The 112,721-nt window shown below is 51.8% G+C and carries 122 protein-coding genes and 2 pseudogenes; 84 read left to right on the forward strand and 40 right to left on the reverse strand.

Annotated features, from left to right (window positions below):
- The 18 genes and pseudogenes from AACU55_RS06210 to AACU55_RS06295 form a co-directional block, all read left to right on the forward strand.
- Positions 1-1,247, forward strand: a 1,247-nt coding sequence (locus tag AACU55_RS06210) for a DUF2345 domain-containing protein (RefSeq protein WP_134705225.1), incomplete at its 5' end; no start/stop codon positions are given.
- The gene (locus AACU55_RS06215) at positions 1,244-1,753 is read left to right on the forward strand and encodes a DUF4123 domain-containing protein (protein WP_240785608.1); all 510 of its coding nucleotides are present in this window, start codon (positions 1,244-1,246) and stop codon (positions 1,751-1,753) included. The genes AACU55_RS06210 and AACU55_RS06215, both read left to right, overlap by 4 nt.
- Before the next feature lie 28 nt (positions 1,754-1,781).
- Entirely contained in the window at positions 1,782-2,138 is a 357-nt protein-coding gene (locus AACU55_RS06220; protein ID WP_134705226.1) for a hypothetical protein, read from the forward strand.
- Positions 2,131-2,799, forward strand: coding sequence for a restriction endonuclease fold toxin 5 domain-containing protein (locus tag AACU55_RS06225; RefSeq protein WP_134705227.1), 669 nt, complete (start codon positions 2,131-2,133; stop codon positions 2,797-2,799). Before AACU55_RS06220 ends, AACU55_RS06225 begins: the two co-directional genes overlap by 8 nt.
- A 9-nt stretch (positions 2,800-2,808) precedes the next feature.
- Entirely contained in the window at positions 2,809-3,501 is a 693-nt protein-coding gene (locus AACU55_RS06230; RefSeq protein ID WP_134705228.1) for an Imm52 family immunity protein, read from the forward strand.
- 197 nt (positions 3,502-3,698) lie between these two features.
- The gene (locus tag AACU55_RS06235; protein ID WP_134705229.1) at positions 3,699-3,914 is read left to right on the forward strand and encodes a Tox-REase-5 domain-containing protein; all 216 of its coding nucleotides are present in this window, start codon (positions 3,699-3,701) and stop codon (positions 3,912-3,914) included.
- A 103-nt stretch (positions 3,915-4,017) separates the two neighbouring features.
- Positions 4,018-4,713: an Imm52 family immunity protein gene (locus tag AACU55_RS06240; protein ID WP_134705230.1), complete on the forward strand. Its 696-nt coding sequence runs from the start codon at positions 4,018-4,020 to the stop codon at positions 4,711-4,713.
- Between the two features lie 142 nt (positions 4,714-4,855).
- On the forward strand, positions 4,856-5,146 hold the full coding sequence (locus AACU55_RS06245) for a Tox-REase-5 domain-containing protein (RefSeq protein WP_167686122.1): 291 nt from the start codon (positions 4,856-4,858) through the stop codon (positions 5,144-5,146).
- 8 nt (positions 5,147-5,154) lie between these two features.
- Positions 5,155-5,847, forward strand: coding sequence for an Imm52 family immunity protein (locus AACU55_RS06250; protein ID WP_134705232.1), 693 nt, complete (start codon positions 5,155-5,157; stop codon positions 5,845-5,847).
- 384 nt (positions 5,848-6,231) lie between these two features.
- Positions 6,232-6,642: pseudogene (locus AACU55_RS06255) on the forward strand (type VI secretion system Vgr family protein); the annotation flags it as partial.
- Between the two features lie 201 nt (positions 6,643-6,843).
- Positions 6,844-8,448: a type VI secretion system protein TssA gene (gene tssA, locus AACU55_RS06260; protein WP_134705235.1), complete on the forward strand. Its 1,605-nt coding sequence runs from the start codon at positions 6,844-6,846 to the stop codon at positions 8,446-8,448.
- Between the two features lie 19 nt (positions 8,449-8,467).
- The gene (tssE, locus tag AACU55_RS06265; RefSeq protein WP_134705236.1) at positions 8,468-8,899 is read left to right on the forward strand and encodes a type VI secretion system baseplate subunit TssE; all 432 of its coding nucleotides are present in this window, start codon (positions 8,468-8,470) and stop codon (positions 8,897-8,899) included.
- A gap of 161 nt (positions 8,900-9,060) precedes the next feature.
- Entirely contained in the window at positions 9,061-9,870 is an 810-nt protein-coding gene (locus AACU55_RS06270) for a lysozyme inhibitor LprI family protein (RefSeq protein ID WP_013577852.1), read from the forward strand.
- Positions 9,871-9,952: 82 nt separating this feature from the next.
- Positions 9,953-11,347, forward strand: a complete 1,395-nt coding sequence (locus AACU55_RS06275) for a VasL domain-containing protein (protein ID WP_134705237.1) — start codon at positions 9,953-9,955, stop codon at positions 11,345-11,347.
- Positions 11,348-11,396: 49 nt separating this feature from the next.
- Positions 11,397-11,867, forward strand: a complete 471-nt coding sequence (locus AACU55_RS06280) for a hypothetical protein (RefSeq protein WP_134705238.1) — start codon at positions 11,397-11,399, stop codon at positions 11,865-11,867.
- Positions 11,868-12,414: 547 nt separating this feature from the next.
- Positions 12,415-13,839, forward strand: coding sequence for a cytochrome ubiquinol oxidase subunit I (locus AACU55_RS06285; RefSeq protein ID WP_134705239.1), 1,425 nt, complete (start codon positions 12,415-12,417; stop codon positions 13,837-13,839).
- A gap of 2 nt (positions 13,840-13,841) precedes the next feature.
- Positions 13,842-14,849: a cytochrome d ubiquinol oxidase subunit II gene (gene cydB / locus AACU55_RS06290; RefSeq protein ID WP_013577856.1), complete on the forward strand. Its 1,008-nt coding sequence runs from the start codon at positions 13,842-13,844 to the stop codon at positions 14,847-14,849.
- 11 nt (positions 14,850-14,860) lie between these two features.
- On the forward strand, positions 14,861-15,025 hold the full coding sequence (locus AACU55_RS06295; protein ID WP_013577857.1) for a DUF2474 domain-containing protein: 165 nt from the start codon (positions 14,861-14,863) through the stop codon (positions 15,023-15,025).
- Positions 15,026-15,257: 232 nt separating this feature from the next.
- On the opposite strand, the gene AACU55_RS06300 is transcribed toward AACU55_RS06295, so the two are convergent.
- The 7 genes from AACU55_RS06300 to AACU55_RS06330 form a co-directional block, all read right to left on the reverse strand.
- The gene (locus AACU55_RS06300) at positions 15,258-15,836 is read right to left on the reverse strand and encodes a TetR/AcrR family transcriptional regulator (RefSeq protein WP_134705240.1); all 579 of its coding nucleotides are present in this window, start codon (positions 15,834-15,836) and stop codon (positions 15,258-15,260) included.
- A 47-nt stretch (positions 15,837-15,883) separates the two neighbouring features.
- The gene (locus tag AACU55_RS06305) at positions 15,884-17,380 is read right to left on the reverse strand and encodes an MFS transporter (protein ID WP_134705241.1); all 1,497 of its coding nucleotides are present in this window, start codon (positions 17,378-17,380) and stop codon (positions 15,884-15,886) included.
- 228 nt (positions 17,381-17,608) lie between these two features.
- Positions 17,609-19,123, reverse strand: coding sequence for an ABC transporter substrate-binding protein (locus AACU55_RS06310; protein ID WP_013577860.1), 1,515 nt, complete (start codon positions 19,121-19,123; stop codon positions 17,609-17,611).
- Positions 19,104-20,153 (reverse strand): ABC transporter ATP-binding protein, encoded by a 1,050-nt coding sequence (locus tag AACU55_RS06315; RefSeq protein WP_037033094.1) that lies wholly within the window; start codon positions 20,151-20,153, stop codon positions 19,104-19,106. The genes AACU55_RS06310 and AACU55_RS06315 overlap by 20 nt, the downstream gene beginning before the upstream one ends.
- Entirely contained in the window at positions 20,137-21,114 is a 978-nt protein-coding gene (locus AACU55_RS06320; protein WP_134705242.1) for an ABC transporter ATP-binding protein, read from the reverse strand. Before AACU55_RS06320 ends, AACU55_RS06315 begins: the two co-directional genes overlap by 17 nt.
- Positions 21,111-21,971, reverse strand: coding sequence for an ABC transporter permease (locus AACU55_RS06325; RefSeq protein WP_013577863.1), 861 nt, complete (start codon positions 21,969-21,971; stop codon positions 21,111-21,113). The genes AACU55_RS06320 and AACU55_RS06325 overlap by 4 nt, the downstream gene beginning before the upstream one ends.
- Entirely contained in the window at positions 21,968-22,906 is a 939-nt protein-coding gene (locus tag AACU55_RS06330; RefSeq protein WP_134705243.1) for an ABC transporter permease, read from the reverse strand. The genes AACU55_RS06325 and AACU55_RS06330 overlap by 4 nt, the downstream gene beginning before the upstream one ends.
- Positions 22,907-23,133: 227 nt before the next feature.
- Between AACU55_RS06330 and AACU55_RS06335 the strand changes: the two genes are divergently transcribed.
- Both AACU55_RS06335 and AACU55_RS06340 read left to right on the forward strand, forming a co-directional pair.
- Entirely contained in the window at positions 23,134-23,889 is a 756-nt protein-coding gene (locus AACU55_RS06335; RefSeq protein ID WP_037033099.1) for a LuxR family transcriptional regulator, read from the forward strand.
- 89 nt (positions 23,890-23,978) lie between these two features.
- Positions 23,979-24,878 (forward strand): proline iminopeptidase-family hydrolase, encoded by a 900-nt coding sequence (locus AACU55_RS06340; protein ID WP_037033101.1) that lies wholly within the window; start codon positions 23,979-23,981, stop codon positions 24,876-24,878.
- Between the two features lie 77 nt (positions 24,879-24,955).
- On the opposite strand, the gene AACU55_RS06345 is transcribed toward AACU55_RS06340, so the two are convergent.
- Positions 24,956-25,942: an AraC family transcriptional regulator gene (locus AACU55_RS06345; RefSeq protein WP_112197593.1), complete on the reverse strand. Its 987-nt coding sequence runs from the start codon at positions 25,940-25,942 to the stop codon at positions 24,956-24,958.
- Positions 25,943-26,002: 60 nt separating this feature from the next.
- On the opposite strand from AACU55_RS06345, the gene AACU55_RS06350 reads away from it, so the two are divergent.
- From AACU55_RS06350 to AACU55_RS06365, 4 genes are all read left to right on the forward strand, one after another.
- The gene (locus tag AACU55_RS06350) at positions 26,003-27,241 is read left to right on the forward strand and encodes an MFS transporter (protein ID WP_134705244.1); all 1,239 of its coding nucleotides are present in this window, start codon (positions 26,003-26,005) and stop codon (positions 27,239-27,241) included.
- Positions 27,242-27,774: 533 nt separating this feature from the next.
- Positions 27,775-29,208 (forward strand): cytochrome ubiquinol oxidase subunit I, encoded by a 1,434-nt coding sequence (locus AACU55_RS06355; RefSeq protein ID WP_013577869.1) that lies wholly within the window; start codon positions 27,775-27,777, stop codon positions 29,206-29,208.
- Positions 29,201-30,205, forward strand: a complete 1,005-nt coding sequence (gene cydB, locus AACU55_RS06360; protein ID WP_134705245.1) for a cytochrome d ubiquinol oxidase subunit II — start codon at positions 29,201-29,203, stop codon at positions 30,203-30,205. The genes AACU55_RS06355 and cydB (AACU55_RS06360) overlap by 8 nt, the downstream gene beginning before the upstream one ends.
- 58 nt (positions 30,206-30,263) lie before the next feature.
- Positions 30,264-30,413, forward strand: coding sequence for a DUF2474 domain-containing protein (locus tag AACU55_RS06365; protein WP_013577871.1), 150 nt, complete (start codon positions 30,264-30,266; stop codon positions 30,411-30,413).
- A gap of 29 nt (positions 30,414-30,442) precedes the next feature.
- Here the strand turns inward: AACU55_RS06365 and AACU55_RS06370 are convergent, their stop codons facing one another.
- The gene (locus AACU55_RS06370) at positions 30,443-31,204 is read right to left on the reverse strand and encodes a FadR/GntR family transcriptional regulator (RefSeq protein ID WP_112151518.1); all 762 of its coding nucleotides are present in this window, start codon (positions 31,202-31,204) and stop codon (positions 30,443-30,445) included.
- 222 nt (positions 31,205-31,426) lie between these two features.
- Here AACU55_RS06370 and AACU55_RS06375 point away from each other — a divergent pair, with 222 nt between their 5' ends.
- The 8 genes from AACU55_RS06375 (at position 31,427) to AACU55_RS06410 (ending at position 39,138) form a co-directional block, all read left to right on the forward strand.
- A complete protein-coding gene (locus tag AACU55_RS06375) occupies positions 31,427-32,167 on the forward strand; it encodes an SDR family oxidoreductase (RefSeq protein WP_037033112.1) in 741 nt (246 codons plus the stop codon).
- A gap of 63 nt (positions 32,168-32,230) precedes the next feature.
- The gene (locus tag AACU55_RS06380; protein WP_013577874.1) at positions 32,231-33,073 is read left to right on the forward strand and encodes a fumarylacetoacetate hydrolase family protein; all 843 of its coding nucleotides are present in this window, start codon (positions 32,231-32,233) and stop codon (positions 33,071-33,073) included.
- 26 nt (positions 33,074-33,099) lie between these two features.
- Complete coding sequence (locus AACU55_RS06385; RefSeq protein ID WP_037033113.1) at positions 33,100-34,377, forward strand: L-fuconate dehydratase; 1,278 nt, start codon at positions 33,100-33,102, stop codon at positions 34,375-34,377.
- A 35-nt stretch (positions 34,378-34,412) separates the two neighbouring features.
- The gene (locus tag AACU55_RS06390) at positions 34,413-35,267 is read left to right on the forward strand and encodes an amidohydrolase family protein (protein ID WP_134705246.1); all 855 of its coding nucleotides are present in this window, start codon (positions 34,413-34,415) and stop codon (positions 35,265-35,267) included.
- Positions 35,267-36,043 (forward strand): SDR family oxidoreductase, encoded by a 777-nt coding sequence (locus AACU55_RS06395; protein ID WP_037033115.1) that lies wholly within the window; start codon positions 35,267-35,269, stop codon positions 36,041-36,043. Before AACU55_RS06390 ends, AACU55_RS06395 begins: the two co-directional genes overlap by 1 nt.
- A complete protein-coding gene (locus AACU55_RS06400; RefSeq protein ID WP_037033116.1) occupies positions 36,040-36,384 on the forward strand; it encodes an L-rhamnose mutarotase in 345 nt (114 codons plus the stop codon). The genes AACU55_RS06395 and AACU55_RS06400 overlap by 4 nt, the downstream gene beginning before the upstream one ends.
- Positions 36,385-36,496: 112 nt before the next feature.
- On the forward strand, positions 36,497-37,735 hold the full coding sequence (gene fucP, locus AACU55_RS06405; protein ID WP_013577879.1) for an L-fucose:H+ symporter permease: 1,239 nt from the start codon (positions 36,497-36,499) through the stop codon (positions 37,733-37,735).
- Between the two features lie 197 nt (positions 37,736-37,932).
- Positions 37,933-39,138, forward strand: a complete 1,206-nt coding sequence (locus tag AACU55_RS06410) for an MFS transporter (RefSeq protein WP_134705247.1) — start codon at positions 37,933-37,935, stop codon at positions 39,136-39,138.
- A 47-nt stretch (positions 39,139-39,185) separates the two neighbouring features.
- On the opposite strand, the gene AACU55_RS06415 is transcribed toward AACU55_RS06410, so the two are convergent.
- From AACU55_RS06415 to AACU55_RS06425, 3 genes are read right to left on the reverse strand one after another with little or no spacing between them, the layout of a single operon-like run.
- Positions 39,186-39,896 (reverse strand): ArsR/SmtB family transcription factor, encoded by a 711-nt coding sequence (locus tag AACU55_RS06415; protein WP_134705248.1) that lies wholly within the window; start codon positions 39,894-39,896, stop codon positions 39,186-39,188.
- Entirely contained in the window at positions 39,893-40,285 is a 393-nt protein-coding gene (locus AACU55_RS06420) for an amino acid-binding protein (RefSeq protein WP_013577882.1), read from the reverse strand. Before AACU55_RS06420 ends, AACU55_RS06415 begins: the two co-directional genes overlap by 4 nt.
- Entirely contained in the window at positions 40,278-40,613 is a 336-nt protein-coding gene (locus tag AACU55_RS06425) for an antibiotic biosynthesis monooxygenase family protein (RefSeq protein ID WP_134705249.1), read from the reverse strand. Before AACU55_RS06425 ends, AACU55_RS06420 begins: the two co-directional genes overlap by 8 nt.
- 264 nt (positions 40,614-40,877) lie before the next feature.
- Between AACU55_RS06425 and AACU55_RS06430 the strand changes: the two genes are divergently transcribed.
- Positions 40,878-41,861 carry a DUF1852 domain-containing protein gene (locus AACU55_RS06430; RefSeq protein ID WP_134705250.1) on the forward strand — a complete coding sequence of 328 codons (984 nt, stop codon included), beginning with the start codon at positions 40,878-40,880 and terminating at the stop codon, positions 41,859-41,861.
- A gap of 31 nt (positions 41,862-41,892) precedes the next feature.
- A complete protein-coding gene (locus AACU55_RS06435) occupies positions 41,893-42,924 on the forward strand; it encodes a methionine synthase (RefSeq protein WP_037033118.1) in 1,032 nt (343 codons plus the stop codon).
- Positions 42,925-43,121: 197 nt separating this feature from the next.
- Here the strand turns inward: AACU55_RS06435 and AACU55_RS06440 are convergent, their stop codons facing one another.
- Together AACU55_RS06440 and AACU55_RS06445 are read right to left on the reverse strand one after the other, a co-directional pair.
- Positions 43,122-43,682, reverse strand: a complete 561-nt coding sequence (locus AACU55_RS06440; RefSeq protein WP_134705251.1) for a YceI family protein — start codon at positions 43,680-43,682, stop codon at positions 43,122-43,124.
- 69 nt (positions 43,683-43,751) lie between these two features.
- Positions 43,752-44,882 (reverse strand): HD-GYP domain-containing protein, encoded by a 1,131-nt coding sequence (locus AACU55_RS06445; protein ID WP_134705252.1) that lies wholly within the window; start codon positions 44,880-44,882, stop codon positions 43,752-43,754.
- Positions 44,883-45,157: 275 nt separating this feature from the next.
- Here AACU55_RS06445 and AACU55_RS06450 point away from each other — a divergent pair, with 275 nt between their 5' ends.
- The 3 genes from AACU55_RS06450 to AACU55_RS06460 all read left to right on the forward strand — a co-directional run bounded on the left by AACU55_RS06450 (position 45,158) and on the right by AACU55_RS06460 (position 47,194).
- Complete coding sequence (locus tag AACU55_RS06450) at positions 45,158-45,940, forward strand: winged helix-turn-helix domain-containing protein (RefSeq protein ID WP_134705253.1); 783 nt, start codon at positions 45,158-45,160, stop codon at positions 45,938-45,940.
- Positions 45,937-46,428 (forward strand): FidL-like protein, encoded by a 492-nt coding sequence (locus AACU55_RS06455; protein WP_134705254.1) that lies wholly within the window; start codon positions 45,937-45,939, stop codon positions 46,426-46,428. Before AACU55_RS06450 ends, AACU55_RS06455 begins: the two co-directional genes overlap by 4 nt.
- A 199-nt stretch (positions 46,429-46,627) precedes the next feature.
- Positions 46,628-47,194, forward strand: coding sequence for a YfaZ family outer membrane protein (locus AACU55_RS06460; RefSeq protein ID WP_013577890.1), 567 nt, complete (start codon positions 46,628-46,630; stop codon positions 47,192-47,194).
- Between the two features lie 92 nt (positions 47,195-47,286).
- On the opposite strand, the gene msrA is transcribed toward AACU55_RS06460, so the two are convergent.
- The 4 genes and pseudogenes from msrA to AACU55_RS06480 form a co-directional block, all read right to left on the reverse strand.
- Positions 47,287-48,015, reverse strand: a complete 729-nt coding sequence (gene msrA, locus AACU55_RS06465; RefSeq protein WP_134705255.1) for a peptide-methionine (S)-S-oxide reductase MsrA — start codon at positions 48,013-48,015, stop codon at positions 47,287-47,289.
- A gap of 18 nt (positions 48,016-48,033) precedes the next feature.
- Positions 48,034-48,540 (reverse strand): peptide-methionine (R)-S-oxide reductase MsrB, encoded by a 507-nt coding sequence (msrB, locus tag AACU55_RS06470; protein WP_037033124.1) that lies wholly within the window; start codon positions 48,538-48,540, stop codon positions 48,034-48,036.
- A 278-nt stretch (positions 48,541-48,818) separates the two neighbouring features.
- A complete protein-coding gene (locus tag AACU55_RS06475; RefSeq protein ID WP_240785626.1) occupies positions 48,819-50,720 on the reverse strand; it encodes a glycoside hydrolase family 31 protein in 1,902 nt (633 codons plus the stop codon).
- Positions 50,717-50,995 (reverse strand): annotated as a pseudogene (locus AACU55_RS06480) (MFS transporter); the annotation flags it as partial. The pseudogene AACU55_RS06480 and the gene AACU55_RS06475, both read right to left, overlap by 4 nt.
- 244 nt (positions 50,996-51,239) lie before the next feature.
- Between AACU55_RS06480 and AACU55_RS06485 the strand changes: the two are divergent.
- From AACU55_RS06485 to idi, 5 genes are all read left to right on the forward strand, one after another.
- Positions 51,240-51,659, forward strand: coding sequence for a MarR family winged helix-turn-helix transcriptional regulator (locus AACU55_RS06485; protein WP_037033126.1), 420 nt, complete (start codon positions 51,240-51,242; stop codon positions 51,657-51,659).
- A 207-nt stretch (positions 51,660-51,866) separates the two neighbouring features.
- Positions 51,867-52,349, forward strand: a complete 483-nt coding sequence (locus tag AACU55_RS06490) for an Hcp family type VI secretion system effector (RefSeq protein ID WP_013577896.1) — start codon at positions 51,867-51,869, stop codon at positions 52,347-52,349.
- On the forward strand, positions 52,346-52,822 hold the full coding sequence (locus tag AACU55_RS06495) for a DUF2778 domain-containing protein (RefSeq protein WP_013577897.1): 477 nt from the start codon (positions 52,346-52,348) through the stop codon (positions 52,820-52,822). The genes AACU55_RS06490 and AACU55_RS06495 overlap by 4 nt, the downstream gene beginning before the upstream one ends.
- Before the next feature lie 142 nt (positions 52,823-52,964).
- The gene (locus AACU55_RS06500; protein ID WP_153376364.1) at positions 52,965-53,135 is read left to right on the forward strand and encodes a hypothetical protein; all 171 of its coding nucleotides are present in this window, start codon (positions 52,965-52,967) and stop codon (positions 53,133-53,135) included.
- Positions 53,136-53,400: 265 nt separating this feature from the next.
- Entirely contained in the window at positions 53,401-53,934 is a 534-nt protein-coding gene (idi, locus tag AACU55_RS06505; protein WP_134705256.1) for an isopentenyl-diphosphate Delta-isomerase, read from the forward strand.
- On the opposite strand, the gene AACU55_RS06510 is transcribed toward idi, so the two are convergent.
- Positions 53,887-54,423 carry a shikimate kinase gene (locus AACU55_RS06510; RefSeq protein ID WP_037033247.1) on the reverse strand — a complete coding sequence of 179 codons (537 nt, stop codon included), beginning with the start codon at positions 54,421-54,423 and terminating at the stop codon, positions 53,887-53,889. The genes idi and AACU55_RS06510 overlap by 48 nt on opposite strands.
- 502 nt (positions 54,424-54,925) lie before the next feature.
- Between AACU55_RS06510 and AACU55_RS06515 the strand changes: the two genes are divergently transcribed.
- Positions 54,926-55,183 (forward strand): biofilm/acid-resistance regulator YmgB/AriR, encoded by a 258-nt coding sequence (locus tag AACU55_RS06515; protein ID WP_014416568.1) that lies wholly within the window; start codon positions 54,926-54,928, stop codon positions 55,181-55,183.
- Between the two features lie 59 nt (positions 55,184-55,242).
- Here AACU55_RS06515 and AACU55_RS06520 read toward each other — a convergent pair whose 3' ends face one another.
- Positions 55,243-56,100 (reverse strand): SDR family oxidoreductase, encoded by an 858-nt coding sequence (locus AACU55_RS06520; RefSeq protein WP_013577902.1) that lies wholly within the window; start codon positions 56,098-56,100, stop codon positions 55,243-55,245.
- A 120-nt stretch (positions 56,101-56,220) separates the two neighbouring features.
- Here AACU55_RS06520 and AACU55_RS06525 point away from each other — a divergent pair, with 120 nt between their 5' ends.
- The 5 genes from AACU55_RS06525 to AACU55_RS06545 all read left to right on the forward strand — a co-directional run bounded on the left by AACU55_RS06525 (position 56,221) and on the right by AACU55_RS06545 (position 61,290).
- A complete protein-coding gene (locus AACU55_RS06525) occupies positions 56,221-56,637 on the forward strand; it encodes a winged helix-turn-helix transcriptional regulator (RefSeq protein ID WP_013577903.1) in 417 nt (138 codons plus the stop codon).
- Positions 56,638-56,755: 118 nt separating this feature from the next.
- Entirely contained in the window at positions 56,756-57,322 is a 567-nt protein-coding gene (locus tag AACU55_RS06530) for an antibiotic biosynthesis monooxygenase (RefSeq protein ID WP_134705257.1), read from the forward strand.
- A gap of 14 nt (positions 57,323-57,336) precedes the next feature.
- Positions 57,337-59,217 (forward strand): amidohydrolase, encoded by a 1,881-nt coding sequence (locus AACU55_RS06535; RefSeq protein ID WP_134705258.1) that lies wholly within the window; start codon positions 57,337-57,339, stop codon positions 59,215-59,217.
- 121 nt (positions 59,218-59,338) lie between these two features.
- On the forward strand, positions 59,339-60,244 hold the full coding sequence (gcvA, locus tag AACU55_RS06540; RefSeq protein ID WP_134705259.1) for a transcriptional regulator GcvA: 906 nt from the start codon (positions 59,339-59,341) through the stop codon (positions 60,242-60,244).
- 155 nt (positions 60,245-60,399) lie between these two features.
- The gene (locus AACU55_RS06545) at positions 60,400-61,290 is read left to right on the forward strand and encodes an oxidoreductase (RefSeq protein WP_134705260.1); all 891 of its coding nucleotides are present in this window, start codon (positions 60,400-60,402) and stop codon (positions 61,288-61,290) included.
- A gap of 58 nt (positions 61,291-61,348) precedes the next feature.
- Here the strand turns inward: AACU55_RS06545 and chbG are convergent, their stop codons facing one another.
- The 6 genes from chbG to AACU55_RS06575 all read right to left on the reverse strand — a co-directional run bounded on the left by chbG (position 61,349) and on the right by AACU55_RS06575 (position 66,628).
- Positions 61,349-62,107, reverse strand: a complete 759-nt coding sequence (gene chbG / locus AACU55_RS06550; RefSeq protein WP_014416574.1) for a chitin disaccharide deacetylase — start codon at positions 62,105-62,107, stop codon at positions 61,349-61,351.
- A 46-nt stretch (positions 62,108-62,153) separates the two neighbouring features.
- Positions 62,154-63,497, reverse strand: coding sequence for a 6-phospho-beta-glucosidase (locus AACU55_RS06555; RefSeq protein ID WP_014416575.1), 1,344 nt, complete (start codon positions 63,495-63,497; stop codon positions 62,154-62,156).
- Between the two features lie 60 nt (positions 63,498-63,557).
- Positions 63,558-64,394: a transcriptional regulator ChbR gene (gene chbR / locus AACU55_RS06560; RefSeq protein WP_014416576.1), complete on the reverse strand. Its 837-nt coding sequence runs from the start codon at positions 64,392-64,394 to the stop codon at positions 63,558-63,560.
- A 14-nt stretch (positions 64,395-64,408) separates the two neighbouring features.
- On the reverse strand, positions 64,409-64,756 hold the full coding sequence (gene chbA, locus AACU55_RS06565) for a PTS N,N'-diacetylchitobiose transporter subunit IIA (protein ID WP_013577912.1): 348 nt from the start codon (positions 64,754-64,756) through the stop codon (positions 64,409-64,411).
- A gap of 65 nt (positions 64,757-64,821) precedes the next feature.
- Positions 64,822-66,180, reverse strand: a complete 1,359-nt coding sequence (gene chbC, locus AACU55_RS06570; RefSeq protein WP_013577913.1) for a PTS N,N'-diacetylchitobiose transporter subunit IIC — start codon at positions 66,178-66,180, stop codon at positions 64,822-64,824.
- A 127-nt stretch (positions 66,181-66,307) separates the two neighbouring features.
- Positions 66,308-66,628 (reverse strand): PTS sugar transporter subunit IIB, encoded by a 321-nt coding sequence (locus AACU55_RS06575; RefSeq protein ID WP_013577914.1) that lies wholly within the window; start codon positions 66,626-66,628, stop codon positions 66,308-66,310.
- Between the two features lie 359 nt (positions 66,629-66,987).
- Between AACU55_RS06575 and AACU55_RS06580 the strand changes: the two genes are divergently transcribed.
- The 4 genes from AACU55_RS06580 (at position 66,988) to AACU55_RS06595 (ending at position 72,327) form a co-directional block, all read left to right on the forward strand.
- Positions 66,988-68,010 carry a LacI family DNA-binding transcriptional regulator gene (locus AACU55_RS06580; protein WP_049804370.1) on the forward strand — a complete coding sequence of 341 codons (1,023 nt, stop codon included), beginning with the start codon at positions 66,988-66,990 and terminating at the stop codon, positions 68,008-68,010.
- 489 nt (positions 68,011-68,499) lie between these two features.
- Positions 68,500-69,225, forward strand: a complete 726-nt coding sequence (locus AACU55_RS06585; RefSeq protein ID WP_013577916.1) for a gluconate 2-dehydrogenase subunit 3 family protein — start codon at positions 68,500-68,502, stop codon at positions 69,223-69,225.
- 45 nt (positions 69,226-69,270) lie between these two features.
- On the forward strand, positions 69,271-71,040 hold the full coding sequence (locus AACU55_RS06590; protein WP_013577917.1) for a GMC family oxidoreductase: 1,770 nt from the start codon (positions 69,271-69,273) through the stop codon (positions 71,038-71,040).
- Between the two features lie 15 nt (positions 71,041-71,055).
- The gene (locus AACU55_RS06595) at positions 71,056-72,327 is read left to right on the forward strand and encodes a c-type cytochrome (RefSeq protein WP_013577918.1); all 1,272 of its coding nucleotides are present in this window, start codon (positions 71,056-71,058) and stop codon (positions 72,325-72,327) included.
- A 56-nt stretch (positions 72,328-72,383) separates the two neighbouring features.
- Here the strand turns inward: AACU55_RS06595 and AACU55_RS06600 are convergent, their stop codons facing one another.
- Positions 72,384-72,773 carry a hypothetical protein gene (locus tag AACU55_RS06600; protein ID WP_037033140.1) on the reverse strand — a complete coding sequence of 130 codons (390 nt, stop codon included), beginning with the start codon at positions 72,771-72,773 and terminating at the stop codon, positions 72,384-72,386.
- Positions 72,770-74,158 (reverse strand): MFS transporter, encoded by a 1,389-nt coding sequence (locus tag AACU55_RS06605; protein ID WP_134705261.1) that lies wholly within the window; start codon positions 74,156-74,158, stop codon positions 72,770-72,772. Before AACU55_RS06605 ends, AACU55_RS06600 begins: the two co-directional genes overlap by 4 nt.
- Positions 74,159-74,272: 114 nt before the next feature.
- On the opposite strand from AACU55_RS06605, the gene AACU55_RS06610 reads away from it, so the two are divergent.
- From AACU55_RS06610 to AACU55_RS06635, 6 genes are all read left to right on the forward strand, one after another.
- The gene (locus AACU55_RS06610) at positions 74,273-75,187 is read left to right on the forward strand and encodes a LysR family transcriptional regulator (protein ID WP_037033142.1); all 915 of its coding nucleotides are present in this window, start codon (positions 74,273-74,275) and stop codon (positions 75,185-75,187) included.
- A gap of 27 nt (positions 75,188-75,214) precedes the next feature.
- Positions 75,215-75,757: a GNAT family N-acetyltransferase gene (locus AACU55_RS06615; protein ID WP_134705262.1), complete on the forward strand. Its 543-nt coding sequence runs from the start codon at positions 75,215-75,217 to the stop codon at positions 75,755-75,757.
- A 171-nt stretch (positions 75,758-75,928) separates the two neighbouring features.
- Positions 75,929-76,168, forward strand: a complete 240-nt coding sequence (ycgZ, locus tag AACU55_RS06620; RefSeq protein ID WP_013577923.1) for a regulatory protein YcgZ — start codon at positions 75,929-75,931, stop codon at positions 76,166-76,168.
- A gap of 183 nt (positions 76,169-76,351) precedes the next feature.
- A complete protein-coding gene (locus tag AACU55_RS06625; protein ID WP_013577924.1) occupies positions 76,352-76,645 on the forward strand; it encodes a hypothetical protein in 294 nt (97 codons plus the stop codon).
- Entirely contained in the window at positions 76,626-76,961 is a 336-nt protein-coding gene (locus AACU55_RS06630) for a biofilm/acid-resistance regulator YmgB/AriR (RefSeq protein WP_223510022.1), read from the forward strand. The genes AACU55_RS06625 and AACU55_RS06630 overlap by 20 nt, the downstream gene beginning before the upstream one ends.
- A gap of 99 nt (positions 76,962-77,060) precedes the next feature.
- On the forward strand, positions 77,061-77,318 hold the full coding sequence (locus AACU55_RS06635) for a biofilm development regulator YmgB/AriR family protein (protein WP_014416580.1): 258 nt from the start codon (positions 77,061-77,063) through the stop codon (positions 77,316-77,318).
- 110 nt (positions 77,319-77,428) lie between these two features.
- Here the strand turns inward: AACU55_RS06635 and AACU55_RS06640 are convergent, their stop codons facing one another.
- Entirely contained in the window at positions 77,429-78,670 is a 1,242-nt protein-coding gene (locus tag AACU55_RS06640; RefSeq protein ID WP_134705263.1) for a diguanylate phosphodiesterase, read from the reverse strand.
- A gap of 205 nt (positions 78,671-78,875) precedes the next feature.
- Between AACU55_RS06640 and tehB the strand changes: the two genes are divergently transcribed.
- Both tehB and AACU55_RS06650 read left to right on the forward strand, forming a co-directional pair.
- Positions 78,876-79,475, forward strand: coding sequence for a tellurite resistance methyltransferase TehB (gene tehB, locus AACU55_RS06645; RefSeq protein WP_014416582.1), 600 nt, complete (start codon positions 78,876-78,878; stop codon positions 79,473-79,475).
- Positions 79,476-79,557: 82 nt separating this feature from the next.
- Entirely contained in the window at positions 79,558-79,830 is a 273-nt protein-coding gene (locus AACU55_RS06650) for a DUF883 family protein (protein WP_051930980.1), read from the forward strand.
- Between the two features lie 158 nt (positions 79,831-79,988).
- On the opposite strand, the gene AACU55_RS06655 is transcribed toward AACU55_RS06650, so the two are convergent.
- Positions 79,989-80,186 carry a hypothetical protein gene (locus AACU55_RS06655; RefSeq protein ID WP_013577930.1) on the reverse strand — a complete coding sequence of 66 codons (198 nt, stop codon included), beginning with the start codon at positions 80,184-80,186 and terminating at the stop codon, positions 79,989-79,991.
- A 225-nt stretch (positions 80,187-80,411) separates the two neighbouring features.
- Here AACU55_RS06655 and AACU55_RS06660 point away from each other — a divergent pair, with 225 nt between their 5' ends.
- Together AACU55_RS06660 and AACU55_RS06665 are read left to right on the forward strand one after the other, a co-directional pair.
- Positions 80,412-80,642 (forward strand): type II toxin-antitoxin system prevent-host-death family antitoxin, encoded by a 231-nt coding sequence (locus AACU55_RS06660; RefSeq protein ID WP_013577931.1) that lies wholly within the window; start codon positions 80,412-80,414, stop codon positions 80,640-80,642.
- A 40-nt stretch (positions 80,643-80,682) separates the two neighbouring features.
- Positions 80,683-81,030, forward strand: a complete 348-nt coding sequence (locus AACU55_RS06665) for a type II toxin-antitoxin system RelE/ParE family toxin (protein ID WP_037033146.1) — start codon at positions 80,683-80,685, stop codon at positions 81,028-81,030.
- A 62-nt stretch (positions 81,031-81,092) separates the two neighbouring features.
- On the opposite strand, the gene AACU55_RS06670 is transcribed toward AACU55_RS06665, so the two are convergent.
- Complete coding sequence (locus AACU55_RS06670) at positions 81,093-81,524, reverse strand: OsmC family protein (protein ID WP_013577933.1); 432 nt, start codon at positions 81,522-81,524, stop codon at positions 81,093-81,095.
- Between the two features lie 134 nt (positions 81,525-81,658).
- Here AACU55_RS06670 and AACU55_RS06675 point away from each other — a divergent pair, with 134 nt between their 5' ends.
- The 3 genes from AACU55_RS06675 to AACU55_RS06685 all read left to right on the forward strand — a co-directional run bounded on the left by AACU55_RS06675 (position 81,659) and on the right by AACU55_RS06685 (position 82,793).
- Complete coding sequence (locus tag AACU55_RS06675; RefSeq protein ID WP_013577934.1) at positions 81,659-81,838, forward strand: hypothetical protein; 180 nt, start codon at positions 81,659-81,661, stop codon at positions 81,836-81,838.
- Positions 81,839-81,963: 125 nt separating this feature from the next.
- Positions 81,964-82,299, forward strand: coding sequence for a nuclear transport factor 2 family protein (locus tag AACU55_RS06680; protein ID WP_134705264.1), 336 nt, complete (start codon positions 81,964-81,966; stop codon positions 82,297-82,299).
- A 134-nt stretch (positions 82,300-82,433) separates the two neighbouring features.
- Positions 82,434-82,793: a hypothetical protein gene (locus tag AACU55_RS06685; RefSeq protein WP_013577936.1), complete on the forward strand. Its 360-nt coding sequence runs from the start codon at positions 82,434-82,436 to the stop codon at positions 82,791-82,793.
- A 71-nt stretch (positions 82,794-82,864) separates the two neighbouring features.
- Here AACU55_RS06685 and metQ read toward each other — a convergent pair whose 3' ends face one another.
- The 3 genes from metQ to AACU55_RS06700 form a co-directional block, all read right to left on the reverse strand.
- Positions 82,865-83,677 carry a methionine ABC transporter substrate-binding lipoprotein MetQ gene (gene metQ, locus AACU55_RS06690; protein ID WP_037033147.1) on the reverse strand — a complete coding sequence of 271 codons (813 nt, stop codon included), beginning with the start codon at positions 83,675-83,677 and terminating at the stop codon, positions 82,865-82,867.
- A 243-nt stretch (positions 83,678-83,920) separates the two neighbouring features.
- Positions 83,921-85,132: an MFS transporter gene (locus tag AACU55_RS06695; RefSeq protein WP_013577938.1), complete on the reverse strand. Its 1,212-nt coding sequence runs from the start codon at positions 85,130-85,132 to the stop codon at positions 83,921-83,923.
- A 319-nt stretch (positions 85,133-85,451) separates the two neighbouring features.
- On the reverse strand, positions 85,452-85,787 hold the full coding sequence (locus tag AACU55_RS06700; RefSeq protein WP_134705265.1) for a DMT family transporter: 336 nt from the start codon (positions 85,785-85,787) through the stop codon (positions 85,452-85,454).
- Positions 85,788-86,072: 285 nt separating this feature from the next.
- Between AACU55_RS06700 and AACU55_RS06705 the strand changes: the two genes are divergently transcribed.
- The 19 genes from AACU55_RS06705 to AACU55_RS06795 all read left to right on the forward strand — a co-directional run bounded on the left by AACU55_RS06705 (position 86,073) and on the right by AACU55_RS06795 (position 104,416).
- Positions 86,073-86,375 carry a hypothetical protein gene (locus AACU55_RS06705; protein ID WP_013577940.1) on the forward strand — a complete coding sequence of 101 codons (303 nt, stop codon included), beginning with the start codon at positions 86,073-86,075 and terminating at the stop codon, positions 86,373-86,375.
- Positions 86,356-87,663, forward strand: a complete 1,308-nt coding sequence (locus tag AACU55_RS06710; RefSeq protein WP_013577941.1) for a type III PLP-dependent enzyme — start codon at positions 86,356-86,358, stop codon at positions 87,661-87,663. Before AACU55_RS06705 ends, AACU55_RS06710 begins: the two co-directional genes overlap by 20 nt.
- A 9-nt stretch (positions 87,664-87,672) precedes the next feature.
- Positions 87,673-88,584, forward strand: coding sequence for a hypothetical protein (locus AACU55_RS06715; protein WP_037033150.1), 912 nt, complete (start codon positions 87,673-87,675; stop codon positions 88,582-88,584).
- A gap of 119 nt (positions 88,585-88,703) precedes the next feature.
- On the forward strand, positions 88,704-89,609 hold the full coding sequence (locus AACU55_RS06720) for a 3-oxoacyl-ACP synthase (RefSeq protein ID WP_240785609.1): 906 nt from the start codon (positions 88,704-88,706) through the stop codon (positions 89,607-89,609).
- Positions 89,606-91,186: a class I adenylate-forming enzyme family protein gene (locus AACU55_RS06725; RefSeq protein WP_134705267.1), complete on the forward strand. Its 1,581-nt coding sequence runs from the start codon at positions 89,606-89,608 to the stop codon at positions 91,184-91,186. The genes AACU55_RS06720 and AACU55_RS06725 overlap by 4 nt, the downstream gene beginning before the upstream one ends.
- A 10-nt stretch (positions 91,187-91,196) precedes the next feature.
- The gene (locus tag AACU55_RS06730) at positions 91,197-91,451 is read left to right on the forward strand and encodes a phosphopantetheine-binding protein (RefSeq protein WP_013577945.1); all 255 of its coding nucleotides are present in this window, start codon (positions 91,197-91,199) and stop codon (positions 91,449-91,451) included.
- Complete coding sequence (locus tag AACU55_RS06735; RefSeq protein ID WP_134705268.1) at positions 91,452-93,005, forward strand: AMP-binding protein; 1,554 nt, start codon at positions 91,452-91,454, stop codon at positions 93,003-93,005.
- On the forward strand, positions 92,974-94,488 hold the full coding sequence (locus AACU55_RS06740; RefSeq protein ID WP_134705269.1) for an AMP-binding protein: 1,515 nt from the start codon (positions 92,974-92,976) through the stop codon (positions 94,486-94,488). The genes AACU55_RS06735 and AACU55_RS06740 overlap by 32 nt, the downstream gene beginning before the upstream one ends.
- 119 nt (positions 94,489-94,607) lie before the next feature.
- The gene (locus AACU55_RS06745) at positions 94,608-95,012 is read left to right on the forward strand and encodes a VOC family protein (protein WP_037033156.1); all 405 of its coding nucleotides are present in this window, start codon (positions 94,608-94,610) and stop codon (positions 95,010-95,012) included.
- On the forward strand, positions 95,009-96,157 hold the full coding sequence (locus AACU55_RS06750; RefSeq protein WP_134705270.1) for an acyl-CoA dehydrogenase family protein: 1,149 nt from the start codon (positions 95,009-95,011) through the stop codon (positions 96,155-96,157). The genes AACU55_RS06745 and AACU55_RS06750 overlap by 4 nt, the downstream gene beginning before the upstream one ends.
- The gene (locus AACU55_RS06755; protein WP_037033159.1) at positions 96,148-96,654 is read left to right on the forward strand and encodes a hypothetical protein; all 507 of its coding nucleotides are present in this window, start codon (positions 96,148-96,150) and stop codon (positions 96,652-96,654) included. The genes AACU55_RS06750 and AACU55_RS06755 overlap by 10 nt, the downstream gene beginning before the upstream one ends.
- An 89-nt stretch (positions 96,655-96,743) precedes the next feature.
- Complete coding sequence (locus tag AACU55_RS06760) at positions 96,744-97,475, forward strand: alpha/beta fold hydrolase (protein ID WP_240785610.1); 732 nt, start codon at positions 96,744-96,746, stop codon at positions 97,473-97,475.
- Positions 97,459-98,445 carry a 3-oxoacyl-[acyl-carrier-protein] synthase III C-terminal domain-containing protein gene (locus AACU55_RS06765; RefSeq protein WP_134705272.1) on the forward strand — a complete coding sequence of 329 codons (987 nt, stop codon included), beginning with the start codon at positions 97,459-97,461 and terminating at the stop codon, positions 98,443-98,445. The genes AACU55_RS06760 and AACU55_RS06765 overlap by 17 nt, the downstream gene beginning before the upstream one ends.
- A gap of 41 nt (positions 98,446-98,486) precedes the next feature.
- The gene (locus AACU55_RS06770) at positions 98,487-99,617 is read left to right on the forward strand and encodes an acyl-CoA dehydrogenase family protein (protein WP_134705273.1); all 1,131 of its coding nucleotides are present in this window, start codon (positions 98,487-98,489) and stop codon (positions 99,615-99,617) included.
- Positions 99,604-100,455 carry a hypothetical protein gene (locus AACU55_RS06775; RefSeq protein ID WP_134705274.1) on the forward strand — a complete coding sequence of 284 codons (852 nt, stop codon included), beginning with the start codon at positions 99,604-99,606 and terminating at the stop codon, positions 100,453-100,455. Before AACU55_RS06770 ends, AACU55_RS06775 begins: the two co-directional genes overlap by 14 nt.
- Positions 100,452-101,399 carry a 3-oxoacyl-ACP synthase gene (locus tag AACU55_RS06780; RefSeq protein WP_134705275.1) on the forward strand — a complete coding sequence of 316 codons (948 nt, stop codon included), beginning with the start codon at positions 100,452-100,454 and terminating at the stop codon, positions 101,397-101,399. The genes AACU55_RS06775 and AACU55_RS06780 overlap by 4 nt, the downstream gene beginning before the upstream one ends.
- Entirely contained in the window at positions 101,389-102,705 is a 1,317-nt protein-coding gene (locus AACU55_RS06785; RefSeq protein WP_134705276.1) for a cytochrome P450, read from the forward strand. Before AACU55_RS06780 ends, AACU55_RS06785 begins: the two co-directional genes overlap by 11 nt.
- Complete coding sequence (locus tag AACU55_RS06790; RefSeq protein WP_134705277.1) at positions 102,689-103,744, forward strand: MupA/Atu3671 family FMN-dependent luciferase-like monooxygenase; 1,056 nt, start codon at positions 102,689-102,691, stop codon at positions 103,742-103,744. The genes AACU55_RS06785 and AACU55_RS06790 overlap by 17 nt, the downstream gene beginning before the upstream one ends.
- Before the next feature lie 15 nt (positions 103,745-103,759).
- Positions 103,760-104,416 (forward strand): GIN domain-containing protein, encoded by a 657-nt coding sequence (locus AACU55_RS06795; protein WP_013577958.1) that lies wholly within the window; start codon positions 103,760-103,762, stop codon positions 104,414-104,416.
- Between the two features lie 9 nt (positions 104,417-104,425).
- Here AACU55_RS06795 and AACU55_RS06800 read toward each other — a convergent pair whose 3' ends face one another.
- The 6 genes from AACU55_RS06800 to AACU55_RS06825 are packed head-to-tail and all read right to left on the reverse strand — an operon-like array spanning position 104,426 to position 112,294.
- Positions 104,426-105,115: a 4'-phosphopantetheinyl transferase family protein gene (locus AACU55_RS06800; RefSeq protein ID WP_037033177.1), complete on the reverse strand. Its 690-nt coding sequence runs from the start codon at positions 105,113-105,115 to the stop codon at positions 104,426-104,428.
- On the reverse strand, positions 105,072-106,385 hold the full coding sequence (locus tag AACU55_RS06805; RefSeq protein ID WP_134705278.1) for a sensor histidine kinase: 1,314 nt from the start codon (positions 106,383-106,385) through the stop codon (positions 105,072-105,074). Before AACU55_RS06805 ends, AACU55_RS06800 begins: the two co-directional genes overlap by 44 nt.
- Positions 106,378-107,790 carry a sigma-54-dependent transcriptional regulator gene (locus AACU55_RS06810; protein ID WP_013577961.1) on the reverse strand — a complete coding sequence of 471 codons (1,413 nt, stop codon included), beginning with the start codon at positions 107,788-107,790 and terminating at the stop codon, positions 106,378-106,380. The genes AACU55_RS06805 and AACU55_RS06810 overlap by 8 nt, the downstream gene beginning before the upstream one ends.
- Before the next feature lie 47 nt (positions 107,791-107,837).
- A complete protein-coding gene (locus AACU55_RS06815) occupies positions 107,838-110,267 on the reverse strand; it encodes an ABC transporter permease (RefSeq protein WP_013577962.1) in 2,430 nt (809 codons plus the stop codon).
- A gap of 1 nt (position 110,268) precedes the next feature.
- Complete coding sequence (locus AACU55_RS06820; protein WP_037033254.1) at positions 110,269-110,985, reverse strand: ABC transporter ATP-binding protein; 717 nt, start codon at positions 110,983-110,985, stop codon at positions 110,269-110,271.
- 58 nt (positions 110,986-111,043) lie between these two features.
- Positions 111,044-112,294 (reverse strand): efflux RND transporter periplasmic adaptor subunit, encoded by a 1,251-nt coding sequence (locus AACU55_RS06825; RefSeq protein WP_134705279.1) that lies wholly within the window; start codon positions 112,292-112,294, stop codon positions 111,044-111,046.
- Between the last annotated feature and the right edge of the window lie 427 nt (positions 112,295-112,721).

Raw genomic sequence — 112,721 nt, forward strand, 5'->3', positions numbered from 1 at the left:
AACCGCCGGCGCGGCCGGTGCTCAGCGGCACGATACCGGCGCGGGTGGAAAGCCCGACCCGAGGCGACACCTACGCGTGGCTGGATAATCAGGGGCGCTACCGCGTGCGCATTGACGGCGACCGTGCCCCGGCGGATGCCGGTTACGCCTACCTGTGGGTGCGCCTCGCCAAACCCTACGGCGGCGACGGCTACGGCTGGCATATGCCGCTGACCGACGGCACAGAAGTGGCCATCGCCTTTGACGGCGGCGACCCCGACCGGCCGTATATCGCCGCCGCGCTGCACGACTCCGAACATCCCGACCACGTGACCGAAAGGAACCACACCCGTAACGTCCTGCGCACCCCGTCAAATAACAAGCTGCGGATGGAGGACCGGCGCGGTGAGGAGCACATCAAGCTCGCCACCGAATACGGCAAAACCCAGCTGAATAGCGGGCATATCGTCGATGCGCAAAACGCGCCGCGCGGCGAAGGTTTCGAGCTGCGCACCGATGAACACGGCGTCCTGCGCGGTGGTAAGGGCGTCTTTCTCAGCGCGGACGCCCAGCCGCAGGGTCAGGGTCAGGTGCTGGATAACAGCGCGGCGATGGCTGAAATCGACTACCTGCAGCGTCAGGTGAAAGCCCTCAGCCAGGCCGCCGCCGAAGCCAGCGCGCTGGAGGCCGACATCGCGGCGCAAATCGCGATGTTCAGCGAACGGCTGAAGCCGATAAATCAGGTGGTGCTGGCCAGCGCCCCGGAAGGCATGGCGCTGACCAGCGGAGAACATATGCAGCTGGCAGCTGCCAAAAACATGATTCTGAACGCCGGTAACAATGCGGATATCGGGGTGATTAAGAACCTGACCGTCAACACCGGTGAGGAAATGGGCATTTTTGCCCTGAAGGGCGAAATGAGCCTGAAGGCCGGCGAAGGCAGGGTCGACGTTCAGGCGCAGAACAACCAGCTGGCGCTTGCGGCGGGCAAAAAAGTGAGCCTCACGGCGGTGGACGGCGACATCCTGTTCAGCGCGAAAAAGCGCATCACGCTGATAGGCGGCGGCAGTTATCTCATCCTGCAGGACGGCAAAATTGAGTACGGCACGGCCGGTGAGTATTTCAGGAAAACGCCGCACACGGTGCTGACGGTGGCGGATACCATGGCGGCAGAACTGGCCGCCATGACCGGTGGCGGTATTTGCCTCAGTTGCCTGATGAAAGCGGCAATGTCGGGCAATGCATTTGTTATAAGGGGAGAATCATGAACACTGCCGCATATTCCGTCGTGATGAATCAATTAATATCTCATCCTGAATGTGGAAGTTTCGCTTTGGTAGATGGCCTGCAATATGAACGTCACTTTGGTGAAGAAATAAAAACTGAGAAAGGGATCGTTGCACCTCTGTTTGATAGTGGTCCTGACTCTCGCATTCAGTTTGCAGGCCCCTGGCTGTTCTCATTGAATACAACCATTGAGTATCGTGAAAAACTGCAACAGCTGGAGTGCATATATCCATCAGTTTCATGGTTCCTTTCCTGCTGGACTTTGGAGAATGTTGTAAATCATTTTAAACCTTTTTTAAATTTACAGCTTCCGGACGGGCGTGGAGCATTATTTCGATTTTATGACCCTCGAATCCTTAAAGATATCGAGCTTCTTTTGGCTGAAAAAGAATATGAGGAACTTATTGCTGGTATTGAATGCTGGTTTTTGACACTGAATGGCGAAACTTACGATATAAAATCCAAGGGTAAGTATTTTTGGGACTAATGAAGTTTTCTTCAGGGAGAAAAACATTATGGTAGTAAAAATATCTCCAGAGCAACTTTCAAACCTCAGGGCGTTAGAAAGAGATAATTATATAAGCAGTCTGCACCAAATAATTATTAAGCACTCTCCTTCCCTTGCCGATGATGGGGGAATAAAATTTCATCTTATTGATGCCGAGCAATTTGTAAATGAGAACGGCTTCACTGATAAAAAGATAAAGACAGAATTTTTAATAATGAATGCTTATGAACCTGGTTTTTACAAAACAAATACGATGCAGAACTGGATTTTAAATGGTACGGAAAGTCCTGAACGTGAATATGTAAAATACCAGCAAATCAGGAGCAACTTTTTAAAAAGAAATTCTGGAGTTGAAAATGAGTAATGTTGGAGCAACTATGCCAGTCCCAGCTGGCCGTACAGGGACTATACCCGGGACCAGAGGACGTCTGGGTGGCGTGGTTGGTATCCTTTCAGATCTTGAAGCCCATAGACAAGAATATTTGGCCTATATGGCTGAAATGGAGAATGTTAAGGAAGAAACAGCTAGTTTGACCAAGGAGTTAAGTGAGGAAGGATGTGACCAGTGCGTCTATACTCAGGGTGAAGTGACACTCCAGAATATTAAAGGCTGGTCCGATATCAGCATTGCATATCAGTTCTACATCTGTAAGCTCCCAATCCATTTTCAGGTAATGAAAATAATGGAGTGGACATATGGGGTTGCATTCGATGGTTTTGTACCTAAAGAATGCCTGCTGATTGAAACGAAAGCTAATTATGATCAATTTTTCGCAAGGGATGGTCTTTTGAAAATTTTTATGGCCATCAGATACGGGGATGATGGTTTATTTTTGGAGCAAGCTACAAGGCAAGATGCTAGTGCAAAAGCAGGAATACCCCCTGGAAGATTAGAATGGTATTTTATGCAACCAATAAGTTACAAATATGCAAGGACTCAATTTTTAGAACAAGGCCTGAACATTAAAACACTTCATAAGCCCATGCCGATTGAATATATATCAACCATATACCCTAATAATTAAGGTGAAATTATGCTATATCTTATTCAAAGTATTTTTTATAGAGAAAGTGAAGTTTCTGCAGCAGAGATTCTTAATGAACTGAGAGCTTTCATCAATTTGCTTCCGGCATGGCAAGAGAAACCAAAGGAATGGATTATTGCTCACCCTAAAGAAAAAATAATAGCCATTGATAAAATGGGAGTCTCAAACTCTGCTGTAGAGTATGTAAGTGCGATCATGGCCAAGAGAAAAAATATTAGTATAGCTTTAGCTAGCAAGGATGGCGATGATAGCCCACTAATTATTTGGCTCAAAAATACGCCCGCAGTGTCAGAAAATAGATTTTCATTAACTCTCGCCATTCGCTCGCCAAATAAAAATAATGACAAAAGTACTTTTATTAAAATATTAGAAAAAATGCATTACTTTAGCGCCTGGAAATACAAGTATATATTAATTGAAACTGAGCAATATAAAATGGAACAACGTTCAGTTTTTGAAGATCGCCTGCCAGTCGGGTGGATGTTATACTTACCTATAATTATCGATCCAAAAGAAATCCCATCAGCTTTACAAGTTATCAATACACTCGAAAATCCAAGCACAATAATAATAACAAACAATACCTTCGATGGAAAAAATGCTAATGATATTTTATCGGCAAATAATATTGAAATAGAATTGGCTGCTCATGGTTACTTACCAAAATGGACCGAGTTGTGACCCATACTTACGAAATATGTAAATAGCGTAACCCATCTTCACTTTCTCACTAAAAACAAGAAAGCTTCGCTCGCTGATATATACATTTAAAGGCGGCCAATGAACCACGTCCGCAACGTCCTGCGCTCCCGTCAAATAACAAGCTGTGGATGGACGACCGGCGCGGTGAGGTTGAGGTAAAAATATCTACAGAATAAATGTCAAATGAATGCCTGCTGATTGAAACGAAAGCTAATTATGATCAATTTTTTGATCAATATGGAGAAATGAAAACTTTCATAGCAATTACCAAAGGGGAAGGTGGATTGTTTTTAGATCAAGCAACTAAACAAAATGAGTGTGCACTCTCTGGCATGCCGCCTGGGAAATTTAGAGTGGTATTTTATGCAGCAAATAAGCTATTCATTTTCTAAATCTAGGTTCATAAGACTCGGGCTGAAAATTAAAGTAATACACAAGCCTATGTTTACTGAAAACATCGAACTATTATTTAATAAATGATCAGTAGAGGTGAATATGTTTTATAAATTAGAAACCATATTTTATAGAAAAGAAAAAGAAATTAATGCCAACTTGTTATTTGAAGAGATCACCTCATTTATTAAAATAATTCCAGACTGGACCGATAAACCATCGCGATGGTTAATTGCACACCCAAAGGAAGAATTAATTGCGATTGAGAACAACACTTTTACTGAAAAGGCAAGAGCATACATTAATGAGATATCGAATGAAAAGCCCTCATTAAATATTACGTTAGCCGATGAAAAAAAGGATGCTAGTATTTTAACGATTTCGCTCATGAATACTCCAGCCATATCCCCTTTAAGATTTTATTTGTCGCTAACAATAAAAAAATTAGACTCGATGAATAATAAAGATGTATTTATTGAATACATTAGCAAAATAATAAAAATGGAGGCGTGGGAGTTTAAATATATCATGTTAGACACTGAACAATATGGCATGCGCCAACAAGCGGTATTTGAAGATAGAATACCGGTGGGGTGGATGCTATTTTTGCCAATGAAAATCGCTAGTGATGACATCCCATCTGCACAAAAAGTTATAATCACATCAGATAAAAATGGAACAATTGTTTTAACCAAGGATAATTTTAACGGTAAAGAACCTGGTGACATTTTAGCAGCAAACAACATTGAAATAGAATTGGCTGCTCATGGCTACTTACCGAAATGGACCGAGTTATGACCCCTACTTGCGAAATATGTCAATCGTGAAACCCATCTTCACTTTCTCACTATAAAAAGAAGCGTCGTGCGCTGGCATATACATTTAAAGGCGGCCAAGGAATAGAGTCGCATTCGATGGTTTTTTACCTAAATAATACCTGTTGATTGAAACGAAGGCTTTTAATGATCAATTTTTTGATTTGAATGAAGAGCTTAAATTTTTCATGAGCATAACCAAAGGAACTGACGGACTTTTCATGAAGCAAGCGCGTTCTCAAAACTCTTGTGCATTGAAGGGAATGCCACCCGGTCGTTTACATTGGTATTTCATGCAACCCATTAGTGCCAGATATGCGCGTTCAGAATTTGCAGAAGAAGGGTTAGATATTTCAGTAATTGAGAAGCCAATGCCCACCGAGTATGTCCGAACAATAATCACAAACAAACAATAGGTGTAAATATGTTTTATAAAATACAAGGTTTAATTTACAGAAAAAACAAAGTAACATCGGGAAATATATTCAATGAATTGATTAAATTCATTAATACACTACCAAACTGGAGTGAAAAACCGAAGCTATGGTTTATAGCGACTCCCAAAGGGAGTGTCAAAGGTATCGAAAATGGTCAAACATCCCAAGATGCACTTAGCTATGTCGATGAAATGATAAAATCAAATAATAGTATTAGTGTCATACTTGCTGATGAAAATGAAGATGATAGTCTACTAACGCTATGGTTTAAAAACACCCCAGCAATATCTGAAGACAGATATACATTCTCACTTACAATTAAATCACTTTCAAAACTAAATGATTTTAATGTTTTCCTTGATATATTTAATAAATTAACATCTTTAGACGAATGGAAATTCAAATATATTTTTCTAGATACAGAACAATATAGAAGAAAAGAATTATCTGTTTTCGAAGATAGATTGGCAGTTGGTTGGATTCTGTTTTTACCACAATTGATTTCATCAGAACATGCCCGATCGGCATTTAAAGTCATTCAGCGAAAAGAAATAAATGGAACAATAATTATCTCAAGCGAGATTTTCGATGGTAAAAACCCTCTCCACATCTCCCATGCTAATAATGTAGAGATAGAGCTTGCTGCTGATGGATTTTTGCCTTTACTAAAGGGATTGTAATTATTGTCTTTACTAGTATATCAACAACCTCCAACTCAATAATCGACATTAATAAAATAAAGAACCAGAGTTATCCCTGTCATGGATAATGGGCGGCAAAGAGGAACTATTATCGTTTCAACTGAGGAACTCTTCGATGGTGAAAATGAAGAACATATTGCAAAATCTAATGATATTGAGATCAAACTGTTAGACCTTGGATTTTTGCCGCTAATGACAGAACTCTAGCTGTGATTACATAGGGTCTCCTGAGAGACTCAAACATGTCGTGATTAATAGAGAAGGGAGAGGTCTCTGATGGTAGGTATTCTGGTAGGAGGCATGCCGGTGACCAACGGTACGCCGGCCCCTACCGCGAGGCCGGTGAGGTCGTGGACGCCGCCGCTGGCGCCGGGTCAGGTGCTGGAGCCGCAGAACCACCCGTTCAGCGAACTGCCGGACGGTATCCTGATTACCCGCATCGTCGCCAAAGGCTCGCGCACCGACCACTTCCGCCTCAATATCTGGGGCATGGCCTACCGCGAAACGATTGGCTTTCGCCCCGAACCGCCGGCGTGTCCGGAGCTCAGCGGCACGATACCGGCGCGGGTGGAAAACCCGACCAAAGGCGACCCTGACCGGCCGTATATCGCCGCCGCGCTGCACGACTCCCAACATCCCGACCACGTGACCGAAAGTAACCACACCCGCAACGTTCTGCGCACCCCGTCCAATAACAAGCTGCGGATGGAGGACCGGCGCGGTGAGGAGCACATCAAGCTCGCCACCGAATACGGCAAAACCCAGCTGTATAGCTATGAGTTTAATGTAGGGTTGGCAAAAAAATCTGCCCCAACCCACAACAATGTTATTTGCAATATTTTTTAAATCTCCTCTGGCTTATGTATTTGTTGCTACTTAATTTATTTTGTTTATCAGGTTAGGAATTCTAAACCTGTTTAAATTTTCATTTTCCATTCCCGCCGCATTAAATGCCATAACGAAAAGGAATGTCTCATGGCCACATTACACACCCTGTTAGCGCTATGCCCACAGGAAAACCCAGATATATTGATGCAAAAGGCCAAAGTGCAAACAGCGCTGTGGGAAAAATGGCTAAACCCGGTTAGCAGCGATAACGCAACTGGTGAAGATCCCGGTTATGACGATGACTTTCAACGTATGCGTGAAGAGGTTAATAAGCTTTCAGGCGCGGATACTGAACTGGTGTGCCAACTGGCGGAGAAATTACTGACCACTGTATGCAAAGACGTAAGGGTAGCCACTTATTATCTCTGGGCACGATTGCATCGCGACGGCGAATCGGGTCTGGCCGAAGGGCTGGAACTGTTGAGCGGACTGGTCTCTCGCTATGGAGACCAGTTGTTGCCATCACGAAAAAATAGCCGGCGGGCTGCCATGGAGTGGCTGGCAGGCAGTAAAGTCCTCGACAGCCTTTCGCTATATCCCGAAGTCGATAAGCCAAAGTTTGAACGCATTTTGGCTGCACTCACCCTGTTTGAAGACGTTATTACATCATGGGAAGACGCAAACCGACCACAGTTAGGCGGTCTTTATGATGCCCTTGAATCCCGACTGGCTCAGTCTGGTGGCTTCGATGCCGTTGTTCCGCAAAATAGCGGCGGTCAGGCAACGTCTGATTCGCGCTCCATCTCGCCGGACATGCCGACATTAAAGGTAATACAGTCTGGTCGTGAGTTACTCGATCAGGCTAAGGCGTTAGCTCAGTACCTGCGAGACCAGCCACAAGGCTGGCTATCAGGACACCGCTTGATGACTACAATACGCTGGGACACCGTCGACCAACTACCTCCGTTGGACGCTAAAGGTTGTACTCGCCTGGTACCACCCCGTACTGACTACCGTGCCCAACTCAAACGCCTGTATCTGCAACAAAGCTGGAGCGAATTACTGGAAAATGCAGATAGGATGTTTACTGAAGGCGTGAACCATTTCTGGCTGGATATTCAATGGTACTTGCACCAGGCACTCAGCAAGTCGGGGGCGCCTTATGATAGTTGGGCAGAATTTATCGAACAGGATCTGCGGTTATTGCTGCTTCGTTTACCGGGACTGGAAACGCTGGCCTACAGTGACGGTACACCCTTTGCAGACGAAGTGACCGCAGGCTGGATCGCTCGTGATATTCAGGACAATGACGGGCGATGGCAATCTGAACCCAATGCAGTCTCTGCAAGTGGCGATGAAGATGTTCTTCAGCTTGAAACCGAAGCACTGGCGCAGGCAGACGGTGAAGGTATTGAAGCTGCACTCAATTGGTTGCAGATTCGCCCGGGGATCACTACACCCCGCCAGCGTTGGCTAATACGGCTGCTCATGGCTCGTGTTGCTGAACAATATGGAAAAAATGAAATGGCACTCCACTTACTTGGAGAACTGGACAGCACAGGAAATCGCCTGACGCTGAAACAATGGGAGCCTGCCCTGCTGTTTGAAGTAAAAGCACGACGACTCAAACTGCTGAGAATGCAATTCCAGCGCGGCGATACTGATAAAGCAAAACTCATCCTCGAAATGGACACGCTACTCGCCGGATTGGTTTCAATTGATCCTGCGCGCGCGGCAGTGCTTTGTGCTTAAGAAAGGACTTTAACCGCGAATGAACTCAAAATCCCCCTCTCTTTATGAAATCCTCACTGGCAACTTTGCCGGCGGCCTCGACCTGCACAACGTCAGCGAAGAGAATCAGGTGATCCTCTCTGTGCTTGATAACATGCAGCGCATCCTCAATTGCCGAGCCGGAACGCTTACCCATCTGCCGGATTACGGTCTGCCGGACATGAGCAAAATCCTGCAAGGGATGCCCGGTACGGCGCATTCCCTGCTGGATGTCTTGTCAGAGACCTTGCTGAAATACGAGCCACGCATCAAAAAACTGCACGTTATTTTATTGCCCCAGTCCAGCCCCGGACATCTCGAATACGCCATTGACGCCGAACTGAAAGAGCTTGGCTTAGTGCGATTCGGTACCGAGTTTATGCCGGAAGGCCGCGTGCTGATGCGTCATATGAAACAACAGAATTACGTGTGACAAATTTAAAATATTTTAATTCCTGTTTTTTAAAATTTAATGTCAACAGGGAGGAGTAACCCACAATCATGAAATAGCCTCTAAATAAAACAGATCATATGCATGGAAAAGCTAACCAGGCGCAATGTCTGGTCATTTTAATTAATAAAGGGTTTTTATATATGTTTAAAGGTATTTTTTTACTGACCACCGCCTCATTATTTTCTTTAAGCGCGCAAGCGGGGCTATTTGGAGGCGAAGACTTCAAATGTGGCAGAGATGATGCTGTCAAAGCTGTTCAGGATTACATCAAAAGTGAAGCAGGAGCGAAACTGCAGAACGATTATATTATCAACTCCGGAGCATTCTATAAAAAAGACATCCAGGAATTTCAGAGTAAAATAGATTCAATACCCATGACGATTTCTAATGTCTCAACAACATCAACAACCGACGGAACGCTGAACTGTAGTGCAACAATAGCGGCACAACTTCCACCAGAAACCCTTGAAGTGTTAAAAAACAACCCGGAGTATCTGTCCAGTATCATTTCAGATAATGGGAAAATGAATAACGGTAAAGTTGTATGGAGTAATTATCCCTACAGCCTCAGTCTGGCTGATAACAAAAAGGATATATCTGTAAGCAGAGTTAATTACATTCAGAACTCTATATATAAAATGTCCACACTCGCAGTGAATAAAGATCATATCATCACTTCTAATTTCACTGTAAAATTATCCAACTCAAAAAATAACTATGCAAGAAGCGACCGAAACCTGAATGATATCTGGAAAAGCCTCCCGGACTCGATTAAAACTTCCATGAAGAAATCACAACAAGCGTGGGTGAATGAAAAAGCGCTTAAATGCGGAAAATTATCGGATGCGGATATGGAAATTACGCCAATTCAAAACAGGATTAATATTTATGATTGTCAGACAAAAATGACAAATGAACGCATCGCATTTTTAGGTGGCGATAATTATTAATTTACAATGCTAGTCAATGTGCACCCAAAAAATCGGGTGCACAAACTTTACCGCCAAATAAAGCTTTCTCAGGTAAGACAAGATGATAACCCAAGACAAAAACCGCCAGTTGCGCACCGGGGATGACCCGCGTGCGCTGGCTGATTATGCGGTTTTACGCGAAGAACTGAGCAAATTAACCCATCCGGCGCGTCCGGATGTGGACTGGAAAAAGGTGGAACAACTGTGTCTGAACCTGTTCCAGCAAAACGGTATCGAGCTGCAAACGGCCTCCTGGTACACACAGGCCAGAGCGCGGCTAGCGGGCATGCAGGGATTAAATGAAGGGCTGGCGATCCTCGAGGCATTAATTTCACGGCAGTGGCCGGGACTGTGGCCGCAGCCGGTGCACGCGCGGATGGAAATTCTTTCGGGTCTGAGTCAGCGTCTTCAGCAAATATTGCGCGGTATGTCACTGGAATATCATGATTTATCGCAGATTTATCAGGCAGAAAAACTGATCGCTTCGCTTTGCAATGTGTTGCAACGCCTTGAACTGAAACACGTCAGCCAGCTGGAAGCACTGAGCAGTTTCATGCATGGTACTGCCGTCAGGCTGGAGAATATGCACGCGACCAGCGATGCAGCAATCGTTTTACCGGCGGCAGCGGCACAAAAAGCGGAAAAAGAGTGGACCGCGCAACCCGGTGAACAATGGGTGTATGTTGCGCAGAGCGGACCTGCCGAACCGCACGTGATTGCACCGCCTTCGCCAGTGAAACGTCCGGTGCAGTGGAAAGGGTTTATCGCAGGTATCGTGGTGACGGCATTGGCCAGTACCGGTTTTAAAGCCGGGATAGATGCTTTTTATCATCCGCAAACGGCAGAGCAACTGATGGCGACGCTGCCGGTATTACCAAAATCGCTGAACGCACAGGCGATGGAAACACTTAAGAACCAGCAGGCTGAGATGCTCCACCGCGAGGCACCGGCATTTCTGGCCGCCACCCAACAGCAAACACGCCAGCTGGCAGCATTGTCACCGCGCTGGGCACAGGACACCGGAGCACAACTGGTAAAACAGGCGCAAATCCTCTGGCCGGATAACCCCGCATCTCAACAACTGGCAAAAAACTGGACACAGCAGCTTAACGCCAGTGCGATACCGCAGGAAAACCTCGATGGCTGGCAACAGGCGAATACGCAGTTACAGCAACTGGCGGACAAACTCAACGGGCTGGATGAACAACGCGGTAAATACATGACCGTGTCGCAGCTAAAATCCTCGGTGTTTGCCATCCAGCAGGCGCTGAACAGTTCGCCGCCAGTCGAAGAATCGCTGCGCAAGCTGGCGCAGGATAAACAACAGCAAAAAGGCATATCCCCGCAGCGGATTATGCAACTGGATAACCAGTTCACGCAGTTGCTGAACAGGTATGTGTTGCTCCTCCAGAATTTACCGGCGACAACCGAAAAAAATGGTCAGGCAGATCACTGACTGATGTTTGTGGCGGCGGACGTCAGCCACCTTGAATTACAGAGGAAGTATGTCAGCAAAAGAACGGTTTCTAAAAAAATTACAAGACAGCCAGCCTCGCACTGGCTCTTTTGAAAATAAAGGTCAGGCGGATATCGCCGAGTTCCGGCAGCGGATCAGCCTGCTGCAGGAAAACATGGAAGAATGGCTGGAAGGCACCGGTATACGGATCGAAGGCACCACTATCTCACTGGTTGAATGTCTGATGGGCGGGAAATCATTCAGCGTTCCGGGTATACGGCTGTTTTATGAAGACAGGCAGGTGAAATTCACGCCGGTCTATTTATATGGCCAGGGCGTCACAGGCTGTGTGGAAACCAGTCTTTGCGTTCAGGGTCGCGTCACTGTCCTGTGCCGGTTGTTTATGCGTGCTGGCGAAAACAGGGACTGGACATGGCGCCCTGCAAATCCCTTCACCGGGCCAGAGCGGGCGTTTAGTGAAGATGCCTTTTTTGCGCTGATAGAAGGCTTATTACCCTGACGCCTTCGGGCGTCTTTTTTCCTCTGTCACCCGGGCAGACCTCCGTTAAAATGTAAAAAAATGCTACAAAAATTACCTTCCGGCTGCATTTTTCACCAAAACCGATGACATAAATTTACATTGCATTAAAAATAAGAATGCGCTGCCGCTCCTGCAAATTTAACTTTCTTGTTACCAATTTTGCACACAACAAGCCATTACCGAATGCAGGGAAATTACATTTGAAAAACATCACAACTTTTTGATCCAGATCAATGCAACAACATGACCTCTCACTTTTTGTGGTTAATTCCCTTCCCCCGCTTTTCTCCGAATTTAGTTTTCCCGCCCCTGCTTTTTACCCGTACTGAAAGTGTTTCAGCGACTAATTTCCCCACGGAACGGTCCCTGTTAATCCCTTCGCGCGATGTGCTTAAATCGGCTTCTCGCAAAACCCCGGCAGTCCCACCCTTTCATTCATGACTTCACCTGCGAATGTCATACATCGCCGGTTCCCGTACCGGTATTGCTGTTTGGAAGGGTAACCTGACACACAAAAGAGGTTGTTATGTTTGGTCTTGATGCGCTAGAACTGGCCCGGATCCAGTTTGCCTTCACCGTCTCTTTTCACATCATTTTTCCCGCTATTACTATCGGGCTTGCCAGTTCTCTGGCTGTTCTGGAAGGCATGTGGCTGAAAACAAAGAAAGAGGCATATCGCGACCTGTATCATTTCTGGTCGAAAATCTTTGCCGTTAACTTCGGTATGGGCGTGGTCTCCGGTCTGGTGATGGCTTACCAGTTCGGCACCAACTGGAGTATGTTCTCGTCATTCGCGGGCAGCATTACCGGTCCGCTGCTGACGTACGAAGTGTTAACTGCATTTTTCCTTGAAGCTGGCTTCCTCGGCGTGATGCTGTTCGGCTGGAACCGCGTCGGACCGGGCCTGCACTTCTTCTCTACCTGCATGGTGGCGCTCGGCACACTGATGTCGACGTTCTGGATCCTCGCTTCCAACAGCTGGATGCAAACCCCGCAGGGCTACGAGATTGTTAACAACCTGGTGGTGCCGGTCAGCTGGATGAAGGTTATCTTCAACCCGTCCTTCCCGTTCCGCTTAATGCACATGACCACCGCCGCGTTTCTGGCTTCTGCCTTCTTCGTGGGCTCTGCTGCGGCATGGCACTTGCTGCGTGGTCGCGATACGCCAGCCATCCGTACCATGTTGTCGATGGCAATGTGGATGGCGCTGATCGTGTCTCCGATTCAGGCATTCCTGGGCGATGCGCACGGCCTGAATACCCTGAAATATCAGCCCGCTAAAATCGCGGCCATCGAAGGCCACTGGGAAAATAAAGACAACAAACCTTCCCCGCTGGTGCTGATCGGCTATCCCGATATGAACCGTGAAGAAACCCGTTACGCGATTGAAATCCCGTATCTGGGCAGCCTGATCCTCACCCACAGCCTGACGCATCAGATCCCGGCGCTGAAATCCTTCCCGAAAGAAGACCGCCCGAACTCTTCCGTCATCTTCTATACCTTCCGCATCATGGCCGGTCTGGGCATGCTGATGATTTTGCTGGGGGTGCTGAGCCTGATCCTGCGCCGTGGCGGCAAAATGTATACCTCTAAAGCGTTCCTGCGTTTTGCTTTCCTGATGGGGCCTTCCGGTCTGCTGGCGTTGCTGGCGGGTTGGATCACCACGGAAATGGGGCGTCAGCCGTGGGTAGTTTATGGCCTGCTGCGTACCAAAGACGCGGTATCTAACCATAACGTCATCCAGATGAGCGTCAGCCTGATCCTGTTCATCGTCATTTACTGTTCGGTGTTTGGTGTCGGTTACGGCTACATGATGCGTCTGATCCGCAAGGGTCCGCAGGCGCACGAAGGTGAAAGTGTTGATCACGGTGGTCCGGGCCAGCACCGCACGCCAGCGCGTCCGCTGTCTGCGATTTCAGAATCACTGACTGACGAAAATAAGGGAGCTTGATAATGGGTATCGACTTACCGCTGATCTGGTTTTTGATCATCATCTTCGGCGTGATGATGTATGTGGTGATGGACGGATTCGACCTGGGTATCGGCCTGCTATTCCCGCTGGTGAAAAAAGAACACGACCGTGATGTGATGATGAACACCGTTGCGCCGGTCTGGGACGGCAACGAAACCTGGCTGGTGCTCGGCGGCGCGGCATTGTATGGCGCATTCCCGCTGGCGTACTCGGTGATTCTTGATGCACTGACTATCCCGCTGACCCTGATGCTGTTCGGTCTGATTTTCCGTGGCGTAGCCTTTGAATTTCGTTTCAAAGCCAGTCCGGCCAAACGTCACGTGTGGGACAAATCTTTCATCTGGGGTTCGGTGATCGCCACCTTCTGTCAGGGCGTAGTGCTGGGCGCGGTGATCAACGGAATTCCGGTGGTGAACCGGACTTATGCCGGTGGCGCACTGGACTGGCTGACGCCGTTCACGCTGTTCTGTGGTTTTGCGCTGGTGGTGGCTTATGCACTGCTCGGCTGCACCTGGCTGATTATGAAAACCGAAGGCGAATTGCAGGAAGCGATGCACAAAATCGCTAAACCCCTGTTGCTGGTATTCCTGCTGGTGACGCTTGCAGTCAGCCTGTGGACGCCACTGACCCACAGCGATATCGCCACCCGCTGGTTCTCGCGCCCTAATCTTTACTGGTTCCTGCCGGTACCGGTGCTGGTGGTGCTGGTCTCCGCGTGGATGTATCGCGCCATCAGCAAAAATGCGCATCACGCGCCGTTCCTGCTGACGCTGGCGCTGGTGTTCCTCGGCTATACCGGTCTGGGGATCAGCATCTGGCCGAACATCATTCCGCCGTCCATTTCTATCTGGGAAGCGGCTTCACCGCCGCAAAGCCAGGGCTTTATTCTGGTCGGCGCCCTGTTCATCATCCCGATCATTCTGGTGTACACCTTCTGGAGCTACTACGTGTTCCGCGGGAAAGTCACACCGGATCAGGGTTATCACTGAGGAATCGCGTTATGAATCTCATCAGAAAAATGGATGACAGCAACATCACTAAAGCCCCGTTCTTAAAACGTGTCGGCTGGATGGCCGTCATCTGGGGCGGCAGCGTGCTGGCGTTATTTGTTGTGGCATCGGTGTTTCATCTGCTGATGTTTGCGGCGGGAATGAGAAGTCATTAAATGAAAACGATTGGGAGGAATTTTGCTGGTGCACGCAATGTCGAAGCAAGCTTCAACTCCCTAAAATTGCTGTAATACCCCACCCCAACCCTCCCCTTCGCAGGGGAGGGAGCCGGGCGCTGTCTTCCTCAGCATCGGGAGATTAAGGGTCGGTTTGCCTTGCTCCTCCCCCTGCGAAGGGGGAGGCTGGGAGGGGGTTTAGCAGACAACTCTGCTATACCCTCTCCCTTTTTTATTTCTCCAGCACCCGCCCGATAAAATCGAGAATATCGTCCATCGCTTCCTGACGTGCGGCGGCGGAAGGCATGACGATCAGCTGATCGGAATAGCCATTCATGATGGCGGACAACTGGCGGGTAACGCGTCCGGCATCGGTCGGGCGGAACACGCCGCTGTCGATCCCCGCACGGATAATTTCAGCCAGCAGCGCCAGCCACTTATGCACCATCAGCCGCGCCAGTTCGGCGTAAGCCTCATTATGCGCCGCCAGTTGCCACAGCGAACCATACAACTGCCAGATATCGCCCTGCGTATCGGGCAGATAATTGCACACCAGCGTGTGTAATTTTGCTTTGGGCTCAAGCGGTGAAATTTCAGCGGAAAACTCTTTCAGCTCCGCCATCATCACCACCGACAGCGCTTCAATGCACAGCGTCTGCCAGTCAGGAAAATAATGATAAATGTGGCTGCGGGAAATCCCGACGTACTCCGTCAGCTCGCGCGTCGTGACTTTTTCAATCCCCTTTTCGATAAAGAGACTGATGGCTCCGTCAAGAATTTTAGCCCTTAACGCTTCCCGGTTTTCTTTCATAATTTATCCTGTACTGGCATTGAGCAGTTGCTCAGACCGGCATTTTATCAGGAAGCCTGGCGTGTGCCCACGGACTTACGCAGCACGATTTTCAGCACCACGACGCTGGTAATCACCAGCACAGCCGCAGAAATCAGCACCGCCAGAAACGCCTGATCAAATGCGCTTCGCGCCAGACTGGTCAGTAACGAAGCATGCTCAGGACTGAGATGCCCGGCGAGCGTCAAGGCTTCATCAAGACTGTCATACGCCGTTTCACCGCTGACCAGTCCTTGCGGAAGTGTCAGGCTGCGGCTGTAAACCGCCGTCATCAGGCCGCCCAGCAAGGTCACGCCAAGCACGCCGCCCATTTCCCACGACACATCTTCTATCGCGGCCACCATTCCGGCCTTGTCTTCCGGGGCGTTGAGCATGATCGACGTCGAGGCTGCGGTCACTGCGCCGCCAAGGCCAAAACCTAAAATAAACAGACTGATCAGCTGTATCACCGCGCTGCCATCGTAGACCAGGGCGTGAATGACGATGCCGAGTGCAGATATCGCAAAGCCGCCGAGCATCATTTTGCGCACACCGACACGCGGGATCAGCATACCCGCCAGCGGCGAGGCCAGCGCAGACGCCACCGGGATCGGCAGGATAAACATCGCCGCCATAAACGGCGTCAGTCCGAGCACCAGTTGCAACCGCTGACTCAGTACCAGTTCGATGCCGATCAGTGCAATCATTGAGGTGATCGCCACGCCCACGCCACAGGCAAACGCACGGTTGCGGAACAGTGAAAAGTCGATCATTGGCTGTACCGCGCGTTTTTGTCTTCTGACGAATAAGCCGAGGAACAGGACGCCTGCGGCCGCAGAACCCATGATCACCAGCCACGACGAATTAATCTGGCTCAGCTCTTTCAGCGCGTAAATCACGCCCACCAGCCCCGCCATCACCAGCGCAGAACCGGCAAAATCACACGGACGTTGTTTATTACCTTCACCGCGCGGGATCAGCGCCTGTGCAAACGGGAAAACGGCCAGCACAATCGGCACGTTGATCAGGAACACCGAGCCCCACCAGAAATATTCCAGCAGCACGCCGCCAATGACCGGCCCGAGCGCCGCAGCGCCGGAAGCCACCGCCGACCAGATGCCGATCGCCAGCGCACGTTCACGTTCGTTGGTAAATACGTGGCGCACAATCGCCAGCGTCGCAGGCATCATCATCGCCGCGCCAATCGCCAGGAAAACGCGGGAGGCGATCAGCATTTCAGCGCTGGCAGAAAACGCCGCGCACAGGGAAGCGAACGCAAATACCGGCAGCCCGCTCATAAAAAGATTTTTGTGTCCGATGCGGTCACTGAGCATTCCCGCGCCCGGTAACAGACCGGCGACCACCAGCGGATAGGCGTTCACTATCCATAATTTTTCCGATGCCGTGGCACCCAGCGCCTGCGTCAGACGCGGTAACGCGGTGTACAGCACGGTCATATCAATGATGATCAAAAAGAGTGTACTGGTGACAATCGCAAGTATCAGCCAGCGGTTATTGACGAACATAAAAAGTGCCTCAGATAGATTTTGAGCAAACGCTCAAGGCCAGCAAGGTACTTGAGCAACCGCTCAAAATCAAGCAGCATCTGCCTGGCAGTTGATGAAGCGTTGAAGAGGTAACGGGGGAAAACGTCAGATTTACAGGCAATAAAAAAGCCCGCTCGGAAGCGGGCTAAAAAGGGCAAAACAGACTTTTGTCTCAACTTTCTTATTATCTCCCTGGTGCAGGATTTCTTATTCTTTCACCGTCTCCTCGAGTGTGAAGCGCCCTAACGGATTCTGGTGGAAATCTTTGATATTTTTACGGGTCACGTTGCGGTACGGGCTGTAATACAGATCAATCCAGTTCACATCGGCTTTCGCCATTTTCTGCAAATCGATGTACATCTGTTCACGCTTCTTCGGATCCATCTCCACCCGTGCGGCGGCCACCAGCGCTTTCACTTTGTCATTGTGATAACGCGTCATGTAATTCATGTTCGAGTCATGGCCCAGCGTAAAGGTGGTTTTCTGATCAGGGTCGAGAATGTCGTTAGTCCAGTACATCACCGAAATGTCATAGTCCCCCGCCACTAACATGTCCCAGCTCTGGCTCGGATCCACTTTCTGCAAGTTGGCAGTGATCCCGGCTTTTGCCAGTTGCTGTTGCAGCAATACCGCAATCTGTTCATCCACTTCATCACCGGCATTCACCAGATATTTCAGGGTCAGATTTTTCACTCCGGCGGCGGCCAGCAGTTGTTTGGCTTTTTCCGGGTCGTACGGGCGTTGCAGGTTGTCAGCGTAATGATACAGCGCGCCATCAGGGATGTAGGAGTTGGCGATTTTGCCATAACCAAACGTCACGGTATCAATAATGGCTTTTTTATCGATGGCGAAGTCCAGTGCCTGACGCACTTCCACTTTGCCCAGGTCACCGTGAGAATGGTTGATCAGCAGGTGATCTTCACGGGTTGACGTATCCAGTTCGACGGCGAGTTTCGGGTCTTTTTGCAGCGATGAAATGCGCGAGAACGGGATCGACAGTGCCGCGTCAATTTCTCCGGCCTGCACTTTCAGCATGCGGGTATTGTCGTCCGGCAGCGTCAGCCACTCGACGCCATCGAGTTTCACTTTTGCGGCGTCCCAGTAGTACGGGTTTTTCACCAGTTCGACTTTCTCACCGCGCGTCCACTCTTTCACGCTGAACGCGCCGGAACCCACCGGGTGTTCAGCAAAATCATCCGCGCCCTGTTTGGTCAGCGCCTGCTGCGAAATCACCGAGGCATTCGGCAGTGCCAGTTGAGAAAGGAATGCTGCCGACGGCGTTTTCAGGGTGATCACCAGCGTATGGGCATCGGGGGCTTTCAGCGTATCGATAATGCTGTATGAATCCTTCCACAGCGATCCGGCGTCATCACGGATACGCGTCAGGCTGAACACGGCATCAGAGGCGGTCACCGGTGTGCCGTCAGAGAATTTCGCGTCGCGCATTTTCAGCGTATAAGTTTTACCGTCCGGCGAAATCGTCCAGCTTTCAGCCAGGCCCGGCAGCAGTTTGGTGCCGGTGTTATCAACGCGCACCAGCGGATCGAACACGTTGGAGAACACCCAGTTATCGGCGTTTTGCGCCGACTTGATCGGGTCAAATGTGGTGCTGTCTTCACGACGGCCGATGGTCAGTACCCCCGCAGCCTGCGCCATTTCGCTGACCAGACTCAACGCCAGCAGCACCCCGGCGGCCACAACGTTAAAATGCTTTTGCTTCATGTAACATTCCTTCAGTCATCGGATTGATCCCGTCGCTTTTGTGGTTATCAAGAACACAGGCGAAGGCATGGTCGGCAATATGCCGGGTTTCAGGTGCCGCACCCTGCCTGCACTCAGGCAGCGCAAAGGCACAGCGTGGATGGAAAGCGCAGCCCGCAGGCAACGAAACCGGGCTGGGTGGTTCTCCCTGTAACGGATGCTCCGGCAGCGGCCGGTCGGGGTCGATTTCAGGGATTGCCGCCACCAGCGCGGCGGTATACGGATGGCGCGGCGCGTTAAACACCGTTTGCGTCGGCCCGCTTTCGACAATACGTCCGAGATACATCACTGCCACGCGGTCACACAGGCGGCGCACAATCGCCAGATCATGGGCAATAAATAAGATCGCCAGCCCCATGCTTTCGCGCAGATCCATCAGCAGATTGATGATCTGCGCCTGAATCGACACATCCAGCGCCGCAACACATTCATCAGCGACAATCAGGCGTGGCTCGATAGCCAGCGCCCGGGCAATGCCGGCGCGCTGACATTGTCCACCGCTCAGCGCCTGCGGACGGCGCGTGGCATGTTCCGGGCTGAGGCCGACCAGCGTCAGCAACGTGCTGACCCGCGCCGGGATCTCCGCTTTTGCCACTTTGTTGTGTACCCGCAACACCTCGCCGATACTTTCGCCAATCGTCTGGCGCGGGTTGAGTGAGGAAAACGGATCCTGAAAAATCATCGCGGTTTGCTGTCGCAGACGGGCAATGTCAGGTTTCATGCCGTCGGTAATCAGTTGCCCGTTAAAACGAACCCGTCCGGCGCTGGCATTTTCCAGCTGCAACATCGCCCGCCCGAGGGTACTTTTTCCGCTGCCCGATTCACCGACCAGCCCCAGCGTTTCGCCTGCGTGAATATGCAGGGACACACCGTTTACCGCCTGAACGTGACGCTTTTTGAGGCCAAAGCCGGAGACCGGAAATGTCACGGAGAGTGCTTCCACTTCCAGCAGCGGATACGGCTGCGGCGTGAGATCAGACGAATGACTCATTGTGCCTCCCGTAGTTCAGCGGATGATGACAGGCCGTTGCGTGGCCGCCCGCTGACATCGCGGGTTGATTTTCACGGCAGAGCGCGGACGCCTGCGCGCAGCGGGGATGAAAACGGCAACCACTGGGAAAATGTGCTGCGACCGGTGGCTGACCGGGCAGCGTGATCAGCCGTCCGCTACCGCCTTCACTGACCGGCTGACAGTCAATCAGGCCGCGCGTATAAGGATGCTGCGCCTGGGCCAGGACCGGCCGTTTTTCACCGGTTTCACATAAACGCCCGCCGTACATCACCGCAATGCGGTCACAGGTTTGCGCCACCACGCCAAGGTCGTGAGTGATCAGAATAATGGCGATACCCAGCCGGTCGCGCAGATCGCGGAGCAGACGCAAAATCTGCATCTGCACGGTGACATCCAGCGCCGTGGTCGGTTCATCAGCAATCAGCATTTTGGGTTCGCAGGCCAGCGCCACGGCGATCATTGCCCGCTGACGCATGCCGCCGGAAAACTCGTGCGGATAGTTATCTGCCCGTCGCTGCGGATCCGGAATACCGACCTGACGCAGCAGTTCCACCGCCTGACTCTGCGCTTCACGGCGGCTGGCCCCAAAATGCAGACGGCGGCTTTCAGCAATCTGCTGACCGATGGTCATCACCGGATTCAGATGGCTGGCCGGATTCTGGAAAATCATGCCGATCTCCCGCCCGCGAATGGCCGTCATGCGTTTATCATTCAGCGTCAGTAAATCGGTGCCATTGAGGCGGATTTCCCCGGCGCGAATATGCAGCCCTTCACCGGGCAGCAGGCGCATCATGGCGCGACAGCTCAGGGTTTTGCCGGAGCCACTTTCGCCGACCAGCCCGAGAATATCGCCCGCATTCAATGTCAGCGAGAGTCTGTCCACCAGCGCCACGCCCTGCCGGTCTTCAATGGTTAAGCCGGAAACCTGCATTAACGTCATGGACGTTCCCCCAGTTTGTCACCCAGTCCGTCCGCCAGCAGGCTGAAACTCATCGCCAGCACCACAATCGCCAAACCGGGGAAGGTGGTTATCCACCACGCCGTAGTAATAAAACTCTGGCCTTCGGCGACCATCACGCCCCATTCCGCTACCGGCGGCTGGACGCCCAGGCCGAGATAACTCACCGACGCGCCACTGAGTAACACCAGCACGCAGTCGGACATCGAGAACACCAGCGAACTGGTCAGCGCGTTGGGCAGAAGATGCAAAAGTAAGATACGCGGATGGCTGTAGCCCAGGCTGCGCGCGGCCAGAATGAAATCCCGGTGTTTAAGCGTCAGCACCTGCGAGCGCACCAGACGGGCATACGACACCCAGCCCACCATCGCCATCGCGATATAAAAACTGCCCAGTCCCGGTCCGAGAATGGCGATGATCGACAGCATCAGCACCAGAAAAGGAAACGCCAGCACCACGTCTATCACCCGCATGAAAAAGGTATCGACTGCGCCGCCGAGATATCCGGCAAACGCGCCGATCAGCGTGCCGAAGGTAAACGGAAAAATCACACCAATCAGACAGATTTGCAGATCAATCCGTGCCCCCCACATCACGCGGGAAAGAATGTCGCGGCCAAAGTTATCGGTGCCAAACGGATGGGCGAACGTTGGCGGTGACAGTGTCACAGATGCATCCTGCGCAATCGGATCGAACGGCGCGATCCACGGACTGAGCAGCGCAATCAGAACCCAGACACTCAGCATCAGCATGCCGAGCCGCAACGCCTGCTGGCGTGGCAACCAGCGCAAGTGAAAATGCCCCATGCGTTGTGTCGCTATCTTTTCGGTCATGCTCATAGCCTCACCCTCGGATCCAGCGCCACAGTCAGTAAGTCTGCAATCAGGTTCACGAGGACTGTCGCCAGGGCGAACACCAGCACCACACCCTGCACCACCATGTAATCGCGGCTGATAATGGCTTTCACCAGCAACTGCCCCATACCGGGAATGGCAAATACGCTCTCAATTACCACCGTGCTGCCAATCAGCCAGCCGATATTTACTGCCAGCAGATTGACTGTCGGCACCAGTGAATTGGGCATCACATGTCGCCAGAAAATACGGTTTTCGTTTTGCCCCCGCGCACGGGCGGCGGTGACGTAATCATTCTGTAATTCCATCAGCAGACTGGCGCGCAGGTTACGGGTCAGAACCGCTGACAGCGCCAGCGCAACGGTCAGGCACGGCAGAAACAGGTGATGAATACGCTCGCCAACATCGCTGCCATAACCCGACACCGGGAACCAGCCGAGGGACAGGCTGAACAGTAAAATCATCATGATCGCCAGCCAGAACGCCGGTAATCCGAGGCCGATAGTAGAAAGTAAACGGATCACCTGATCCGCCAGTTGCCCGCGATGTCGTGCCGCGCCGGCCGCCAGCGGCACAGTAAACAGCATCGCCAGCAGCACGCTGCCGAGCACCAGATACAGGGTTGGCTCAATACGCGACATGATCAGCGTTAACGTATCCACACGGTAAATCAGTGACCTGCCCATCTCGCCATGAAACAGGTTGCGCAGAAAATAGAGATATTGCTGCCAGACCGGCAGATCCAGTCCGTACTGCACCCGGATTCGGGCGATGGCTTCCGGTGTGCTGCGCACCCCGAGCAGGATCCGCGCCGGATCGCCGGGTATGGCGCGCACCATCACGAAAGTCAGAATACTTATCCCCAGCAACACCGGCAGCAGTTGCAGCGGTCGCCAGAGCAAAAATCGGTAACGGTGCATGACAATCCTCTTAATGACAGTTTCTGGTGCAGAGCGAGAGTCTTTTCCCCTGTGGCTTTACGTTATCCGCAGTCAGGCCCCGCCGGTAGTTAGCAAAAATACTAGGTTTGCACCGCCAGCGATGTGGCACCGCGATTGCATAAATTTTCGTTACCAGGTGAGATTGAGCAAAACCGGTGCCCGATCAGCCCATTCAGACTGGCAAACAGTGATGCGGAGATAAATTCATGAAGCTCGCGGTGCAAGAGAGTGCAGTGTCTTTGCGGGAAACGACCGTTGATGGTGCGTTTGATCAGCTTTTCGCTCAGACCTCGCGCCTGGGGTTTGACGCCCTGATTTACGACTACACGCCGGTACCGCGTTCGCTTGAGGGAGAGCTGATCACACCGTCGCTGTTGCGGATGGGTAATGTGCCCGGCGACATGCAGCGGTTATGGCTGGAGAACGGGTATTATCAGGTCGATCCGGTGCAGCATTACGCTCTCGAAAGCTGCGCACCGTTTGTCTGGTCTTATCAGCGCCCGGACAATACCTCGCTGCAAAACCGCCTCAGTGACCTCAACAAACCGGTTACCCATTACATGTGCGATAACAACATGCCGAGCGGCGCGACGGTGCCGTTGCATTTGCCGAATGGTGGATTTGTGACGGTCACCGGCATTCACACCGGTGCGGGACATGAGCTGGATATTCATGATGTATTGGCCGAACTGAGCCTGCTGGCGCTGACCTTTCAGGAGTGCGTGTTTCCGCTGTTCGACAGCAGCATTCTCACCTGTCGCCACGTGCGCTTAAGCAAGCGCGAACGCGAATGTCTGACGTGGGCGGCAGAAGGCTTAACCGCCAAAGAGATCGCCCGCAAACTCAACCGGTCGATTGCCACCGTCACGCTCCATCTCAATACCGCCGCCCGCAAACTGGGGGCCAGTAACCGTGTGCAGGCCGTGGTTCGCGCGATGCATTACCGTTTACTCGACAGTTGATCTGCCCTGTTTTCTATCTTTTTTACTAGCTGTTCAACGCCGCCCCGATGTTTACCCTGTGGTTATTATTCACCGACAGGGGAAACAAAATGTACAACATCACTGAAGGCTATGCGCCGTTTCAGGAATACCAGACCTGGTACCGCATCTGTGGCGATTTACACAACGGCAAAACTCCGCTGGTTATTGCTCACGGCGGCCCCGGCTGCACCCATGATTACGTTGATGCCTTCCGCGATATCGCCGGAACCGGCCGCGCGGTGATCCATTACGATCAGATTGGTAATGGCCGCTCGACCCACCTTCCCGACAAACCCGCCGGCTTCTGGCAGCCCTCGTTCTTTCTGGCGGAACTGGATAATTTGCTGCGCCATCTGGGCATTGAAAAAGATTACGCGCTGCTCGGCCAGTCCTGGGGCGGCATGCTCGGTGCCGAGCACGCCGTCATGCAACCGCCTGGCCTGAAAGCGCTGGTCATCGCCAACTCACCGGCCTCGATGGAACTCTGGTTGCAGGCCGCCGCCCGCCTGCGCAGCGAACTGCCGCCGGAGGTTCAGGAAACCTTACTGGCACATGAAGCCGCCGGAACCCTCAACAGCGCAGAATACAAAGCGGCGTCGCAGGTATTCTATGCCCGCCATGTCTGCCGTCTCGATCCGTGGCCGGAGGAGGTAAAACGTACCTTTGCGGCGATGGACGAGGATCCGACGGTGTACCTCGCCATGAACGGCCCGACTGAATTCCATGTCATTGGCAGCATGAAAGACTGGACGGTGATCGACCGCCTGCCCGCCATTAACGTGCCGGTATTGCTGATTTCCGGCCGCTACGATGAAGCCGCTCCCGACGTGGTGCAGCCGTTCGCGGATTTAATCAAAGGCGCTGAATGGGTGATTTTCGAGAATTCGAGTCACATGCCACACGTCGAGGAACGGGAAGCCTGTATGAAATGCGTCGTGGAGTTTCTGGAGAGCAACAGCTCCCGCTGATGACGTATACAGGCTGCTTCTGGCTTATCCCGAAGCAGCCTGAGGGAATATTCTTTATGCCCCGATGACTCACAGCATTAACGGCTGACACCGGGCGATTGCCCGGTAATGCGCTTATAAGCCCGGCTAAACGCGGCCTGTGAGGTATAACCCAGACGAAATGCCACGTTCTCGATAGAAATCTTGCTGTCTGAGAGCCACTGCGTGGCGAGTTGCATGCGCAGTTCCGTCACGTAACGCAACGGCGATACACCAATCATCGATTGAAAACGCGCGGCGAAAACCGAGCGCGAGATGTGCGACTCTGCCGCCAGCTCCGCGACGGTCCAGTTCCTGCCCGGATGCCGGTGCAGCGCCAGAATTGCCCTTGCCAGCCGGGGTTCCCGCAATGCAGCGGCAATGCCTGAGGCATTTTCACATCCACATTCCACCCACCCGCGAACAATCATTGCCGCGGCAACTTCCGCAAGCCGGGCCAGAATGCCTGCAAAGCCGATGCGGCCGGAGCATATTTCACGTTTCATCGAATCCATCACCGGCAACAGTCCGGGATAGCGTTCGCCTTTGGCATCCGCCACCATGGTTTCCGGCATCAGTTTACCCAGACTTTGCATTCCACCCAGATCAAACGCCATGCAGCCATAAAAAAGAATCGCGCCCGGTATCGTATCCCTGCTCGGGCAGGTATCCACACCACTCACGGCTTCCCCTAATGGCGCGACATCGAAGTCGTCAATGTCCTGAGCGGTATGGCCGGGTTCAGAAAGAAGCTGATGTGCCATTCCGTGCGGCATAAAAATGACATCACCGGCAGACAATGGATGAAGCGCGCCATCCCCGGTTTTAAGAACAGCGGAACCGACGGCAAGATAGTGAAAATAAGCATGTCCGGGCCTCGGTTTGAACGCCATGCCAAATTCAGAGCCGGTCTGGATACGGCGATATTGCACACCGCGCAGACGCATTCCTGTCAGGAGTTCACTGATCAGGTCAGAAGAAAGGGCAAAGGGATCGTGCTGGGTCATTTCAGGAGTAATAGTCAAAAAACAAGGATTTCGAATCATAGATCATCTCAACCATCCTGCCTAGACTCTGCGCTACGTTAATCTTCAGGAACATTTGAAATGAATCATAAAACAGAGGGCTCTGCGCCCGCGACCCAACAAGATGTGCAACAGGCTCCGCCAGCATGGATGGCAGTCTTCTCCCTCACCATGGGCGTGTTCGGTTTGTTAACAGCAGAATACCTGCCAGCCAGCCTGTTAACGCCCATGGCCTCAGACCTGCAGGTGACAGAAGCATTAGCCGGTCAGGCGGTGACGGTCACCGCGGTGATCGCGCTGTTCGCCGGACTGCTGGTACCGGGCCTGACCCGTAAGCTTGACCGCAGAACCGTTCTGTTAAGTTTTACTGTGCTGATGATCGCCTCAAACCTGCTGGTCGCCCTTTCCTCCAGCCTTGCCGTGTTGCTGGTGATGCGGATCCTGCTTGGCGTCGCGCTGGGCGGATTCTGGAGTATGGCCGCAGCGGTTGCGATGCGGCTGGTTCCGGAGAAACTCGTGCCGCGGGCACTGTCGGTTATCTTCAGTGGTATTGCGGTGGGAACCGTCGTTTCCGTGCCGCTGGGAAGCTTTCTCGGTGAACTCTATGGCTGGCGCAGCGCGTTCATTGCCGCGGCTCTGGTGGGAGGAGTCACTCTTGCTTTTCAGTGGCTCACATTGCCGCGCATGGCGCCCCGTCAGGTTACACATATAGCATCAGTCTTAACATTGCTGCGCCGTCCCGGCATTGCCACGGGGATGTCCGGCTGCGTGCTGGCACATACCGGCCAGTATGCCCTGTTTACGTATATTCGCCCTTCTCTGGAAAGCGTGAGTCATGTAGATGCGGGCGGACTGGCCCTGCTATTGCTCGGATTCGGAGTGGCAAATTTTGCGGGCACATTGCTGGCCGGATGGATAATGACTTACAGCCTTCGCCTGACGCTGATTGTGATGCCTTGTTTAGTCGGTATCGCGGCGCTGGGGATGATATTACTGCCCGTTCAGATTACCGGACTCACTCTGCTGGTTTTGCTGTGGGGGCTGGCATTCGGCGGTGTACCTGTCGCCTGGTCAAACTGGGTAACCCGCTCGGTGCCCGATCAGGCTGAGAGCGCAGGAGGCATGGTGGTGGCTGCCGTGCAATCTTCTATCGCGGCCGGTGCGGCACTGGGAGGCGTCATGTTCGGACTGGGTGGGATCTCCGGGGTATTTATCACGGCAGGTATTGTGATGTTAAGTGCTGCGCTGATCATTGCCTTGTGCGTCAGGGTTGGCCTGTCCGGTGACGGCGCAGAAACCCCGTCCCTTCAGCACGAATAGCGTCAGGGAAATACGCTGATGATCATTCAGTAAATTCCTAAAAACAGCTAAAATTAATTCCACACAAACATTGTTACCATCATATCCGAATACTCAATTTATCATCATGTTAAAACTATTTCCGGTTCATTTCCCCGAACCGGATTGAGCTATAACAGTTTTATTAAAATTGAATATACGTTTTAGGGATAACATTTACTCCCGGCGGAGTAAAAAATACAGGTGAAATATAAAACCTTAAAAATCAATAAACTATACCATGCTGGCGACAATGTTTTTAATTTTTATCATGCGCAGGCGGGAAATAACATAAATTCCGCTGCACGAAAAAAACAACAAATAAACCATTGAATTTTAATGATAAAAATGAAAACAACCTGAACTGTTATAGTGTATTTTCACCAAACTGTATCTACCCCGCAAAATAATATCAGTGCACAATCCTTTCATCTTAATCACGTATAAATCACAAGTGTACTCTGTATGTTAATTTTAATTAACGTGTCCCACTTTCTCCATAGGGGATGTCAGCAATGTTTGGATTAGATGCTTTTCACCTGGCAAGAATACAATTCGCATTCACCGTGTCTTTTCACATCATATTTCCTGCCATTACGATCGGGCTGGCCAGTTTTCTTGCGGTGCTTGAAGGGATGTGGCTGAAAACCGGCAACCGCAGTTACCGGGATCTGTATCATTTCTGGTCCAAAATTTTTGCTGTTAACTTTGGTATGGGGGTCGTGTCAGGTCTGGTGATGGCCTATCAGTTCGGCACCAACTGGAGCGGATTCTCGCAATTTGCCGGTAGCATTACCGGCCCTTTACTGACCTATGAAGTGCTGACCGCATTTTTCCTCGAAGCCGGTTTTCTGGGCGTGATGTTGTTTGGCTGGAACCGGGTGGGGCCTGGCCTGCATTTCTTTGCGACCTGTATGGTGGCGCTGGGCACGCTTATCTCCACCTTTTGGATCCTGGCATCGAACAGCTGGATGCATACTCCGCAGGGCTATGAAATTGTCAATGGCGTCGTGGTGCCGACGGACTGGTTTAAAGTCATTTTTAACCCGTCATTTCCTTATCGTCTGTTCCATATGTCCATCGCGGCTTTCCTCGCCAGTGCGTTCTTTGTGGGGGCTTCCGGTGCCTGGCACCTGCTTCGCGGCAACGATACGCCAGCGGTTCGGAAAATGTTTTCCATGGCATTGTGGATGGCGCTGATCGTCGCCCCCATTCAGGCAATGGTCGGTGACGCCCACGGCCTGAATACGCTGGAATATCAGCCCGCCAAAATTGCGGCCATTGAAGGGCACTGGGAAAATCCGCCCGGAGAAGCCACACCGTTAATTCTTTTTGGCGTCCCGGATATGGAGCAGGAACGCACGAAATATGCGCTGGAGATCCCTTATCTGGGCAGTCTGATCCTGACACATAGCCTGCAAAAACAGGTGCCCGCGCTGAAGGATTTTCCGAAAGAAGATCGTCCCTATTCGCCGGTAGTTTTCTGGTCTTTCCGCATCATGGTCGCGCTCGGTCTGCTGATGATCACGGCAGGCGTGCTGGGTGTGTGGCTGCGTTATAAAAAACGGCTTTATCAGTCCCGCCCGTTCCTTTGGTTCACGCTGCTGATGGGACCTTCCGGTCTGATTGCCCTGCTTGCGGGCTGGTTTACTACTGAAATTGGCCGTCAGCCGTGGGTGGTTTATGGCGTTCAGCGCACCCGCGATGCCGTCTCCGCGCACGGTGAAATGCACATGAGCCTCAGCCTGTTAGCTTTCCTGCTGGTGTACTCATCCGTGTTTGGTATTGGCTACGTTTACATGATGCGTCTTATCAAAAAAGGGCCGGTGACAGGTGAAGGTGATGAGGTTTCTCACGGCGGGCCAGGTAAGCCAAACACACCGGCGCGTCCGCTGTCTGCGGCGCAGGAAGGGCTGAGCAATCCTGAGGGAAGTAAAAAATATGATTGATTACACTATTATATGGTTTGGAATTATCGTATTTGCGAACCTGATGTACATCGTAATGGATGGCTTTGATCTGGGTATCGGTATTTTATTCCCGTTCAATAAAGACAAAACCGAACGCGACATGATGGTCAACACCGTTGCACCGGTGTGGGACGGTAATGAAACCTGGCTGGTACTGGGCGGCGCGGCCTTATACGGCGCTTTCCCGCTGGCCTATTCGGTGATCACCGATGCACTCACCATTCCGTTAACCCTGATGCTTTTCGGTCTGATTTTTCGCGGCGTGGCGTTTGAATTTCGCTTCAAGGCGACCGAAAAGCACCGTCCGTTCTGGGACAAATCGTTCATTACCGGTTCCATCGTGGCCACCTTCAGTCAGGGCGTTGCGGTCGGCGCAGTGCTTAATGGCTTTGAGGTGACAGGCAGAACGTTTACCGGCTCCGCAATAAGCTGGCTGGCCCCCTTCCCTATTTTTTGTGGTATCGGGCTGGTGGTCGCCTACGCGCTGCTGGGCTGTACATGGTTAATCATGAAAACGGAAAATGCCCTGCATCAGAAGATGTGCCGTCTGGCTAAACCCCTGGTGATAACGCTGCTGGCGATCACCGGTGTGATCAGTATCTGGACGCCGCTGACCCATGCCGATATTGCGCATCGCTGGTTCAGCATGCCGAATCTGATCGCCTTTCTGCCGGTGCCGGTACTGGTCTTAGCCTGTACCTGGGGAATTTTGCGGGCGATAAAAAGTCACGCGCACTATATGCCGTTTCTGCTGACTCTCGCGCTGATTTTCCTCGGATTTTCGGGGCTTGGGATCAGCATCTGGCCGAATATTATTCCGCCGGCCATCTCGATTTGGGATGCGGCATCGTCAGAGAAAAGCCTGGCATTTATGCTGGTTGGCGCGGTGTTCATCATCCCCGTGATCCTGATTTATACCTTCTGGAGCTATTACGTCTTCCGGGGGAAAATCAGGGAAAACGAAGGCTACCATTGATCGCAACAGTATCGGGCGAAATGACCGCATTTCGCCCGGTTATCACCGGAGGTTCCTGATGCAGGATATGACCGTTAATAGTAAGAAGCCCTTCTGGAAACGCGTCGTCTGGCTGATCGTCATTTATTCATTGAGTGTTTTATCACTGGCCGTGGTGGCATTCTTATTCAGAATGATGATGACGGCAGCCGGAATGAAGTCGCATTAAAAATGCGATGTCAGATGCAGCGACCGTTGTCACCCTTGCCCGAAAATCTTAATCACCGCATCCAGATGTTCCTTCATTGCCTTCTTCGCTGCACGACTGTCACGGGCCTCCAGCGCTGTCAGGATCTCGAGGTGCTCAATCTCAGAACGGTGCGGCATGTCCTGCGGCGTGTAGTGTAATTGCAGGCTGCGGAACATGGTGCCATAACGGTGGCCGAGCAGATGGGCGATGATGAAGGCATAAGCCGGATTTCCGCTGGCCTGCGCAATACGGATATGGAACAACCGGTCGCCGGGATGCGTTGCCGAGCCATTGCGGTTATCGCGACAGTTTTGTTCATATGCCTGCCTGATCGCCGCAAGTTCGGCGTCAGTGGCATTTCTTGCCGCCAGCGCGGCGGTTTCCGGCTCTATCAGACGACGGGTTTGCAACAGCGAAAACGGCGGCAGTTCAGCCGTAAAATCCAGCTCAATATTCAGCTCATCATCCACATCCGCCCACTGATTACGCCCCGCCTGCGACATCACCGGCTCCTGCGAAGGCGTGGCCGGAACGGCAGGTTGCTGACGGACAATCACGCCGTTTCCCACCCGCACATCCACCAGCCCGATCACTTCCAGCGCAATCAGCGCCTCACGCACCGACGCGCGGCTGACCTGTAGCTGACTCGCCAGTTCACGCTCGGCCGGAAGACGACTGCCGGGCGGAAATTCTTTGTTATCAATTAACGTTTTAAGCTGGTCAGCTATCTGCCTGTATATTCTGGGATTTTCTAATTTTTTTATCGGCATCGGACACCTGAGGTCAATTCTCATTAAGTGATTCAGCTAGCATTTTCCGGACAAAAATCTTGCTGATTTGTTTTATACATGTAAAAAATTGGTTAACCGAAATGGCGTTTTAAGCAGAAGCTTGCCGAACATCTTAACAAAAAGCACTGCGTTTAACGCGTTTTTTTCACCTCCAATGGCCTGACCATTAGGCCTTTAAAGCACCTTTTAGGGAGAATAGTTATGAACCTGGCCGGGAAAAAAGTTCTGATCACCGCCGCCGGACAAGGCATCGGTTTCAACACCGCCACGCTGTTTGCCCGTGAAGGCGCAGAGGTGATTGCCACCGACATCAACATCGACGCATTACACAATATTCCCGGCATCACCCCGCGCCTGCTTGATGTGACCGACCCGCAGGCGATTGTTGCGCTGGCAGAAGAAACCGGCGCGCTCGATGTGCTGTTCAACTGCGCTGGCGTGGTGCACAGCGGCGATATCCTGACCTGCACCGAACGCGAATGGCAGTTTGCGCTCGATCTTAACGTCACCGCGATGTTCCGCATGATCCGCGCTTTTCTGCCCGCCATGCTTGAGCGCAACCACGGTTCAGTGATCAACATGTCTTCCGTCGCCTCCAGCATCAAAGGTGTGCCGAACCGCTTTGCTTACAGCGCTTCAAAAGCGGCCGTGATTGGTCTGACCCGTTCTGTTGCCGCGGATTACGTCACCCGCGGCATTCGCTGTAACGCGATTTGTCCGGGCACGGTGGAATCGCCGTCCCTGCGCCAGCGCATCGCGGCACAGGCAAAGGCCGAAGGCCGCAGCGAAGCCGAGGTGTATGCGGCGTTTGTTTCCCGCCAGCCGATCGGGCGCATCGGTAAAACCGAAGAAATCGCCCAGCTTGCGCTGTATCTGGCTTCCGACGCCAGTTCATACACCACCGGCACGGTTCAAATTATTGACGGCGGCTGGAGCAACTGACACGCCAGCGGCTTTAAACATTTGATTTTCACCGATCTGACTTTCACAGAAGGACACTGCCCCATGAAATTATTACGTTACGGCAACGCAGGTTCTGAGCGCCCCGGCCTGCTGGATGACAACGGCACGTTGCGGGATCTCAGCGCACATATTGCCGACATCAGCGGCGAATTTCTGCAGCCTGAAACGCTGGATAAACTGCGCCAGCTCGATCCGCACACGCTGCCACTGGTCGGCGGTGAACCACGTCTGGGTGCCTGTGTCGGCAAGGTGGGGAAATTTATCTGTATCGGCCTCAATTACGCCGACCACGCCGCCGAAACTGGCGCGGAGATCCCGAAAGAACCGGTGGTTTTCAGCAAATGGACCAGCGCGATGGTCGGGCCAAATGACGACGTGGAGATCCCGCGTGATTCTGTCAAAACCGACTGGGAAGTGGAACTCGGTGTGGTGATCGGCACCGGCGGGCGCTATATCAGCGAAGCCGATGCGATGTCGCACGTCGCCGGTTACTGCGTGATCAACGATGTCTCTGAGCGCGAATTCCAGATTGAACGCGGCGGCACCTGGGACAAAGGTAAAGGCTGCGACACATTCGGCCCGACCGGTCCGTGGCTGGTGACAGCGGATGAAATCCCTGACCCGCACCAGTTGAATCTGTGGCTGGAAGTTGACGGCAAGCGCTGGCAGAACGGCAATACGCGCACCATGATTTTCCAGATCCCAGAAATCATCAGTTATCTCAGCCGCTTCATGAGCCTGCAACCCGGTGACATCATTTCTACCGGCACACCGCCGGGCGTCGGACTGGGGCAAAAACCGCCGGTGTACCTGAAAGCCGGTCAGGTGATGCGGCTTGGGATTGAAGGTTTGGGTGAGCAGCGCCAGAAGACAGTGCAGGCATAACCCTTTACAGCTAAAGGAATTTTGCGATGACAACGATTACCGCTTTACGTGTTGAAGATGTGCGTTTCCCGACCTCGCTGGCGCTGGACGGTTCGGATGCCATGAACCCGGATCCGGATTATTCCGCTGCGTATGTGATTTTAGACACTGACACTCCGGCGCTGAAAGGCCACGGCCTGACCTTCACCATCGGGCGCGGCAATGAAATCTGCTGTGCGGCGATTAAAGCGCTGGAACATCTGATCGTGGGCCGCGAACTGGCGGGCATTACCGCCGATATGGGCCAGTTCTGGCGCGATTTCACCAGCGACAGCCAGTTGCGCTGGATTGGTCCTGACAAAGGCGCAATCCACCTGGCGACCGGCGCGGTGGTTAACGCGGTGTGGGATTTATGGAGCAAAGCCGCCGGTAAACCGCTGTGGAAACTGGTCGCCGATATGTCGCCGGAAGAGCTGGTGCGCTGCATCGATTTTCGTTACATCACGGACTGCATCACGCCGCAGGAAGCGCTGGCCTTATTGCAGCAACGTGCCGACAACAAACCCCGGCGCACGGAGAAACTGCTGGCGGAAGGCTACCCGTGCTACACCACGTCAGCGGGCTGGCTCGGCTATCCCGACGATAAACTTCGCCGTTTATGTCAGGAAGCGGTCGACGCCGGTTTCGATTATCTGAAACTAAAAGTCGGGCGCGACCTGGAAGACGACATCCGCCGTGTGCGCATCGCCCGCGAAGTGATCGGCCCGGACCGCAAACTGATGATCGACGCCAATCAGGTATGGGAAACCAACGACGCCATCCCCTGGGTGAACGCCCTCGCCTTTGCCAACCCCTGGTTTATCGAAGAACCGACCAGCCCGGACGACATCGAAGGCCACCGCAAAATCCGTCAGGGCGTTGCACCGGTTAAAGTCGCCACCGGCGAAATGTGCCAGAACCGCATCATGTTCAAGCAGTTCATTATGCGCGAAGCCATCGACGTGGTGCAGATTGATGCCTGCCGCATGGGCGGCGTCAACGAAGTGCTGGCGGTGATGCTGATGGCGGCCAAATACAATCTGCCGGTGTGTCCGCACGCGGGCGGCGTCGGCCTGTGCGAATACGTGCAGCATCTGTCGATGATTGATTATCTGTGCATCGCAGGTACGCACGAAGGTCGCGTCATCGAATACGTTGACCATCTTCACGAGCATTTTGTGCATCCGTGCGACGTCCGGGGCGCGGCCTATATGCCGCCGCAGGCACCGGGATTCTCCATTGAGATGCATCAGGCGTCGATCGAAAGATACCGCCATCACGCCTGACCTTAATGATCGAAAAAGCAGCAAGGAGAACGCCGATGATGCGAATCGACAGCCACCAGCATTTCTGGCGCTACACCCCGCAGGATTACCGCTGGATAGGCGATGACATGGCGGTGCTGAAACAGGATTTATTGCCGGAGATATTGCGGCCTGCGTTACAACGTCACGATATTCAGGGCACGGTTCTGGTTCAGGCCTGTTCCTCTGTGCAGGAAACCCGCTGGCTGCTGGAGATCGCAGAGCACACCGACTTTGTGCATGCCGTGACCGGCTGGGTGGATCTGTCGTCACCCGCGCTGCAACGGGATCTGGAGGCTATTTCACACCCGCTGCTGCGCGGCTTTCGTCATCAGGTTCAGGACGAGTCTTCACCTGCGCAGTGGCTGGAAGATCAGGCGATCAATGCCGGTATTCGCCAGATTCAGCGGCAGGACTATGTCTATGAAATTCTGGTGACGCATCGCCATCTGACTGACGCCATAAAATTTGCCGAACGTCATGATGACTATTTTCTGGTGCTCGATCACTTCGGCAAGCCGGATCTCAGCCTGGGGGCGGCGTACTGGAAGCAGCAGATTGCACCGCTGGCGGCGTTAAAACACGTCAGTTGCAAGCTCTCCGGGTTGCTGACCGAGCCGCGTCCGGCAGGCATGTCAGCCCGCGATCTGTTGCCGTATTTTGAGGCCGCACTGGACGTTTTCGGTGCCGGACGCCTGATGTTTGGTTCCGACTGGCCGGTATGTTTACTGGCAGACGGGGATGAAAATCCGTGGGATTTATGTGAACAGGCCACGGCCTCACTCAGTTCTGACGAGCAGGCAGCCATTTATGGCGGCAATGCCTGCACGATTTACCGATTACAGCCTTTACCGATTACAGGAAATGACTGATGAATCTGCATCTGCAAAATAAAGTGGTGATGGTCACCGGCGGCGGTTCCGGTATCGGCGCGGCGATTTCGCTGACGCTGGCGGAAGAAGGCGCGGTTCCGGTGATCATCAGCAATACCGAACCGGCCAATGAACTGATGCATAAACTGCAACAGCTTTCGCCACAGGCCAGTTTTGTACTGACTGAACTGCGCGACGAAGCCAGTTGCAAGGCGGCGGTGAATGAGGTGCATACCCGCTACGGCAGTATCGACGGGCTGGTGAATAACGCCGGTGCCAACGACAGCGTCGGGCTGGATGCCGGTCGCGAAGCCTTTGTGCAGTCGCTCGAGCAGAATCTGATCCACTATTACCTGATGGCGCACCTGAGCCTGAACGCCCTGCGCGCCAGCCGGGGAGCTATCGTCAATATCAGCTCGAAAACCGCACTCACCGGACAAGGCAACACCAGCGGTTACGCTTCGGCCAAAGGCGGCATTCTGGCGCTGACCCGCGAATGGGCAGCGGCGCTGCTGGGCGACGGTATCCGCGTGAACGCGGTGATCCCGGCGGAAGTCATGACGCCGCTCTACGAACGCTGGATTAAAAGCTTCGACCATCCCGAAGAAAAGCTGCAACAAATCACTTCGCATATTCCGCTGGGACAGCGTATGACCACGCCGCAGGAAATCGCCAACACCGTGGTGTTCCTGCTGTCTTCCCGCGCCTCGCACACCACCGGCCAGTGGCTGACCGTGGACGGCGGTTATATGCATCTCGACCGGGCCTTAACATGAAACGCCGCTATTGTCAGGCGCTGGATCTGGCGGACGATCCGGTGCTTATCGAAGAATATCAGCGTTATCACCGCGAAATCTGGCCGGAAATTACCGCGCACCTGCGCCGCTATGGCATCGCAGACATGGAAATTTACCGGCTGGGCAACCGCCTGATGATGGTGATGGAAACCACGGAAGATTTTGACAGCGGACTGTTCGAACGCCGCAGTCTGGAGGATCCGAAAGTCTGCGAATGGGAAGCCCTGATGTGGAAGTATCAGCGCCCAACGCCGTGGACGCCCGCCGGTGAAAAGTGGGTGGAAATGGAGAGGATTTTTTCGCTGGCTGATCAGAAATAGCTATACATCTCCCTGCTATGAGGGAGAAACCGTTTTTCACGTTATCTGACATAAAAAATCAGCCACCTGAGCTGAACCCCTACATGCGTCACCAGATACTGAGGAATACAACATGCTCGCCGATAAAACTGCCGCGCCCGCTTATGCGCAGCGCAAAACGACGTCCGGTTTCCGACTGGCGTTCATACTGGTCACCACGCTGTTTTTCCTGTGGGGTTTATCCTACGGGCTGCTGGATGTCCTGAATAAGCATTTCCAGGACGTTTTGCACGTCAATAAAGCCCAGTCCGGTCTGCTACAGGCCGCCTATTTCGGGGCGTATTTTATCATCGCCCTGCCCGCCGGTTTCTTCATGGACAGGTTCGGTTATAAAGCCGGGATCCTGGTGGGTCTGTGTCTGTATGCCCTGGGCGCACTGTTGTTCGTGCCCGCCGCCTCCGCAGGCAGCTTCGGCATGTTCCTGTTCGCATTGTTCGTGATTGCCCTCGGTCTGGGCTGTCTCGAAACCGCCGCTAACCCGTTCGCTACCGTGCTGGGCGATCCGGCCGGAGCCGAACGCCGCCTGAACCTTTCTCAGTCCTTCAACGGTTTAGGTCAGTTCATCGGCCCGATTATCGGTGGTTCACTGTTCTTCTCCGCCACACAAGGCACCACGACGGACGGATTGTCCTCGGTGAAAACCACTTACGTCGCCATCGCCGTGTTAGTGCTGCTGATTGCCTTCCTGTTCGGACGCACAAAATTGCCGGACATCCGCGAGCAAAGCGCTCCGGAAGATCACGGTATCGAGAAAGGATTGTGGCAGCACGGCCATTTCACCGGCGGCGTCATCGCACAATTCTTCTACGTCGCGGCACAGGTTGGCGTCGGTGCCTTCTTCATTAACTACACCACCGAACACTGGCACACGCTGTCGAACCAGAACGCGTCGTATCTGCTGTCTGTCGGCATGATCAGCTTTATGGTCGGGCGTTTCTTCAGCACCTGGCTGATGGGCTTTGTCCGCCCGGCCACGCTGCTGGTGGTCTACGCCATCATCAATATTGTGCTGTGCGGCGTGGTGGTGGCCGGTATTGATAACGTCTCGGTGATTGCACTGGTGGCGATTTTCTTCTTTATGTCGATCATGTTCCCGACCATTTTCGCGATGGGCGTCAAGAACATGGGCAAACAAACCAAACGCGCCAGCTCGGTGATGATCATGGCGATTGTCGGTGGCGCGGTGATGCCGTATCTGATGGGCGCGATTGCCGACCACTACAACACCGCCGTTTCTTACGCCCTGCCGATGGTATGTTTCGCCGTGGTGCTGATTTATGCCGTGAAACAGCGGGCGAAAGCAGCGATCTGAGAACGTTGTCATACAAAACAATCTGACTGCTACCCCTCACTACACAGCCCCTCCTTAATACCCTTCGGGTGTCGGGGAGGGGTTGCAACCCTGAAAACTACGTCATGAGTTTTAACATTCCTGTCATCCCGGAGGGGAAAATCCTGTTTATACTTCATCGCGTATAAAGCTGGTTAATAACGCTGAAGGGTAAAAAAATGTCGATTCGTTCATTGCAGGCACTGTGTTTAACCAGTTTTTTTATTGCGGATGTTCGTGACGGGCTTGGGCCCTTTCTGGGGATTTTTCTGACACAACGCCACTGGCAGCCCGATGATATCGGCTTGCTGATGACCGCTGGCGGCGTGGCAGGGTTGCTGGCAACGCTCCCTGCGGGCTTCATGACTGATGCATCGAAAAACAAGCGGCTGATTCTGGCGCTGCTGTGCGTGCTGATCACCGGCACGACGCTGCTGCTCTGGCTCAGTCAGGCAAATGCCGTGGTGGCGTTTTCGCAGATCGTGAGCGGAATATGTGCTGCTTTTGTCGGTCCGCTGATCACCGGGATCACGCTGGGTCTGACCGGGCAAAAAGGCTTTAGCGCGCAGATGGGTAAAAATGAGGCGTTTAACCATGCCGGGAATTTTATCACCGCGCTGATTGCCGGAGGGATCGCCTGGTACTGGGGCATCGGCGGTATTTTCATTCTCATGACCTGCACGATGTTATTAACGCTCATTGCACTGACGGGCATCCGCCGCAGCGATATAGACGATGATGCCGCGCGTGGGCTGGAGTCTGGCTCATCCGCACAGGTCCCCGATTTCTCGGTGCTGGCCCAAAATAAACCGCTGCTGATCACCGGTCTGACACTGCTGCTGTTTCATCTGGCCAATGCGGCGCTGTTACCGATGCTCAGCATGAGAATCGCTGCGGCGCCCGGCTCCGTCAATCCCGGCCTGTACGCTGCCGCAACCGTGATTATTTCTCAGATGGTGATGATCCCGGTAGCAATCTGGACCGCCGGGCGCATCGACAGAGTCGGCTACTGGCGGCTGATTATGCTGGCGCTGCTGATCATGCCCGTCCGGGCAGCGCTGGCGGCGAGTTCCGCCGCCCCTTTAATGATGGTGCCGGTGCAAATACTTGATGGTTTCGCGGCTGGCGTACTGGGCGTGGTAGTGCCGAGCTTTATTGTGGTGCTGCTGCGCGGAAACGGTCATGTCAACGCGGGCCAAAGCGTGGTGATGCTGATGCAGGGCGTCGGCGCGGCCATGAGCCCGGCCCTGACGGGTATGATTGCAGGTCATTACTCGTTCGCTACGGCGTTCAGCGTTCTGAGCGTTATCGCCCTGACGGGGCTGCTGATCTGGTGGCGATATGCCCCGTTACTTTCAACACAGTCTTGTATGGAGACAAGCTAAGTCGTCGGTCACGCGGGGCGAAGCAAGCGTAAACATAGCCTGCGGGATCAGGCCAGACTCAAACCGAACAGGCGGCTCAGGGCAATTCTGCCGCTGTCGGTGACGCTCACTTCACGATAACCCTGCGTGCGGGATATCCACGCTTTTTGCAGAAAAAGCGTCATTAATGCCTGCCCTGCATCGCCTCCCAGATGGAAGCGTCTTTCGCTCCAGTCAAGGCAAGGGCAGCAAGCCTTGCGGCGCGGGCGCGGATTGAGCACCGCGCCCAGTCGTTGAAAATGGGCTTTCCCGGCCGGAGTCAGCGCGTTACCGTCCGCTTCAAGCCAGTTTTCCTGCAGCAGAAAATCGTAGATTTTTACCGCCAGCTCTCCGGCCAGATGGTCATAACAAGTTCGTGCATAACGCAGAACGACCGGCGTCCGCGACGCAAAAGTTTTGTGGTTATGCATGGAAACCCCCATCAGGTTTTCCAGCAATCCGGCGATATGGTGGCCCGCCAGGCTGTAATACCGGTGGCGCCCCTGCGTCAGGCAAATCACCAGCCCGTTGCGGAGCAGCCGGGTAAGATGACCGCTGGTTGTGGAGGCGGCAATGCCCGCCACCGCACTGAGTTCAGTCGCGGTCCACGCGCGTCCGTCCATCAGGGCACACAAAATACTGACCCTTGACGGGTCAGATATTGCTGAAGCCACCAGTGACATGGATTTTTCAAGAGACTCATCCGGCTCACTGTCGTATTCGGTTTGAAGAAAATTCATGCAGAAGGTATCGCCCATTGTTGAGTGACTTCAGCCGCGCGGATATCGTCATCCGTCAGCAGAATAAGCCGGTTATCGTGGTCGCTGTACTGTACCAGAATGTTAATGCCATTCCGGGCGAGCGTCTGGGCGATTTCGCCCAGCTCGCCCGGCTGTTTCTGAGGTAGTTTTCTTATCAGCGGGCGTGACAGCTTTCTCACGTCAAAGCCAGCATCAGTCAGAACCTGACGGGCTTTTTCACCGTCTTCTATCAGGAAATGCGCATGCCCCGCTTCTGCCGTGGAAAATACGCCGCCGCCCTCCAGCCCCACACCGTTCATGCCCAGAATACGGCCAAGGGAGGCCAGCGAACCGGGTGAATGGTCGAGGATCACGTGAATGTCATACATGCTGATGCGCTCCTTTACCGGAAGACTTGTCGGAAGAATAGTCACGAAATACACGGGCAACGCGTATTCTGTAGAATGAAAAAATCGACTGTTTACCCTCTTTCTGCGCGGCCAGATGCATCAGATTCTGTTTCCACCCTGCCACCGACTCTTCATCTTCCCACCATGATAATGAAAGGATTTTTCCGGGCGTGGTCAGGCTCTGGAATCTCTCAATGGAAATAAATCCCGGCGTGTCCGATAACAATGGTTTCAGTTCTGCCGCCAGTTCAAGGTACCGCTCACGCGCTTCGGGTACTGCATCTGCCTCAAAAAGTACTACGATCATCGTTCTGCTCCCTCATGAATTTCGTTCAGCTTATTACCGGCAAAAATCAGATGCTTCGGTCAACACCGAAGTGTGTCTGTTACCTGCGGGCAGGAACGGCATCCGGGGAGGCATGATCATGAATTTGTCTCATGTTCAGTGAATTTAAATCACTTTTTTTCACTCAATGACTCAGGCATAAAAGAGTCATCGCGATTCACTCTTAAAAATATGAAAACGACTGAAATAACGTAGATTTTTCAGCAGCCGGGACACCTGATAACAATGAATAAAAAACTGACATTTACCCTTAAAAGCATCCGTTTCGACGAGAATTATAACCCCTCGGAAAATACGCGTATTACCACCAATTTTGCCAATCTGGCAAGGGGTGAAAAACGCCAGGAAAACCTGCGCAACACCTTAGTGATGATCGATAATCGCTTCAATTCTCTGGCGCACTGGGATAATCCTAATAAAGACCGGTATTCTGTCGAACTCGATATTATTACTGCTCAGTTGAATATTGATGCTGAAGGCAAGGCCGACAGCTTCCCGGTGATTGAAATACTGAAAACAACTATCGTTGATAAAAAAACCCACCAACGCATTGCAGGCATTTTAGGAAATAACTTTTCCTCCTATGTGCGTGATTATGACTTTAGCGTTTTACTGCCAGAGCATAATAAGGACCAACCTGAATTTAGCCTGCCGGATAATTTTGGCGAATTACATGGGAATATATTCAAACAATTTTTAAAATCAGAGACTTACAAAGATAACTTTACTAAAACACCGGTTATCTGCCTGAGTGTATCCAGCAAAAACACTTACTATCGCACGGGAAATAAACACCCTGTATTAGGCGTAGAATATCAGCAGGATGAACTCTCCCTGACTGATGAATATTTCGCAAAAATGGGATTACGGGCGCGGTATTTTATGCCTGAAAACAGCGTTGCGCCTCTGGCATTTTATTTTTCTGGCGATTTGCTCAGTGATTACACTAATCTTGAGCTTATCAGCACCATCAGCACGATGGAGACTTTTCAGAAGATTTATCGCCCTGAGATTTACAATGCTAATTCTGCGGCAGGATTGCAATATCAACCCAGCCTGAATTACCAGGATTATTCTTTAACCCGTATTGTTTATGACCGGGAAGAGCGTAGCCATCTGGCTATTGAGCAGGGGAAGTTTACTGAAGAATGCTTCATCAAACCTTACCAAACTGTTCTTGAACAATGGTCTGCCCATTCCGCTCTCTGATTAACCATAAAAAATATAAGGTCACCTGTGTATGAAAAAATTATTACCGACATCGACTGCGGGCAGTTTGCCTAAACCTTCGTGGCTGGCACAACCTGAGGTGCTCTGGTCCCCGTGGAAATTGCAAGATCAGGAATTAATTGACGGCAAAAAAGATGCCCTGCGTTTGTGTCTGGAAGATCAACAGCAGGCTGGTATCGATATTGTCAGTGACGGCGAGCAAACGCGTCAGCATTTTGTCACGACCTTTATTGAGCATCTCGAGGGCGTTGATTTCGAGAAACGTGAGACGGTTAAGATCCGTAATCGCTATGAAGCGAGTGTGCCGACAGTTGTTGGCCCGGTGAGTCGCAAAAAGGCCGTTTTTGTTGAAGATGCGAAGTTTTTGCGCCAGCAAACCACACAACCGATCAAATGGGCTCTTCCTGGGCCGATGACGATGATCGATACGCTTTATGACAACCACTATAAAAGTCGCGAGAAACTCGCCTGGGAATTTGCCAAAATTCTCAATGAAGAAGCCAAAGAATTAGAGGCTGCTGGCGTCGATATCATCCAGTTTGACGAACCGGCCTTTAACGTGTTCTTTGATGAAGTGAATGACTGGGGCATTGCCACGTTAGAAAGAGCCATCGAAGGGCTGAAATGTGAAACGGCTGTGCACATTTGCTACGGCTATGGCATCAAAGCCAATACCGACTGGAAAAAAACGCTGGGCACAGAGTGGAGACAATACGAAGAGATTTTCCCCAAACTGCAAAAATCTAATATCGATATCATTTCACTGGAATGTCATCACTCACATGTTCCGATGGAACTGATGGAGCTTATCCGCGGTAAAAAGGTGATGGTGGGTGCCATAGACGTGGCGACCAATACCATTGAAACCCCGGAAGAAGTCGCCGCGACGCTGCGTAAAGCGCTGCAGTTTGTAGACGCCGATAAACTCTATCCTTGCACCAACTGCGGCATGATTCCTTTACCTCGTAGCGTCGCCAGAGGCAAGCTGGATGCATTAAGTGCAGGCGCAGAAATTGTCCGCAAAGAACTGCTGGCTAAATAACGTCGCCAAATAGCCGATCACTTAAAAAGAATTTTGTCTGGGTTGCGCGATCATTTCGATCGCCAACTATCCGGAAACCCGCCTGAGATGTAAGCGGCCCCGTTTTACGCCTGTTTGTTGTTTTGCCCGTGCACTTTTTTACCCCTGTCACGGACGAAACTGTTGCGATAAAGCGCGTCAATTCCCCTTTCGCCGCGTTATGCCTTATAAGGCTGCGCGGCAATATCAATATCAATGTTAATCGTGTCACCGACCAACGACAGCAGACTGTCCATCGCGAAAGCAGAGCGGGAAATCGCCGTGTGTGCGTGCAGAATCAGGGACTTCGCGCTGGCGTCATTCATAACAGCATCCAGCACAACCGGTCTTTGGATATTTTTGATAGTCAGCATGCCAAAAATCTTAAATTGCCCATTTCCCGACTGCGTGACTTTTTGACTGGTGAACTTGACCCAGGGATAACGGTTTTCATCAAAGAACATACTGCTCTTTAACTGATGCGTCAGCAGCAGGTTCGAAGCCTCCAGCGAGGAAACCGGAATTCTGACATCTATATGATTCTGCATGTTTTGCTGATGATCTAAAAAAGCATCGCCGGATACCTGCGATAAATTCGCCTGCGAGGGATGTGTGCTGAGCATGACCCACGACAACGTAATGGTTGTGCGATCTGCGTTGATAACATAGTGCTCCGGGGTGCCGGAGAAAGATAAAGATGCATAACTCATTGATAAAATAAATAAAAACACTCGCAGCATGAGGGGTTCTCCAGAGGTTGACTCTGAGTAAACGTTTCAGCTGTTGTTTCTATTCGGTTGAAATCAGTATTAAGGCAAAAGCAGTGATGCACTGAGCATATCCTGCCCCGCCCCCATCAAATCCGAACGGAGCGCTTCCACCACTTCAGGGTCGAGCCCACCGCGCGCTGCGGTCTCCTGCATTATGATGAGGCTTTTTTCCGGCGAATACGCCGGTTTGTAACAACGGGTTTCACGCAGCGCGGCATAGCAGTCGGCGACCGAAATAATGCGCGGCCCGAGATCGAGCTGTGCACCGCGCAGATGGAAGGGATATCCCTTGCCGTCCGGCCGTTCATGATGAAAGCTGGCCATCCGGGCGATGTCCTGCATGCCGGCAATCCGCGAAAGAATTTTCCAGGTGAACTGCGGGTGTATATGGATCTGGCGGCGTTCGAAATCCGTCAGAGGTTGCGCTTTGATGAGCAAGGCGGCGGGGACAACCAGTTTACCTAAATCATGCAGCAAACCGGCGACGCGGATCCGCGCGACACCTTTTTTAGAAAACCCGTACATTTGCGCAAGCCTGGCGGCGATACCTGCCACCACAACAGAATGTTGTGCGGCTGAACGGCAATGCAGGTCAATGACGACAGCCAGCAGGGCAGACAGTTGCGTCATTTCCTTGTCACTTAACACACGGTCAGCAAAGGGTGAAAAAGACGCGGCTGTACTGATAAGCGTGGCGGAGGCGAATTCCGCCCAGAATTCCTTTTCCAGTCCAAGCTCGCGTAACGCCAGCATGTCGTCGAGCAGGTAACGGGATCCGATGGAATCACACAGGGTTTCGACCGCGCGCACCGGATAATGACCGCGTGGAAATTCATGCAATGCCAGTAAATCCAGATTATCGGCCAGATCCAGCAGGCGGTTTTCTGAATGCTGCCGTCCTCTTGCGACGATCAGGCCCGCGCTGTCGGCCAGTAACGGGATATCCGCAAGTTGGCTGGCGCAATCGTGCGGAGCATGTGCCCCCCTGCTGATATCACGTAAAAGTGCAGCAATGAACAACCGCTGTTGTGCCAACAGACTGAGCTGGCGCTGACGGGCAATATTCATAACGATATAAGCACGCCGCACACCACGATGTCCGTTTTCAGGGCTTAACAAGTCCAGCGCAGAAGAAAATCCGATAAGAAAATCCGTAAAGGTAACGTCCACGTAACCACTCCCACTCATTCAACAATGCGAGCAGGAAACCGGATTTCAGGATGACAGACAATTTAATTGCCCAAAGTGGGTATATATAGGTTTTTATTCCTTAATGGTATCTTTGACAGATATAATAATTGGCTTTTTTCCCTATGCTGGCTGAAATTTTTACCTATACCTTGCACAGATTCTGATCGCGGAATGTAGACTGTATAATATTAATCTTAGCGGTGTGTAAATCCGAACGGGTTTGATGTGGCTTTACTTATTACTGTCAGGTTCAGATGAAGTATCTCATTGATAAAGAAATAGAATTCAACTCAGACGATGGTACATTGCACTATCCTGCCAGCCAGGACGTGATCAAACTGACACTCCCGGCCGCACGGTTGCTGGAAGAATTTCTTTCGTCTGAAGGGCGTGATCTGACGCGGGAATATCTGCTGGAAACAGTCTGGGACAAGCACGGTCTGCATGCATCCGGCAATAATCTTAACCAGTACGTCAGTATTGTCCGCCGCAATCTGGCGCTGTTTGAATGCCACGAACTCATTATTACCCTCCCCAAAGTCGGTTTTAAACTGAATCCGGCGGTCAGTGTGCAACGCCTTGAAGCGCCACCGCCTGCCGGGCAGGCACCGGCTTCCCCGCCTCCGCTCAGAATGCAAACACCCGATTCAGTTTCTGCTCCGGTTAAACCTGCACGGCGTGCTCTTTTTATTCTGCTCTGCCTGCTGGTTCTGGTTAGCCTGTCTTTCGGCGCGTGGAAATACGACGACGCCACCAACGGAATGACCGAAATAAAACAGCCCGACACCGGCTGCGATATTATTTTCCTTAAAGATATTTCGGACGATGCCAAAACTGCGGTACTGGAACGGGTCAGTCACACACTAAAAACCAATAACCTGACGTGCAATAAAACCAACGTGCTCATTTATAACAGTGAATTATCCTATTCATCTCAAAACAACGCCCGAACACTGCTGTCCTTATGCACTCTTGGTAATAATAATGAGATTATTTCGTGTGATAACTTCTATCACTATAAGTGGATCAAACCATGATCATGATTAAAAAGAAGTGGTTCTATGCCACCGTCGCAACTGTTTGCGTCATCGCAGCAACCGTTCTTTATTTATGGCCATCCAAAGATATTCCTACCTTAAAATGTAAAGCCTTCGGCAAAGTGAATATGGATATTGAGCAGGGGCAACTGGTTTTTTCTATTGTTGAAAGCCTGCAATTTTACGATAAAGACAAAGGTATTATTCAATACGAAGGCTATGTAAAGTCGGCCAAAGCCAGTACCTATCTTGAGCGTACCGTCTATCTCAGTCATGGTGTCAAAGTGGATAATAAAACCTATCATTTCACCATTGACAAAGTGACGCCGTCACCTTTGGATACCACGCCAGATGCTGATTTCGACCAGATGTGGCTGGAAAACACGGGCGATAATGCCTCACTCAACATTGGTGTTAAGAAGATACGGGACCAGGCGTATGTGGTAAGCAGTACCTATTCCCCGCAATTTGTTTGTGTCGCGTACTGAACACACCCGTATTTTTCAGGTTACTTATCTTCAATAAAAGTAAAATGAAGAATAAAAACCTATTTATGTTGCAATCTGACATATAAATTGATGGCAATGGCCGGAAGGGTGTTTTATAGCCACTCACTGACGGGTATCCGTCTGGCGGCAGAGTGGCAAAGACCGCTCAGCGCCGATCATTTAAAAAATAGGTAAACAAATGCGTACTAACACAATCAAACTGACTGTCGCTGGCAGTGCAATTGCGGTATTTATGGCTTTCTCTGGCCAGACTCAGGCTGTTGAACTGGGTGCAAAAGCGGGCACAAATTTCACTGAACTGAACGCCGGTATGGGCCGTCAGACATCCGGTCTTTATGTCGAGGGTAACTGGGCGAAGAATACTCAAAATGGCCGCCAGATTGGTGGCGTGAGCACCGGTTTTAATATTCCGGCGGGCCCGGCAATGATTAATCTGGGCGCGAAAGCGCTTTATATGCAGGGTTCTACTTCTGATAATGAAGGCGTGGCATTTCCCGTCGGCGGCGGTATTACCGTCCCCTTCACCGACAGTCTGGCATTTTATGCAGAGGGTTATGCAGCACCTGATGCATTAAGCAATCGTGTAAAATCTTATTCCGAAGCCGATGCCGGATTTAGCTGGATCCCGGTCGCGCCATTAAAAGTGAAAGCCGGTTACCGCTATGTTGGCCTTGACGGCACTGCGGGAAATCCTAATGAACGCATTATTGATGGTGCCTATTTAGGCGCAGAGATGGATTTCTGATTTAACGTTTAATGTGCTGCAAAGAGTGCACATTGCATTGACCCGGCATGTGCACTCTCCTGTTATTTTTCAGGGCTGAAAAAATAAATCCGTTATTGTTTCACCAGTACCGGCTGTTCACGATATTCCGCCGGGAAATACTGCTTCAAATCTTTAATCTTCGGCAGATCGTTCACCACAATATACGGATAGTCCGGGTTATCGTTTAAAAAGTTCTGGTGATAAGCCTCAGCCGGATAAAAGTGTGCATTGCTTTCAACTGTGGTGACCAGCGGTTCGCTGTAACTGTGGCTGGCATTAAGCTGGGCGATGTACGCGTTCGCCACTTCCGCCTGCGCAGCGTTCAGAGGAAAGACCGCCGACCGGTACTGACTGCCGGTATCCGGCCCCTGACGGTTTAACTCGGTCGGGTTATGCCCCACCGAGAAGAAGATGTGCAACAGTTCGCCATACGTTACTTGTGTCGGGTCGAAGGTCACTTTCACTGATTCCGCATGACCGGTCTCGCCGGTACTGACCTGCTCGTAACTGGCCGTTTGCGCCACACCGCCAGCATAACCGGACACCGCGCTGGTCACGCCTTTTACATGCTGAAACACGCCCTGAATCCCCCAGAAACAACCACCGGCAAACAGCGCGGTTTCGCTGTGTGCAGTGCCTGCTGGCTCATCTTTTGCCGGTGCCGGGATCACGACCGCCGGTTCAGCGCCCCCGCCCCATGACCAGGCATTATTTTCGAACACGAACGCAGACGCCAGCATCAGCCCGGCGATCAGGCTGTAGTGGCGAAAGTTACGCCGGTTTTTCGATGCAATTTTCATAGTCAATTTCCTGCCAGATTAAGCTTTAGGGGTGAACGTCATCGCCAGCCCGTTCATGCAATAACGCAGACCGGTCGGCTGCGGACCGTCATCAAACACATGTCCCAGATGGCCGCCACACCGGCGGCAATGCACTTCATCGCGCACCATACCTAGCGAAGTGTCCCGGCTGGTTTGCGCCGCATCGGCAAGAGGTTGCCAGAAGCTCGGCCAGCCGGTATGGCTGTCGAATTTGGTCGCTGAGGAGAAAAGAGCAAGGTTGCAGCCTGCGCAGGCAAACTCGCCTGCACGATGTTCGTTGTTTAACGGACTGGAATAAGGACGTTCGGTGCCTGCCTCGCGCAAAATACGGTACTGATCATCGCTGAGGCGCTGGTGCCACTGAGCATCCGTCAGCATGATTTCGAATTTCGCAGGTTTTACCTGCGCGCCGGCATTGCGGGAAAACAGTGACGGGACCAGCCCCATCATGGCCGCGGCAGATACCGCGCCACTGCCCAGCAGGAAATTACGTCTGTTAATCATTTTTGCCACCGATCCGGTTGCTGTCGATGGCATCAGATTACAAGGGGAGGGATTACGGAATCCTCGCGGAGAGTTAACGGTTTTGTGATAACTCGATTTGCAGTTGCACTGCGGGGCTGGGGTAAAGGCTGGAATGAGGTAGTTTCGGTTTCTCACGTGCGGTGATCGCTTAACGCGCTGCGCCGAAACCGCTGAGCGATCACAGCTATTGAGAAACCGAAACTGCCACCCTTCTGTTCTAAGCAGCCGCCATGTTGCAGCGGCCATCTGCAACCCGATTACAAAATCGCCCGTGCAGCCGGGTCTGCCCCTTCCCGCACAAACACAGGAATTTCACTCATTGGTGCAGCAACCGTGATCACCCTCCCCCCTTCATAGCGTTCGCCATTCAATGCCACCCACGTTTCTCCCGCCGGTAACCACACTTCCCGCTCTCGCTGACCGGCATACAACACCGGCGCGACCAGAATATCTGCGCCAAGCATGTACTGATCTTCCACCTGCCAGCTTTCAGCCTGACCCGGATACTGATAGAACATAGTGCGCATCGCCGGATCGCCATTTTCATGCGCTTCCTGCATCACGCGGCTGATGTAAGGGCGCAGTTTTTCGCGCAGGAATAACCCGCTTTTCATCAGCTGGTAATTCTCTTCGCCGTAACTCCAGACTTCATTGGGTGCGCCGCTGTTGCATTGCGCAATGCCGTCACGCCACGGTTCTGACGGCTGGATTTGCGGTTCGCGGTAGCCATGTAAACGCATCACCGGACAGAATACGCCCCACTGGAACCAGCGGATCAGCAACTCCTGAAATGCCGGATCATTCACATTCCCCCCCTGGAAACCGCCGATATCCGTCGTCCACCAGGGAATGCCCGCCAGCCCCATATTCAGACCGGCGGCAATCTGATTACGCAGCGCGTGGAAGGAAGAATGGATGTCGCCCGACCACGCCAGCACGCCGTAACGCTGGCTGCCTGCCCAGGCGCAACGCACCAGATTCACGATCTCGTGCTCACCTTCCTGCTGTAAACCGTCGTAAAAACCTTGCGCGAATTTTTGCGGATAGATGTTGCCCACTTCCAGCACCGGCCCGAGGTGATAACGATAGTTATCAAAATCATAAGCGCGGTATTCCGGCTCGGCTTCGTCCAGCCAGAAGGTGCGGATGCCCAGATCGTAATAGTTCTGCTTCACCTTATCCCAGACAAACTGACGCGCGCCGGGATGTGTGGCATCAAAGAAGGTACAGTTGCCGAGAAAATCCAGATTCACCGACACACCGCGATCGGTATTGACCAGATAACCTTTGGATTTCATTTCCTTATAATTGTCGGTGCGGCTGTCTACCGTCGGCCAGACCGACACCATAGTTTCGATGCCCAGCGATTTAAGCTCCGCGACCATGGCTTTCGGATCCGGCCAGTCCACGGGGTCAAAACACCAGGTGCCCTGATTCGGCCAGTGGAAGAAGTCGATGACAATCACCGAAACCGGCAAATTGCGCCGCTTGTATTCACGCGCCACCTCCAGCACTTCCTGCTGCGTACGGTAGCGCAGTTTGCACTGCCAGAAACCGGTCGCGTATTCCGGCATTTGCGGCGCAGTGCCGGTCGCGCGGCCATACTGATGCAGGATGTCAGCGGGCGTGTCTCCGGCGGTGATCCAGTAATCCATCTGCTCCGTGACCTGCGCTTCCCAGCGGGTAATGTTTTTGCCGAATGTCGCTTCGCCAATCGCCGGATTGTTCCACAACATGCCGTAACCCAGGCTTGAAAGCATAAACGGCACGCTGGCCTGCGAGTTACGCTGCGCCAGTTCCAGCGTGCAGCCTTTCAGATCCAGACAGCTCTGCTGGTACTGCCCCATACCATAAATTTTCTCGTCCGGACGCGATTCAAAACGCACGGTTAATTGATGCTTGCCACCGGGAATGGCTTTAAATTCGCGGGCATCCATCTTCAGTGCACTGATGTATTTATCCTGACTCTTTTCCGTTGCGCCAATGCCCACAGTCGAACGCTGACGCCAGTACTCTTCGAGGATCAGTTCACCACGCAGGTTATAAAACGCCAGTTGCCCTTTGATATTCACCGTCGCGGTGATGTTGCCGTTGCGCAGCGTCAGGGTTTCTGTGCTGTGACTGATGTCTGCTTGTGGCTGAGTTTCCGCGGGCAGCAGCTTGCCCCGAAAGGTAACGCCAGCCAGAGAATATAAGGCCGGAATTTACCAAACCGGGTTTGTGTCCGGTCAGCGATCAGCCCCATCGCCGGATCCACAATCGCATCAGCGACGCGTGCAACAAGAAACATTGTCCCGACAAAGACTGCCGGTAATCCCACAACATCGGTGTAATAAAACGTCAAAAATATAATCACATTATCCAGACCAATATGGCTCGCCATATCCCCCAGACCGTAACTCACTTTTTCTTTTACGGATAACTTCGCAGTCATTTTTCGTCCTGCCTTTTGTAGGTTAAACACAAAAAAGTCAGTCCGTCCGTGGCCCGAGGACTTGTTATAGAATGGTTAAAAGCGAGTCACAATTACGAGATGTTATAAATTTCTTATGATTTTTGATTTGTGTGATACCGGTAACATGAGGGAGGAAGGGGGGAGCCCCGCAATGGTCAGTCGCATTTGATATTCAGAGATTGCTAAGATAGAGGCAGACCAATAAGAAATTTGGGATCGGACGATGAGCACAGAACTGAGACAGGAGGCCTTTCACTTAATGCGCAAGGTTTTCCAGCAACACACCGCAAGATGGCAGCAGTGCATCCCGGAACTGACCAAACCGCAATATGCGGTGTTGCGCTCTGTCGCTGAAAATCCCGGCATTGAGCAGGTGCAGCTCACGGATGTCGCCGTCAGCAGCAAAGCGACACTGGCGGAAATGCTGGCGCGCCTTGAAACGCGCGGGTTGCTGGTCCGTGAAGCCGATCCGGCAGATAAACGCCGGCGTTTTATTACGCTGACGGCGGAGGGGAAAACGGTTCTCGCGAAAACCCAGCCCGTCGGTCAGGAGGTAGATACTGAATTTCTGGCAAGACTTTCTCCAGACGATCAACAGCATTTAGTCCGCCTGCTGAAGTCTATGACGGAGGATTCAGTATAACTTTGCCGTAAAGCCTTGCGGCTTGATGAGGTGAAGGCCCACTTCGGTCCATAATTCCATTCATTAATCGGTATTCAGCGCCTTGCCCCAGGTGAACGCTCACTGATAATAAACCTCTGAAAATCAACTTATTACGATATTCGCTAATTGTTTTCGGCGATTGATGGGCATAACTTATACCTTCAATTTCAAAAGGGAATTATCAAAATGGCAATACCCGCTTACCTATGGCTTAAAGATGACGGCGGCGCTGACATCAAAGGATCTGTCGATGTGAATGGGCGTGAGGGGAGTATCGAGGTTCAAGGATTTGGGCACGGCTTGTTTTTACCTACTGACAACAACACAGGCAAGATCACCGGTACTCGTGTACATTCCGCGCTGACTTTTGAAAAAGAATTCGACAGCTCATCGCCCTACCTTTACAAGGCCGTCGCAAAAGGCCAAACCTTAAAATCTGCGGAGATAAGGTGGTACAGGATCAACGATGCTGGTCAGGAAGCTGAATATTTCAATATGCTGATGGAAAATGTAAAGGTCGTTTCTGTTTGCCCGCTAATGCATGATTGCAAAAACCCTGCCACTGATAAACATAACCATCTTGAGTCAATTTCACTGCGTTACGAGCGGATCACGTGGAAACATTGCGATGGGAATATCATTTTTTCAGATGCGTGGAATGACAGATGATCAAATGCACGTTTCGGTTAAACGGAGCGGGTATATCAACGCTAAGTTGCCCGGGAATTGGTTTTTTCCCTGCATACTCAGGCAATCCCGCACAGCGCAACGATCCTGAACAGACAGCGGTCAAAAACATAGGACCACTACCACCAGGCAGGTACTACATCGTATCCCGCCCTGTGGGGGGGTTAATGTACAAGCAGCGTGATTGGCTTAAGTCAATTGTCAGCGGTTCAGATCATGCAGCGTGGTTTGCATTATTTCGCGATGATAGCTTGATTGATGACACGACTTTCATTGAGGATGTCGAACGTGGAAATTTCAGATTACATCCGGCTGGATATCAGGGGACAAGTAACGGCTGCATAACATTTACCAGTAAGTCACACTTCGATATCCTTCGAGAAGCATTACTCAAGACACCAACCACGATGGTTAGCCCAACAATGAAAGCGTTTGGCACAGTGCAGGTGTACTAATGAAACCATACCAATATATTCTGATCTGGATGGCTGGCTCGGCGTCTTTTGTCGTAATACTCGTCACCATTTTCGCCTTAATACCCGAAAATATCGCGTACTCACTTTTGACAGAAAAAACAGGTTTTATAACAGAAGAATCATGGGCAAATATCTTTATGACCTTTATCCATCTGACTTCATTCCTGTTGAACATTTCACTGATCTGGCTTGTCGCCTTTTTACTGAGAAAGAAAGAGTAATCAAAGCCCGGCGGCAAGCCGGGCTGGTATTCAATACAGTGATGCATGGAAGGACCGCTTATGGTGAATAACCAGGATGTATAGATTGGTATAACTCAGGATGGAATAAGACGGGTAAATGCCGGGTTTTTACATGCACGGAAGATCATCAAACTCATCCGTAGTGGCCGTTGAAGCTATGCGTAACAACACCGAAAATTATTGTCGTCCCTCGAAACCACCGCCATCGATCAGGATGTCTGACTCAGGCCGCATCAGGGGATGGATGTCAACGGAGAGTGAACGGTTGGAAGGAGGTTATACAGGGTCTATGATGGAGGACTAACGGGAGTTTTTATGATTGAAGAAGTCGTATTACTTGATGGTAAAAATCAACCGGCGGGCACCATGGACAAAGCGCTGGTGCATACCGGCCAGACACCCTTACATCTTGCTTTTTCCTGCTATATTCACAACGATCGCGGCGAAATCCTGCTGACACGACGCGCCCTGAGCAAAGTGGCCTGGCCCGGCGTCTGGACCAATTCTGTCTGCGGACACCCGCTGCCGGGCGAATCCCTGCGGGCGGCAGTTTGCCGTCGCTGTCAGTACGAACTGGGTTTATACGTGGAGCAAATCACGTCGCTGGTTGACGAATTTCAGTATCGTGCCACCGATGCATCCGGGATTGTCGAAAACGAGTTTTGCCCGATATTTGCCGCTTTCACCTGCCAGCCCCCAGTGCCGCGTGCTTCTGAAGTCATGGATTATCAGTGGGTTAAGCCGGAAGATTTGCTGAACAGCGTTCGGGCAACACCCTGGGCATTCAGCCCGTGGATGGTGTTACAACTGGGTCAGATCACGCAGGAAAACCTCAGTCTGCTGGGGTGATGTGAGGCGCACAAAGCGGACATGCTGCCAGTCAGGATCGTTAAACAAAGCCTGATACTGGCGACGATTTTTCGCGTAAGTTTTCAGCGTCCACAGAATAATTGAATCCCGGCTGAAGAAGCTTTTACGAAACGATTCGCGATTCCCCGTTCCCGCCCAGATTTCCTTTTGTGCCCATGCCCGCGTGGCGGCGCGTTTCACCGCCTGATATAACGTACGCCCGAACGAATAATCCACCCACACGATCATGTCGATTTCGCGCCATTTCACGGCCTGAGTACGTTTGTAATTTCCGTCAATCACCCAGCCGTCACTGGCCGCCAGTTTTTCTGTCAGACGGGCAAAAAATTCTTCATCCGGTGTGCCCTGCCAGTCCGGCTTCCAGAACAGCGCATCCAGCTCAATATAAGGAATATTCAGTTTCTGAGAAATGTTGCGGGCAAGCGTTGATTTCCCGCTTCCGCTGGTACCAATAACATTGATTTTCACCACATGATCCTTATCCGCTGCCGGATGTTGCATCTGGCCTGAAAAAAGGGCGCATATTATGCCGCAACATATTTCACTTGTACAAGCACATGAATTAACGCCCGCAACCATTACGCACAGAACTAAGTTGTCGTGTGAATGTATTACCGCTGCGAATGGATGAACTATTTGTGCTTTTTTTCGATTGCTAGCAACAAAATCTAAAATATCTTGCAGCCATACCTGTACAGACTGGCAATCTTTGTATAACTTTCTGTTACCCCTGCTTCATCATCAGTCCGTCTTTTACGGGCGTATTCAGCCTGACCTTTGGAAGAAAAATTGGATTTCCCTTCTTCCAAAGGTTTTTTTCATGGCTGGGGTTTTCGTGATGCATAACACAACGATCAGATGAGTCAGGGCCGGAAATTGTGAAGAAAAACTTCACAATACTCTCTTTTCTGACTGGCAATAGGCACTTTTCACGTGAGACGAATCCGCTGAAAAGTTTAAGGAGGTCTACATGCAAATCGAAGCAGAACAAACAGTTACAGAAATCAGTGATTATTTAAATGTGCGGGAAACGCCGACATTAAGCGAAGTTGAGATCCTCGGGACTATTGTTTCAGGACTTCTCTCCAGCCACTATCCGGTGAGTAATAAGGCCATAATTGAAGGTCTGGTGCGCCATCTGGAACAGGAGACCAACATCAGTAATCAGCAAGGTTGCCGTAACTTACTGGAACTGGTGTTACTTTCCACGCAGGACGATGTGATTTAAAAAATATTACCGGCCTGTTAAAGATGATGTTAACAGGCCGGAGCGCAATAACTGTTTTGTTAAAGCGATTTCAGTGTCGCGGCGATCACATCTTTAGCCGGCGTGGTCGGACGACCAATCAGTTTGCTCAATGTATGAGAATCATCAAACAAGCCCCCTTTCTCTGCACCTGCATCAGAATCTGCCAGCATATTCGCCAGACCTTCCGGTAACCCGGCACCAAGCAGCGCTTTGGCAAATTCCGCCTCCGGCAGGTTGATATAATCAACTTTTTTACCGGACTGACGGGCAATTTCGGCAGTGAATTCCGCCAGCGTGTAGGCTTCATCCCCGGCCAGTTCGTAGATTTTACCGGCCTGATTTTCCTGCGTCAGTACTGCCGCCGCGGCCTCAGCATAATCCTGGCGCGCAGCGGAAGAGATTTTTCCTTCACCGACTGAACCAATAAACGCGTTATGCGCCAGCGCCGGGGCGATACTCGCCGCATAGTTTTCGGTGTACCAGCCGTTACGCAACAGCACGAATGGAATGGCGGATTCGCTTAATGCTTTTTCGGTCGCACGGTGTTCAACACCCAGTCCCAGCGGACTTTTATCTGCATGAAGCAGACTGGTGTAGGCCAGCAGTTTCACGCCTGCACGTTTTGCTGCGTCGATGACCGCGTTATGTTGTGCTTCGCGCTGACCGACTTCACTGGAAGAAATCAGCAGCAGTTTTTCGACACCTTTAAACGCAGAATCCAGTGTGGCAGGCTGGCTGTAATCGGCCTGACGCACGTCAATACCCAGATCTGCCAGATCCTGAGCTTTTTGCGGATTACGCACCGCGGCAATAATCTGATCAGCAGGCACTTTTTTCAGAAGTGCAGCAATAACAAGGCGGCCTAACTGGCCGGTAGCACCGGTAATTGCGATCATAATGGTTTCTCCAAAAAGTATTCGACAGATGATTTATGCTTTCAAGGCGCTAAAAATGTCGCCGTAAACACATCCTATGCGATACACTAACTTTTCGTAAGTACGTACCCTAAGGTTAGTATGAAAATAATTTCCTCTGAGCAACCCGCTGAACGTTTGCCACTGTCAGAACAAATCCGCCGGGGCGAAGTCCTGAATCCCAACTGCCCGTCGCGCGAAATCCTGCGTCACATCACCAGCCGCTGGGGATTACTGATCCTGATCGCGCTCAGCGATAACACATTGCGCTTTAGCGAACTGCGCCGCAAAGTCGGCGGTGTCAGCGAGAAAATGCTGGCGCAGACTTTACAGTCCCTCGAAGAAGACGGTTTCATCGACCGCCGTTCTTATCCGGTGGTGCCGCCGCATGTGGAATATTCTCTGACCCCCCTCGGCATCGAAGTAAAAGATCAGGTTGCCGGACTTGCAGACTGGCTTGAGTCGAATCTGCATCGCGTTATGAAACAGCGTAGCCTGCGTATCGTAGGTGCAGAGTAATTAACAAAAAAACTTAACAAGTCCCCAAAAATTCTCACCTATCATTGACTCTATCCACCGACTAACATCATTTCATTGATTCGATAAAACCTTTTATTTTAATCAGCTGAGGTGATGTATGTCCCCGTCCCAGACCCACAAGCAACATGTCACGCTCGTCATTACCCATAAGATTGCGCCAGCCAGCGAAGCGCAATATGAAGCCTGGCTGAATAAAATTATGCCACAGGCCAGTACCTTCCCGGGGCATCTTGGCGTCAACGTCATCCGCCCGAGCCGCAGCGGCGATGCTTATACCATTCTGGTGCGTTTCGACACGCTGGAAAATCTTAATGCATGGCACAACTCGGATCTGCGTAAACAACTGGTGGCGGAAGTCAGCCCGCTGTTGTTGCAAAACGACAGCACCGAGGTGCGTCCCGGTGCCGAATTCTGGTTCACCCCGCCAAGTGCGAATGTCCGCCCGCCCGCCCGCTGGAAACAGTATCTGCTGACATTGGGGGTAATTTATCCATCGACTCATATTGTGCCCTGGTTTTGGGGGCAGTTTTTGCCACAGCTTAAAGGCACCGAAGGCGGTCATTTACTCAATGACGCCACGGTCGTAGGGCTGGTGGTTTTCCTCTGGATGCCAATCGTTACACGAGTGTTCCATTCATGGCTGATGCGTGCTTCCGCGCAATAACAGGAGATTTCCCAATGAATTCAATAAATAATGTTGCTTCACTGATCCTGCTTAACGGCAAATTCCACACCGTTGACAGAGAAAAACCGCTGGCAAATGCTGTCGCAATCAAAGACGGTAAATTCCTGGCTGTCGGTACCGAAAATGAAGTGATGCAGTTTGCTGATGCGCAGACGCAGGTGGTGGATTTGCACGGACACACCGCCATTCCGGGCCTGAACGACTCGCACCTGCATCTGATCCGTGGCGGTCTGAATTACAATCTGGAATTGCGCTGGGAAGGCGTGCCTTCGCTGGCCGATGCCCTGCGGATGCTGAAAGAACAGGCGCTGCGGACACCAAGCCCGCAGTGGGTGCGCGTGGTAGGAGGCTGGACTGAATTTCAGTTTGCCGAACGCCGCATGCCGACGCTGGATGAAATTAATCAGGCCGCACCCGATACGCCGGTGTTTATCCTGCATTTATATGACCGCGCCCTGCTCAACCGCGCCGCGCTCAAAGTGGTCGGCTACACCAAAGACACCCCCAATCCGCCAGGCGGTGAAATTCAGCGTGACAGCAATGGTAATCCGACCGGTATGCTGATCGCCAAGCCAAACGCGATGATCTTATATTCAACGCTGGCGAAAGGACCGAAACTGCCGCTGGAACAGCAGGTGAACTCTACCCGCCAGTTTATGCGTGAACTGAACCGTCTCGGCCTCACCAGCGCGATTGATGCAGGCGGCGGCTTCCAGAATTACCCTGAGGATTATCAGATCATCGATGAGCTTCATCAGAAAAATCAACTGACGGTACGTATTGCTTACAACCTGTTTACCCAGCGTCCGCAACATGAACTGGAAGATTTCGAGCTGTGGACCGACATGCTCAAACCTGGCCAGGGCACTGATTTCTACCGTCATAACGGCGCAGGCGAAATGCTGGTATTTTCAGCCGCAGACTTTGAAGATTTCCTGCAACCGCGTCCGGATTTACCGCCGGGAACGGAGGTCGAACTTGAACGCGTGGTGCGTCATCTGGTGGAGCACCGCTGGCCGTTCCGCCTGCATGCCACGTATGACGAGTCGATCAGCCGGATGCTGGATGTCTTTGAGAAAGTGAACAGCGATATCCCGTTCAACGGGCTGCACTGGTTCTTTGACCATGCGGAAACCATCACCGAACGCAACATTGAGCGCGTCAAAGCGCTGGGCGGCGGCATTGCGGTACAGCACCGTATGGCATTCCAGGGAGAATACTTCGCTGAACGCTACGGTATCGAGGCCACCAAACATACGCCGCCAGTGGCGAAAATGTTGTCCGCAGGCGTGCCGGTCGGGTTGGGCACCGACGCGACCCGTGTTGCCAGTTATAACCCATGGACGGCACTGTACTGGCTGGTTTCCGGTCGCACCGTCGGCGGCATGGCGATGTATGACGACGACGCCCGTATTGACCGCGAAACCGCGCTGATGCTGTGGACGCAGGGCAGTTCCTGGTTCTCCAGCGAACAGGGCAAGAAAGGTCAGATCAAAGTCGGGCAACTGGCCGATCTGGCCGTTCTTTCCGAAGATTTCTTCAGCGTGCAGGAAGAACGTATCAAGGGCATCGAATCGGTGATGACCGTGGTCGATGGCAAAGTGGTTTACGCAGCAGGCAGTTTCTCGCCGCTCGCGCCGCCAGCCATCCCGGTGCTGCCGGACTGGTCGCCGGTCACCACAGTGCCTGGGCATTACCGCTCTGCGCCGCCACAAGGTGCAGCGCGCGTCGGGCTGGTTCGTCAGGGGCATCAGTGCGTCGGCCCGTGTGGCGTGCATAAACACAGCCATGATATTGCCCGTGGTTCTGATGTCCCGGTGTCCGATGACAACGCTTTCTGGGGTGCGTTAGGATGTTCGTGCTTCTCGTTCTGACCCGTTGAGAACGAGATGAAAATGGCCTGCATTGCAGGCCATTTTTTTCTGTCACCGTATCTTTTGCACACGCCCCGGCATACCCTGTTATGAGCATTAGCTCATTAACAGGAACTGAATGATGCGTGACCTTCCCCCTACAGCCACACTTCGCGCCTTTGAAGTCGCCACCCGCCACACGACGTTTACCTCAGCCGCAGAGGAGCTGTTTATTACACAAAGTGCGGTCAGCCATCAGTTGAAAAAACTGGAAGATAGCTGGGGCCTGCAGCTTTTTCAGCGTGGTAAAACCCTGAGCCTGACGCCTGCCGGTGCAGCGCTTGCCCCTCTGGTACGGGAATTCTTTAGTAAGCTTGAAACGACACTTGCCGATCTGCGTGAACAAAAAGGACGGGTGCGGCTGCGTGTCAGCACCACCTATTCTTTCGCGTTAAAGTGGCTGTTACCGCGCCTGCCGGAATTAGCACGTTTGCATCCGGAAATTCTGGTCTCGCTGGAAAGTACGGATAAAGCCATTAACTTCGCCAGCGCAGATTCCGATGTAGCGATCCGTTTCGGACACGGTAATTATGCGGCGCTGCATACAGAGTTTATGTTTCGCGAACAATTATTTCCCGTTGCCAGCCCCGCATTCTTAGCCGGTTTTGGTATACCCGCTGAACCTGCGGAGCTGCTGCGTTTTCCGCTGCTGACACGTGACGGGGCTGATCTGGTACCGAAATGGGATGCCTGGTTTAAGCAGGTTGGCGTGAATACTGATGTACTGCACGAAAGCGTCCGCTTCGCCGACACAAATATGACGATCGAAGCCGCGTTACTGGGTCAGGGCATTGCGTTAGCGCGCAGCGGCCACGTTGAAAAAGAAATCCATGATGGCAGTCTGGTCAGGCTCTTTGACGTCGTTTTCCCCTCTCCGGCCGCCTATTACTTTGTCTGTCCGGAAGGCATCGAGACGCAGCCGCACATCCTGAAATTCCGTAACTGGCTGCTGGCCGAATCACTGCAGGCGCAGCGCAGTTATCGTTAAAGTATGAGTTATTGCTCATACCACGATGACAACACTTCACTGTTAATCCGGGCACAGGCTGTTTAGCATCAGTACATGCCCGCTCATATTATTTTTCTGGCGGTATTCTGATGCTTGCGATTGTTGATAGGTTAATCAAATCAGGAGAACTCGAGATGTCTGACCGCCCTGCTATTGCTCTGATAGGTCCCGGTGCGATTGGTACGACCATCGCTGCAGCACTGCATGAAGTTAACCGCACGCCGCTGCTTTGCGGGCGCACTGCGCATCCGCAATTAATTCTGCGTCATGATGACGGCGAGGTGGTGGTGCCAGGCCCGGTATTAATCAATCCGTCGAAGGTCCACTCTCCGTGTGATCTGGTTTTTGTTGCGGTGAAAACCACACAGGTGGCTGACAGCGCCGGCTGGCTTACCGCATTGTGCGATAAAAATACCGTTGTCTGTGCACTGCAAAACGGCGTCGAACAGAAAACCTCGCTGGAACCCTACGTCAACGGAGCAACAGTGCTGCCTTCCGTTGTTTGGTTTCCAGCACAACGTGAGCCGGATGCCTCTGTCCGGCTGCGCGCAAAACCGCGTCTTACGCTGCCGGATGTGCCGCAGGCAAAACGGATCGCTGATGCGCTCAGCGGCACACGCTGTACGGTTGAATTGTCATCCGACTTTCTCACGATCGCATGGCGAAAATTGCTGCAAAATGCGGTCGCGGGTCTGATGGTTCTCTCTAACCGCCGTGCCGGAATGTTCTCACGCGGGGATATCACGCAACTGGCACTGGCTTATCTGCGTGAGTGTCTGACTGTCGCGCGTGCGGAAGGTGCGGTACTCAGCGATAACGTTCCGAAAGAGATCGTTGACGGTTTTCATCGTGCGCCTGCGGACCTGGGCACTTCTATTCTCGCCGACCGCCAGGCTAACCGCCCGCTGGAATGGGATATACGCAACGGTGTCATACAGCGTTACGGTCTCGCGCGGGGTATTCCTACGCCCGTTAGCGACATTCTGGTACCGCTGCTGGCGGCAGGAAGTGAGGGGCCCGGCTGACGCCAATAAAAAGCCCGGCGCAGGCGTCATGCCAGCGGCGGGCTTTACGTATGACAGCTTATAAATCCTTAAACGATCCCAGCCGGAATCCGCGTTCAGTTATCGCAGTTTTGAGCGAGGCCGACGTCAGTACATCCAGCTCCGCCAGGCGCGGATAGCAATATTTGCTCGCCAGAAGGGTGTTATCGATAAACGCCGGATGGGTCATGATTTCCACCGAGCGGTCACCGCGCTGCGTGGCGTTGTCCAGCGTTTGCACAAACAGGGCTTCTGAAACCGTCTCTCCGTAGAAACTGCTGTCGAAACCGTCGGTACTCTTCGCGCCACACAGCGCAATGTTGCCCCGGCGGATCTCGTCACGATCGATGCGTACAGGAATGCCCTGATCTTTCGCGAACGCTTCCACGATCGGGAAAATCTGCGGGAACATATGCACATGATGATGACTGTCGAGATGTGTCGGCAAACGGCCAAACAGAGACACAAAACGCCCGAACTGGCATTGCAGTTCCTGCGCGATTTCATCAAGCGGTAACGTGCCCTGCTCTGCCATTTCCCAAATCCATTTTCCCAGTTCACCGTCGCGGGCCAGCCCCGGCATGGATGACAAGGGACGTCCGAGCGTCAGCACGAAATGCATGCCGACGGCAAGATCAGGATTTTCTTTGCTGAGCACCGCGGCATGTTCTGCAGCGGCCATATTCACCATCGCCGTCGTCGACCGCACCACACCGTGGTTGAATGCGTCGATGATCCCGTAGTTTTGCGCTTTACAAAGCCCGAAATCATCGGCGTTCACTATCAGTAATTTATCCATAAATGTCCCGGTTGAACGCCTCCCCTTTTCAGGGAAGGCCGTGGGTTTATTTCAGCGCAGCAATGGTGTTAGCAAAATTTGGCAGTAGTTTTTCATGTGCCAGCAACATTTCGCGCGCCAGTATCTCAGCATCTTTATCGGAATGGATCAGCGGGCTGAGGTTCATCGCCAGCAGAACATCATTGAATTCACCGCTCAGTGCGGCATTGCTGGCGGCAATCTCAAAGCCTTTGATGGTGTATATCAGGCCAAGCACTTTTTCGTCGAAATGCGTGATACGCGGGTGTGGTTTTGCGCCGTCACGCCCGATGGTGCACGTCATTTCCACCGCCCAGTCAGACGGGATGTTATCAATATGGCCGTTATGCGGGAAATTGACGTACTGCTCGGTTTGTTTGTCGTTGTAAATTGCGCTGATCACTTCGCAGGCGGCATCGGAATAATAGGCCCCGCCGCGCAATTCCAGTTCTTTCGGTTTGACGTTCAGATCAGGGTTTTTGTACAGATCGAACAGCTGCTTTTCAACCTTCTGTACCACCGTGGCGCGTGCACCGCCTTTGTAGAATTCCCCCATCTCAATCGCCAGCATCTCTTTCTGCTTAAAGTAATACAGCAGATAAGAACATGGCAGCAAATTCAGGGAGCGGATCAGGCCTTCGCTGAACGGTAAATCAAAGATGTTTTTCACCGAACCGGCGGTCAGCGTGCCGGACGCGACGCCGTCGAGCAGTTCGGCGAAACGTGATTCGCCGTTGACCAGAACATCTTTAATGAACACCATGTGGTTCAGGCCAAACAGGTCGATGGATAAATCGTCCTGCGGGGTCAGTTGCAGCACATCCTGAATGAACATTTTCATGCCAACCGGGATGTTACACACGCCGATGAATTTCTTGAATCTGGTGTGCCGGAATACCGCTTCCGTTACCATTCCGGCCGGGTTGGTGAAGTTAATCACCCAGGCGTCCGGGCAGATCTCTTCGACATCTTTAATGATGTCAAAAATCACCGGAATGGTACGCAAGCCTTTGAACAGGCCACCAGCGCCGTTGGTTTCCTGCCCGAGATAACCGTGGCTGAGCGGAATACGTTCGTCCAGTTCGCGTGCTTTGAGCTGGCCAACACGCAGTTGCGTGGTGACAAAATCGGCATCCACCAAGGCTTCGCGGCGATCCAGCGTTTTATGCATTACAATCGGCACACCTGCACGTTCCACCATACGCTGGCAAAGATTGAAAATAATATCCTGTTTCTCTTTTCCGGCTTCCACATCGACCAGCCATAATTCGGTAATAGGCAATTCATCGTAGCGTTTAATAAAGCCTTCCAGTAATTCCGGGGTATAACTACTTCCGCCACCAATTGTGACGACTTTCAGTTTTTTACGCATAGGAACTCCCGTGCAATAATAATGCACTGCAAATTTAAACAGAGAAATAAATGATTCGGTTTAATTAATACTGCATAACTTCTTTCGGTAATGATTGGGGGTAAAAGAAGTTAGCTTTTTAAAGTTTTTAATAAACATACTCGGGCTGCTGTAACCGGATTCAAACGCGATGTCCGTGACCGAATAATTGGTGATCTCCAGCTGTTTCTTGGCAAAATCAATACGGATTTCATTAATAATCTGCATCGGTGTTTTGCCATAATGTCGCTGCGTGGCACGGCTGAGATATTCCTGTGATTTGCCGGAAAGGGCCACCATATTCGTTAATGCTTTGTCACTAAACTGCGTTTTGTCGTGCATCTTTTCGATGGTATTTTTAAGCCAGCCTGGCGCATCTGTCGTGATTTCTGATTCTCTGTGATGGCGTAAACGGTTCACAATATAAAACGTCACCATTTCCAGAAACTCATTAAATTCCCCGTTCCTGAAATTAAGAGAAGCGATCACAGATTCTATATAAGCCAGAAACTCAGTCTTAATCTGATAAACCTGTGACGCCACAAAACGGGATGGCAGTAAAGATAAATAGTGTTGCTCGAAGAACGCTTTGCTGATCCCGACATTTAATATCCGCGTCGCACCGAATTCATAGAAACTTTGGTGATGGGATCCCAGAGGGATAAAGACAAAATCGCCGCGTTCTAACAACACCCGCTTACCATTGACGTTCTGGTAATACCGGCCGGTCAGCACCACTGTAAATTCGTAGTAATCATGTTCATGCAGCCCGGAAATGCTTTCTACTTTGTTGTAGATGAACATGTGGAAATTCTGACCGTCGAAGAGTTGATTTTCGCGCGCTGTCTTGATTTCCATGCTCAGTACCGGTGGCTGCATTATGGCTCCCTACGTTATTTTATTTTTTCATGAAGCTCAATGAGTTCCGCAATCAGTTCGCGGGCCAGCATTGACGTCATCAGGTGATCTTGTGCATGCACCAGCACCAGGCTGACTTTGGTTTTTCCTTCGCCCTGATCGCCTTCAATCAGTTGAGTCTGCACCAGATGCGCTTCATTCAGCGCCATTTTTGACTGCGCCATCACCGAACGCGCCTGCTCAAAATCACCTTCTTTGGCTTTTTTGAGCGCCGCGTAAGCCAGGCTGCGTGCTTGTCCGGAGTTGATGATCAACCCCATCACCACTTCTTCGAGATCCTGCATTTCGCTTTCAGTTTCAACAATGCTGTCTAAATCCATCATCTCTGTCTCTCCATGATTGGCCGGATAACGGCGGGAAGATGGCCTCTGCCCGCCCTCCGTTCAGATTAAAATTTCAGTGAAGCGGCAATGTCTTCTTCGCTTTCTTCTTCTTCAATAATCGCCTGCGCCTTGTTAGACAAGATCACGAATGGCATGTACACCAGCGTGGCAATACCGAGATTGAACAATGCGACGAGCAGTGCCGCGATGCTGCCGTTACTGTTAAAGAAAGCGCCAAGCCCGGTCGGCATGGTCCACGGCGCCAGGTTAGTGACCGGAGGAATGATACCCATGCTGTACGCGGCGATCGTGATGGCGGCCAGAATCGGCTGAACCAGCACGAAGGGGATAAACATCACCGGGTTCATGATAATCGGCAGACCAAACAGGATGGGCTCGTTAATCTGGAAGATGCCTGACGGCAGTGCCAGCTTTGCCACCTGACGATGATCGGCACGGCGTGAGGCGATAAAGATGGCGATGATAAGCCCGAGGGTTGCACCGGAACCGCCCAGCATGATGTAGGAATCCAGCATCGGTTTGGCCCAGAAGTGGAAGGTTTTCCCTGCATCAATCGCGGCACTCACGGAACCGTATTCGGTGTACAGCGCGATATTTTCAAGCGCCCACGGGGTCATGATGCCGTTGTCGAGCGCGGTCAGCGCCAGAGATCCGTGTACACCAAAGAACCACAGCAGTGAGTTGAAAATCACGTACGCCCAGCCAACCACGCTGCCCATTGCCGCCAGAGGTTTGGAAATTGAATCCATAATAATCTGGTGGAAGTTGTGGCCATATAATCCGAGTAACCAGGAAATAACCCCGAAGATAAACAGAATAATAAAGCCCGGAATTAACGCGGAGAAGGATCGGGAAACCGAAGACGGCACACTCGCCGGCAAGGTAATGACCCAGTTGCGGCGAATCACAAAGGTGAACATTTCTGCGACAACCAGACCTATTACCATACCGGAAATAATATTCGCGCCACCTAACCAGTTTGCGCCCACCGCATAAGCTTCACCGACGCTGTATGGCGTCACGGTCATAAAGGCTGCAACGGCTAATAAACCGGCGGAGAGGGAATCAACTTTACGTTCTTCCGCTAATGCCATGCCAATAAAGAATGGCGCCATCAGCGACATAATACCGAGCGTACCGTTATAAACATTAATACCGATGGTTTTCAGACCGGCCAGCGTATCGATAGTTGACGGGTCTAAGCGCACGCCTAAAGAATAAAAGAAAGAACCGGCACCAAAGTTCAGGAACACGTTATTAATTAAAACGAACATGGCACCCGCGAGGGTCAGCGGCATGAGTTTTATGAAGCCATTTTTAATGGCATTAATATGCGGTTGTTTACCTATTTTAACGGCAAAAGGAAGAAGTATCTTTTCAAGTGAATCAATGGCTTTGCTCATTGGTATTTTCCTTTAATGCCGCCATCTGGCGGCCAGGGGAAGAAATTCGCTCTTTGACTGGAGTTCTCTTTGACTTAAAAATTTCAATATAAAGACGTTCAATTTTAAAATAAGGAAAAACGTAAGATCACTGTGCTGCTGCTTTTTTGATCGCAGCAACGGCTGCTTTCAGAACACCTAACCCGTCAATTTTGCCGTACAGGCCAGAATCGATCACTTCAACCGGTTTACCCGGCAAGACTTTTTTAATTTCATCCAGCATATAGGCAATTTGCGGCCCAAGCAGAACGACATCGGCTGCCGCACCTTTCTCTGCAGCCAGTGTTTCAGGAAATGCTTCGATAATGACCGGGACCTCATACTTCTCAGCCTGAACCTTCATTTTAGAAACCAGTAACGAGGTTGACATTCCGGCGGAGCAAAACAAATAAATGACTTTCTTTTCCATGATAAAACCCTCATATCCCGATAAATTGCAGCTCAGGCAACGGTTTTTCCTTCACCTGCGAGAATGTATTCAGAGCAAATAAATTGAAGATAACGAATCGTCTCTGCCTGAAAGCAGTATACGGCATCACTTCAGGGCGCGATAATTCGGAACTTATAGAAATTGTCTCTCCTTGACCATCCCTTATGACTCCCTTCACGTTTTGGGTAAATAACTCGCGAGGATAAATAAGATAAAGACGCACGGCCACGCAACAAGAAGTTAACATTTACACTTACCCAAGCAGGGGACAATATGAGAAACTGGCAATGATTGCGCAAACATTACTATTTTGACGCCATAATTCAGTGGTCAACGCTTTGAATAATAAAATAAATGCTCAGAAAGGCCGTTCCCGTACGGCTACGCTCGAAGATGTTGCTCAGGCCGCCAGCCTTTCACCCATGACGGTCAGCCGCGCCTTAAACAATCCCAAAGTCGTGCGCCCGGCGACCATTGCCCGCGTGATGGAAGCCGTGAGAAGTACCGGTTACATCCCCAATATGCTGGCCGGTGGTCTGGCGACCAGCCGCACGAAACTCATTGCCGTCGTCGTGCCGCAGATTAACAACAATATGTTTGTTGATACCGTGCAGGCCATCAGCGACCAACTGGCGGCACGGGGTTATCACATGCTGTTGTGTATTGTCGGCTATGAGCCGGAAGATGAAACCGATATTGTCGCCACCCTGCTTTCGCGTCGACCGGACGGGATTGTGCTGACCGGCATTCATCACACGTCGGAACTGAAAAGAATCATTCTTAACGCCAATATCCCGGTAGTAGAAATCTGGGATTTAACGCCCACACCGATTGACATGCTGATTGGCTTCTCGCACGAAAAAGTCGGCAATGCCATCGGTGACTATTTCCTCGGCAAAGGCTTCAGGCGTTTTGGCTTTATCTGTGCTTCCGATCGCCGCGCAATGGTGCGTAAAAACGGGGCAATCAGCGTGTTGCGGGCCATTCCTGAGCACGACATTAAAGAAGTGATTGTTTCCCGTCCGGCGAATATGGAAGTCGGACGCCAGGCATTGCGCCAACTGCTCGCCAGCGATCACCGCTTTGACGCCATCATTTGCAGCTCCGACACCCTGGCGCAGGGCGCAATCATGGAAGCCGAATCGCAGGGTTTACGCGTGCCGGATGATTTCTCGGTGATCGGTTTCGCGGACCTGAATTTTGCCGCCCATAACCGCCCTGCCATTACCACCGTCAGCGTCGAAAAATGGGATTTAGGCATCCGCGCGGCAGATATGCTGGCGGATAAAATTGAAGGCATCGCGGTTGAGGAACCTATTGTTGATATGGGTTACAAACTGGTTATTCGGGAATCAGCTTAGCGCCTTGCACACTTCAGCTTTTGTTTTAACCATAATACTCCACCCCAACCCTCCCCTTCGCAGGGGAGTGAGTTGTCCGCGTAATTAATTCAACTTTATATTTTTCCCGGTTATAAATAACCCCGACAATTGAAACTCATTCTTATTTGTTAAAAATGTTAGCTAACATTCATAACAACAAATAACAGAAACTTTCCGTGCGGAATTATATTGATCTAAATTCAACCCACAAAATCATGAAGAATACTTTGATAAACAATGCTATTTCCCCCTTAGCCATTCACAATAAAAACAATCAATATCTCATTGATTTAATGATATTTTAAATCAAATTAAACCTGTGTAACTCCTTAATGCATTTCCCGCCTTATAGTTCATGGGGAATTTATTCATTTATTTTAGATGTAGCGGTGATATTATCGATTTGTACCCAAAAAATAATAATAATTAACCCAAACTTAACATCAGGCATGTGAGAGTCGTAATTCTATGCTCCTTCAAAAAAAAACAACCCGTCGCAAGTTTTTACTTGGGTCGCTGATGGCTTTGCCTGTCGGGACCATCATGATGAAAGGGCTGTCAGCGGCACAAGCTGCAGAAATGGCTGCCCCGGATTTACTCGAATATAAACCGATATTTTTCAGCGCCGATGAGTGGCAGTTTATTATGGCCGCCGCTGACCGCCTGATCCCTGCGGGTGGCAAAGGCAAAGCACCGGGCGCACTCGAAACCAATGTGCCGATTTTTATCGATCAGCAAATGCACGGCGATTTCGGCGAAGAAATCTATATGCAGGGCCCGTTCAACGTGCATGCTCCGGCGACAATGGGGTATCAGATCCCGTTCCGTCCGCAGCAAATCTACAAAACCGGCATTCGTATTGCGAACGCCTGGTGTCAGCAAAATCATCAGAAAGCCTTCCATGAACTGGCCGATCAGGACAAAGACAATGTGCTGACGCAGTTGCAGAAAAACGGCATCAAATTTGCCGATGCGGGCGAAGAAAATCTTGTCGCCTCGCAATTCTTCAGCGAACTGCTTTCAGACACCAAACACGGCTATCTGGCAGACCCGATCTACGGCGGGAACAAAGGGATGAAGGCGTGGATTGCCATCGGCTTCCCCGGCGCACGCGCCAGTTTCACTGAGTGGGTTAAGCAGCACAATGTCCCGTATCCGCTGGGGCCTGTGAGCCTGCAGGGCGCGCGTGCCTGAGTGCCTCACCCTATTACCGTTTTCTGATGACTGACAGGATTAAAGATGGCAAAAGTAACTAAACCAGAAGTCGACGTCGTTGTTGTCGGCCTCGGCTGGGCTGGCTCGCTGATGAGTATCGAGCTGGCGATGGCGGGCCTGACCGTTCGTGCGCTCGAACGTGGCGGCGATCGCGGCTACGAAGAATTTGCTTACCCGAAACCGGCGGACGAATATGCCTACGCGGTACGCAATAAAGTCATGGCGACGCCGGCTGAAGCCGCTGTCACCGTGCGTTACAACATGAGTGAAACCGCCCTGCCAACCCGTAAATGGGGTGCATTCGCGCCGGGTACCGGCGTGGGTGGTTCCGGTCTGCACTGGACGGCGGTATTGATTCGCCCGACGCCGACCGATTTAAAACTCAAAACTTACGCTGACGAAGCCTACAAACCAGGCATCCTGCAGGAAGACATGCGGATCATGGATTTCCCTTTCTCCTGGGATGAAATTGAGCCGTATTACACTAAGTTTGAGCATATCTGCGGTCAGTCCGGCAAAACCGGCAACCTGCGCGGTCAGATTATGGAAGGCGGGGATCCGTTCGAAGGGCCGCGTTCCGAGCCGTATCCGCTTCCTGCGCTGGAAGACACGCTCAACAGCAGCATGTTTGCTGAAGTCACCAAAAAAATGGGCTACCACCCGTTCCCGAACCCGTCAGCCTGCGTGTCCCGCGCCTGGACTAACCCGTACGGTAACCAGATCGCGCCGTGTAACTACTGCGGTTATTGCAGTAAATACCCGTGCCTGAACTACTCGAAAGCGTCGCCGCAAACGGCGGTGATGGACGCGCTGAAACGCATGGATAACTTCTCTTATGAAGTGCATGCCAATGTGCTGAAAGTCGAACTGCATGATGATAAGAAAACCGCCAAAGGCGTGATCTACATGGATGCAGACGGCAACGAGTGCTTCCAGCCAGCGAAAATCGTGGTACTGAGCAGCTTCCAGTTCTGCAACGTGCGGCTGATGCTGCTGTCCGGGATCGGCAAGCCTTACAATCCGATCACCGAAGAAGGCGTGATTGGCCGCAACTATGCGTTCCTCAGTAACGGCGGTTCGACGCTGTTCTTCAAAGACAAAAACTTCAATCCGTTTGCCACCGCAGGCGCCACCGGCCAGATGTTCAACGATATCTCTCCGGGCAACTTCGACGGCCCTTCCCTTGGCTTTATCGGCGGTGCGAAAATTCACAGTTCGCAGGCCACCGGCACGCCAATCAGCACCTCGCTGCCAAAAGGCACGCCTGCGTGGGGCACCGGCTGGAAAGAAGGCATGGAAGAATGGTACGGCCATTCGATGAAAATCAGCATCACCACCACCTGCCAGTCTTACCGCGATATTTATCTGGATCTGGATCCGAATTACAAAGATGAATATGGCTATCCGCTGCTGCGCATGACTTTCGACTGGAAACAGAACGAACTCAAATTGCAGCAATACCTGAAAGGCATCGTGGGCAATATCACCAAAGAGCTGAACCCGGACAGTTACAGCGAAAGCTTCCTGCCGATGGACGCGCACTTTGACCTGACCAAATACGTCTCTACCCACAACGTGGGCGGCGCGGTGATGGGCGATAACCCGAAAACCTCGGCGCTGAACAAGTTCCTGCAAAGCTGGGATGTGCATAACGTATTTGTGCCGGGCGGTAACGCTTTCCCGCAAAACTTCCAGGCTAACCCGACGGACACCATCGGCGCGATCACCCTGATGGCGGCGCAGGCGATTAAAGATCAGTACCTGAAAAACCCTGGTCCACTGGTTCAGGCATAAGCGGAGATGAACAGGATGAAACTCAAAAGTTTATTTATCGCTAACGCCTTGCTGCTGGGTGCGGGTTTTATGGCGAATGCGCAGGCGGATACCAATACACAACCCGACAACGCAGCGCTGATCAAACAGGGAGAATATGTGGCGCGTCTGGGCGACTGCGGCGCCTGTCATACGGTGGCGGGGAAACCGGCGTTTTCAGGCGGGCTGGCGATCAACTCCAATCTGGGCACCATTTATTCCACCAACATTACACCGGATAAAGACCACGGTATTGGCGGTTATAGCGAAGCACAATTCTCGGATGCAGTGCGCAAAGGCGTTCTGCCGGACGGCACCCGTTTGTATCCGGCAATGCCTTATCCGGATTACGCTAAAATCAACGATCAGGATATGCACGCGCTCTACGTTTACTTTATGCAGGGCGTAAAACCGAGCGCAGAACAACCGCCTGAAACCGATCTGAGCTTCCCGTTCAGCCAGCGCTGGGGCATGCGTTTCTGGAACTGGGCATTCGCGTCTGACAAACCTTTCCAGCCAATCGGCGGCGCTTCTGAGCAGGTAAACCGGGGTGCGTATCTGGTGGAAAGTCTCGGGCACTGCGGCAGTTGCCATACCCCACGCGGTTTCGGCATGAATGAAAAGGCGCTGGACAGCAGCGACTCTGATTTCCTGGCGGGCGGTAGCCTGAATAACTGGGACGTCCCTTCCCTGCGCGGTGTCGCGCACTGGAACGAGCAGGAAATTGTCGATTATCTGGGCAAAGGGCGTAATGACAAAGCAGCAGTTGGCGGCGAAATGACGTCTGTGGTGGAAAACAGTACCGCACACATGACCGATGACGACCTCAAAGCCATCGCGGCCTACATCAAGTTCCTGGGCGGTAACCCGCCGGTTCCGGCAGAGGACACGCAAAAAGCCAGCGCGACCGAAGCCAGACTGACGGCGGCGAAAAACCTCAGCGAAGGCGAGCGTTTGTATCTGGATAACTGCGGCGCCTGTCACTTTGTCACCGGCAAAGGCGCACCGGGCGTTTTCCCGCAACTGGATCAGGCAACGATTGTGAACGCGAAAGATCCGACCGGGCTGATCCACACCATTCTGGCGGGCGCGCAGCAACCGTCAACGGCACGGGCGCCGTCAACGCTTGTGATGCCGGGCTTTGCCAGCCGTCTGACGGACGAAGAAGCGGCGCAATTGTCGACCTTTATCCGTCAAGGTTGGGGCAACAACGCACCGGCAGTGACGGCGAAAGACGTCAGCGAAGTCAGAAAAACCCTGACGAAGTAATCACTTTTGCAGGCTCAAACGGCTTTCCTCACGGAAGGCCGTTTTTTTACAGGCGATCAGGCAGCGGGCGTTTCATGCAAATGACGCCACAGAATTTTCCCTTCTGCATCCACCACAAATAACACCGTCGAATAACGCAGTGTTTCCGGCTGGCCGGGCAACTGCTGGCGTTCCTGATACGCGACTACCGCGCCTTTTTCACTTTCAGCAATCACCACCGGCTTTTCAACCTCAATCTTCAGCCCGCTTTTCGTGCCCCGCTGCGCCCCGAAAAAAGCACACAATGCCGGATGATCCAGCCGGTGGCCGGTGATCGTTACCATCGAATAGGCCGGACTAAACCGCGCCAGCAGTTCATCACAAACCTGCCCAGGTGCAGCGGAGTCTGAAAACCAGCGCTGAATTAACCCATGCGCATCAAACACTTCTTTCACAAAACGATTCATAACTTTTCCTGTTGGTGTTCCTGTAGAAGCCGTTCCTGAATAATGGCGTGCCCCGGTAACCGCAGACACAACATGATGGGAATAATGACGCTGGACGCCGCAACGGTGAAACTCAGCGGATAGGCGAATGCCGGAACAGAAAGCTGCCAGGCACTCAGCATCACGCTGACCAGCGTCACGCCAAGACAAAAACTCAGCTGGCGGTTGATGTTCCACAGGGCGCTGGCGTCAGCCAGTTGTTCAGTACGGATATGTAAAAACGCAGCGCTTTGCGCCGTGCTGCTGCACAGACTGCTGCCCGCCCCCATTAACGTAAACGCCGCGATTGCCAGCCACGGCGCTGCAGGAAACACACTGAGCAGCGCCAGCAAACCAATACCCGCGCCCTGAATCAGACAGCCCGGAATAAATAACGCCCGCGGCCCGAGCCGGTTAAACATTTTGCCGGTAAAACTGATGGCAGCAAATGACGCCAGCGACCACGGCAACATCAGCCCGCCCGACTGCGCCGCCGAGAAGTGGTGTTCATTCTGCAGATACAGCATGGCAATCAGGCTGACGCCGGTAAACACGCCGGGAATACACTGATAAATCAGCATGCCGGTGCGCAATAACGGATCTTTTATCAGCGTCAGATCCAGCAGCGGCTCAGGGTGTTTTCGCGATGCCCGTACAAACATCGTCATCAGCCCTGCACCGGCCACGAATAATGCACTGCCGCTCAGCCATTCACTGTTTTCGCCCAGAGACGTCAACCCCCATAGCACCAGCGCCAGCCCGCCATTCAGCAGCGCAAATCCTTTCAGATCGAACCTCCCTGCCGGTTCACGTGGCGTTTGCGGCAGCCAGCACAGTGCCAGAACCCAGGCCAGCGACGACAGCGGCAGGCTGGCAATAAACACCCAGCGCCAGCTAAAACTGTCCACGATAATGCCGCCGAGAGCCGGAGACAGCGCCGGTGCCAGCAGCCCGACCAGCATGATCACCGCAGACAGCCGGGCGCGTTCATGGCTGCGGTACAGTGCATAAGTCAGCGTCTGCCCGAGCGGGATCAGCAATCCGCCGCCAAGCCCCTGCAAAACCCGCCAGCCAATCAGCGTGGTCAGGCTTGCCGCGCCCGCTGCAGCGAGTGAGGCAAGCATAAAAATCGTCAGCGAGAGGATAAACACCCGCCGCGCACCGAAACGCCCCGCCAGCCAGCGGCTGAGCGGAATAACCAGTGTCAGCCCCAGAATATATCCGGTACTGACCCACGCCAGCGCGCTGACCGGTGCATGAAATTCCCGTGCGATGCCGGGATACGCCACATTGGCGATAAACATGTTGATCAGATCAACGAAAAAACCGAGCAAATACACTGCGGCAACCCGCGCCCTGTGACTCATTCTTACGTATCCACAATGGGTAAAGGCGGGCAATGTAACGGAGAAGTTCTTACGGATAAACGGACGCGGTGCAGTTACACTGTCAAAATTATTTTGACAGTAAGGACACACAGGATGCTGAATTTACAGCGGCTGGAGATTTTCGTCGCGGTGGTTAACGCAGGCAGTTTCACCGGCGGAGCAGTCTCCCTCGGGCTCACCAAAGCGGTAGTGAGTTTTAATGTGAAGCAACTGGAAAGTGAAACTGGTGTCGCACTGCTGACCCGAAGTACCCGGCGGCTGGCACTGACGGAATCAGGCGAACGCTTTTATCAACGCTGTCAGGATTTACTGCAGGAAGCCGAAGCGGTGCTCGACGACGTGCGTCGTGATCACGCTGGCCTGAGCGGTCAGTTGCGGATCACCAGTACCCCGGAATACGGCGCGCGCGTGGTGGTTCCGGCGCTGGCGGCGTTTTCTGCACTGCATCCGCAACTGCGCATTCAGCACGTCGCCTCTTCACATCACGACGACCTGATCGCCGGACGTTTTGATCTGGCGATCCGTCTCGGCCAGTTGACTGATTCTAGTCATCACGCCGCCGCACTCGGGCGTTTCGGTATACTGCCGGTGGCATCTCCGGCCTTTTTGCGCGAACACGGAAACATCAGTACGCCGGACCAGTTGGCCGCAAGCCGGTGGATCGCTCACAGCCGTCTGCCGTTACCTATGAGCTGGCCGGTCACTGATGCTCAGGGAAAGCAAAACCCGTTTCGCGTGACGACGCCGCCCGCCATTGTGGCCGACAGCGCCTCGGCGTTGTTAGCCTTTGCGCTGGCAGGCGCAGGCGTCGTCCTGTTGCCGGACTGGCTGGTGCAGCCGGAAATCGACGCACAGCGTTTATGCCATGTGCTGCCCGGTCACCGTTTTCCCCCACAGGGCATTTTCGCGCTGTATCCTAACACCCGTCACGTGCCTGAAAAGGTGCGAAGCTTTATTGATTTTCTGCAAAGCCGGCTGGCGGAGTTCCCCGCCCAAGCTAAGATTTAACTCAGCTCACGGGAGGAAACATTCATTATGATCATAGAGACATCACGGTTGCTGCTCCGGCCTGTTACGGCTGAGGATATTCACACGTTATTTGCTATTTACGGCGATCCGCAAACCAATCTTTTTAACCCGCGCGGGCCATTGCCGGACATCGCGGCAGCACAGGAAAAACTGAACGGCTGGCTGAGGGAATGGCCGGATAATGGTTACGGGCACTGGGCCATTGCGCACAATCATCAACCGGATCAGATTATCGGTTTCGGCGGGCTGGGTATCCGTGAAGGCTACGAAAATCACCGTGTGTTTCTTGGCTATCGCTTTGCGACAACAGCGTGGGGAAAAGGACTGGCAACGGAGTTTGCCAGCACAGCGCTCACCACCGGTTTTGAGAAACTGGGCATACCGCGGATTTCGGCTACCGTACGTGAAAATCATCTGGCTTCACAGCGCGTTCTGGAAAAAATCGGCATGCAGAAAGTGGGTTTTGAGGGCGATCCGCTCCATGGCACGGGCAGTTACCTTTACCGGCAGACCAACCCGCGCACGGTCAGCGGCCCATCGTTCAGCTGACATAAAACCACCTTGGGCGATCGTCCCCGGCCTGAGATCGGAAAATTCTGAGTCTCAGGCATTGCTGGCTTCTTTTTTCTAAAAATACCTGTACAACTTTCCATATCTTGTATAACTTTATAGTCACACAGGCAATCATTACTCACACATCTATTAACATAAGGGTTAATTATGCGTCAGAACAGGCACAACGGAATGGCCCCGGACACGTCTCATTCCTTATACAGTCAGGTCTTTTCTGAAGAGGAAACAATGGGGCGCGTTGTTGTTGAAATTCTTGAGGCAGGAAAGAACCTCAATCGCAAAGCTTTATGTTCAAAACTTTTAAATCGTGTTGAAGCGGCTGGAAGTGAAGAAGAGGAAAAGCATTATATGAAGCTTATCCGTCTGGTACTTGAACGAGATTCATGATCCACCCTGATTAAGATCATAGTGCAACGATTGGCTTCATAGCATTTCAGTTCGACATATTATGCGGGCTTGATTAATTCACAGCCTACCAAATTTTATGCCCTCAGGCGTAAAGTACTAACTCTGAACCTGAAGCTAATCTGCCCAAGAACTTTGGCCGGCATATATTCAGAGGCTGCTAATATGTACAGAAGTAATGAAGAAAGACTGACTGATAAGCTGATAGGTGAGGCCGTAATTTCCTTGCTTAAATCGAAGAACCCGATATCGACTGACAGACTCATTGCACAATTACAGTTTATGGCTGCAAGTGCTGACAACATAAATCGAAAAAGTGCCTGCGAGCGGATTATTAATGAGATCCGCCATGATCTGGCTGATAAACGTGCGCGAATTACCTACGAAGTGCGGGATGTCGATAATGTACGACACTTTTTCAATGCTGAAGGGCCGTCCGATGACAAGAAAAGACATTGATTCATCAAAGAATCATTCGCTAAATCAGGGCGATGCGATGAATTCAAACCCATCCCAGACGATGACAGATTCTGTTTATCACTCAGATGTTTATAACTATTTCAACAATGCGGGCGAACTGTTTTTGAGTGAAACCGAAGTGTTGGGTGCCGCTATTCGCGTCATTCTGGCCGAACAAGGCAAAGTGACAAATAAAGCCATTATATTGCACCTGATTACACAGCTTGAATGCACATCCGATGTGGTGCAATTGGATATTCTGCGTAGTGCACTGGAAATGGTTGTGGGTATGACACCCGAAAATTCCGGCGTCTGATCCCGGCTGATTAGATTTATTATATTTAATAATTTCACGTTCATTTTTGAAAACCGAACGTGACTTCACTCATAAACAGCAAGTGCGGAGGGTATCAAAATGCAAGATGTGTCTTATACTCATGTCAAATTAGCTGATTATATTCTGACAGAAGACCCGGAACTTCTGGTCGGAAATGAAACTGTCATCCGTATTTATAATAATTTAAAAAATCGGAAAGAACGGGTAACCCACAAAGATATTATTCTTTACCTGATTCAAAAAATTGAGCAGGAAAGTGATTCGGGTAAACAGGATGTATACTTAGAGGCACTTGAATACGTCGTATACCGCACTCCTGATGATGATGTCGTATAATATATCACCTGCGTAGCGTTAAGACTTTGCGAATCCGCCGGACAAATATTTTATATTTTTCCGGCGGATTCATTTAATCTTACTGAAATCTTTTATCGGCCTTTTGATATTTAAAGATTTCGGTTTGTTAACAGATATTCCTGCTTAACTTCCGGCCACGCGACAACCGGTGCTCCATTTAGCCTTGGTGAAGCAAACAGTGAGCCCTGGAAATTACACACCCCTGCCGCATCGAGCCACATCCATTCTTCTGCTTTTTCAACACCCGTCGCGATAACCGATATTTCCAAAGAAGAGCAAAACCTGATAATGGCCTGAACAATGGCCTGTTTGGGTCCGCTGGTATGAATGTCACAAATCATATTGCGGTCAATCATAATCTTTTCCGGCTGGCATTGAGTCAGCAACAACAATCCCGCTGATCCTGCGCCGAAATCATCAATCGCCAGTCGCATTCCTGAGGCTTTAAGCTGTTGCAACGCTGTAACGAAATTATCTTCGCGTGTCACGACGCCGTTCTCGGTGATTGCCACGACAATCTGCTCCGGAACCAGACCATGAGCAGTAATCTCATGAACTAAAAATCCGATAGCATCAGGTACCCGGACTAACGTCATAGGCAAAAGTTTGATTGTCAGCGTTTTGTCGCTGATCCCCATCTTCTGTGCCAGTGCAAAAGCCAGCTTTTTGGTTTTCAGGTCAGCTTCATAAATGGTTGTTCTGGAAAGCGCAGAAAAGTACTCCATCGGAGAACCGCCACCTGGACCGCACAGACGGGCTTCGTAAGAGGTAATCTCGCGACTCAGTGGATCAACAATGGGCTGATACGTAAAGCTGTAATCCTTCATCTCGGGAAAGATAAATCCTGCTTCAGGTTTCAGTGACTCATCGGCGATAAAAGACCAGGAATCCGCCGGAAGAATTTCGAGATAATTTTCCTTTTCACGAGCCTGTACAAAGGTGCACAAAAATTGAAGCGCGCGGTCTTCATAGGTCAGCCGGTATTTGGACGTCCCCTTATCCAGCACGGCCTGAAGGACAACATCTTCGTGATGGTGCCTGAGGTCAAAAAGTTCCATCCCCACATTACCGAAGCGGCGCGACGGCGCGTAATCACGCATGAGAACAACGACATTATTGTGCCGCTGATCGCTGCAAATCGTATTATAAACAGCATCGACGGCCGCTTCCGGCCCTTCCAGCAACTGGAAAAAGTGCATTCCGTCAAAAAGCAGAATACCGGTAATACTGTTGCGTTCATTCCCGATGTTGGCTCGCGACACCATCTCTTCCAGAGAAGCAGGCAGGACAGAGTCACTGATGTGGCTGCGGTAGACGAGGGTTAAAAGCATTAAGAAATTCCAGGGCAGGCTTCAGTTATGAACCCCACGATAACAGAAATTTTATTTACGGAAAAATCTCAATTGATTATCTTCGCTAACATATTGTGGTGAAAAAATGCCGTGATGCTCAGGCCTGTGACCATTAAGAGTAATGGCGCGGTTGTCATTTTGGAGGATAATCGCTGACATTCTCTTCATTTACAGGAAACAGGGCATGACTCAACAACCCGCACCAGAAGATTTTTACAGCGAAAAATACGGCCTGACCCGTACCCATTCAGAAATCATCAACGCCGCACAGCATGTCCGGCCGGGTAAAGCACTGGATTTAGGCTGTGGCAGCGGGCGTAACTCGCTGTATCTGAACCTGAAAGGGTTTGAGGTGACGGGCTGGGATAACAACGCCATAAGCGTCGCAAAAGTGAATGATATTATCGCGGCGGAATCACTGAATAACATCAATATCAGCGAAGCTGATCTGAACACGCACCGTTTCAGCGGTGAATATGATTTTATCTTTTCCACCGTGGTCATGATGTTTCTGCAACGCGACAGCATCCCGCACATTATTGAAGACATGCATGCGGCCACCAACACGGGCGGTTATAACCTGATTGTTGCCGCCATGGACAGCCCGGATTATCCGTGCCCGCTGCCCTTCCCGTTCACCTTCAAGCCGTCAGAACTGCGTGATTATTATCGCGGCTGGGAAATCGTGAAATACAACGAAGATGTCGGCGAACTGCATAAACGCGACGAAAACGGAGACCGTTACAAGTTGCGGTTTGCGACGCTGCTGGCAAGAAAAATCTGATATCCATCAGTCCTTCGCAGGCAAACCCTGCATACCCTGGCTTTTCGACTAAACTTAAATTCCACCCAAAAAGGAGCACGATATGTCATCACAAGACTTTGATAAAGATCCTAACCGTGTGGAAGATAAAGTAGAAAACACGGTTAACCAGTTTGCCGGTGAAGCGCAAAAGCAATTTGGAGATTTTGTTGACTCTCCGAAACATCAGCTTAAAGGTGCTGCACGCAAATACTCCGCGCAGGCGAGTGAAGCAGTTTCTGACGTGGCGGATAAAATCAAAGAAAATCCGCTGTCGGGATTGATTGCTGCCGGTGCGATTGGCGTGGTTCTGGGGCTACTTTTAGGCCGCAAATAACCGTCCGGGAGAAACAGATTTCTCCTACACAAATTATTCACAAAAAAAGGGTATGATCTTGTCTTCTGTAGCAATCTACAGATTATTCAGACATTCCCCTTGTAGCAAATCCAATACCCGTCTCCCCTGACGGGTATTTTTTCGCCAGCTTGCGTGAATCATTGCCCTTTACCGACCAGCTGAGCGGCTTTCACGAAAATTTCATCTTCCACACCGTCCCCTTTTTTACGCCCGAGCCGCCGCAGTTCATCAATGATGCTCTCCCGGTTAATAATCGTTCCGCTGGAAATTAACCCCATAACAGCCGCACCAATGGCCAGCCCGATCAGGCCTGTCTTTTCGCTTTCGTCCTTCATGATGACCCCGGTAAATTATTCGAATTTTTCAGATAACGCTCAGTATCTATAGCTGATGTAATGCCATTTGTCAGAAATTCGGGCACAGCCGGGATCGCATTTTTCTATCAGGGTTAAGGGTATCCAGCATCCGGCTGGCATAGCCTGAGACGGAGAAATTCCGCCTTGTCAGCAGTCTGTAAAAGACCTATATTTAGACCGAAGCCTCGACAGGAGCAGTAAAACATGCAAATACAGACCATCAGCTTCGTGAAGAAGCATGCCGCTGCGCTTGATTTATCACAACCTATACTGGTCACTCAGAATGGTGAACCGGCTTATGTGATTGAATCCTATGAAGACAGGCAAAAAAGGGATGAAACCATCGCTTTACTCAAGCTGCTGACACTGGCAGAAAATGATAAAGCTGAAGGCCGGACATTGACGAGGGAACAGTTGTTAGCAGATCTCTACTGATGAGTCACTCATCTCATCGGCTCATTATTGGGATCAATTTATGTCTGCCACGAAAAGTAAAATTACGATTGAGTACCTGCAAACTGTAAAGCTATCCATTGATGAAATCGCTTCGTTCCAGACCTCACAGGGAAACGACCCTTTAAAGATCATCAACGCTGTATTAGATGAGTTTGAAACAAAAGTGAAAGTATTTCCTTTGTCCTGCCCGGTTTCACCTGATCTTGCAGCGCTGGGGATTATCAAGTATCGAGAATGCAATACGTTGAGCGGTTATCGCATCATATATACCTATGATGAACCGGCAAATTTGATCTCTGTTTATGTGCTGCTTTCGCAGCGGCAAAATGTTCAGGCGCTGCTGTTTAAAAAGTTGATCATGGGCTAACAACGCAAAAGCCACGCAAACATCGCGTGGCTTTTTTCAGAACGTCATCATCTGTTAAATCATCAGTTCTCCAGCTGGTACGTCAGCGTAATCTCGGCTTTCAGAACCTGTGAAACCGGGCAGCCAGCTTTGGCTTTTTTGATGATTTCATCGAATTTATCTTTATCGATGCCTGGCAACTTCACTTTGCTGTCGAGCGCGATTTTGGTGATCGCAAAGCCGCCATCCACTTTATCGAGTGAAACATCTGCGACAGTATCGATGCTTTCCGGCGTGTGCCCCGCTTCGCCGAGCATCAGCGAGAGCGCCATGGAGAAGCAGGCTGAGTGCGCCGCGCCAATCAGTTCTTCCGGGTTAGTGCCTGGCTTACCTTCAAAGCGGGTGTTGAATCCATAGGGTTGTTCCTTCAGGGCACCGCTTTCAGAAGAGATGTAACCTTTACCGTGTTTAATATCGCCTTCCCAGTGTGCCTGTCCTTTCTTATGAATGGTCATATTTTCCTCCGGTTTGCATTACATTAACGTTAAGTATAGCTTCTGATCGGTGATCCGCGAGGATGGCCGGGCTATGCGGTCTGCGGGTAACTTTTCCATAAATCACAACAAAATAGATAACCGAGGAATAAAGCATGTTTAAACCGCAAGATGTTGTTCAGTCCAAAACCGGCGGCCCGAAAATGATCGTCCGTCGTGTTGAAGGCGACACGCTGTGGTGCTCGCGTACGGACGACTTTTCTGCCACTGAAATTGAAGTAAAAGCGGACACCGTGGATCTGTATCACGAAGACGGCGATTTTGGCGTGTGCTGATCACTCCATCAATTTATCCCTCAAGGCTGCCACGGCGGCCTTTTTGTTTTCGCCAGATTGCCAAAAAGCAAAACATGAATTAATATTCGATATTATTAAATAATAATTCACGAGAACAATGATACATGGACGCCAGCATTCCGGTAGAGAAACAGTTTCAGGCCTATAACCACCACGATCTCGATGCCTTTTCCGCCTGCTACAGCGAAGACTTTACCGCCTATCGCATGCCCAATATGCTGCCTTCCTTAGAGGGGATAGACGCACTCAGAACGTTCTATAAAAACCACCGGTTCAACAACAGCGCATTACGTGCTGAGCTGATCTCACGAACCGTGCTGGGCAATAAAGTATTTGACCATGAAATGATCTACGGAATTTATGAGACCCCCGTCAACAGCATTGCCGTGTTTGAAGTCGAAAACGGGCTGATTAAGACAGCCTGGTTCTATTTTGAATAATCATGCATTTTTTGTGACTGGAAGTATTCATTGGTTGCGGATGGATATCCTCAATCATAATTTCCAATTATGTAAAATTCTGAATATAGTGGTCGGAAATTACTGAGAATAATCTGATCAAGGGACCGGCCATAATGAATAAGCCTTTTGCGTGGATGTCTGTGTTTGTTGCCGCCGCATTTTTAAGCGGATGCGCGCAGCCAACAGTTAAAAACACTGAGCAGGATCAGTCAGCACTGAATACCCGTTGCTACAGTGAGTTCAGGGCACTTCAGACGCTGGATAAACAAGCTTTCAATGTTTATAAGCAACAATTTAGTCAGCTCAACGACGCATATGCAGTTTATAAAACCAATGCTTCGCTGATTAACAAAGACTCCAAAGAAATGTTTGCGCTTGAATTAAAAGATAAGCAGACACTTATCTGTGCCCGAGTTAAAAGCGCCGTGTTCAATAACATGAATCAGCGTTCTCAGATGCTCAACGATATCTAACAGAATCAGACATTGAATCCTGGGATTTTATAATCTCAGGATTCAATGATTACTCTACCATCCTGCCCGCATTACCAGCCTTTCACCGCATCCCCGTGATAGATAGCGTCCGCCGCTTTCACTGTGGCATCCGTCTGATAAGCCTCAACCAGTTCCTTTACGGCCTGGCTGTCTTTGTTATCTTCACGTGCCACGATGATATTCACGTAAGGTGAATCTTTATCTTCGACAAACAGGCCATTTTTGCCCGGCGTCAGCCCGACCTGTCCTGAATAAGTGGTATTGATGATCGCCAGTTCAATTTTGTCGTCATCAATGGCGCGTGTCAGTTGCGGCGCTTCGATCTCAACAATTTTGAGATGCTTTGGATTTTCAATGATATCCAGAGACGTCGGCAGCAAACCTACGCCCTCTTTCAGTTTGATCAACCCTTCTTTTTGCAGCAATAACAGCGAACGGCCAAGGTTAGTCGGGTCATTAGGCACCGCAACCTGCGCGTTATCACTGAGCTGATCAATGGATTTTATCTTGCGGGAGTATCCTGCAATCGGATAGACGAAGGTTTTCCCCACTTCCACCAGCTTATAGCCGCGCTCTTTGATCTGCTTATCCAGATAGGGACGGTGCTGGAACGAGTTTACATCAATGTCGCCGCTGCTCAGCGCCGAGTTTGGCAACACGAAATCGTTGAAGGTCACGACTTCCACATCAAGGTTATATTTGTCTTTAGCAGTCTTTTTGATGGTTTCCCACATCTGCTGATCGATACCCGCGCTGATACCCACTTTAATGTGGTTTTCCTGCGATTTTTGATCACAGGCACTCAGCGCCAGTGCGCCCACCAGAGATAATGCCAGAACTGAAAATTTTAGTGTTATGCGCATAACGGTTTTACTCTTTCCGTGAATAATTAAAAGGTTGAAACAGCATCGCTGAAGATCTCAGTGTTTCAAAGCCTGTCGGGATGCGCAAATACGAAAAAGAAATAACCTAGAGCGGGAATGCTGCCGGAAATAAAACTCAACAACAGTTGAGTTTTATTTCCCTTATCTCTGACAAAACCCGCTGTACGCAGGTTTCGGCAGGAGGATTTTCTTATGTGGAAAGATTTCCTGATCGTAAACCGATCATTTGCCCGCCGCGTGTAATACCGCAGGTTGCGGGCGGGACAGGAAAATGGTGATGCCCGCCAGCAATGTCAGCACACCGCCGAGCAGGAAGGCACTGCTGACGCCCGCGCTGTCAGCGAGGATCCCGCCAAACAATGCGCCCAGCGCCAGCGACGTCTGGAAGACACACACCAGCAACGCCGAACCGGTTTCAAACAACGCAGGCGACGCCTGATACGTCCAGATATTCAGACACACCGGCAGCGCACCAAACGCCAGTCCCCAGAGGATCACCAGTGCACAGGCCAGTGCCAGCGGCACCGGGAACAGCGACAACACCAGTACCGAGGCGCTGAGCAGCAGCATATTGAGCATAAACGCTTTCTTTACACCGAGCTCACGGACAGTAATTTCCGTGGTAAGCGTGCCTAATAACCCCGCCACACCGTAGCCCATCAGTAACAAAGAAATATTGCTGGCTGAAAGATGCAGGCTAAACCGCAGCCACGGCTCGAGGTAGGTATATGCCGCGAAATGACCGCCTGCCATAAATACGCCAATGATCAGTGCGTAGCGGATCCCCGCGACTTTCGTGACGCTGAGCATCGCACGCAGGCCGATAGAGTGTTGTGCCGGCAGCGAAGGCAGCGCCAGCCATTGCAGCACGAAAAACGCCAGCGCCAGCACGGCGTTAAGCATAAATGCCATGCGCCAGCCGAACAGATCCCCGATAAAGGCGCCCGCCGGGACACCTGCGACCGTGCCGACCGCCACGCCCGCAGTGATCAGCGAAATGGCCCGGGCGCCCTGCTCCTCTGACACCAGCCGCCGCCCGGAAGGAATAGCAAATGACCAGAAACCACCGACACCGATGCCCAGAATTATGCGTCCGATCAGCAGAATGTTGAATGACTGCGCCATCACGGCGATACCGTTGGCCACGATCACCGTCGCGGAGAGCAATAATAATAAGGTGCGGCGATCCATTTTTCGGGCAAACAGCATGATCAGTGGCGCAGAAATCGCGGCAACTAAACCGGGCAACATCACTGCCAGACCGGCATGCCCTTCAGTGACACCCAGAGATTGCGCGATGGGCGACAGTAAACCGATCGGCAGAAATTCGGTATTAACCAGCGCGAAGGTGCCGCAGGCCAGTGAGAAAACCGCCAGCCAGCGGCGGAATGCAGAAGTTTCTGGCCGGGTGTCCAGCGATGAGCACTCAGTCATTTTATGATCCTTAGCAAGGTGAATTATTTCGAAGGTGTTGTTTTAGTATTTGAACGTAATAAACGTGATCACCATCACAGGGTCAAGCCCTTTTCATAATGACTGCCGGGGTATTTCTTATGCACCTGCCAGATAAGCCAGTCTCCGCCTGCGATGCAGGCTGCAGAGGCGCGCGGAGGTTCAAACGGAAAAGGCACATACAGATAACGCGGACAGGAAATGACTCCACATATAAGTATGTTGTAACTAAATTACACAAAAAGAGATCAACCGCCGGATGCGGCGGCGAATAACGTGACGGGGAAAGGGCGTTTCAGGGTTAATGCGACACAGATTTAGAATAAAGCTGGATGAACATAATGCCGACAGCGATGCAGCCCATGCCAATCAGCGCCGGAGTATCAAGCCGCTGTTTGTAGATGAAGAATGACATGGCCGAAACAAGGAAAATCCCCATGCCTGCCCAGATAGCGTAGGCGATACCGATATTCATCACTTTAACGACCTGAGAAAGTCCATAAAAGGATATGGCATAACCGACGACCACAATGACGCTCGGCACTAACCGGGTGAATCCATCAGACGCCTTCATCATGGTCGTCGCCAGTGTTTCAGCGCAGATAGAAACAGCAAGGATGAGATATATTTTGAACATAAGACCTTCTCAATATGAGATTTATAAAAATAAAGCATTACCCCACAGAGTCTTACATTAAACCGTCTTAACGGCAATCATGCCGGGTTTTACTGTTGTCATAAAAATAACCGGGTACGAATACTCCGAATGGCCGGAAATTATTATGTCAGCGCCCTGCCACAACGCCGGTGTGCTTCTCCCGCTTTATGATTTTCTTCTTTTATTGCAGGCGCAATTTCAAGCAAATCTTTCCTGATACGGCGGATATCATGTCAGTTCGAAGTTTTTAAAGTGGCGAAACCAATGACTATTTCATCGACAACGAAAGAATTTATACTCTCATGCTTAGAGAAAGTGGGTGTTGACAATAGAAAGTTGGCGGCTATTGCACAGGGAGCTGATATCTACGGGCCTGAAGGGTTACTGGACTCAATCCATTTAGTGGGCTTTATCGCAGAGATGGGCGAATGGATGGAAGCCAGAACCGAGGTTTCCGGGAGTTTTTTTGATATCCTCGATGGCGATCTTTTCGAAAACTTCAAAAATATCAATCAGATTGAATCACTGTTATCCCGGAGGTTTAGCGATGTCAGCTTTTCCTCCTGATAGCCAGTTTATCAGTACAGAAAAAATCGATGACATTCCTTATCAGCGTCTGGCTGACAGGGTGCCGACGCCGTTTTATGCCTACAGCGCCTCGCAAATAAAGGCCGACTTTTCAGCATTAAAAAAATCACTTCCGGATGAGATTCATTATTTTTATTCGCTCAAAGCTAATCCCAATAAAACACTGGTTCAATTGTTAAACCGGGAAGGAACAGGCTGTGAAGTGTGTTCTCTGGCAGAACTGGAAACAGTGATAAGTCAGGGTGTGCCCCCGGAGGATATTATTTTTGTGGGTCCCGGAAAATACATTGCTGAATTAACCCAATGTTGTCGCATCGGTATTAAAGCTGTCGTCATCGAATCCATTGAAGAAATAAAACTTCTGAATGATATTGCTGCCAGCATGGGCGTTATACAAACCATCGCCTTGCGCATCAACCCTGAGTTTACGGGCGAAAAAGCCAAACTGGTGATGAGCGGCAAACCACGGCAATTTGGCATCGACGAACAACTTTTACCGCAGGCATTTGCCTGCGTCGCGCAGCAGGAAAATTTACGACTGGCGGGGATCCATATTTATCTCGGTACACGGATCCTCGACTGGCAAGCGCTGGCTAAAAATACCCTGAATATTCTGTCACTGGCGGGATCTTTGCAGGAGATCTACAAGGTCGATTTTGATTTTGTCGATGTCGGCGGGGGTTTTGGCGTCAGGTATTTTGATAAAGAAAAGCCACTGGATATTGTTGCGCTCGGTGGCGCGTTAGCGCCCGTTATCCGCAATTATCATGACAAATTTCCGCGCTGTAAGATCATCGTCGAACTGGGCAGATATCTGATTGCCCGCGCAGGCATTTTCGTCACCCGCGTTAATTATCTTAAACCCTCCCGGGACGAATGGTTCGCGGTGTGTGATGGCGGAGCCAACTGTCACGGCAGCGCCGCTGGCATCAACTCACTGATCCGGCGTAATTTTCCGATGGCCCGTCTGGGTGAAACCCGTGCCGGGACACAACATCGTTATCAGGTCACCGGCCCGCTTTGTACCCCCACCGATATATTAGGTGAAAACATTATGCTGGCGGAACTGCATCCGGGTGACCTGATCGGCATCGGACATTCAGGCGCATACGGGGCCAGTGCTTCACCCGTCAACTTTTTAAGTTTTGGTCATCCCGCCGAAATTCTGGTGGAGAAAGGTCAGGCTTTCCTTATCCGAACCGCAGATAGCATTGAGACATTATTGGCACCTCAGATATATCAGCCTTTATCTGTCGGAAATGCCTGAGGAATCTGTATGTCTCTGGAATTTTCAGCATCCAATATTCTTTGGCATGAGTTTGAAAAAAATAACAATCCTTCTGCTACGGTGGAGAGTGAACAACTGGATAAAGTTAAAAGTTTTGTTAACGCTTTTTTTCAGTCACATTCCCGCACCAGCGAAGCCCAGCTTCAGCCCGTCTCCCGTTGGGTTAACTCTCAAAACCTGACATTCACGACGATGCTCAAAAAACTGGTGACCCAGTTGGAAGAGCAGGCGCTCGTCAATGACCTGGATTTGGTGGTGCTGACCCACTGGACGCCCGATGCTGAAATTGGCGCTTCAGTGACCAATGCCATTATTTATGAAACCGGTTCTCATAACGCTTTTGGTATTGCCATCAGCGATCATGGCTTAAGCAGTGGATTTGTCGCGTTGCAAATCATTGAAGATTACCTGGAAGATATCGGCGGGGACAAACGTCCGCGTAAAGCCCTGCTGATGATGGCAGATCAGGATGCGATTCTGTATGACAGCCCTTATCTCGCCAATTTCCACCCCGCGGCCAGTTGCTGTTTGCTCCTTTTACAAAGCAACGCGACCCACGAACCCCATAAGGTCGCCGGTAATATTACCTTTAAAAATTATCAGAAAACCTCGCTGCCGGTTTCAACGGCGGACATTTATCCCCTGCTTTCCACGCTGAAGATGTTCAGTGCCGCTGAAAACGCATTGCCGCTGATTATTCTGACCAGCAAATCGTTTTCACAGGTTCTGCATCGGGATGCCAACTTCTCGGGTGTCAGGATAGAAACCTGGGACGATGCTTTATTGTCTTCAGCACCCTGGGTGTTATTAAAAAAGCTGGCACAGGAAAATACGCGGTTCTTATTAATGATGCCGGAAGGGAAGAATATGATCTTCGCCAGTTTTGTGATGGAGAACTGAAGGTGTATATCCATGCCATCACAAGCCTGATAGCTCCGGTTCTTACCCCGCTCTCCCTGCTGGAAAAAAAATACCGCTGGGGAGAACGGAATCATAAAATTTTTAGCCGTTTTCATAAGATGCAATCTGCCAGTCTGTTTGCTGATGAAACATTGCCGGATCTGCTCTCCGACCTTCTGCAAAAATTACGCGCTGAATGCGACCCCGGTTTATTTCGCCAAATCCGCTATGTCGCCTGGGCGCATTCTCTGCACGCCACAAGCCCGTTTGACCGGATGGAAGAACTGTCCACGGTATTTCAGACGTTTTTTGGCGATCAGGAGATCGAATTTTTTTCTGCGACACAGGCTTCCTGCGCTTCAGGTCTGGTGAGTTTGAAATATTTGCAGGCGAAAATGCGCGCCGCACAGCAGAACACTCTCTCTGAGAAAAATGGCTCTGAGAACTGTGGCTCTGAGAACCAGGCCTCTGTCTGCGGGGTGCTGATCACCGGTGAAAAATGTTTTCACCGCACGGTGCAATATGTCGATCAGAATGGTTATTTTGGCGAAGCCTTTTGCGCCACGCTGGTTGGCATGACCCCTTCTCCTCATTCGCTGCATCTGCGCGCACTACATTTACAACAACTTGGGGCTTATGGCACGCGGATGCGGGAAACGGATCGCGAAAGTGAAAATGCCTATGACCACGCATTTTTGCCGGTGATGACCGAAACCATTCAAAAAACGCTGGCGTGCGCGGGACGTAAACCGGAAGAACTCAGCGCCGTGCTCCCTTACCACATCAGCCCGGTGACCTTTGACCGCCTTGCTGATCGCAGCGGGTTTAGCCGGGACATCGTATTCCGCCATAACCTCTACACACTCGGTCACTGCTTTTGCAGCGATGCGTTTCTCAATATCAAAAGCCTGCTTGCCTGTGGGGATAATGCCGTCAGAGCGCGGTGCATTCTGGCTCTGGCCTCAGGCGTGGCGGGCACCTTTGGCGCAATGGTTCTCGAATCAGACAATGAGGATATTCCATGAGCACAACCCATTTAACGCAGTGGCTGGCCCGTGCTGCACAGGCTTTTCCCGAGAAAACCGCCCTGGTTGCCGGTGATGAAGAGATAAGCTGGTCAGCACTGTTCCAGCGGGTCATGAAAACGGCCACCTGTTTGCAACAGCATCACATTAAACGGGGCGATCGGGTGGTGGTCTGGCTGCCGAACAGTATCGACTTTGTGGTGTGCTTCTGGGCGGTTCAGCACCTGCAAGCCATTTTTGTCCCTCTTAACCCTGACACGCCCGTCGCGCGCGTGGGCTGGATATGCAACAACGCCGAAGCCAGTTTGCTGATCAGCAGTGCAGATCAGGCGGATGCGCGGGTCACGGCTTGTGCAGATCACGCCCCGTATCCGGTGCTGTTTGACAAGCCGGGCACAGAAAGTCTGATCCGCCCGGCGTTACTTTCATTACAGCAGATCGCGGCGCAGGCAGACGTCACACCGCTTGTGCCGGAAGACGCGCTGGATATCGATCTGGCCTGCCTGATTTACACATCCGGTTCCACCGGAGATCCGAAAGGCGTCATGCTGACCCAGCGCAATATGTTGAGCGCGGCGACATCCGTCAGCACCTATCTGGATCTGAGGGCAAGCGATCGGATTTTCTGCACGATCCCGATGAGTTTTGACTACGGGCTTTATCAGGCCATCATGGCCACCAGAGTGGGCGCGACGCTGATTATCGAAAAAGATTTCAGCCGTCCGTTGTTTGCCCTCAAACAACTGGTGAAACAGCGGGCATCGGTTTTGCCGATTGTCCCCACGATGCTGGCCCTCATTGCCCCTCTGGCAAAACGTTATGATTTTTCATCCGTGCGTAAAATCACGAATACGGCTGCCGCGTTGCATTCCAATGATATTGATACGCTGATTGCCCTGTTCCCTCAGGCAGAAATTTTCTCTATGTACGGGCTGACGGAATGCCATCGCTGCACCTGGCTCCCGCCAGCGATGTTGTCGACACATAAAGAGAGCGTCGGTTACGCCATCCCGAATACCGAACTTTGGGTGGTGGATGACAACGGTGTCCCGCACCGCAGCAATGCCACGGGCGAGCTGGTTATTCGTGGCGCGACGGTCATGCGCGGTTACTGGCGCAATGAAGAACAGACGCAAAAGAAATTACGTCCCGGCCCGCTGCCCGGCGAATCCGTGCTGTATACCGGAGACATCTGCCGGCTGGATGAGCGTGGCCTGCTTTATTTTGTCGCCCGCAAAGATGACATTCTGAAAACCAACGGCGAAAAAGTGGCGCCGCGGGAAGTCGAAGGCGTGCTCAAACGCATCCCCGGGGTCGGACAGGTGGCGGTGATTGGCGTCCCTCATGCCATTTACGGTGATGAGATCGTCGCCTGTATTGAATGTGTGACGGCGCCCGATATTGCCCTGCTCAAAGCCTTCTGTCAGACCCATCTCGAAAGCTACAAGCGCCCTCACCGCTATTATTTCAGTGAGGCGTTACCCAAAAATAATAACGGAAAGATTGATCGTAACCGGTTGCCTGAACTCCTGTTACAGCGCTTCCATGATGTTCAACTTGAATCCGTAAAATCATAAGGAAATCATTATGTTTACTTCAACAATCATTGAAGCCATCGGCTTAGTGCTGGAAAGTTCTCATCTCTCAGAACTGCATGCAGAAACACATCTGGAACGCGATTTAGGCTTTGAAAGCGGACTGTATATTGAACTGATTATGTATCTGGAAGAGAAAGTCGACGGGCTGATCCTGGATCCGGCCACGCTGGAATTTGAGCATTTTGAAACCGTGGGCAGCTTATCGAGATTCATTCAACTGCAACTCGCGAACCGGGCTGCCTGAATGGAACAATGGGCAGAGGTTATCGCGATTTTCATGCGTTTCCGGCACCGGCCCGAACTTGCCTGGTGCCATGGTACACACCGTCGCGATTATGCCACGCTGAGTCAGCGCGCAATGGATCTCGCCGTGCAGATCCGCCAGCATCAGACAGACACTGACCGCCATGTAAAACCGGTGCTGGTATACGGGCATAAGTCGTTCGATTTTGTTGCCGCCTGGTGGGCATGCCTGCTCTGCGGCTGCCCGGTGGTGCCCGTTGAATCGGATAACAGCCCGGAACGCGTGGAGAAAATTGCGCTCACCCTCGGCGCAGCTCTGCTGCTGAATACGACGGCGACGCCGGTTCAGATGAACGCGGTCAGGGTACTCAACACGGCGGAAATTAACGGGTCTGTCTGTACGGATGCCACACTGCATGCGCTGCTGAGTGAAAGCCGCCAGCGTTTGCAGGATGTCCCCGGCGAACCGCTGGCTTACATCATGTTTTCCTCCGGCACCACCGGCGAGCCGAAAGGGATCCAAATCACCCTGCGCAATATGGTGAATTTCATTCACTGGATCCGCGAAGATTTTCCACTGGACGGTGCCGTCACCGGCAATGTTCGCTACTGCTTTGATGTTTCCTTATTTGAAATCTGGTTAGCCTGGGTTTTCCTGCAACCGCTGTCGGTGCTCGATCACCGCGAACTCATCAGCACCCGCAAAATGATTGCACAGCATGCAGAAACCGGTGTTGTCTGCTGGGTATCCACGCCTTCGATTATCCGCCTTTATCTGCTGGACCCCACGTTCAGTGCCGCACAACTTCCCCTGCTCAGGCGGTTTATTTTTTGCGGTGAAACACTGACAAAAGACATCGTCACACAGCTATGGACACGATTTCCCGATGCCGGCGTGATAAATACCTATGGCCCGACGGAATGCACGGTTGCGGTGACCTCGGTGCTTATTACACCTGAAATGATCAGCGACCCGCTACCCTTGCCGATTGGCGCGGCCAGACCGGGCGCGGTACTCAGCCTGCACGAACAGGAAAGTGACAGCGGCCGGGGCGAGCTGTTAATCAGCGGCACCTGCGTCGGGCCAGGCTACCTCAATGCACCGCTGAAACAGCAAACACAGTTTATCCGCCATGCCGGGCAAAATGCCTATCTGACCGGTGATATCGGCCAGGCGAAGGGAGATTGTTACTATTTTCTTGGCCGCGAGGACGGGGAAGTCAAGATCCAGGGACACCGCATCGATCTCTATGAAATTGAGCATTTCCTGCGTAGCCAGAATCTCGTGTCGGATGTCGTTGCAGTGCCTTTTTTACGCAAAGGCAATGCCGAGGCCATCCTGGCCTGCGTGATCCTCAATGATTCCTGCACGCTTTCAGCGCTGGGCCACGCGATGCAGGCACATTTCCCGCCGTGGTCGATCCCCCGTTACTGGTATGCCATTCCTCATACTATTTTGAATCATAACGGAAAACTCGACCGCAGCGCGGCGCGTGATCTGGCACTGGATAAAGGGGAGAGATATGTTTTTATCGCAAATCAGACCGCTGTTTGAGCGGCTTCGCAACCGTGATGACGCCATCGCGCTGATTAATCAGCAAGGCACCTACAGTTTTGCTGAACTGGGCGCACGGACGGCCGCCATCGCCCATTTTCTTACCCCTCTGGCGGGTCGCAATGTGCTGATCTACGGTCATAAACAACTCGATGCGGTCGCCGCTATTCTGGCCTGCATCAGTAAAGGCTGTTGCTTCACCTTTGTGGATCAGGCAAATCCGCCGTCCAGAATTGAAAAAATAGCCCGGATGACGCGCACGGAAGTGATCATCACCACTCTGCCGCACCCCCTCGCCGGGCTGGAGCAATGGCCGCAGTGTGTCAGTGCTTCACTGGCTGACATTTCTCCTGCAACGCTGCCCGCTGAACCGTCATTAACCCAATCTCTTTTCTATATCCTTTCCACCTCGGGCAGCACCGGTGAGCCTAAAGGCGTTATGGTCAGTTATGACAATTTTGCCGCTTTCAGCGCGTGGTTCGCACCGCAAGTCACCGGCGGAACGGACAAGGGCTGCCATATTAATCACGCCTGTTTTTCTTTTGATATGGCGATCCTCGATCTCATTCCGGTTCTCAGCCGCGGGCAGACCGTGCTGATGCTGGATCATTGCAATAATGTTTTGCCCCGGCAAAACATCAGGCTGATGACAAGAGAGCCAGATGTGGCCGTCACCAGTTGGTTTTCAACACCCAGTTTTGCTGAACTCATGCTTAAAGACGCGCTATTCAGCCACGTTAAGTTCCCCGCCCTGAAGCGTTTTTATATCGGCGGTGAACGGGTTGCACCAGGTTTGATCACACAGTTACAGACGCGTTTTCCGGCGCTTGAAGTGATGCACGCTTATGGCCCGACCGAGACAACCTGCGTGACGCATACGCATCTTTTGTCCCAGCCGCTACACCATCAGGCGGGGTTATTGCCGCTGGGCAAGCCGCAAGGGCTGAACCGCATTCGCATCGTCGATGCGGCCGGTCATCCGGTTTCTGCCACAACGGTAGGTGAAGTCAGGCTTTACGGCCCTCAGGTTTCACAGGGCTATCTGCCGGAGGATCACCCCCGCAATCAGGCTTTTGCTGAGGATGAATGGGGACGCTATTACGCCACGGGCGATCGCGGTTTTGTCGACGAAAACCAGTCACTGTTTATTTGCGGCAGAGATGACGGACAGTTTAAGTTGCATGGCAATCGCATTGAGCTGGCAGAAGTAGAATCCGCCGTGTGCCGAAATGCCAACGTGATCCAGTGCTGTCTGGTACCGCTCGAAGAACAGGGAAAAGTGACCGACCTGCAACTGTTTGTACAACTGCATGATGACAATGCGCTGCAGCGGCAAGCCTTACGCCATTTCTTGTCCGGGCAACTACCGGGATACATGATCCCTAAACAACTGGTCTTTTGCCAACACTTCCCCCTGACATTGCATGGCAAAATAGACCGGCAGGAACTCGTCCGGCAATACGCGGTTTCTGACAGTTTTTAATCGACATCCTGCAATCACATATAAAAAATCCAACGTAATTGCTGAGAAAATACCCGGCATCAATTTATCTTCATGATGATGAAGGCCATATAATTTTATGACGGGTTAACGGGGTTATAATGCGTTTCGATCATACCGGTTATGTCGTATCAGATACCGATGCAACCGTCGCGGCTATTAAACTCTTTTTCCCCGTGACCGTCAGGTATAAAGAACAGATTCATGCTCAGCGGGTGTTAATCACGTTGCTGTCCACGGCAGAGGGAAATAACCAGGTCGAACTGGTTGAGCCATTGCCAGATAATATTCATCTGCAAAGTATGCTGGATAAATCAGGCAAGTCATCTCTGCCTTATCATATTTGTTTTGTTGTCGATGATTTTGACCAGCAATATCAAACCATGAAATCCGCAGGCTGGATGGTATTAACGCGCCCGTTTCATGCCTTTAATAATCATCACCGCGCCAGCCACCTTTATCATCCTGATGCCGGAATCATCGAAATCATGTCGGGGTCGCTATGAAATCATTTTACGATCACCCATCAGACGCGGATGTTTTCACGCCGGATGCCCAGGCGCAGGCGATTGCCGATAAGCTCCGCCAGATAACCTCGCCGGACGACACGCGGGCGGTCATCAGCCAGTGGTCGCAGGCTGCGGCGTTTAATCTCCTCGGCGTGCCTGCTGAATACCCGTCACACAAGCCACATCTTCAGGCTTATCAGCACATCCGTTTGACTGAGCGCTACCGGCTCTATGAAAAAGTGGCCTTTATCTCCCCGATACTCATGTTTTCGGCTCCCGGTCCCGGCATGGCGGCTTTTGCCGTCTCCGGGCTGGGGACAGAACAACAACAGGATGCTTTTTTTAGCCGCTTTCAGCAGACCTTATGCTGGTCATGTTTTGCGATGACTGAACCGGCGCAGGGAAGCGATGCAGGTGCCATGGAAACCGCGGCGTCGCCGGTTGACGGCGGGTATCTGCTCCGCGGGAGAAAAATGTTCATCGGCAACGGCATGATTGCCGATACCGGTGTGATATTTGCCCGCACAGCACCCGGACCTCTGGGTATTAATGCTTTTATTTTTAATCCGCAGTCAGCAGAAATTTCCCGCTACGCACTGGAATTAAACGGGTTGAAAGGCACTAACCTTGCGCACATGCAGTTTGATGATCTGTTTATCCCTGAAGCAGACATGTTGGGCAGGCATCTGAAGCCGACGGAGCGGTTTGCAAAATCCGCCATCGCCACATTCGATGCCCTGCGTCCTTGCGTCGGCGCGCTGGCGCTGGGTGTCGCGCGGCGCGCACTGCACGAATGGCAACATGAGCGGCGACTGACACCTTCGCAGTCTGCCTGGCTGTCGCAGATGGAACGCCGCTGGCTGGTGGTCTATCACCACGGGCTGCGGGTCTGCCAGCAAACCGAAGATAAGCTTGCGCCGGAAAATCATCCCGGAATGGTAAAAACCAGTTGCGTGATCCTGGCGGAAGAGCTGATCTGCGGACTGATTCACCGTACACCGGCCAGAGATATGCGTCTGTTAAACACGCTATGGCAGGCCTTCCGGGATGTGAAAGCCTTTGAATACACTGAGGGAACGCGGCAGATCCACCGTTTAAATCAGGGGTTTTCCCAGCCGCAAGAGGTGAACACATGCCTGTAACCGTCACCTTGCTCGGTCAGGGCACGATAACGGTTCTTACCCGCAGCCAGGCCGTCACACCGGACAGCCGGCATTTCATTGCTTCAGAACTTTTGGCGACAGAACACAGGGCGGCGGGCAACTGGTATCATCACTGGCCTGAAGAGGATTGCGGAAACCGTCTGCATGCTAAAGCCCTGATCACGCTTTGCCAGCACCATGTTCTCTCCTCTTCGGAGAGTCTGCTGGTCTACGATTCACGGTATCCGGCCGCACGCGGCGCCACCCCTTTACTGCAAAGTTTGCTGTGCCACTGCCCGGAATTTTCCGAAGCCTGGGGGATTTGCAGTGGCCGTTTTGATCCCGGTGAGGCGTACAGGCTGGCTCAGACCCTGATGCAGGAGGAATGCCGCTTACTTTATCTCTACGACCCGATACAAAGGCTGAGTCAGGATCCCACGCCTCAGGAGTCAGAATTGCACTATCTGATTTTCTCGGCACGGATGTTGAGAAAGTAATGGATAATTTGCTGGTTTCGCTGACAGATAAGCTGTCAACCCCGGCTGTTTTTCCGATGCGTCCCTCAGAGGTGCAGCAGCTCGCCCTGATGAGAACGGAAACAGTGCATTGCGGGCCATATCGCAGCCGGGTGCTGATCAGTCAAGGTCCGATGCAGGCGGCAAAAAAAGCGCTTGTGTTACATGGCTGGGGCGGTCATCCCCTGATGCTGACGCAGGCTAAAGATATTCTGCTGGCGCAGGGATATGAGGTGTATCTGCCGTTTTTACTCGGACATGATCCGCAAACGCCAGCCCCCTGTGATTTTCCCGCACAGTGCCAGTTACTGCTCACCCTGCAAAATACCTTGGGTGCTTTCGACACCGTCGTTGCCCATTCTGCTGGCGGGCTGATCACCGCCTTGTCGGCATCTCTCGGCTTTCGCTTCAGCCGGCTGGTGCTGATGTCAGTTCCGGCCTCGTTTAGCAGCCTGCTGCAACACTATCTGCGGCAAAATCATCTGCCTGAATCTTATCTTGCCCCGCTGTGCGCGTGGTATCAGGCCCGCTTCCCGGCACCGGAGATGCCCGCAACGGACTCGCTTTTTGCGCTGGGCGACATCCCTGGACTGATACTTCAGGGTCAGCAGGACACCAGAATCAATCCGGCCGATGCGTGGAAAATTCACCGTCAGTTACCCGGCAGCCAACTGGCATTGATAGAGCATACCGGCCATCTGGGTGTGCTGACTCATCAACGGACACAATACGAATTAAACGCCTTTCTCCGTACGGCAAACGCTGATCCTGAAAAAAGGAGCCACTATGTTGGGTCACATTGAATCCCTGACGGTCTACATTCCTGAACAACGGAAATCACTGGCGGAAGTCGCGCCCACGCTGCAACTGAGTCCGCTGGATATCAGAATGTTTTCCCGCTTTTACGGGCTGGCAAGTTTCCCGCGCCAGCCGGGTTCACTTGATGATCTGTTGCGCCCGTTGTTAAAGCAGTTCACCGACAATCACGCTGATTGGCTCCCCCGCATTAAACATGTGGTGCATGCCCATACGCTGCCCGGCATTCGCCCTTTCGACCTGTCGGGCAAAGCCCTGCTCGACGAGGCCGGATTTGCTGACGACACCCATTACACCTCGCTGACGATGGGGCATTGTTCGACGTCATTGTCAGCCGTGGAATATGTTTGCAGCCGGATTAAAACGGGGGAATATGCCTTGTTGCTGGTCGGCGAAAAGGCCTTTCACCCCAAAGTCGAACTGATCGACGATACCACCATTATGGGCGAAGCCGCCTGCGCCGTTCTGCTCAGTCGCGCCGGGGAACGCTGCAAAGTGACCGCCAGATACAGCATGCAGGCGGGAGAATTCAGTCAGCATCGCGGAAATGAATCAGGTAAGGAATCACGCTTCGCCAGCGTTTATTTTTCTTTTATCGCCACCGCGATGCGCAATGCCCTGGAACATTTCGGGCATACTGCCGGTTCGCTTGACTGGATTGCACCGCATAATGTGAATTTATCGTCATGGCAGAAACTTGCTGACGAACTGAATATTCCACGGCAAACACTATTTCTCGAAAACGTGCCACGTTATGGTCATTGTTTCGGCGCAGATCCTTATCTGAATTTGGCGACATTGATCCGTCAGAAAAGATTATCGCCCGGCAATCATGTGATGCTGGTAAGCGTAGGAATGGGCGCGACCTTCTCTTCATTGTTGCTGGTATTATCAGCCGGTAATGAAATTCCGGTATTTTGCAATTTGGAGCAATTTCCAGATATTAAGCAGGATTAAGTTAATACGCACTTGTTCTTTATGTGATGTGTTAACTCCTCATGGCTGATATTACCCGATACTACCCGCAGCTGAATGAACTCCAGGCACTGCTCACCACGGCTGGCAAAATTTCGGAATATAAACCGGATCAGGCGCTGGCCTGTTTTGATCATCCCGAACTGATGAGCATTGCCTGTATCGGCATTCCCTCCCGTTTTAATCCCTGGGAAACGGCGGCCTTTTCTGACGTTGATTACTCACATCACTTACAGATCATCGAATATCTGAGCCGGGCAGATGCCAGCGCGATGATGATGTTGCCCGGCGCATCCCTCAGCACCCGCGCTATTTTGACGCTCGGCACTGAACAGCAACAGGCGCGGTTTTTCGCCTGTTTTGAACACAGCCCTGCCTGGACATTTTTTGCCGTCACCGAGCCGGGGTTTGGCTCCGACGCCACGGCAATTGCCTGCGAACTCACGCAAAACAGTCAGGGATGGTGGCTGAACGGGCAAAAGATGCTGGTCGGCGGCGCGATGCGCGCCAGCGCGGGCCTGGTATTTGCCCGTTATGAACAGACCCACCGGCTGGTGATGGTGTTTCCCGAAGGGAAAACCGGACCTTTGCAGCGTGAACTGCTCGATACCTTCGGGTTAGCGGGTGCGGCACTGACACGTCTGACGATGACCAATCTGAGTGTCAAAGAAGACGATATTTTAGGGCATGAACGCCGGGGATTGCAGCAGGGGCTTAATGCGCTGAGCAAGGTCTTTGAGCGCCACCGTCCCATGGTGGCGGCCATGGCGCTGGGCACCACTTACGGTCTGCTGAAAGCGCTGGAAACCCGACCATTACCCGCGACTGCGCAACATTGGATCGCCTGCCAGTGGCGTAAATATCATGTTCTCTTTGAGCAGATGCTCGCCCTGGCGGAAGGCTATCGTACGGGTCAGCAGCAATATGCCAGCACCAGCCGCCTCAAATTAAGCGCTACCCGTCTGGCCGAAGAGACGGCGAGCCATCTGCCCCACTGGCTCGCCACCGAAGACTGGCTGGAAGAGACTTTCCTGCGCAAGCGCTACCGCGACAGCTTTGCTTTTGAATACATGGAAGGCACCAGCAATATCCACTTACTTAACAGCTTCCGCACACCTGAAATTCAGGGAGATCAACGCCATGCTGTACCTTGATCCCGCCGATATTGTCAGCCAGTCGTTTCATCACACCGAAGTCCCTCAACCGGAGTGGGAAACGGATATTCCGCACTGGCGTTCGTATGTTCAGCATTTTTTCGCCGCTAACGGTGAGCCGCTCAGTCAGGAAAACGAGCAGGTTAACACCTGGATCACCAGCAATGAACGGGCGGCCTTCAGCGATATGGTCGCTACGTTGCTGCCACATCTTGCCCCGGTCGTTCAGCTGCAGCGGGTGAAAACGGTGCTGATGGCGCACTGGACGCCTGACCTGCACATGGGGAGTTCTGTGGTGAATTTAGCCATACATCAGCTCGGCCTCACCGACTGTCTGGCGCTGGCAATCAGCGATCGCGGGCCGGATGCGGCGTTGTTCGCCCTTGATGGCCTCAGCGACTGCCTGCAAGGGAAAGCGGAAGACGGATTGTTACTGATCGCCGAACAAAAAAGCCTGATGTACTTTTCACCGCTGATGGCGCGCCTGCAACCGGAAAACAATGCCTGCCTCTGTCTGGTCAATACGCAACAGCGCGGATTACGTTATCTGGGGTATCAGCGTCTGAAAACGTCCGCAGATTTTAGCGAGGCCATTTTGCAGTCCGTTGAGCACTTCGGATTTACCCGCGAACGGTTAACGCTGATCGGCCCTCAAAATTGTCTCGCCAGTTTACCGGAAGGCTTTACGTCACTGGCGGTCAATCCCTGCTTACTTTGCGCGGCGCCTTTTGTCGCCCTGGGTCAAAACTGGCAGCCCGGACGTGATTATCTGCTGATGAGTGAACACAACGGTCGGATAAGCCTGTGCGGTCTGGCGGCAGCAGAGAACCTGAGATGAATATTTTTGCGCTGAAAACCTGTATTCCTGTCACACGGATATCGCTTGACGCGATCCTCGCCCATCGCGGCGCGAACCCCAGCGAAGCCCGGACCTTCCGGCATCTTTTCGGTTTTCAGGAAGCGTCAACGCTGGCTGAAGACGAAAGTGCCGCCGCGACGTTTGAATCGCTGTTGCAGCAAACCGCCGTACAGTTAAGGCAGGCTGAAAAAATCGATGCGATTATTTTGGTTCAGGGATTGCCTGCCCGTTCACGACGGCAACGGGTTGATTTAGCGTTGCTGCGACAACGTTTTGATTTTATTGCCCCTGACGCACATCTCATCACCCTCAATCAGCAAAACTGCGCCACGTTATTCTGGGGTCTGCTGATGGCCGGGCGCATGCTTGAGCAGGGAAAATATCAGTGTGTGGCTCTGCTGGCAGGCGACACGCTGGCAGATTTCAGTCTGGCAGAGCGCTATGTTCCCGGCTGCACATTAATCGGTGATGCCTTTGCGTGTGCCTTACTGAGACCGGGCGGCGGTGAGCGCAGGGTGTCCGGCATTCACTGTTTTCATCATCCCGCATTCTGGCAGGGCCTCGACGGCAGCCGGGAAGATATTAAGCGTTTTTATCAGTCTCATGACGCTCTGATCGACATGGCGCTGCGTCAGTATCCGGCTGAACAGCGGAAGGACGCATGGTTACTGCCTCACAACATTAACCGCCTGAGCTGGCAAACCTGGCGGCGGCATCCTGATCGCGCCCATCAGCGGATCGCCACCGATCTCATCGGGCAATGCGGACATTGTTACACCACCGATCCTCTCTTACTGCTCGATACCCACCCGCCAGCCGAAACCGGCCAGCCAGCCATTTTACTTTCTGTCGGGCTCGGCGGTTGGGTGGGCAGCGCCATGATCACTTCAGACACATTTGCGGAGCCTCAGGATGCCCGATAACGCGCAAGCCATCCCTTTTTTCACCCCGCCTTCCTCACAGTTTGCCCGGCTCGGTTTTCTTAAAATCGCCGAAATGGCCTGTCGTCAGCACGGAGATAAAGTCTGGATTGGTGAAAAAGACAATGCGGTGCTGCTGCTTGCCGGCGCCCGCCATGTCCGGTTGCTGATTGAGCAGGAAAGCCAGTTCGTGAAGGAATTTGAACATCTTTCCTCAGCCTCAACTATCGGACGCATCTTGCTGGGCCAGTCACTGACGACATCCAAAGAAGGCGAGGAATGGCGGCTGGCAAGGAAACTCACCACACCGCTGGTGAATCCTAAATCCCCGTTGCTGAAACAAAGCACCGACCTCTCCGCCCGCTGGCTGCTGGATATTCTGCAGGATCCGCAGCAGACCTCATTGCGTGAAATCTGCCTGCACTGGGCGCTGATGTGTGTGGCGGAAGGATTTTTTGGCCGGGAGATCAGTCTGGCCCAACTGAATACGCTGATTGGCCATTTCCGTGATATCTATCTGCAACTGATTATCGCCGCACCGGACGCGGATTATGAGGCACTGTGCAGGCATCCGGCACTGGTCGCCTTCCGGCTGGAGGCTGAGTCCCTGCTTGGCCCGTTGCTGGATGACGCCAGGGGCGGCAATACCACGATGCTGGAACGTCTTTGTCAGGCGCTCAGTCCCGGCGCGCACCCCGAAGCGCGTGAGAGAGTGATCAACCTTCTGCTGGGCAATCTTGCCGCCAGCGTCGATAACACCGGTATTGCCTTGTTATGGACGCTGACACATCTTTCGCAGCACCTGAACTATCAGCACTGCGTGCGTGAGGAAGCGGCTCAGGGCAAACGAAACATGGCCTCAGCCATTGTCCGGGAATCGCTCCGTCTGACGCCGGTGACAGCGTTTTTTGAGCGCCGGGTGGCAGAAAATATCGTGGTGGATGACGTGGTGATTACGGCGGGCACGCGGATTTTATTCTCCCCCTGGCTGATTCACCGTCATGCCGCCTGCTGGGCAGAACCGCTTTGCTTCAGGCCGGAACGGTTTCTGGGTGAAGAGAAAATTGCGCCGGAGCATTTTTTACCCTTTAGCGTCGGAAAACGAAACTGTGTGGGCATGACTCTGGCTCTCGACCAGCTGACCACGGCGGTTGCGACACTGTGCGAACATTTCCAGTTTTCGCTCGCCCCTTCGACGTCACCTGCCGCCCTCACCCCGCTTTTTGCGCTTAATGTCATCCCGCGCGGTGACCTGTCTTTCATTCTCACGTCCACAAACAAGGCTGAACAGCATGACCACATCCCGTGAGATCCCGGCGCTGAGCCTGTTCTGCTTCGCCGATGTGGCCAGAGACAACTTTGCTGATAAATATGAACAATTATTAAGTACCGCACGGCTGGCAGATACGCTGAATTTTCATGCTATCTGGACGCCCGAGCGGCATTTCCATACCTTTGGCGGCATGTTTGCTAATCCTTCGGTGGTCAGCGCGGCGCTGGCGGCCTGCACGCAACGTATCGGTATCCGGGCTGGCAGCGTGGTGCTGCCGTTACATGATCCTCTGCGGGTTGCCGAAGAATGGGCCATCGTCGATAACCTGTCTCATGGCCGCGCTGGCGTGGCGTTTGCCAGCGGCTGGCAGCGTAATGATTTTGTGCTCAGGGCTGAGAATTACCGCCAGAGACAACAGGTTCTTTTTTCCTCACTGGCGCAGGTTCAGGCGCTGTGGCGCGGTGAATCCGTCACACGCCACGAGCTTTCGCTGCCTGCGCAACCCGAACCGGTCAGCCTGAAAACCTGGCCTGCACCTTTTCAGACAGAGATCCCCGTCTGGCTGACCACTGGCAGTAATCCCGATTTATTTACTGAGGCCGGAAAACGCGGGCTGAATGTGCTCACCCATCTGGTTTCGCAGACCCGCGAGCAACTGGTGGAAAACTGCGCGGTGTATCGCCTCGCACGCCGTCAGGCGGGTTTTGATCCCGCAGAAGGCACCGTCACATTGATGCTGCACACGCAGGCCGGAGCAGCACGAAAAACGCTGTTGCCACGGATTAAACCGGCACTTACCGGTTATCTGCAGGCATTTATGGCGCTTTCCGACAATCTCAGTCAACCACGGGTCGCCGATGCGGAGCAAAATGAGAAGAAGCAAGCCTACACACTGAAATGGGGAGTAGAGAAATATCTCAACCACTGCGGTTTATTTGGCTCTGCACAAGAATGCGCAGATCAGCTTGCCCGTCTCAGGCAGGAAGGAATCGATGAAGTTGCGTGCCTGATGGATTTTGGAATGCCTCAATCAAGTGTGGAAGAAACGCTTCGGACACTTGCTACATTGTTATGAAATCAAGGAATTATGATGAAAAAAATCACCCTGGCGCTTACCCTGCTCGCCTGTGTCACCAGCACTTCTGCCCTCGCCGCAGAAAAAACATTCCCCCTGGAAGCCTTTAGCGCAGTAGAAGCCAGACAGGGCATTAATCTCACCATTAAGTGTGCCGCAACGCCGTCTATGGTGGTCTCCGGTTCGCAAGACACGCTGAATAAATTGAAAGTCACCCATGACAATCACGCTTTACTGCTGGTCAATGATGCCGCTGAAAATGATCGCTTTATCTCGCACACGCTGGATATCACCCTGTATACCAGCGGCCCGCTGAACAGTCTGGCCGGAAAAGCGGGTGTTAAAATAGCCGCACCGGCCTGTGCGGTGGATCCGAAAACACTGGCCGTTTCCGGCAGTATGGGCACGGATATCCGCGCTGAAGGCAAAACGGCTGAACTGAATCTGGATCTGGCCATGGGCGGGAGTTTTAACAAGAAGCCTCAGAATTTTACGGCGGAATCGGCTAACGTACGCATGAGCATGGGCGCGGAATCCTCACTGTGTCATATCCCCAAAATTCAGGGCACGCTTGCGGCCGGGGCTCGTGTTTCCGTCAGCGCCTCTGCTCAGGTGGATACCGGTTCTGCCAGCTCATTTGCCAGCGAGATTTCCACTTCTGGCTGTGCTTAACGCGCCTGATTAACTGTCCGCCTGGAAAATACAGACCTGCCATCTGACCGGCAGGTCTTTCAGCGGAGCACAGGCGCCATACGCCAGACAATACACCCCGTCGTTTTCAATCAGCCGGTGATGTAACAGGCCGATCTCTTCTTTACGCTCATCGAATACGTGCGCGATGCCACTGTGTTGCGGGATGGCACAAAAACCGGCGAGCGACTGCGTAAGGCCGGTTCCCCTGACTTTGAGCCACGCTTCCTTCACACTCCACAGTCGGGTAAAACGCAACAGGTAATGCGCCTCATCTTCTGCCAGCCAGTGCTGTTCATCAGGGTTGAAAAACCGGCGGGCGATGGCTTTTTTCGCCTCAACGTTTCCGCTGACTTTTTCCAAATCCACCCCGACCTCTGCCCCGCGACACAGCACAATCGCCGCCGAAGTTCCGCTGTGGGATAAGTTGAAACGCAATCCCGGGAAATCAGGGAGCCAGGGTTTACCCTGAGGCGTTCTTGCGATACTTAACTGTTCATCGGTCACCGATAAGTAGCCCGACAATACCTGACGCAGCCAGCACTGCGCCTGCTGTCGCAGCAGTTGCCCTGACAGCGATGCCTCAAAGTGACGGAGCAGGCAAAGCCCCTCTCCTGCCTTCAGTTCAGGCAGGGGATCACAGTGGGAGATTGAGGGTAACGCGGCAACCGGTTCGATCATGGCGATTCTCCAGAGACAGATACCCGCCATGACTTTCAGCGATTTGCCGGCACAAAATCAGCCCGATGCCACTGCCATTGGGTTTGGTGGTATAGAAAGGAACAAACAGATTTTTGGGATTGGTCAGCCCGACACCCTGGTCAAGAATGGTCACAAACAGACAGCCTTTTTCTTCTGACCATTCAATACACACCGGTGTCGTGGTATCGCTCGTCGCCTCATCGGCATTCTTAATCAGGTTGATAAGCAACTGATGGAGTTGCACCCGGTCGACATTTACACTCAGCGGCGCCGGGCCTTTCAGGGTAATTTTACGGTGCGCAAACAACAGCGGCAGCTCCGCAATCAGGGCGGCAAAATCAAGCGGTGCTTTGACGGGGGGGGCGAGTTTACTGAGCTGGCGGTAACTGCTGATAAAGATGATAAGTTCTTTGGCCCGGCGGTTGATCAGATCGATGCCTTCCGCAAAGCCCTCCGGCAGGTTTTCTGTATGGCGGCGATAATGCTGCTGGAGCATCTGGCTGATGGAGGCAATCGGGCTAAGAGAATTGTTTATTTCATGACTGATCACCCGCAGCAGGTTTTGCCAGGCTTTTTGTTCTTCCTTACGCAGCATGTCGTCAACATCACTGACAAACAGCAATACGTTTTGGATCCCGTCCACCATATAGGTGTCACTGGACACTTTATAACGCCCCGGACGCCCTGCATGACTGGACTCCACCGGATGCTCCCGGTTGGCATTTTGCAACAACGTATCAAGTTGCCAGTGACTGCATTTTTCGCCAATCAGCTTTTCCAGCGATGTGCCCAGCATCCGCGAGGCCGCATCATTACACCACATCAGCCGGTTATTGCCGTCAATCGCGAAAATCGCCACCGTGATATTAGAAATCACTTTTTGCAGCAGAAAATCCATTTCTCTTTGCTGCTGGCGGTGGCGGGATAACTGACCCGAAATGGCGTTGATCTGTTCAATGACCCCTTCAAACACCCCTTCCCCGCTGGTCACACCGCGAAGGCTAAAATCTTCCTGCTCAACGGCTTCTAACAGGTTAGAAATCACATTGATTTTGTAGAGAAGTTGCTGGAAAAAGTGATAGGAAAAATACACTAACGTGACGCACAGAATAAAGAGCGTGAGAAATTTCAGGTAGAGAGACTGCTGTGGGAAAAACCACAGCAGCAGATAGGCAACAACGCCCCCCAGCGGGGACAAACTGCACAGTATTAAATGACGTGACTCAAAGGATCGAAAAAGTTTACTCATGACAGATTTTTAATTTATCCAGTCGTCGGTAAAAAGCGCTGCGACTCAGCCCTAACGATTCTGCCGCTTTCACTGCATTCCCGTCATAGTGACGCAGGCGCTGTAAGAGCACAGTTTCTTCCACTTCTGCCAGCGTGCCCGTCTCAAGTTGCGTCACCGGTTTTTGCTGGGGCTCATGACCGCTGTTTTGCCCCTTCACAGGCAGCGGCAGGCAAAGATCTGCCAGGTCGATCGTATTATTGCGGCAAAGCAATACGCCGCGTTCCAGCAAATGGCTCAGTTCGCGGATATTCCCCGGCCATGAATATTCATGCAGCCCCTGTCGCGCCATCGCCGATAATACCGGTTTAGGTTTACTGTATTTGCGGGCAAAACGTTGCAGGAAACGTTCAGCCAGCGGCTCAATATCTTCCTGCCGTTCACGTAACGGCGGTAACGGAATTTGAATAACATTCAGCCGGTAGAGCAAATCCTGCCGGAACCGCCCTTCAGTCACGGCTTTTTCAAGATCCGTGTTGGTGGCCGCAATGATGCGGCACTGAGTGGTTTGTGTCCGTGATGAACCCACGCGTTCAAACTGCCGTTCTTCCAGGACACGCAGTAATTTTACCTGCTGGGACAAGGGCAAATTGCCAATTTCATCGAGGAATAATGTGCCTTTATCGGCCAGTTCAAAGCGTCCGATGCGATTTTCCCGCGCATCGGTAAACGCGCCTTTTACGTGCCCGAACATTTCACTTTCAAACAACTGCTCATTGATGCACCCCATGTTGACTTCAACAATGCTGTGCTCACGGCGGGATGAGAGCTGATGGATATAGCGGGCGAGCAGGCTTTTGCCGGTACCATTTTCACCCAGAATCAGGATGCTGGTATCCGTGGCAGCCACGGTTTCCACCACGTTGATTAACTGCTTCATGGCCTGAGAGCGGACAACCCATTCATTGCCCATGTCATCTTCAAGCGCCATTTTCAGCAGCTTGTTTTCTTCTCGCAGGCAATTCCCGGAGCGTCTCGCCTGGCTCAGTGCAATCTGTTGCTGAACAATGCTTAACAGGCGTTCGTTATCCCAGGGTTTTTGAATAAAATCCGCCGCACCGGCCCGCATGGCGCTGACGATGATGTCAACACTTCCCCATCCCGTCATGGCCACGGCGGGCAGACAGTCATCAAATTTTTTTAACTCATCCAGCAGTTGCAAACCTTCCAGACCCGACGTGGTGTCTTTCTGGAAGTTCATGTCCATCAGTACCAGATCAAAGGGCTTTGCGGACAAATGTGACAATAAACGGTTGGCCTGCGTTTCCAGCGTCACGTCATACCCTTCCATACGGAGCAGCATGTCGAGGCTGGTCAGAATGCCCGCGTCATCATCAATGACAAGAATACGTTTTTTTTCGTTCATTAAAGCATCCGGCTTGTGCCGCCGCACCCGTCAGGCACGGCGACAGATTATTCATAGCGAATGGCGTCCGCAGGCGACATCCGAATGGCGCGTCGGGAAGGCAACCAGACCGCTAACGCCACAATTAAAGAAATCATGACGGCGACACCCCAAAAGAGCAGTGCAAAGGAGGTATGCCCGTTGCCCAATATACGCGTCAACTTGGGTGCGACAAAGAAGGCCAAAGGCAACCCGATAATCAGGCCAATGAATAATTGCTTACTGCCCTGAAGCATCAGCATCCGTAACAGAACGCCTTCCGTTGCCCCCATCGCCATACGCACCCCGATCTCCTGAATACGTTGATTGATCACATTGCGCATCACGGCATAAATGCCGGTGGCCGCCAGAATGACCGCGACCAGACCAAACAACATAAAGAGGTTGGCAATGAAATGCAGCCCGGCGGTATTCCTGGCCAGACGTTGATTCAACGTTTGCACCTGATTAACGGAGAGCGTGCTGTCAATCTGGCGCACCGCATTCATGAGCGCAGGCCCTAACGTATCAGGATTCTGAGCCCTGAGCACCAGCGTTAATGACGCCGCGGGTATTTGCGCCAGCGAGCGGTAAACCGTGACCCGCTGGCGGAACGCGCTGAAAGGCCGGCCATGAATGACGTTAGGCACCACACCGATAACCGTGAACCAGCGCTGATCATCCGTATCACGAAAACGCAGGCGTTTACCGATGACATCCCGCTCACCGGGCCAGAACTGCTCCGCAAACGACTGGCTGACCACTACCACGGGCTGTGAGTCCTGCGTATCACTGCTGGCAAACTCCCTTCCGGCCACCGGCGTGATCCCCATTGCCGTCAGGCTTCCCGGCATCACCTGGACATCATTGACCAGAGGATAAGACCAGCGGTCTTTACTGTTGTTGGTAGACGAATCGATATCCACCTGACGGGGTACGGTAAATTGTCCGACGGCACTGGTGGTGATGGCCGTTTTTTCAACACCGGGGATCCCGCTGAGGGACGATTGCAGGCGCTGATAGAACAGGATCCGGCTCGCATCATCAGGATACTGGTTGGCATTGAGGTTAATCTGACCGGTGAGATAGCCCTGCGTCGCCACCCCGTAATCGGCACGGGTCGCCTGGTAAACCAGCAGCGCCAGCAGCGCACTGATGCACAAAATGGAACAGGATAATCCGACTTCAAACGTCACCAGAATACGGGACACCCTGCCTGCCCCGCGACTTTGCGCGCCCCGCGTTCCATCACGCAAAACATCGTTGAAATTACCGTGGGTGATTTTCCACGCAGGCAATGCACTGGTAACGACAGCCGTCATGATGACCAGCACTAACGCATTGAGGATCATGACGTTATCGAGTGACAAATGCCACCAGAACGGAATTTTGTTCGGTACAAACGTTGGCAGTAACGTATTGGTGATCTCGAGTCCCCAGGCGGCGAGCAGAACGGCGATGATGCCCGAGAAGGCGCAAATAAATAAGCTTTCCCACATCATTTGCATGACCAGACGACCGGAAGGTGAGCCCAGAGCAACGCGGATAGCGATTTCCTTTGAACGCTCTGTGGTTCTTGCCAGCAATAAGTTACCGACATTACAACACGCCAGCACCAGCACAAAAGCCACGGCAAAAAGCATGACGATGAAGATCGGCATGGTCTCCTCACCCATGAAATTTTCCTGGAATGTCAGTACCTGCGCCGACAGCCCTTTATTGCTTTCAGGATACTCAGAGGCCAGCGACTGCATCACCTGAGCGAGGTCACCGTCAGCATCGGCGAGCGGAACACCGGGTTTCAGGCGCGCATAAACGGATACTTCCGGCGCACCTTTGCGGACCAGATACTGTGCAGGATCCAGCTTAGAAGGCAGCCAGAGATCATGGAAGAAAGGAAAGGCAAAATTGGCGGGCATGATGCCCACAATGCGCGTGTGTATCCCATTGATCAGGACATCTCTGCCAATGAGTTGCGCATCGGCAGCAAAGTAGTTTTGCCACATGCCATAGCTGATAACGGCAACCGGTGTCGCGCCAGGCTGGACATCTTCACTGTTCAGCACCCTGCCACGATAAGGCTGGATGCCAGTATAAGAAAACATCTCCGGCGTATTGCGGATCGCCATATAGGAAACCGCTTTGGTGCCGTCACTGATATCGGCACGTTCAGCATAAAAATAACCCACGTCATTGAGCGTGGTATTGCGGGCCTTAATTTCCTGGTAGTCCAGGAAGTTGACCCCGGAGTCACTCAGACTGACGCCATTGACCGTCGGGTTTACTAACACCATGTTTTTCCCGTCCGGATAAGGAAGCGGCGTAAACATGATGGTGTTAATGACTGAAAACATATAAAGCGTCAGTGCCAGACCGCAGGACATGATAAGCACGGTGATAAAGGTAAATGACGGGCTTTTGAGTAACAGGCGTAAGGCATATCGGATATCAAAAAGCATTTTATGCTTCCTTTATCAGGGTCAGTTCCCGTGCCACATGTCCGTCTCCGACGACCTGCCCGTCAGAAAGCACGATGCTGCGCTGCGCCCGCTCGGCTGAACGAGGATCATGGGTGACGATGCAGATCGTGGCGCCCTCCTGATGTAACTTATCGAGAATATTCAGCACCGCCTCGGCATTGTGGGAGTCCAGGTTACCGGTCGGTTCATCCGCCAGAATGATGGAGGGATTGCCCACGATAGCCCGTGCGACGGCCACGCGCTGCTGCTGTCCGCCGGAAAGCTGCGAGGGATAATGGCGTCCGCGGTGGGACATATTGACCTTGTCTAAGGCTTCCGCCACTCTCTGCTGCCGCTCAGTTTTAGAAATATCCTTGCGGTAAGTCAGTGGCAGAGAGACATTTTCCTCAATGGTCAAATCGCTGATGAGATTAAATGACTGAAAGATAAAGCCGATATCACGATTTCTCACCAGGGCACGCTGCTTTTTAGAAATATTTTCCACGTTGTGCCCGGCCAGCTGATAGGTCCCGGTAGAGGCCACATCGAGCAGGCCCAAAATCGAAAGCAGCGTTGATTTACCACAGCCTGAAGGCCCGGAAATCGCCACGTATTCCCCTTTGGAAATGCTGAGCGTGATCTTGCTCAGGGCGTGTGTCTCAATTTCATCGGTCAAAAAAATCTTATTCACGTCAGTGAGTTCTACCAGTGATTCCATCATTTTCATCTCCATCGCATTGTCCTGTAAGCTGGCGTCTTTTGCAGGTGAGCCGGCATTATTTAGTAATCTCAATTTGATCTGCCCCTTGCCAGGCGCTGCCGTCACTGAGAATAATTTTATCTCCCGCACGCAGTCCACTGGTTACCTGAATATAATCCGCAGACCCCTGACCAAAGTTGACCTTCATTTTGGTGGCAGAGCGTTCCTTTTCATCGAGCCGGTAAAGCATCGAAGGTAAATTATTCTGGGCAAACGGTGGCCGCTCAACGTACAGGGAATCATTAATTTTTGTCACCGCGATTAAACCATCAACGCTCAGGTCAGGACGGGCTTCCTGCGGCAGTGGTTGATTGAATGTCACATCCACTTTAACGGTGCCATTGGTCACCGCAGGATCCACCCGTGACAATACCCCGGTGAACTGGCTGCGTCCGGTGTTAATGGTAACCTGCTGCCCGACGGCAAGATCACGGGACTGTAATTCCGGCACTTTGAGTTCAGCATAAAGTTCCTTTTCTTTCGCCAGACGGGCAATACTGGTGCCGGTGGTGACCCGCTGGCCGACCTGGACTTTCACATCCTGCAAAATGCCTTCAATCGGTGAGGTAACATTCAGCGAATCGACTTCCTGCTGGCTCAGCAGCACCAAAGATTCCAGTTTGTTAAGGCGCATCGCACTGGCTTTGATATCAGCATCAATGCTCAGCTTGAGTGTTTTTAATCGTTTTTCCTCAAGCACAACTTGCTGACGATATTGTTCAGTATTAATACGGGTCGTTTCGTATTCCAGCATCGGCACTGCCGCAATATATTTCTTTTGCGCAGCAAGCCGCATCGTAGAGCTGAGTAACCGGCTTTTCGCATCCAATACCAAGGCTTCCTGACTCAGAATTTTATTTTGTAATTCTGCATTAGTGGCGTCAGTCTCAGCCCGGCGGGCATCCAGCTCGAGCCGGTTTTCCTGTAATTTTTGTTCCAGCGTCGGGTTACTCATTCTGACCAATAACTGGCCTTTATTCACCTTCATGCCAGGTTTGTAAATGACCTCTTCCACGCGGGCATCGACATTGGCCGCAACCCAATTGATATCACGCGGTAACAGTACCCCGTTACCCCGCACTTCAACCGAGAAATTGCCATATTGAACCTGCCCGACCGCGATACTCCCGCGGGAGATCTGATAAGGCGAAAAACGGTAATTATAGATTGCCGCCAGCGTGGCTAAAAAGAGTGCGCCCGCAACAATAAATTTGCGGTATCGCTTCAGTATGAATTTATTCCCGGGTTGCGGGATTGATATGTCCATAATAATACCTTTTCTGATAACTCCTTACCGATGAGCACAAATCGTGCCAATCTTTAAAATTTAATTAATCCACTGATTTTTATGTGTTTTTTAAAAAGTCGCCAATTACGCCTTTTCCCTTAATCATTTTCTATCTCATTAATGGAACGAAAATCGGGACGGCATGCCCTGATTACCCTCTTTTGCCTGCGAAACCCCACGCATATCATGCATTCCCAATATTGGGATATTAAATCAGGCAAGTTAATTAGTGTGTTTCGAAAATGGGATTTTACTATTTACATAACAGGAAAGAATAATAATATCCATTATAAACAATAAGTTGAAACAAATAAAAACATGGCATAGTAATTGCTTAGAGAATAGCGGGGACGGTATTCCAATTTTAAAAATTTGTTCATCACTCATTAATTACGCAGAAGGGGTG

The organism is Rahnella sp. CJA17(1/100) (genome assembly GCF_963881615.1).
GTDB classification, from domain to species: domain Bacteria; phylum Pseudomonadota; class Gammaproteobacteria; order Enterobacterales; family Enterobacteriaceae; genus Rahnella; species Rahnella aceris.

Bases quoted from the DNA above. Each gene is read 5' to 3' on its own strand.
- AACU55_RS06215 (WP_240785608.1), top strand. From the start codon at position 1,244: ATGAACACTGCCGCATATTCCGTCGTGATGAATCAATTAATATCTCAT.
- AACU55_RS06220 (WP_134705226.1), top strand. From the start codon at position 1,782: ATGGTAGTAAAAATATCTCCAGAGCAACTTTCAAACCTCAGGGCGTTA.
- AACU55_RS06225 (WP_134705227.1), top strand. From the start codon at position 2,131: ATGAGTAATGTTGGAGCAACTATGCCAGTCCCAGCTGGCCGTACAGGG.
- AACU55_RS06230 (WP_134705228.1), top strand. From the start codon at position 2,809: ATGCTATATCTTATTCAAAGTATTTTTTATAGAGAAAGTGAAGTTTCT.
- AACU55_RS06235 (WP_134705229.1), top strand. From the start codon at position 3,699: ATGTCAAATGAATGCCTGCTGATTGAAACGAAAGCTAATTATGATCAA.
- AACU55_RS06240 (WP_134705230.1), top strand. From the start codon at position 4,018: ATGTTTTATAAATTAGAAACCATATTTTATAGAAAAGAAAAAGAAATT.
- AACU55_RS06250 (WP_134705232.1), top strand. From the start codon at position 5,155: ATGTTTTATAAAATACAAGGTTTAATTTACAGAAAAAACAAAGTAACA.
- tssA (WP_134705235.1), top strand. From the start codon at position 6,844: ATGGCCACATTACACACCCTGTTAGCGCTATGCCCACAGGAAAACCCA.
- tssE (WP_134705236.1), top strand. From the start codon at position 8,468: ATGAACTCAAAATCCCCCTCTCTTTATGAAATCCTCACTGGCAACTTT.
- AACU55_RS06270 (WP_013577852.1), top strand. From the start codon at position 9,061: ATGTTTAAAGGTATTTTTTTACTGACCACCGCCTCATTATTTTCTTTA.
- AACU55_RS06275 (WP_134705237.1), top strand. From the start codon at position 9,953: ATGATAACCCAAGACAAAAACCGCCAGTTGCGCACCGGGGATGACCCG.
- AACU55_RS06280 (WP_134705238.1), top strand. From the start codon at position 11,397: ATGTCAGCAAAAGAACGGTTTCTAAAAAAATTACAAGACAGCCAGCCT.
- AACU55_RS06285 (WP_134705239.1), top strand. From the start codon at position 12,415: ATGTTTGGTCTTGATGCGCTAGAACTGGCCCGGATCCAGTTTGCCTTC.
- cydB (WP_013577856.1), top strand. From the start codon at position 13,842: ATGGGTATCGACTTACCGCTGATCTGGTTTTTGATCATCATCTTCGGC.
- AACU55_RS06295 (WP_013577857.1), top strand. From the start codon at position 14,861: ATGAATCTCATCAGAAAAATGGATGACAGCAACATCACTAAAGCCCCG.
- AACU55_RS06300 (WP_134705240.1), bottom strand. From the start codon at position 15,836: ATGAAAGAAAACCGGGAAGCGTTAAGGGCTAAAATTCTTGACGGAGCC.
- AACU55_RS06305 (WP_134705241.1), bottom strand. From the start codon at position 17,380: ATGTTCGTCAATAACCGCTGGCTGATACTTGCGATTGTCACCAGTACA.
- AACU55_RS06310 (WP_013577860.1), bottom strand. From the start codon at position 19,123: ATGAAGCAAAAGCATTTTAACGTTGTGGCCGCCGGGGTGCTGCTGGCG.
- AACU55_RS06315 (WP_037033094.1), bottom strand. From the start codon at position 20,153: ATGAGTCATTCGTCTGATCTCACGCCGCAGCCGTATCCGCTGCTGGAA.
- AACU55_RS06320 (WP_134705242.1), bottom strand. From the start codon at position 21,114: ATGACGTTAATGCAGGTTTCCGGCTTAACCATTGAAGACCGGCAGGGC.
- AACU55_RS06325 (WP_013577863.1), bottom strand. From the start codon at position 21,971: ATGAGCATGACCGAAAAGATAGCGACACAACGCATGGGGCATTTTCAC.
- AACU55_RS06330 (WP_134705243.1), bottom strand. From the start codon at position 22,906: ATGCACCGTTACCGATTTTTGCTCTGGCGACCGCTGCAACTGCTGCCG.
- AACU55_RS06335 (WP_037033099.1), top strand. From the start codon at position 23,134: ATGAAGCTCGCGGTGCAAGAGAGTGCAGTGTCTTTGCGGGAAACGACC.
- AACU55_RS06340 (WP_037033101.1), top strand. From the start codon at position 23,979: ATGTACAACATCACTGAAGGCTATGCGCCGTTTCAGGAATACCAGACC.
- AACU55_RS06345 (WP_112197593.1), bottom strand. From the start codon at position 25,942: ATGATTCGAAATCCTTGTTTTTTGACTATTACTCCTGAAATGACCCAG.
- AACU55_RS06350 (WP_134705244.1), top strand. From the start codon at position 26,003: ATGAATCATAAAACAGAGGGCTCTGCGCCCGCGACCCAACAAGATGTG.
- AACU55_RS06355 (WP_013577869.1), top strand. From the start codon at position 27,775: ATGTTTGGATTAGATGCTTTTCACCTGGCAAGAATACAATTCGCATTC.
- cydB (WP_134705245.1), top strand. From the start codon at position 29,201: ATGATTGATTACACTATTATATGGTTTGGAATTATCGTATTTGCGAAC.
- AACU55_RS06365 (WP_013577871.1), top strand. From the start codon at position 30,264: ATGCAGGATATGACCGTTAATAGTAAGAAGCCCTTCTGGAAACGCGTC.
- AACU55_RS06370 (WP_112151518.1), bottom strand. From the start codon at position 31,204: ATGCCGATAAAAAAATTAGAAAATCCCAGAATATACAGGCAGATAGCT.
- AACU55_RS06375 (WP_037033112.1), top strand. From the start codon at position 31,427: ATGAACCTGGCCGGGAAAAAAGTTCTGATCACCGCCGCCGGACAAGGC.
- AACU55_RS06380 (WP_013577874.1), top strand. From the start codon at position 32,231: ATGAAATTATTACGTTACGGCAACGCAGGTTCTGAGCGCCCCGGCCTG.
- AACU55_RS06385 (WP_037033113.1), top strand. From the start codon at position 33,100: ATGACAACGATTACCGCTTTACGTGTTGAAGATGTGCGTTTCCCGACC.
- AACU55_RS06390 (WP_134705246.1), top strand. From the start codon at position 34,413: ATGATGCGAATCGACAGCCACCAGCATTTCTGGCGCTACACCCCGCAG.
- AACU55_RS06395 (WP_037033115.1), top strand. From the start codon at position 35,267: ATGAATCTGCATCTGCAAAATAAAGTGGTGATGGTCACCGGCGGCGGT.
- AACU55_RS06400 (WP_037033116.1), top strand. From the start codon at position 36,040: ATGAAACGCCGCTATTGTCAGGCGCTGGATCTGGCGGACGATCCGGTG.
- fucP (WP_013577879.1), top strand. From the start codon at position 36,497: ATGCTCGCCGATAAAACTGCCGCGCCCGCTTATGCGCAGCGCAAAACG.
- AACU55_RS06410 (WP_134705247.1), top strand. From the start codon at position 37,933: ATGTCGATTCGTTCATTGCAGGCACTGTGTTTAACCAGTTTTTTTATT.
- AACU55_RS06415 (WP_134705248.1), bottom strand. From the start codon at position 39,896: ATGAATTTTCTTCAAACCGAATACGACAGTGAGCCGGATGAGTCTCTT.
- AACU55_RS06420 (WP_013577882.1), bottom strand. From the start codon at position 40,285: ATGTATGACATTCACGTGATCCTCGACCATTCACCCGGTTCGCTGGCC.
- AACU55_RS06425 (WP_134705249.1), bottom strand. From the start codon at position 40,613: ATGATCGTAGTACTTTTTGAGGCAGATGCAGTACCCGAAGCGCGTGAG.
- AACU55_RS06430 (WP_134705250.1), top strand. From the start codon at position 40,878: ATGAATAAAAAACTGACATTTACCCTTAAAAGCATCCGTTTCGACGAG.
- AACU55_RS06435 (WP_037033118.1), top strand. From the start codon at position 41,893: ATGAAAAAATTATTACCGACATCGACTGCGGGCAGTTTGCCTAAACCT.
- AACU55_RS06440 (WP_134705251.1), bottom strand. From the start codon at position 43,682: ATGCTGCGAGTGTTTTTATTTATTTTATCAATGAGTTATGCATCTTTA.
- AACU55_RS06450 (WP_134705253.1), top strand. From the start codon at position 45,158: ATGAAGTATCTCATTGATAAAGAAATAGAATTCAACTCAGACGATGGT.
- AACU55_RS06455 (WP_134705254.1), top strand. From the start codon at position 45,937: ATGATCATGATTAAAAAGAAGTGGTTCTATGCCACCGTCGCAACTGTT.
- AACU55_RS06460 (WP_013577890.1), top strand. From the start codon at position 46,628: ATGCGTACTAACACAATCAAACTGACTGTCGCTGGCAGTGCAATTGCG.
- msrA (WP_134705255.1), bottom strand. From the start codon at position 48,015: ATGAAAATTGCATCGAAAAACCGGCGTAACTTTCGCCACTACAGCCTG.
- msrB (WP_037033124.1), bottom strand. From the start codon at position 48,540: ATGATTAACAGACGTAATTTCCTGCTGGGCAGTGGCGCGGTATCTGCC.
- AACU55_RS06485 (WP_037033126.1), top strand. From the start codon at position 51,240: ATGAGCACAGAACTGAGACAGGAGGCCTTTCACTTAATGCGCAAGGTT.
- AACU55_RS06490 (WP_013577896.1), top strand. From the start codon at position 51,867: ATGGCAATACCCGCTTACCTATGGCTTAAAGATGACGGCGGCGCTGAC.
- AACU55_RS06495 (WP_013577897.1), top strand. From the start codon at position 52,346: ATGATCAAATGCACGTTTCGGTTAAACGGAGCGGGTATATCAACGCTA.
- AACU55_RS06500 (WP_153376364.1), top strand. From the start codon at position 52,965: ATGGGCAAATATCTTTATGACCTTTATCCATCTGACTTCATTCCTGTT.
- idi (WP_134705256.1), top strand. From the start codon at position 53,401: ATGATTGAAGAAGTCGTATTACTTGATGGTAAAAATCAACCGGCGGGC.
- AACU55_RS06515 (WP_014416568.1), top strand. From the start codon at position 54,926: ATGCAAATCGAAGCAGAACAAACAGTTACAGAAATCAGTGATTATTTA.
- AACU55_RS06520 (WP_013577902.1), bottom strand. From the start codon at position 56,100: ATGATCGCAATTACCGGTGCTACCGGCCAGTTAGGCCGCCTTGTTATT.
- AACU55_RS06525 (WP_013577903.1), top strand. From the start codon at position 56,221: ATGAAAATAATTTCCTCTGAGCAACCCGCTGAACGTTTGCCACTGTCA.
- AACU55_RS06530 (WP_134705257.1), top strand. From the start codon at position 56,756: ATGTCCCCGTCCCAGACCCACAAGCAACATGTCACGCTCGTCATTACC.
- AACU55_RS06535 (WP_134705258.1), top strand. From the start codon at position 57,337: ATGAATTCAATAAATAATGTTGCTTCACTGATCCTGCTTAACGGCAAA.
- gcvA (WP_134705259.1), top strand. From the start codon at position 59,339: ATGCGTGACCTTCCCCCTACAGCCACACTTCGCGCCTTTGAAGTCGCC.
- AACU55_RS06545 (WP_134705260.1), top strand. From the start codon at position 60,400: ATGTCTGACCGCCCTGCTATTGCTCTGATAGGTCCCGGTGCGATTGGT.
- chbG (WP_014416574.1), bottom strand. From the start codon at position 62,107: ATGGATAAATTACTGATAGTGAACGCCGATGATTTCGGGCTTTGTAAA.
- AACU55_RS06555 (WP_014416575.1), bottom strand. From the start codon at position 63,497: ATGCGTAAAAAACTGAAAGTCGTCACAATTGGTGGCGGAAGTAGTTAT.
- chbR (WP_014416576.1), bottom strand. From the start codon at position 64,394: ATGCAGCCACCGGTACTGAGCATGGAAATCAAGACAGCGCGCGAAAAT.
- chbA (WP_013577912.1), bottom strand. From the start codon at position 64,756: ATGATGGATTTAGACAGCATTGTTGAAACTGAAAGCGAAATGCAGGAT.
- chbC (WP_013577913.1), bottom strand. From the start codon at position 66,180: ATGAGCAAAGCCATTGATTCACTTGAAAAGATACTTCTTCCTTTTGCC.
- AACU55_RS06575 (WP_013577914.1), bottom strand. From the start codon at position 66,628: ATGGAAAAGAAAGTCATTTATTTGTTTTGCTCCGCCGGAATGTCAACC.
- AACU55_RS06585 (WP_013577916.1), top strand. From the start codon at position 68,500: ATGCTCCTTCAAAAAAAAACAACCCGTCGCAAGTTTTTACTTGGGTCG.
- AACU55_RS06590 (WP_013577917.1), top strand. From the start codon at position 69,271: ATGGCAAAAGTAACTAAACCAGAAGTCGACGTCGTTGTTGTCGGCCTC.
- AACU55_RS06595 (WP_013577918.1), top strand. From the start codon at position 71,056: ATGAAACTCAAAAGTTTATTTATCGCTAACGCCTTGCTGCTGGGTGCG.
- AACU55_RS06600 (WP_037033140.1), bottom strand. From the start codon at position 72,773: ATGAATCGTTTTGTGAAAGAAGTGTTTGATGCGCATGGGTTAATTCAG.
- AACU55_RS06605 (WP_134705261.1), bottom strand. From the start codon at position 74,158: ATGAGTCACAGGGCGCGGGTTGCCGCAGTGTATTTGCTCGGTTTTTTC.
- AACU55_RS06610 (WP_037033142.1), top strand. From the start codon at position 74,273: ATGCTGAATTTACAGCGGCTGGAGATTTTCGTCGCGGTGGTTAACGCA.
- AACU55_RS06615 (WP_134705262.1), top strand. From the start codon at position 75,215: ATGATCATAGAGACATCACGGTTGCTGCTCCGGCCTGTTACGGCTGAG.
- ycgZ (WP_013577923.1), top strand. From the start codon at position 75,929: ATGCGTCAGAACAGGCACAACGGAATGGCCCCGGACACGTCTCATTCC.
- AACU55_RS06625 (WP_013577924.1), top strand. From the start codon at position 76,352: ATGTACAGAAGTAATGAAGAAAGACTGACTGATAAGCTGATAGGTGAG.
- AACU55_RS06630 (WP_223510022.1), top strand. From the start codon at position 76,626: ATGACAAGAAAAGACATTGATTCATCAAAGAATCATTCGCTAAATCAG.
- AACU55_RS06635 (WP_014416580.1), top strand. From the start codon at position 77,061: ATGCAAGATGTGTCTTATACTCATGTCAAATTAGCTGATTATATTCTG.
- AACU55_RS06640 (WP_134705263.1), bottom strand. From the start codon at position 78,670: ATGCTTTTAACCCTCGTCTACCGCAGCCACATCAGTGACTCTGTCCTG.
- tehB (WP_014416582.1), top strand. From the start codon at position 78,876: ATGACTCAACAACCCGCACCAGAAGATTTTTACAGCGAAAAATACGGC.
- AACU55_RS06650 (WP_051930980.1), top strand. From the start codon at position 79,558: ATGTCATCACAAGACTTTGATAAAGATCCTAACCGTGTGGAAGATAAA.
- AACU55_RS06655 (WP_013577930.1), bottom strand. From the start codon at position 80,186: ATGAAGGACGAAAGCGAAAAGACAGGCCTGATCGGGCTGGCCATTGGT.
- AACU55_RS06660 (WP_013577931.1), top strand. From the start codon at position 80,412: ATGCAAATACAGACCATCAGCTTCGTGAAGAAGCATGCCGCTGCGCTT.
- AACU55_RS06665 (WP_037033146.1), top strand. From the start codon at position 80,683: ATGTCTGCCACGAAAAGTAAAATTACGATTGAGTACCTGCAAACTGTA.
- AACU55_RS06670 (WP_013577933.1), bottom strand. From the start codon at position 81,524: ATGACCATTCATAAGAAAGGACAGGCACACTGGGAAGGCGATATTAAA.
- AACU55_RS06675 (WP_013577934.1), top strand. From the start codon at position 81,659: ATGTTTAAACCGCAAGATGTTGTTCAGTCCAAAACCGGCGGCCCGAAA.
- AACU55_RS06680 (WP_134705264.1), top strand. From the start codon at position 81,964: ATGGACGCCAGCATTCCGGTAGAGAAACAGTTTCAGGCCTATAACCAC.
- AACU55_RS06685 (WP_013577936.1), top strand. From the start codon at position 82,434: ATGAATAAGCCTTTTGCGTGGATGTCTGTGTTTGTTGCCGCCGCATTT.
- metQ (WP_037033147.1), bottom strand. From the start codon at position 83,677: ATGCGCATAACACTAAAATTTTCAGTTCTGGCATTATCTCTGGTGGGC.
- AACU55_RS06695 (WP_013577938.1), bottom strand. From the start codon at position 85,132: ATGACTGAGTGCTCATCGCTGGACACCCGGCCAGAAACTTCTGCATTC.
- AACU55_RS06700 (WP_134705265.1), bottom strand. From the start codon at position 85,787: ATGTTCAAAATATATCTCATCCTTGCTGTTTCTATCTGCGCTGAAACA.
- AACU55_RS06705 (WP_013577940.1), top strand. From the start codon at position 86,073: ATGACTATTTCATCGACAACGAAAGAATTTATACTCTCATGCTTAGAG.
- AACU55_RS06710 (WP_013577941.1), top strand. From the start codon at position 86,356: ATGTCAGCTTTTCCTCCTGATAGCCAGTTTATCAGTACAGAAAAAATC.
- AACU55_RS06715 (WP_037033150.1), top strand. From the start codon at position 87,673: ATGTCTCTGGAATTTTCAGCATCCAATATTCTTTGGCATGAGTTTGAA.
- AACU55_RS06720 (WP_240785609.1), top strand. From the start codon at position 88,704: ATGCAATCTGCCAGTCTGTTTGCTGATGAAACATTGCCGGATCTGCTC.
- AACU55_RS06725 (WP_134705267.1), top strand. From the start codon at position 89,606: ATGAGCACAACCCATTTAACGCAGTGGCTGGCCCGTGCTGCACAGGCT.
- AACU55_RS06730 (WP_013577945.1), top strand. From the start codon at position 91,197: ATGTTTACTTCAACAATCATTGAAGCCATCGGCTTAGTGCTGGAAAGT.
- AACU55_RS06735 (WP_134705268.1), top strand. From the start codon at position 91,452: ATGGAACAATGGGCAGAGGTTATCGCGATTTTCATGCGTTTCCGGCAC.
- AACU55_RS06740 (WP_134705269.1), top strand. From the start codon at position 92,974: ATGTTTTTATCGCAAATCAGACCGCTGTTTGAGCGGCTTCGCAACCGT.
- AACU55_RS06745 (WP_037033156.1), top strand. From the start codon at position 94,608: ATGCGTTTCGATCATACCGGTTATGTCGTATCAGATACCGATGCAACC.
- AACU55_RS06750 (WP_134705270.1), top strand. From the start codon at position 95,009: ATGAAATCATTTTACGATCACCCATCAGACGCGGATGTTTTCACGCCG.
- AACU55_RS06755 (WP_037033159.1), top strand. From the start codon at position 96,148: ATGCCTGTAACCGTCACCTTGCTCGGTCAGGGCACGATAACGGTTCTT.
- AACU55_RS06760 (WP_240785610.1), top strand. From the start codon at position 96,744: ATGAGAACGGAAACAGTGCATTGCGGGCCATATCGCAGCCGGGTGCTG.
- AACU55_RS06765 (WP_134705272.1), top strand. From the start codon at position 97,459: ATGTTGGGTCACATTGAATCCCTGACGGTCTACATTCCTGAACAACGG.
- AACU55_RS06770 (WP_134705273.1), top strand. From the start codon at position 98,487: ATGGCTGATATTACCCGATACTACCCGCAGCTGAATGAACTCCAGGCA.
- AACU55_RS06775 (WP_134705274.1), top strand. From the start codon at position 99,604: ATGCTGTACCTTGATCCCGCCGATATTGTCAGCCAGTCGTTTCATCAC.
- AACU55_RS06780 (WP_134705275.1), top strand. From the start codon at position 100,452: ATGAATATTTTTGCGCTGAAAACCTGTATTCCTGTCACACGGATATCG.
- AACU55_RS06785 (WP_134705276.1), top strand. From the start codon at position 101,389: ATGCCCGATAACGCGCAAGCCATCCCTTTTTTCACCCCGCCTTCCTCA.
- AACU55_RS06790 (WP_134705277.1), top strand. From the start codon at position 102,689: ATGACCACATCCCGTGAGATCCCGGCGCTGAGCCTGTTCTGCTTCGCC.
- AACU55_RS06795 (WP_013577958.1), top strand. From the start codon at position 103,760: ATGAAAAAAATCACCCTGGCGCTTACCCTGCTCGCCTGTGTCACCAGC.
- AACU55_RS06800 (WP_037033177.1), bottom strand. From the start codon at position 105,115: ATGATCGAACCGGTTGCCGCGTTACCCTCAATCTCCCACTGTGATCCC.
- AACU55_RS06805 (WP_134705278.1), bottom strand. From the start codon at position 106,385: ATGAGTAAACTTTTTCGATCCTTTGAGTCACGTCATTTAATACTGTGC.
- AACU55_RS06810 (WP_013577961.1), bottom strand. From the start codon at position 107,790: ATGAACGAAAAAAAACGTATTCTTGTCATTGATGATGACGCGGGCATT.
- AACU55_RS06815 (WP_013577962.1), bottom strand. From the start codon at position 110,267: ATGCTTTTTGATATCCGATATGCCTTACGCCTGTTACTCAAAAGCCCG.
- AACU55_RS06820 (WP_037033254.1), bottom strand. From the start codon at position 110,985: ATGGAATCACTGGTAGAACTCACTGACGTGAATAAGATTTTTTTGACC.
- AACU55_RS06825 (WP_134705279.1), bottom strand. From the start codon at position 112,294: ATGGACATATCAATCCCGCAACCCGGGAATAAATTCATACTGAAGCGA.